Below are 115,343 nucleotides of genomic sequence, written 5' to 3' on the forward strand. Positions count from 1 at the left end.
GCCATCGGGCAACATTAAACTTATAATTTCATCATAGTTCATACCACAAATTAAAAACTTATCAAGTTACTCCCCAAATTTTTGGCTTGATCCATTTTTTAGAGCGTCCCGGTGAATAACCGGGAAGGTCGGCGGTTCATTCCGATAAGTATCGGAACGCCTCTCGCTACATTAAGGAAGAGACAGTTACATTTATTTGTGACTGTCTTTTTTCATTTCTTGCCAAGAACTTGCCAAGAATCCAGGTTTCTCAGGGATGAACTTCTTGTCAAAATACAGGAAGTTGTGTTTCCAATATTTCGGTTTGAATAATGTGTGAAATGATGTGCCATATTTCATGCTACCTACCCTTGGTTTGAAATACCACCAATGGCATCCGTTTCCAATGGGTTGACAAAATTACACTTAAATGCCAGTTGAGCGGCGCATTGGAAAAACTGAGCTTTGAATGATGAATGAGGAAACCCAGATTGGGTGGGCTCGTGGGGCTTTTTTGCATAATGCCCTTATGAGACAAAAGGGATTCGAGATAGAGAATAGGACACAGGTCGTTGTTTCTTAAAAGCAGTCAACACCGAACAGCAACGGCACCTTTTGTTTTATAAGAAAGTGTTATGCAAAATAGCATGGCTAAATATTTTGTTTAAAGTAAATTTGTTCATTAAATGAAACTTACATCGTTGGGCTGATAATCAAGAATTGAGTTGACATGTACAGGATAACGTGCTTTGTTTATTTTGCGTGTTGTTGCAATGAAATTATCGCAGCGCGCGATATCGAAGATTTGTCTTTGCAGTGCAATTGCTAAAATGTCAAGAGTTCCAAGATATTGTATATTGTTGGCCTCACAATAGGGGATAATGTCCCTGAAATTACTGCTGGCAATTACATCTTTCTCAAATTTAGCGACAGCCATATATGCTCTCTCTCCATCTCCAATCAAGGGGTTATTCTTTTTGATAAGGGCATATTCTTTCTTTATATCTAAATTTTCTTTTGGGAAAGGAATTATTGTTATGGTTCTTAAGAGATTAACCAAATTATCAAGATAGATTTTTCTGGATATGATACGTGCAACTTCCTGATAAACATTGTCGAGAATTGTAACTTTATGTGGTTCTAGAATGTTAGGTAATTCATACAATTCGCCTGCTGCAATAAAATGAGATATGACATCGGCATCAACAAGGATTATTAGGTTTGACTTACTCATAATCCTTCTTTTCGTCAAAATCAGATAAATCAATTCCTATATCTTCCAATAAGGAAAAATACGCGCTTTCGGAAATAGTGCCTTTATCGTATAATTCTTTAGCCATATCACCATAATTGCCAATAATCTGACCTTCATTACCAGGTTGGTATAAATCTTCGTTATACCCATATAAAAGCGCATTTTTAATTTTATCACAATTATATTCCTGGTATTTATAGGGATCAATAACCGCCATTTTTAATAGGCGATTTAATAATGCACTTCGGGAACAGCTGTAATAATGCTCAATTTTCAAAATAGTTGATAGTGTAATTTTATTCCTCCCCCATTCAGTTTCAGGTATCATCTGATACAAGCCATCTTCAGGGAGTAGCAGGTAGCTAGCAAAGACGTCGGCATTATACTCTTCAGGATCGCCTTTTTTATCGAATTTACCAGCATTACTCTTTTCAGCGGTAAAATTTTCCTGATAATAGAGGTGGTATAACTCATGACAGATTGTAAAATGCTGACGACCAATAGTGTGATTTGAATTTACAAGAATAAAATACTTTGCAGGATCTTTACCATTCACTTTTACAGCCATGCCAGACAAATCCCCTTTTAATGGAAGAAACACTGTATGTATATTGTTTTTAAGAAGCAGACTTTTTAATCGAATGGCTTCGGTTGCATTTAATCCATTTTTACGACGAAATTCAGCTGCTAATTGTTCTAATTTTCTTTCCCTTTTATCCATTGGCTAAGGCTGAGGACATGTTCACATAATTGGTAATAATTTTTTTGAACCGACTAATTGTTTCCATATCTTCTGGTTTAATTTCATCGGCGCGGAAGGCAAAGGAAGTAAGCAAATTTTGTTTTTCCGGGTTTTCCTCGTACAAATCGTATTCCTGGACATTGTACAAAAGAGCTAATTTCTCTACTACATTTTCCGGAATAGAGCGAGCATCGTTTTCGTATTGGTTTACCGCTGCTGCAGTAATTCCTAAATAGTCGGCAATAAAACTTTGTGTATAGGCAAATTTTTCACGCAGATTTTTAATGTTTCTGCTGAGAACTTCGTTCGTTTCCATAGTTTATAGTCTGTGATTGATCCTTGAATTCTGTTACAAATTAATGGAAAAAATAAATATCAAGCAATTTATTAACAGGTTATTTTATTTTGCAATTGTGTATTGCACTGACTTAGTGCGTCTATCAAAATTGTGTATCTGTTAATAAAAATATAGAAATTGCCCCGCAATAAAAGGCATAAGAGTTATCCTGCTATGAAAATTGGCCGATTGGCTGTTAATGTTGACTTCCAGGGACAGGGATTAGGTAAAATTATCCTTGACTACTCAAAACAATTGTTTAGTGAAAACAACCGGACCGGTTGCAAGTTTATTTCCGTAGATGCCTACAACCAGTCCCTTCATTTTTACGAGAAAAATGGTTTTGAGTATTTGACCACCAAAGATGCAGGTGACGATACCCGATTAATGTATTTTGATTTGATAAAAATTGTGGACGAAAACAGCTATGGCAATTAACTTATTTTTAGTGGCTTGAAGGTATTACCTATTTATTCCATTGGAGTTAATTAATAACCTGCACAATAAAGCATTTCCTTAACAACATCTTCGACTTTATCGGTTATTTTCAATGGTTCAACCTGTCCAAAATTGGTTCTTGCATAAGCGTTTAATACAGCCATTTCTCCCGATCAATCACGATGCTCCACTTTGATTGCAGACACTAACAGCAATATGCCGGCATCGTCTTTTTCCCTTTTTTCACTCCAATTGGTAATTTAAAACTAAAATGATATATTGCAGCCACCTGTTTTAACAATCCGAAAATGGACAAAGAAAAACTCGAACTGGAATATGTAATCAAATGCTCGCCCAAGGTGCTTTATAACCGCTTGAGCACGGCATCGGGCCTGGCCGAATGGTTTGCCGACGACGTAGCCGTAAACGGTAAAAAATATACTTTCTTCTGGGATGGTTACGGTCAGGATGCCGAACTGGCTTTTCGCAGGGAAAACCTCCTTGTTCGTTTCAACTGGATGGATGATGATTCGTATTTCGAGTTTAAAATTACCCGCGATGAACTTACCGGCGATGTTTCCCTGCTGATCATCGACTTTGCCGAAGCCGATGAACTGGAAGAAACACAAACACTCTGGGATTCTCAAATCGCCCGATTGAAACAGGTACTTGGCTCCTGATCATTCATAATTTTTTTAACACTTTATCGTTACATCTTTACTGAAAAGACGGGCACTCGCAGCCTTTTGCTTTTTATTGGCTTTTTGTGCCATCTTGTTCGTCCTTATTTTTAGTTTTGTACTGATGTTTAAAAATACCCGATGAAGCGGCTATACTCTTACATTATAAAAAGTTTTATCGGTCCGTTTATCTTAACCTTCTTCATCTGCATTTTCATCCTGCTGATGCAGTTTTTGTGGAAATACCTTGATGACCTGGTTGGGAAAGGACTCGAAAATGAAATCATCATTGAGCTGATGGCCTATGCTGCCATGAGCCTGGTACCGCTGGCACTCCCCCTTGCCGTTTTACTCGCCTCGATTATGACCTTTGGCAACCTGGGCGAACGGCTCGAACTGCTGGCCATTAAGGCAAGCGGCGTTTCCCTGTTAAAAATTATGCGTCCGCTGATGGTGCTGACGGTGCTCATTACCCTGCTGGCTTTTTTCCTGGCCGACCAGGTAATTCCGGTGACCAATGCCAAATTTGCTGCTTTGCTGTGGAGTGTGAAGGAACAACGTCCTGAAATGATCATTAAAGAGGGCATCTTCTCCAATGAGATTGATGGTTACAGCATTAAGGTAAACGATCGGGATGAGAAAACCAAGGCCCTGCTCGACCTCATGATATACGACCATTCAGAGAACAAGGGCAATGTAAATGTTACCGTGGCCGACTCGGGCTATCTGAACATGTCGGACGACAAACAGTTCATGATTCTTACCCTGTTTAACGGTCAAAGTTATACCGACCTGAAAAGCAATACCCGTAAATCGAAGGAGACCCACCCCTTCAGAAGAGAACGCTTCGACGAGCGGGAGGTGGTGATCAGTGTGAAAGATTTCGACCTCAAACGTGCCGATGAAAGTTACTTTAAGGACAATTACAAAATGCTTAAGAATAAGCAGATCAGCATCACAGTCGATTCGCTCAGCAGCCGCTACAGTCACCGCGAAAAGCTGGTAACCATCGGAATCAACTATAACCAGGTGCTCGACAAGCGCATTGTGAACCATTACCACCCCGACAGCATCGATGTCGATTCGATGATAGCCAACATTGAACCGATGGTGTTCGATTCGGTGTGGACTTCGCTGAGTCCCTCGCAGCGCTCACTGGTTCTGACCACCGCCCAGCGCCTTGCCCAGCAAAACCAGCGGGTAATCCTTCAATACCAGGCCGACCTTTACAGCCGGCTGGTTTGGATCAACAAACACATTGTGGAGTGGCACAAGAAATACACCCTTTCGCTGGCCTGTTTGCTCTTTTTCTTCATTGGTGCGCCGCTGGGTGCCATCATCCGAAAAGGAGGTTTTGGCATGCCGGTTGTAATTTCGATCGTTTTCTTCATTGCCTATTACCTGATATCGGTTATTGGTGAAAAGGTGGCTCGCGAGGGCGTATGGAAAATCGACATGGTGCTCTGGGTGCCAACGGGCTTGTTCATCCTGATAGGCATCCTCCTGACCCATCAGTCGGTAACCGACTCGCTGCTACTCAACAAGGAAACCTATAACCGTTTCATCAAACGCATCAATATTTTAGCCTTGCTAAAGACTTCAAAAAAAGAAGAAAATAAATAATGAAAATTCTGTTTCTGACCAACAAAGTACCCTACCCGCCCAAAGACGGAGGCTCGATTGCCACCATGGGCATGATCGATGCCTTTGCCTCGCTGGGACATCAAACAACGGTACTGGCCATGAACACGAAAAAGCATCATGTCACCCCGTATGAAATTCCGGAAACCGTCACGTCAAAAGTAACCCTGCACATGGTGGAAGTTCCGGCTCCTGTTGAGGTGGGATCGGCATTAAAGAATCTTTTTTTTTCCCGCTTGCCCTACAATGCCGAACGTTTTATCAGCACCAGCTTTCGGTCCAAGTTGAAAAGTCTTCTTGAAAGTCAAAACTTCGATGTCGTTCAGCTTGAAGGACTGTACCTTTGGCCCTATACCGACACCATCAGAAAATACAGCAAAGCCCTGGTGGTATACCGCAGTCACAACATTGAACACGAAATATGGGAACGCACGGTTGCCCAGTCGAAAGGAATTAAAAAATGGTACATCCGGCTTTTGACTTCGCGCTTAAAGGCTTTCGAGCAGGCTGCAATCAACCAGTACGACCTGTTGGTTCCCATTACGGCACGCGATGAAAAACAGCTGAACGCGATGGGAAATACAAAGCCCGCACTGCCCATTCCTGCCGGTTTTAACTTTGAGGAAGTTTACGAACCAGCCGACGATTTCGATTTGAACCTGTTTTTTATAGGAGCCCTCGACTGGTCGCCCAACCAGGAAGGACTGCTTTGGTTTATCGATTATTGCTGGCCCAAGGTACTTGCAAGAAAACCGAAAACAATTCTGAAGATTGCCGGAAGAAACGCTCCGCAATGGTTTAGCGAGCGCATTAGTCAGAAGAACATTGCCTTTCTGGGTGAAATAGACGATGCCAGGGCTTATATACGCGATAACGGAATCATGATTGCGCCCCTGCTTTCGGGCAGTGGAATGAGGGTTAAGATTATTGAAGGCATGATGTACCAAAAGGCCATTGTGACAACAAGTATTGGTTGCGAAGGAATCGATGTAAGAAATGAAGAAGAGCTTTTCATTGCCGACGATCCGGAAGTTTTCGCTTCCTATTTACTGAAACTGTTATCAAACAGAGAACAAGTCATTGCATGCGGAGAAAAAGCATTTAAATATGTCAGACAGCACTATCACAATGTTCCGCTCACACAAAAACTCGCCGCATTTTATACGCAACACAGCCAATGACAGCAGCACAAATCATATTCTGGTTAAGCGCCTGGGCCCTGGTCCACAGTTATGTTGCCTATCCGCTGATACTTCAATTCCTGCTTGTTCTTCGCGGGCAAAAACATTTCAGCACCTTCAACAACGATGATGGGGAATTACCAACGCTCAGCATTTTAATGGCTGCCTACAACGAGGAAAAAGTACTTGAGAAAAAGATTCGCTCGGTATTTGCCACCAACTACCCTGGCGAAAAAATTGAAATGCTGGTGGGCTCCGATTGTTCAAGCGATGGCACCAATATGATACTTGAACAACTGGCTTTAGAATTTTCACAACTCAAATTCACCCTGTTCAGTCAGCGACAGGGCAAGGTGAACATCATCAACCAGCTAAGCGAAAAAGCAAGCGGAGAAATACTCATTATTACCGATGCCAACGTGTTGCTTGAACCTCAAACCTTATTTGAAACCGTAAAGTATTTCGGCGATGAGCGCGTAGGCCTTGTCGATACCCACATGACCAACTACGGCATTGTTAAAAGCGGTATTTCCTTTCAGGAGAAATCGTACATCTCGCGTGAAGTCAGTGTGAAAGATCTCGAGAGCCGTGCATTTGGAAGCATGATTGGACCATTTGGCGGCTGCTTTGCTCTGCGAAAGACGCTTTTCACCAAGGTTCCTTCCACTTATCTGGTCGACGACTTTTTTATTTGCATGAATGTGCTGGCCCAAAAGCACTATGCCATCAACAGTTTGACGGCCCTGGTTTACGAGGATGTGTCGAACATACTGTCGGTAGAATTCAGAAGGAAGATCAGAATTGCCATGGGAAATTTTCAAAATCTGCTTCACTTCCGAAAACTGCTGTGGCCGCCCTTTACCGGGCTGAGCTTTTCATTTTTCTCGCACAAAGTACTCCGTTGGTTTGGCCCTTTCTTTTTGTTGGCTGCCCTGGTAACAAATTTCATATTATTCAATTACAGCACCTTTTACCGTATTGCCCTGGTGCTGCAACTTTTTGTTACCTTTTTACCATTTGCTGATATCTTTCTTAAAAAGTTTCAAATACATATCGTACTTTTGCGCTTCGCAACTCATTTTTATACGATGAACCTTTCCTTGCTGATAGGTTTTATCAAATCGCTAAAAGGTGTAAAATCAAATGTCTGGAAACCAACAGAACGATTTCAAGGGGAAGCTTAACACGATTGAAGAAGCCGTTGAGGCGATTCGTGAAGGCAAGATCATTATAGTAGTCGACGATGAAGATCGTGAAAACGAAGGAGACTTTATCGCAGCGGCAGAAAAGGTAACGCCCGAGATGATTAATTTCATGTCGAAAGAAGGAAGGGGGCTCATTTGTGTGCCGATTACCGAAAAACGCTGCGAAGAGCTCGACCTCAACATGATGGTGGGAAAGAACACATCGGTTCACGAAACCGCCTTTACTGTTTCGGTCGATGCCCTGGGGCATGGTACCAGTACGGGTATTTCGACTTACGACCGTTCGGTAACCGTAAAGATGCTGGCCGATCCGAAAACCAAACCCGAAGAACTGGGTCGTCCCGGTCATATTTTCCCTTTAAAAGCTAAAAACAAGGGGGTGCTTCGCCGCTCAGGCCATACCGAAGCGGCAGTTGACCTGGCACGCATGGCTGGTCTCGAACCTGCCGGCATTCTCGTTGAAGTAATGAACGACGATGGCACCATGGCCCGTTTACCACAGCTGATAGAAATTGCCGAAAAGTTTGAGCTCAAAATCATATCAATTGCCGACCTCATTGCTTATCTGCTCGAGAACGAAAGTCTGATCAAGCGAGGCGAAACAGCTGAACTGCCTACAGTTTACGGCGATTTTAAAATCATTCCCTACCTTCAGAAATCAAATGGGAAGGAACATGTAGCCCTGGTTAAAGGCGTATGGGAGCCCGATGAAGCCATTCTTGTTCGCATGCACTCATCGTGTATGACGGGCGATATTTTTGGCTCGATGCGCTGCGAATGTGGCGATCAGCTGCACAAATCGATGGAACTGATTGAAAAAGAAGGAAAAGGCGTGATTGTTTATCTCGATCAGGAAGGACGCGGCATTGGTCTGGTGAATAAAATCAAAGCCTATAAGCTGCAGGAAAACGGGCTCGACACAGTTGAAGCCAATGTTCACCTCGGTTTCAACCCCGATGAACGCGATTACGGCGTTGGTGCGCAGATACTGCGCGACCTGGGCGTCAAGAAGATGCGCCTGCTTTCGAACAATCCGGTGAAAAGGGTGGGACTGGAAGGTTATGGACTCAAAGTGACCGAGAACATCCCCATTGAAATCAGACCCAATGCCCACAACGAGTTTTACATGAAAACCAAACGTGACCGGATGGGACATACCCTGCAAAAATTCAATTACGATCCGGAAAAGTAAAAATACACTCAATACAAAAGGTTGCCGTTTGTTGCAACCTTTTGTATTTGCATCGCCTGAAATGGACCAATAGAATAAGCGTACCATCATATTCCTGCATAAATGAAGCATTACATTCTTACTGCATTGGTGCTGATCCTGTTTTCATCGTGCCAGCCCGGAAAAAAGGAGTATCAGTCGAATACCGGGCTGATTTTTGGTACCTACTACCATACCACCTACCAGCATCCCGACGGTGTCGATTTACAGGAAAGCATTGAAGCCGAACTGCAACGGCTCGATCTGTCGCTTTCGACCTACAAAGCAACTTCGGTGCTTTCAAAAATCAACAGGAATGAAAGCGGCGAGCCCGACGAACTTGTTCTCGACGTATTTCAGCGGGCAGTTGAAATTTCGGAGCTCACCGGCGGCGCCTTCGATGCTACGGTGGCCCCCCTGGTCAATGCCTGGGGTTTCGGATTCACAAAGAAAGCCGGCATCAGCGAACAGCTCATCGACAGCATTATGGGCTTTGTAGGCTGGCCAAAAGTTCGGCTTGAAAACGGAATGATTGTAAAGGACGATCCGCGTTCCATGCTCGATTTCAGTGCCATTGCCAAAGGCTACGCCGTGGATATGATCGGGCGTCTCTTAAACAACAAGGGATGCGAAAACTACATGGTCGACATTGGTGGTGAAGTAATTGCCTGCGGGCTGAATCCCGATGGAAAAAGCTGGCGCATTGGCATTAACGAACCCAACGACAATGAACCGGCTGTACCCGATAAGCTCCAGGCCATTGTGCATCTCAGCAACAAAGCCATTGCCACTTCGGGAAATTACCGGAACTTCTATGTTGAAGACGGAAAGAAATACGCGCATACCATCGATCCATCGACCGGTTATCCGGTACAGCACAGCTTACTCAGTGCCACGGTGATTGCCGACGATTGCATGACGGCCGATGCCCTGGCAACGGCCTGCATGGTGATGGGGACTGAAAAAGCCATGGAACTTTCAAAACAGCTCAGCAAAGTGGAACTGTTTTTGATATACAACGATGGCGAGGGAGATAACAAGGTGATGATGACGCCGGGATTTGAAAGCTATATTGAAGAAAAATAAAGCAGGAACAATAATTTGTTCTTTTTCGAATCACGACTATTTACGGCATTATTTTCGGGCACTGTTTCCCTATTTCAGCTTTATTGATATCTTTAGTACTTTGAAAGCCTTATTGTAGCAAGATGCAACGACTTCTGATTATAAGCATGCTGTTTTTTAGCCTGACATTGCAGGCCCAGGTGCGGGTGTTCATTCCCGAACCCTATGGTGACCGGTTTATTGAATCGGACTTAATCGAAGCCGTGACAATGATTCCGCTTGAACTTGAACGATATGGAATGATTGCTCCCGAGATGGAAATGAAAATCGACGGAGACAATTTCTTTATTCTCGACAACCGCTTTACCCAGTGTGTGTACCGTTTCGACAGCTCAGGTGTGTTGCTCAATACCATTTGTGAAAAGAAAAGTACCAATGCCTCAAACAATCTTCCCGAGCTGAACAACCCGGTTAAATTCAACATCGATCCCTACACCCAACACGTGGAGATTTACAATTTTGAAAACTCAACAATAAAACGGTTTGCATACGATGGGCAGGAAAAGGCTCAACTCAGTCTGCGTATCAGTCCGTCGGACTTTACGCGCGACGAAGCAGGAAACTACTGGTTGTATACCGGATGGAACAACAGTGAAAGCCAGTTTCGACTTATAAAAACCGATGCCAGTGGTGCAATTACTGACAAGAAAATGCGGCTGATCTCGAAATGCACTCCCACCGAAGGCTTTTCTTTTTACGCTTCCAAAACCGCTTTGCTTTTTTGGGAGTTACTGGGAAACACGGCCTATGCCATAGAAAACGACGAACTGACACCCCGTTACCTCTTCGATTTTGGCAGCCATAAACTTCCCCTCGACTACCACATGATGCCTGCCGACGAATCATTTATCATGATCAACGAAGCCGGTTATTATACTTTCAAAAAGTATCTCGAAAACAATAACTTTGCCTACTTCTTTCTCAACTATACCAGCAACATGCAACGCGAAATGTTCCATGTTATTCACGATAAGAAATCGGATAAGATGAATATTTATACCGAAAACTCCGGAATTGGAGCTTTTGATAAAGCACAGCATCTGAGTTCCGGTAACGAATTGTATTTTCTTGTTTCACCGCGAAAAATCAGACAATTACTTGGCGGTGGCTCCGATTACCTTCCGGCACCTTTTACCGAACTCGCTGAGAAAGTGGGGAGTTTACGCAATCCGGTTATTTTGAAGATAAAGCTGAAATCGGCCAACGATGCAATGCAGGAACAGGCAATTCCCGATCAGTCGGACACCCTGTATTTTCAGAACTAATTGCCGCTGAGCTTAAGTTGCTCCACTTTTATTTCACGACCTTTTTTCTGTTCCATTTTATCCCAGGTCTGGGCACAGGTAATTCCGTGGCTCATCATGTTTTTATTGCCACCAATGTGAGTATTGGGGAATTTGCGGCTCCGGCTGAAAATGATTTTAACAGCCATTCCTGCAATGGCAATTCCCAACAAAACGACGGCCAGTAATACAACGCTTATAAAATTCATATCTTGTTTTTTTCAGCTCACAAAAATACTGATTTATCTTGTTTTATCTAAAATCCGAAATTCATTTAACAACGATTTCACATCAATAGTAACACCCGGGCTTCGCTTTTCGTTCATTTGCAGTAAACGGGCTGCTTCGCCCGGCAGTGACTTTTTGGAGAAACCATGCTGCAGCGCAAAATTGAGCCATTTTACGATGAAAAAGGCATTGAACAGATGAAAGAAGCGTTTTTTAAATGCCGCAGCCGATGCACAATTCATGAGCAAATTTTCAATTTTATTCACCAGGTCCATTTCCTGTGCAAAAAAACTGAATGTCGTGTCAAAGCATAAACCCTGCCCGATGGCCTGCCTGTCGGCATAGAAGTTTTCTGCCTGTTGAAAAAAGCGCGACAGAACCGCATAGGCTTCCAGAGGGTACACCAACGCCAATTCTTTATTTCCCGAAAGATAAGAACTCAGTGCCGGTCCGGTTCCGAAAGGAACTCTGTCAGAGCATCTGGCCGATGGTCGTACAGTAGTGGAATTGATAAAGCCCACCGGACCGAAAGCAGCCAGTTTTTGCAGGAAATAAAAATCTTCGCCTGCCTTGCGCCGGTTCATTCCACCCTGAGCAACATAAGCTGCGGCCCTTACCGAGAAACAAGAACCCAGCGTATACATTGCATGCGGAAATCCGGTGTATTCAACAGCATGCTGGTGGTAGCGCAAATAAAGCTCATACAGTGCCATGGCCTCACCTGCTTTACCTTCGTCAAGCGGATGCTCAAAATAATGAACCGCTCCGGCACATTCAGTATTTTGTCGATAAAAGTTTTCGATGGCTGTAAAATAAGAAGGCTCAACCAGGGTATCGGCATCGAGCGAAATAAGGATTCCCCCGCGTGCCTGATGACGGTTAAAATGCGCCAGGGCCCAATCCATTCCGAGCTTACGGGCCAGCCCTGCACCGGCATGTTTCTCAGGCAAATCAGCAGCATAGACACTTTCGACCTGTAGCCAGGCAGGCAAGCGATGCTTCATGGTTTCAATCAATTGCAGGGTCTGCCGGTTTTGTTCCCGTACTTCAGCTGCAGCCTTTTCACCATGATTTACCACCACCAGTACGATCACCTTGCTTTCAGGTGGCCAACAGTTGCTGAGCGACATCAGGGTTTCGTGGAAGAGCGGCTCGTTCATACAAGGAATGATCACCAACATACCAGCCTGTGGCAGTTGCTCCGCCCTTGAAAAATGAACGGCATCCTTTTGTTTTTTCAGGTAGTGACTGGCAAACATAACGAAATAAAAAACCGTGCACTAAAGATAGTACACGGTTTCGATCTTAAAAGAATAGCTCTTTACTTTTTCGCCTTTGCATAACGGGCATTCAATCCGTCGACAATTGCTTTTGTAAGATTATGTTGTGGTGCCCCGACAATAATGTTTCCATTGTTGCTGAGAATGTAGTCGTAATTGTGGTTCTTATTGTACTCTTTCACATAATTCACAATACTGTCGACCAGTTGCAGGTTGATATCCTGTTCCATTTTGGCCAGCTTGTTCGATAATTCATAATCGAGTTGCTGAATTTCCTGCTCCTGTCCCAGAATACGATCACGTTCTTTCATGGCACGCTCTTCGGTAAGAAAGCCGCCACGCTGAAGTTTTTCCTGAAAGGCAACTGCCTGTTTCTCAAGATCGACCCGTTTTTTGCTGAATTCTTCGTTGTACTGAGTCTGTTTGCCAACAAATTCGTCGTTCAGATCGATCGAAAGCTGGTAATTAACTAATACCGAATCGGTAAGAATATAGGCGACTTTTAGTCCGCCGTTCTCTGAATTTTCAACTTTGCTGGTATTGTGGTTTATTGACTGCTTGTCACCTTTCCCGGTGAAAGTAAGTACAAACAAAACAAGCACGCCAGCCAGGGCAATCAGGCTAATTATTAAGGGTAACTTTTTCATTCGTCAGCTTTTTTTGTTTAAATGACTATGCAACGCACTAATGTTATCGACTGTTTTGATTTGGCCGGCAAGCAGGTCCGTTAGCATTCAACAATTGGTTTTTATCAGCGCAAAGATACTTTTTCTATTGAGTTATAAAAGCAGGAAAAGTCGTTTTGAACACAATTTGTGTGAACTGTCAAATGCTAAAAGTCATGACTTAGGGCTGACAATCATCATTCATTCCACCCTGCCGATGTGGTATTTTTAGTCATGGCTTAAATACCATTTTCAAAGAAACCATTAACAAGATTTACCATGTTTAATAAACTTGTCGCCACAACTTTGCCTTACGTGCCTAAGAAGGTAGTCTGGCTGTTCTCGAAACGTTATGTTGCCGGAGAAGATCTCAACGCAGCACTCGATGTTTCACGACAGCTGAACAAGGAAGGGATGGTTGTAACTGTTGATCTTTTGGGCGAATTCATCCAAACGATCGATGAGGCCAGGCAAAATAAAGACCAATACCTGCAAATAATCAGGTACCTGACCACACAGGGCATTGACGGAAATTTTTCGGTAAAGCCAAGCAGCTTTGGTCTGCTTATCGATAGTGAACAATGCTATGAGTACGTGCGCGAGGTGCTTGCAGAAGCTGCAAAAACACAAAATTTTGTGCGCATTGACATGGAAGATTCACAATGTACCACCATGGAAATTGAACTGTTTAAAAGGTTGAAAAAGGAATTTCCAAACAACGTGGGCTTGGTAGTACAGGCTTATATGCGTCGTACCTACTCCGATATCGAGGCCTTAATTAAAGAATGTCACTCCGATGAAGCCCCTCTGAACTTCAGACTTTGCAAGGGAATTTATGTTGAGCCGGCTGAGATTGCCTACAAGGATTATCATGAGGTTCGTCATCATTACCTCAAAGACCTCGAACTCATGTTTCAAAACGGGGTATATGCAGCCATTGCCACCCACGACGATTTTTTGGTACGCGAAGCCATGGCCCTGATTGAGCAATACAAAGTCCCTAAAAACCGCTATGAATTTCAAATGCTTTACGGGGTAACACCCGGCCTGCGCGACAAAATTGTTGCGGCCGGTCATAAAATGAGAATCTACGTGCCTTTTGGGAAAGAATGGTTTGGCTATTGTTCGCGCCGCCTGAAAGAAAACCCGAAAATGGTGACCGATATTATGAAAGCTTTATTTGTACGGGGATAAACAGTGAGATCTTTTACTTTAACACAAGAGCGTCGTAGGGAGCTTTTCCCATACGACGCTCTTTTTGTGATTTTTTACTTGTACTGAATTGAATTCAAACATTGTACAAATGCCGCTTCTTCTTTATTGATCACCTCAACCGGTGCTGTCAGTTTTAAGAAATAAGGACCTTCGTCTGAAGGAACAATGGCTGCAAGCGTTCCATAACCGGCGGTTTCGGTAAAATCCTGGGCCATTGGGAAGGGCTTCAGTTTAAAGGTTCCGCTTATTTTAATTCCACTTACTCCGTCGGGATCCACTTCAAGTTCCCGGTATTCATCCATGCTTACAAACTGAGACTTCCACCGTTCGATATTGGCTTCAACCATGTTGTCCATATTTCCGAAATAGGAAACCACCACTTCATATTCGGGATGAGCCTTCAGTTTGAACTGGGTGATCCGCATTTCATTCGATGGTGCTTCCTCAAGCCATGCCTCAGGAATACGCAGGCTCACGTTGGACAATTGCAGTACACCCTGCTGAGCACTTTTGATTTCGCTCTTATTTAACGAACTCAACTCAACCATGGTGGAATCTTTGGGTGGTTTTTTTGAATTGCAGGCAGCAAAAACGATCAGTGCAAATACAATTAACAGAATCTGTTTCATATTGATTGGGTTTATGGTAAACTTTTGCCTTTTACAACAAATAGCTTGCACTGCGGTTCAATAAGAAAGCGGAAAGCCTTCAACAGCATTTCCGCTTCAAGTTGTTTATTATACAGAATTTACTCAGTACGCTCGACAAAGCCGCCCTTCAGTTTGGTAAACAAATAAATGGCCAGCATTCCCAGCAACAAATGAATGGCCAGTGTATACATCGTATATTCAGGGTTTCCAGCTTCTTCGAAACGCCCCATAATGGCCGTATACGTTCCACTTAAAATAGCACCGATAAAAGTAGCCAGGAAGTTGGTTCCCATGTAAAGGCCTGCCTTTTCCTTAGGGGCTATCCACATGATGTATTCCTGAATTCGCGGTGAAGAGATCATTTCACCAATGGCAAAAAGGAACACGCCCAGAAATACCAGACCATTGTAGGTGGTTACAGCAAGTCCGAGTACTACAAAACCGGTGGTCGCAATAAAGAGGCCCAGAATAAAGGCAGGAATGGCTGCCCTCTTTTCGAAGATGCGTGAAATGAGCAACTGAAAAATAATGATGATGTAACCGGTATGCGAAATGGCTTCGGCATTGATGCGCCACACACCATCGACCTCGCTGGCAATCAAAGCCTTTGTTATGCCTTCGCCAATAACATTCGACACGCCGTGAAACAACATGGCCGTGTCGAGGTAGTCGTTAATATAAATGGCAAGTACATTAAAAAAGGTCCAGAATGGAAGCCAGAAAAAGAGACCCAACAGAATCAGAAAGAAAGTAAATTTCCCGTCGGATAGTACGGTAAGGATGTCGTTGAATTTTTGTTTTAGTGTAACTCCTTCGTTTTCGCGCTCAGGCTCTTTGTAAAAGAAGATGGTAATTAACAGCATGATGGCAATGGCAGCGGCCGCCGTGTAAAATACATAATCCCAGCTCATGGCCCTGAGTTTTCCCATTACCAGCGGGCCAACCGAGGCTCCCAGGTTGACCATCATGTAAAAGATACCAAAGCCCAATGTTTTGTTCGTTGAATCGGTTGTAGCACGCACCGTGGCCGAAATGAGCGGTTTAAAAATACCTGCCGCAAACCCGATGGTGAGCATGGTAAGGGCGATACCTGAAAACGATTTAAAAACAATGAGCATCAGTATGGCCGGCAAATAGGCCAGATACGACACAATCAGCACCCGTTTAAATCCATACTTATCGGCAATGGTTCCCGAAAATAGGGGAATCAGATAACTGAAAGCAAGAAAAATACTTTGAATGGCACCCAGATCACCTTTCGAATAACCCAGCTTTTGTAAATAAATACCAAAGCCCATATAAATGCCGTAATAGGCAAAACGCTCAAAAATCTCGATGGTATTGGCAACCCAGAATACCTTTGGAAATGCAGTTCGTTTACTCATGTTGGTTGGTTTATGATTAATTTTCAAAAATGCAGGCATAATTTAAAAATAATCTTAGGAACAAACCAATGAGCTTTCACACCTTTGTTTTTGTAACCTGCTGCCGGCTTAAAGCGGGAGAATCAAATCACGGAGATCACGCTTGGGCACATGGTGCACTCCCTCATCGTCGCGCCAGTATTTATAATCATCATTTTTCATTGTTTCAAGCACTACCTTTTCGATGGGCTTCCCCAGTGCGATTACATTGATAATACTGTAACGGGGAGGAATTTCGAGCAGCGCGGCAAGGCGTGGCTTATTGATTGAGCGGAAGATACATCCTCCAAATCCGGCCTCAACGGCGCCCAGCAGGATGCTTTGTGCCGCAATCCCGTCGTCGCAGAAAAACTGCTTTGCAATTTCGCTATCGAGTACCTGAATGAGATAAGCCGAGGGCCTTTCCCCTTCAACGGGCCCAGGCCAGTCGCTAAGAAAACCGGCCCAGGCCAGGGTGGAAAATACTTTCTGGTTTTTACTTTCTTCGTTCGAAATAATGTATTTGATGCTTTGTGCATTTCGTCCCGAAGCCGAAAACCGGGCAAGGTCAATCAATTGTTCGAGTGTAGCAGTATCAACAGGGACTGACTGATCAAAACGGCGGTAACTGCGATTCTTTAGAATGAGATCACGTAACATGAGATTTGATTTTTTTTTCTGAAGGAAAGATAAAAAAAGTAAGGACCGGATAAAAGTAATTGTTTTGACCAACGATAACCTGCAATAGTGGATGTTTCCGATCCTTACTTGCTTTAAAACGGGCGGTATTTTCTTTTATTGTTATTTGAATTGAATCTCAATACTTAAATTTTGTTAAAACCGGGAATGCCTACAACAAATCACTGGCCAGTTCGGCCAGATAACTGCGTTCTCCTTTTACCAGATTAACATGGGCAAAAAGCTCCTGCCCCTTCATTCGGTCGCTCAAGTAGGCCAGTCCGTTCGATTGCTGATCGAGATAGGGTGAATCGATCTGATGCAGGTCGCCTGTAAACACCATTTTGGTTCCTTCGCCTGCCCTGGTAATGATGGTCTTGATTTCGTGGGGAGTCAGGTTTTGCGCTTCATCAATAATGAAATAAGAGTTGGAAAGGCTTCGGCCCCTGATATAGGCCAGCGCTGCAATAACCAGTCGTTCTTCCTTCACCATTTCCTCGATGCGGGTATTTTCGATGCTTCGGGGGTTATGACAATGTTTAATTACGGTGAGGTTATCGAACAGGGGCTGCATGTAGGGTCTGATTTTCTCATCGGCATCGCCAGGCAGAAATCCTATATCGCGGTTACTGAGTGCAACAATAGGCCTGGCCAGTAAGATCTGCTCATATACATTCGACTGCGCCAGTGCTGCTGCAAGCGCCAGGAGGGTTTTTCCTGTTCCCGCTTTGCCTGTTACGGCAACCAGCTTAATATCGGGATTCAACAAGGCATTCAGCAGAAAGGTCTGTTCAGCATTTCGCGGTTTGATCCCATAAGCCGATAATTTATCTACGCGTTCATATCGATTGCCAGGCTCATCGTAGCGTACCAGCGCCGAGGTATTGGGTCCCTTAAAAATAAAATAATCGTTGGCCCGCGATTTCACTTCTGTATTCAACTCATCGGCCGGAAGAAAGCGATTTTCGTACAGGCGGGCAATCATACTGTCGTCACAGTTCTCCTTAATATAGACTCCCTTATCGAAAATTTCGGGATTAGTTACCTTGTCGTTTTTATAATCTTCAGCATCAATGCCCAGCGACTTGGCCTTCATCCTAAGATTTATATCCTTGGTAATCAGCACTACTTTCTTATTGGGATGCTGTTCTTTAATGTGTTCGGTGATGGCAAGTATCCGGTGATCGGCAATGTCTTCCTTGAACGAGACTTTCAGCTTCTCAGAAAAGGGCCTGCCGGTTTCTATCTTCAATTTTCCTTTATTTGTACCCAGCGACAACCCCCCGTTAAAAAGATCATCCTTCACCAGATCGTCGAGCAAGCGAACAAACTCACGGGCCTGATAATTAAGCTGATCGCTTCCCCTCTTGAACTTATCCAACTCCTCGAGTACAACAATGGGAAGCACCACATCGTTTTCCTCAAAATTGAAAATACACTGATGATCGTGAAGTATCACATTGGTGTCGATGATGAAGATTTTGTTTTCCAGTTTGCTCATAGAATAAATTGTAGTGTTGGTGTAACTGAACGACGAATGTTTAAAAGTAAGAAAAAAAGTGGCCTATTTCTTTTTTCAATCGGGCTATTTTGGTGATTTTTGTAACAACTACCTGTTGATAAATAATGGACTATTCTGAAGCATTGCATTTCCTTTACGAGCAGCTGCCCATGTACCAGCGTACCGGACCGGCTGCCTATAAAAACAATCTCGACAACACCCTGGCCCTCGATCAGTTGTTTGCTCACCCACATCATGAATTTAAAACAATTCATGTGGCCGGCACCAACGGAAAGGGCTCGGTATCGCATATGCTTGCCTCGGTATTGCAAAGCGCCGGATACAAAACCGGGCTCTACACTTCGCCCCATTTAAAAGACTTTCGGGAGCGCATCCGCATTAATGGCAACATGATGAGTGAAGCGGCAGTAGGTAATTTTCTTGAGCGCTTTTTAAAGCTGAACGCCAAAAGCCAGCTCGAACCTTCATTTTTCGAACTCACTGTTTTAATGGCCTTCGATTATTTTGCCCGCGAAAAAGTCGATATCGCAGTGATTGAAGTCGGTTTAGGCGGACGGCTCGATTCAACCAACATCATTTCTCCCGAATTGTCGGTAATCACCAATATCAGCCTCGATCACACCAATCTTTTAGGCAATACCATTGAGCAAATTGCGGCTGAAAAGGCAGGAATCATTAAAAAAAATACAACAGTGGTGGTTGGAGAGTATCAGGAAGGCAGTGAAGCTGTTTTTAAGGAAAAAGCCAGGGCGCAAAATGCAAGACTGGTTTTTGCCGATCGGGAGTATGTACTCACCGGCAACCATGATCTTTCGTTCATGGTGAGCAATCAGTGTTCCATTGTTTACCGTAAACTGCAAACCGATTTAAAAGGCAGTTATCAGGATAAAAACCTGCTTACAGTAATTGCAGCATTGGCCGAACTAAAGCGCAGTAAGTTTAAAATTCCTGACGAGGCGGTAAGCGAAGGTTTAGCCGCTGTTACCGAAAAAACAGGTTTACAGGGACGCTGGCAGAAAATAGGAACAAAGCCTGATATTATCTGCGATACCGGCCACAACGAAGCAGGTATCAGTTACCTTGTTCAGCAATTGAGCAAGCACCCACACGACCAGCTTCACATTGTATTTGGTACGGTAAATGATAAGGATATCAATAAAATTATTAAACTTTTACCTCCCGATGCGCATTATTATTTCACGCGGGCCAACATCGAAAGGGCGCTCGATCCCGATCTCCTGGCACAAAAAGCAAGAAGCTTCGGATTCAATGGCACGGCATATCCCAACGTAAAACAGGCTTTTGATGCTGCCCGTAAAAATGCAGCAGAAAGCGATCTGATATTTGTTGGCGGCAGTACTTTTGTAGTAGCCGAAGTACTTTGATTGCTTAACACGCAAGGGCCTGTGTTGGCAGGAAAATTGAATGAAGATGAAAATGAAGATCAATATTAACCCGATATACCAGCTGATTGCTCAGGGCGAACATCAGCAGCAGGACTTTAAATACTGCATTAACGATTCCCGAAAAATTGCCCGTTCGCTGGTGGCCTTTGCCAATACCGACGGAGGTCGCTTGTTGGTTGGCGTGAAAGACAATGGAAAAATTGCCGGTGTAAAATCGGACGAAGAATATTACATGGTTGAAGCGGCAGCCAATATTTACAGTGAACCTAAAATTAATTTTGAAGTCCAGGAATGGTTGGTTGAAGGAAAAACAGTACTTGAAATTATTGTTCAAGCCAGCAGTAAAAAACCTCATTACGCCGAAAACGATCAGAAAAAATGGCTGGCCTATGTGCGACGTAACGATGAAAACATCCTGGCCAACAGGGTGCAGCTAAAAGCCTGGAAGCTAGAAAGAGACAGCAAAGGGCTGCTTTTCACCTATGACGAGCCACACCGCATGCTGGTTCAGCATCTTAGGGAAAACAATGAGATTACGCTTTCAAAATTCAGCCGTCTGGCCATGATTAACCGATGGCGGGCCGAAAATATTCTGGCCGAATTACTCCGCATGGAATGCATTCTGATAAAACCCGGTCAACAACCCGTTGTTTATTGTCTTAATCACGATTTTGATTTTGAGAAGTTGAATTAATTATTTAATGATAAATTAGTTAATATTGTGAAAACTATACATTACTGCAGATTGTATTGATTTGCTTGAAAATAAAACATAAAAATGAAAACAAAGAACATTTATCTCGCATTACTGGCACTCGTATTAAGCCCTGCCTTTTTAACCGCACAGGAAAACTACAAAACCATTTCGAAGGAGGAAACTGCACTGATACATCAAGGCTCAGCAGCTTATAAAGTAGCAGTATACCAGGAACCTGCAACAAACAAGAAACCCAAAAATGTAATTTTTCTCATAGGTGACGGAATGGGTTTGGCACAAATTCATGCGGGGTTTACAGCCAATCACGGCAAACTTTTTCTTCATAATTTCAGCCACATTGGTTTACAAACCACCCACTCGGCAAGCAACTACATTACCGATTCAGCTGCAGCAGGAACAGCGCTTTCAAGCGGACAAAAAACTTACAACGGTGCAATTGGCATGAATACCGATACCATTTCAATTACCAACATTCGGGAAGTATTCGAGCAGCAGGGACTGGCCACCGGTGTGGTTTCGACTTCGGCGGTAACCCATGCAACTCCTGCAGCCTTTGTTGCCCACCAGCCAGCACGATCGATGTACGAAGCCATTGCTGCCGATTATCTGAAAACCAACATTGATGTATTCATTGGAGGCGGGCTAAAACATTTTACCGAAAGAGCCGACGGACGTGATCTTACAAAAGATCTCGAAAAGAAGAACTATAAAGTACTACGGAATATTGAAGAACTAAAGAAAGCCTCCAAGGGAAAAGTGGCAGCATTGCTTGCTCCCGAACACATGCCCACCGTACTTGACGGGCGTGGTGACATGCTGCCATTGGCTACTAAAACTGCCATCAGCCTGCTTGAAGCTGATCCCGACGGTTTTTTCCTGATGGTTGAAGGTTCACAAATTGACTGGGGAGGACATCAAAATAACACATCCTACATTACAAGCGAAGTGCTCGATTTTGATAAGGCTGTTGGTGAGGCCCTGGCCTTTGCAGCCAGGGACAAGCAAACCCTGGTCATTGTAACTGCCGATCATGAAACCGGAGGAATGGGAATTAACAGTGGTGACTTCGACAGTGGCTATATCAAATCGGGCTATACCTCAGGCAGCCATACAGGAATCATGGTGCCAGTTTTTGCCTTTGGCCCGGGAGCGGAACAATTCATGGGCTTCTACGACAATACCGATATCCCTGCAAAAATAAAGGAACTACTCCGTTAAAATTAACCGGAAGAAATAAGTACCCTTTTCTATAAAATACAACTTGCTTTGTTTTTTTTACAAAGCGAGCAACACCGCACTCACAAAGGACCACGACTAAAAACATGGTCCTTTGTATTTACAAAAACAATTAGGCCTGTTATACAACATTTTTTTAGTGTGAAAAAATAGGTCTCACTCCTTTATTTTTGCTTCCATGTTTGAATCATTAGAGGCACTTGACCATGTAAGGCTTAACTTCAGTCAGGGTGGACTGTTGTTCCTGAACATTGCACTGGTAATAATTATGTTTGGGGTAGCCCTTTCGATAAAGGTAAACGATTTTAAAGCAGTCGTACAAAAACCAAAGCCGACCATTGTTGGCTACATTTCCCAATTCTTTTTGTTACCTGCGCTGACCTTTCTTTTGATTCTGATAATCAAGCCAACACCTTCGGTTGCACTGGGTATGATTATGGTGGCTGCCTGTCCGGGAGGTAATATTTCTAATTTTCTTTCATCTCTGGCAAAAGGCAACACGGCACTTTCGGTTACAATGACTGCACTGGCAACCCTCTCGGCAATTTTCATGACTCCCTTCAACTTTTCATTTTGGGGAGGAATTTATGTCAATTACTACAACAAACAAGGCGGTGCCTTCCTGCGTCCGCTTGAAATTGAACCGATGGAAATTTTCTTCACGGTTTTCGTTATTCTTGGCATACCGGTAATACTTGGTGTTTTATTTGCACAATATTTCCCCTCCATAACCAAAAAAATTGTGAAACCCATACAGCGTTTCTCCATTTTCTTCTTTCTGGTCATGGTGGTGATCATGTTGAAAAATAACTTCAGTCAGTTCCTTAGCAACATTCATCTAATTTTCATCATTGTGTTGCTGCACAATGCGCTGGCACTTGGCACCGGTTTTTCTTTTGCTTCAATTCTTAAGCTCAATCGCAAAGACCGCCGTTCAATATCAATCGAAACGGGCATACAAAATTCAGGGCTTGCGCTCACGCTGATGTTCAATCCCAAACTTTTTCCTGTTGACTTCGAGCTGGGAGGAATGGCTGTAATCGCTGCCTGGTGGGGAATTTGGCACATTATTTCGGGTTTAATCATGGCTACACTCTGGGGACGAAAACCGCTCGACGACGAGTAAGGCCTCAAAAAACAGAGTCCACCAAAAGCTCTTCCCTTTGGGCTTAAGCACTTTTTTTTAACTTGTATTTGGTGACTCAGGGCGCTTTGGCTATTTTTACCAGCATAATTGGGTAAGCACTTTCAACTTTTACCGGCCACTAAACATACCGGGCTTGTTTTCCTTAAAGGGAAGCATGCAGTTATTTGATACTGCCCATTTTATAAACCAACATCAAGCAGGATGAGAAATATGAAAAGGTGGTCATTCAGGTATGAAGTGCTCAAGTTTATTGCCTCCATCGTGCATCGGGCTGCACACAAATACTTCACTGTTAACGGGCTTGAAAATGTACCCCGGAATGAACCGGTAATACTCGCTCCCAATCATCAAAACGCCCTCCTCGATCCGCTTGCCATTATATTTTCGGGCGACCTTCAACCAGCCTTTCTTGCCCGGGCCGACATATTCAGAAACAAAGTCGTGGCCGGCATTCTTAACAAAATGAAAATTGCACCCGTGTATCGCATTCGTGATGGCAAGGATTCGCTTGAAAAAAACAAAGAAGTTTTCGAAAACAGCATCAACATATTAAAGACGAATCGTTTCTTGTGCCTCTTCCCTGAGGCGGCACACATAGGAATGAAAAGCATGATTCCTCATAAAAAGGCCATACCGCGCATCGTTTTTATTGCTGCCGAAATGACCAACTTTGAAATGGACATTAAAATTGTACCCGTAGGGATCAATTATACCCATTATTATCAATTCAGAAGAAGCCTCACCATCAATTATGGTAAACCGATCAGCTCAAAAGATTACTACGAAATCTACAAAAACGAAGGAGAATTAAAAGCATCGATTGCACTGCGTGATGCTATTTTTGAGGCCATGAAAGAGCTGGTGGTTCATGTGCCCGACAAACCGGGCTACGACCTCTACGACCAAGCATTTGCCATGATGCGACCCGAAGCCTACGAAAAGGCAGGAGTCAGGAAAAGCCTGAAAAACTTTGTCAAAGCCGAACAGCTACTCACCGAAAAAATATATTTCCGGCTTGAGAATAATGCTGAAGACAAGGAGGCCTTAATTGCCAAAGCCAAATTATACAAAAAACTAAAGGAGAAACTGGGGTTTTCGGAAGACGAACTGGAAAAGGGCTCCATCAATTCAGGAGAACTTTTACTGAATGCACTTTTGATTACCCTGCTAACTCCGCTTGGAATATATGGTGCAATTGCCAACGGGTGGTTGTTTTATCTCACAAGGTATCCCTATCGAAGCCGAATCAAGGATCCACAGTTTTGGAGTACTTTTTCCTTTGTTTTCAGCCTCGTTTTTTATCCGCTGTGGCTCATTGTTCAGTTTTTTATTTTACAAGCCTTCATCCCAGGTTGGGGTTTAGCCCTGGGAATTACACTTTTCTCAATCCCCAGTGGAATCATCGGATGGGAAACCGGACAAATGATTAAACGTAATTTCCGAAGAATTAAATACAAGCGACTGCTAAAAAGCAAAAACAAACACTTCCGCGAAATGCTCAGTTTGCGGAAGGAACTGAAAACCTATTACCAAAAAACCATCGAAGAATAGCTGTGGGAATTGTTACACTTGTATTGATCGCCATTAGTTTGTCGTTCGATTCGTTTGCTGCTTCGGTATGCAGCGGATTATCGATGTGCCGAAAACACATTCGTTTGACCGACACCCTGAAAATAGCACTTTCGCTGTCCCTTTTTCAGGCACTGATGCCCTTGCTTGGCTGGTATCTGGGCTCGGTTTTTAGTGAAGAAGTAAAACAGGCCGACCACTGGATTGCTTTTGCTTTGCTTACTTTCCTGGGACTAAGAATGATCATGGAAGGCAGAATTCCGCTTTCGAAAAGAAAAATAAAACATCCCACCCAATGGCGGGTACTACTGCCCATGTCGCTGGCGACCAGCATCGATGCCTTTGCCGTGGGAATCAGTTTTTCCTTTCTTGTCGAAAACATCTGGCTGCCCGTGATACTAATTGGTGCAGTAACCTTTGCCTTCTCGCTTTCGGGTCTTTACATGGGGCGAAAACTCGGTAAGAAAATGGCAGGCCGGGCCGAAATTGCCGGTGGAATCGTACTCATTCTAATCGGTATAAAGATCTTAATCGAACATCTTTATTTTAGTGTACCCGTATTAATCGATTGAATAGCTGGTAAGCCTTTCAACACCTAATTAGAGGTCTTCCCGGCTACAAAAAAAGGGGCTGCTGCCCCTTTAAGATTTTTGAAACGATTGTTCATTAGCTGTATTTCATCAACTTGCTTAAATACTTTCCAATAATATCAAATTCGAGGTTGACCCTGGTTCCGGCCTGAATGGTATGAAAATTCGTTTCATGGTAGGTATAGGGAATAATTGCCACCTGAAATGAGTTATCTTTTGAATTCACTACCGTGAGACTTACCCCGTTAACCGTTACCGATCCTTTCTCGACAGTCATGTAACCCTGACGGGCTTTTTCCTTATCAAAATCGTATTCAAAAGTGAAATACCAGCTGCCATCAGCTTCTTCAACCTTCCGGCAGGTGGCTGTCTGATCGACATGGCCCTGAACAATGTGACCATCCAAACGGCCATTCATCATCATACTCCGCTCAAGATTCACAAGACTGCCCGGCTCCAGATCGCCAAGATTCGACTTCAGCAGTGTTTCCTTGATGGCAGTTACCTTGTATTGCTTTGTTCCCTTATCAACTTCAACCACCGTTAAACATACTCCATTGTGCGAAAGGCTCTGATCGACCTTCAATTCATCAGCAAATGAACAACCAAGCGTAAAATGCACATTCTCCTGATCCTTTTCAATGGCCACCACTTTTCCGGCCGCTTCTACTATTCCCGAAAACATAATATTTTGATTTTGGATTTGTGTGCGAAATTATAAAAATAAACCGGGATTTCCGGATATAGATCAAGTGAGAATATACTTCATCCGACTAATCACCAAAATAATGAACACAAAACCCTATTGTTCAAAACTTAAAACCTTAAACATTTGTACGAAGCAATGCGTTAAAGTGTTGCGTTTAATGTTTAATAATCAAATTACAAGCATAAATAAACACCTAAATATCTTATAATGTCGGGATTAAAGCCCCGGTGACAAAAAAAATAAGATATCTGCATTCTTGGATATGTAGTAAGGGTGCGCTATTTTTTTGCTGTTAAAACTAAACCATTGTTCAATGATTAAAAAAGTCTTAGTGGCTAATCGAGGAGAAATAGCCGTAAGAATCATGAGATCGTGCCGCGAAATGGGAATTACCACAGTAGCGGTTTACTCCGAAGCCGATCGAAAATCACAACATGTGAGATATGCGCATGAAGCCTATTTCATTGGCCCTTCCCCTTCAAAAGAAAGTTACCTGAACATCGACAAAATTCTTGAAGTAGCGCTGGCTTCAGGGGCCGATGCCATTCATCCAGGCTATGGCTTTCTGTCGGAAAATGCCGAATTTGCCCGTCGGATTGCGGCAGCAGGGATACGTTTCATAGGACCAACACCCGAAGCCATTTCTTCGATGGGTGACAAGGTAACTGCACGAAAAATTATGATGAAGGCAGGTGTCAGCGTGGTTCCCGGTACGAACGAAAACCTTGTAAACGACGATGACATACACCGTGTTGCCGCTGAAATTGGCTATCCGCTCATGGTCAAGGCTTCGGCTGGTGGAGGTGGAAAAGGGATGCGTCTTGTGCGATCGGAAAAAGAACTTATCAGCTCTTATCGCATGGCCAAATCGGAAGCCAGTACAGCTTTTGGTGACGACACGGTATATATTGAGAAATACATCGAATCGCCTCACCATATCGAATTTCAGGTTCTGGCCGATCAGCATGGCAATGTAATCCATTTGTTTGAAAGAGAATGTTCGGTACAGCGTCGTCATCAAAAAGTGGTGGAAGAAACACCATCTCCCCTCATGACCCCTCAGTTAAGGGCAAAAATGGGAGAACAGGCAGTTGCGGCTGCCCGATCGGTATCGTATGTTGGAGCAGGCACTGTAGAGTTTTTGGTTGATAATGACCATAACTTTTATTTTCTCGAAATGAACACCCGCCTGCAGGTTGAGCATCCGATCACCGAACGCGTAACCGGTGTTGATTTGGTAAAACAACAAATCATGATAGCCGATGGAAAACCACTTCAATTAAAGCAGGAAGAACTCAGGCAGTTTGGCCATGCCATTGAATGCCGGATTTATGCCGAAGATCCCGACAACAACTTCATGCCCAGCCCGGGACTGATCAAACACATTACCGAACCACTGGGTCTGGGAGTGCGAACCGACGGATACGTATATGAGGGTTATGAAATTCCCATTTATTACGATCCCATGATTTCAAAGCTCATCGTTTGGGCTCAAACACGCGATGAAGCCATTCAACGTATGAAGCGGGCGTTGTACGAATACAAAATTACCGGAGTAAAAACGTCCATTCCTTTCCTTGAAAGAATCATGGATACGCCCGACTTTGTAAGTGGCAATTACGACACCCATTTTATTGCCAACAATGAGGAAATGCTGATGCAACGAAACGACTGCAATCAGGAATGCGAGGACATGGCCATTTTTGTTGCCTATCTCGATTACCTCGATAAACTGAAGTCGAATGCAACGAATTCTGTATCAGGCAATGGAGACACTTCTTCCTCATGGAAGGAATACAGCAAACGTCAAAATGTAATCCGAATTTAAAATCACAACATGCCTTTTGAAATAAAAATTAAGGACAGAACGGCAAAAGTCGAAATTCTGGAACAAAACGATACGATCTATAAGGTGAAAATCGGCGATCGTATCTATGGGCTCGATGTTACCAAGGTTGAGAATGGGGTTTACTCCGTCATCAACAATGGAAAATCGATCAATATGGAAATGATTGAAGGTGCTACGCCCAATCAGTACATTGTAAATACCCGAAGCAACGAGTACCAGATTGAAATCATCGATGCCAAGGCACGATACAGGGCTGCTGCCAAAGGTGAACTGGATGGCGGAGAGGCAATTATTTCATCGCCCATGCCGGGCAAAATTGTTCGCATACCCATTGCCCTGGGAGATAAGGTTGCCAAAGGTGATACCGTCATTATTGTATCGGCCATGAAAATGGAAAGCGAGTACAAAAGCCCGGTCGATGGGATTGTTTCAAGTATTTTAGTGAAAGAAAACGATACGGTTCAGGGGAATCAGCCCTTGCTGGAAATTGAACCGGCCATTGAAAATTAAAATTCAAAACATGCAAAGCACACAGGAAAAATACGAGCTGTTCGAAAAAAAGAAAAAAGAAGCCGAAGCCGGCGGTGGGGAAGCCCGCATCGCCAAATACAAAAAAACAGGCAGATTAACCGCCCGCGAACGAATCAATATGTTCTTTGATCAGGGAACCTTCAATGAATTCGACCGGATGGTCACCCACCGATGTAACAACTTTGGGATGGAAGAGCAAGTCATCCCCGGCGACGGCGTTGTAGCCGGTTATGGTAAAGTCGATGGCCGGCTGGTTTTTGCCTATGCCCAGGATTTCACCGTATTTGGCGGTTCGCTCAGCCGCACCAATGCCGACAAAATCATAAAAGTGATGAAACAGGCCATGAAAATGGGTGCACCGGTTATTGGTCTTAACGATTCGGGAGGAGCCCGTATTCAGGAGGGTGTTATGAGTCTGGCCGGCTATGGCGACATCTTTCAGCTCAACGTAAAGGCATCGGGAGTAGTCCCACAAATTTCGGCCATCATGGGGCCTTGTGCAGGAGGAGCTGTTTACTCTCCGGCCATTACCGATTTCATCTTCATGGTTAAAGATACCAGCTACATGTTTGTTACCGGCCCCGACGTGATTAAAACGGTGACACACGAAGAAGTGAGCAAGGAAGAACTGGGCGGCCCCATGACCCACAATTCGAAGAGTGGAGTTGCACACTTCATGGGCAACGACGACGAACATACCCTGATGATGATCAGGGAGTTGCTGAGCTTCCTTCCTTCAAACAACCTCGACGAAGCACCTCCTGTACCAACGGCCGATCCGTCGGACCGAATGGATGAGGCCCTGCAAACGCTCATCCCCGGCGATCCGAATAAGCCCTACGACATGCACGAGTTGCTGAAATCGATCGCCGACGATCACCACTTCTTTGAAGTGATGCCTCATTACGCTCAAAACATCATTACCGGATATGCCCGTTTGGGTGGACGCTCGGTAGGCATTATTGCCAACCAGCCTGCTCATTTGGCCGGCGTGCTCGATATCAACTCTTCGGTGAAAGCGGCCCGCTTTGTTCGTTTCTGCGACGCTTTCAATATTCCACTGGTAACCTTTGTTGATGTGCCAGGCTTTTTGCCAGGTACTGTTCAGGAGTTTGGCGGAATTATTAAACACGGAGCCAAACTACTTTATGCCTATGCCGAAGCCACTGTTCCTAAAATTACTGTTATTACCCGGAAAGCCTATGGCGGAGCCTACGATGTAATGGCCAGCAAACACCTGGGAGCCGATGTGAATTTTGCCTATCCATCGGCCGAAATTGCGGTAATGGGACCAGCCGGTGCAGTAAACATCATTTTCAGAAACGAAAAGGATGATGCCGCCCGTGCCCAACGGGTCGACGATTATCGCGAAAACTTTGCCAATCCATACAAAGCAGCTGAGCTGGGTTACCTCGATGAGATCATTTATCCGCGCGACACCCGAAAAAAACTCATTGCTGCCCTGGATATGACCCGCAACAAGCGCGACGACAATCCGCCCAAGAAACACGGCAACATTCCTTTATAAAAAACATAATCCTGGTTCGGCTTCTTTTAAAAGACAGGCGAACCAGGATTGTTTCTTAATCGCTTAGCTACTATCGCTACTGTTCAGAAATTTACTTTACGAACATTTTATTTGCACATTACCTGAGTTTTGACCGATCGACATAGCCATTCAGGCTACACGACTTCAGGTTTTTAAGCAACTCAGCTACTGTACGGGCATTCAAACGGGCACCGCGTTCATTGGTATGGGTATGATCGCCGGGAAAGAACTGCTGTACTGCATCATGACCCATCGCTTCATATTTAAGCGCCACCGTGTTGTGCAGGTCGAGGAAAAAAGCACCTGCCTCACCAGCTGCTTCACGCGCCCAGCCTGCATAGTTGTCGTTTTCACGTTTTACTGTTCCATCAATCCAGATGTTGCGGGGAATTTGTGACAGAATAACTACTTCAACCCCCTTTGCCTGCGCCTTCTCAGTAAACATTTTCAGATACCATCCATAGGTATGAACGGTTTCGGGCTGACCATCGTCGGTACGAATAATTTCTTCCGCTTCATCACCAATACCTTTTAAAGAGCCTCTGAATTTTGGTTTATTCAGATTCCCGCTTTCATTGTGACCAAACTGAATCAACAGGTAATCCCCCTTTTCAAGTTGATCCAATACTTCATTCCATAAACCTTCGTAGGTATAGCTGCGTGTACTGCGACCTCCACGGGCCTTATTAATAATTTCGACCCGGGTGGTATCGAAAAAATGAGGCAATTCACGTCCCCAGCCTATGATGCTGTCTTTACCATTGGCTACTGTTGAATCGCCAATCAGAAATACCTTCTTTTTCACCGGAAAATTGATTTCAGGCGCTTCGTAAAGGTAGCTTACCAAGCGATGATCAAGTTCTTTCAGACCTTCAACTACTTTCGAAGCAGCCACAATGGCTCCTTTTGCAGTAGTATGCGTATGATCATGTTGAAAAAACAACTGACCTGTTACCTGCTCTTCTCCGAGCACTTCCATGGCTGCAGCCAGTTTTTCATTCAAATCAATAAAAGGAATGCTTTCGCTTTCGGCCACTTCACGCGCCCATCCGCCGTAGCTGTTATCATTACGCGGTACCTTGCCGTTTTCCCATTTATTGCGCGGAATGGGTGCTATAATGACTGGCCGGGCTCCTTTGCTTTTCACTTCCTGAATGAATTGGCGCATGTACCAGCCGTAGCTGTGAACCACCTCATGTTCTCCGGTCAGCAGGTTGACTATCGCTTCACTTTCATCACCCACCCCTTTAATGGTTCCGCGAGCCCGAAGTGAATCGTTTAAGGCTCCCGAATCGTTGTGTCCAAACTGCATCAACACATAATCGCCTGGCTGCAGCTTTTCGAGCACCTCGTTCCAGAGGCCCAGTGAACGGTAGGTTCGACTGCTCGTACCGCCACGTGCATGATTCTTTACATCGATTTTTGTAGTGTCAAAATACTGAACAAGTGGATCGCCCCAGCCCCAAAGGCCGCCGGAACCATCACCACGTCCGTTTTTAACAGTTGAATCGCCAATCAGATAAAGTGTTGGTTTTTGCTGCTCCTTACTAACACAGCTACCAGCCAGTAAAGCCAGTAAAACGAAAAGTACAATGCGGTTCATGTTTTCTATTTTCAGAATAAATGTTAATTCCCAAAAATAAGTGATTGCACACGAAGGAACAAACCTTTCCAACCAGTTAAAGAATCAAAGCTGAAGGAAAACTGTTGATGAAATTCGATCGTTGACCAGGCAACAGGGGCTTGTACTAATATTTCCAGCGATTGGCCAGCGCAACCAGCGAGAGCATTACCGGTACCTCGACCAGAACGCCTACTACCGTAACCAGGGCTGCCGGCGATTGCAAGCCAAAAAGCGCAATAGCAACAGCCACAGCCAGTTCGAAGAAATTGCTGGCACCAATCATGGCCGCCGGAGAGCAAATTGCATGCGGTAGCTTTAACTTGCGCCCGCCAAACCATGTAATGAAAAAAATGAAATAGGTTTGTAGCACCAGCGGAACGGCAATCAGCAAAATAATCAGCGGATTGTCGGTGATGATGTCGCCCTGAAAAGCAAAGAGCAAAATCAGGGTCAGTAACAAAGCAATGATCGAAACCGGCTTGAAACGGGGAAGAAAGCTTTCTTTGAACCAGCTTTCACCTTTTCGCCTGATCAGTATCTTGTGGGTCAGATAGCCGGCAAACAAGGGTACCACCACAAACACCACCACGCTGGCCACCAGAGTGTCGTAAGGAATGACCACATTGGTAATTCCAAGCAACAAGCCAACAATCGGAACAAAAGCGACCAGAATTATCAGGTCGTTCACCGATACCTGCACCAGCGTGTAATTGGGATCACCATTGCTAAGATAGCTCCACACAAACACCATGGCCGTACATGGTGCTGCCCCCAGCAAAATGGCACCGGCTATGTATTCGCCGGCCAGCTCGGGCTGAATAAAAGCAGCATAAATTTTTGTAAAGAAAATCCAGGCAAAAAAGGCCATGGTGAATGGTTTGATTAACCAGTTAACAACCAGTGTCAATACGAGTCCTTTGGGCTGCCTGCCCACCTTTCGAATGCTCGAGAAATCGACCTGAAGCATCATGGGATAAATCATCAGCCAAACCAGAATCGCCACAGGTATATTTACCTTGTATAGCTCGAGTTTACTTAAAAACTGAACACTTTCGCCTGCTGTATTTCCTATTAAAATACCGGCACCAATACACAGGGCAACCCACAGCGAAAGGTATTTTTCAAAAAATCCGATTCTCTTATTTTCTTTTGCCATTTGCGATTTGTTAAAACGACGAAAAGCCTTGTTGTTTGTTTATAAATGAACTTTTTTACTTCGATGCAGCCAGGGTAATACTATAGATTCCCGCCTTGCTTTTCCTGAATTCTTTCACTTCTTCCGATGAAAGATATTCCAGCAACAGCTCGTCGGGCAATACTATTTCGCGTAGTTTGTGCTCTTTGAGATCAGAGAAAGCATTTGTTCTGACTATTTCAAGGTAAGCATCCTTTGCAATGGCCCCCGAAACACAACCTGCATACAAGGTAGCAGCCTGTTTCAATGCTTCAGGCAGTTCTCCATCGAGCACCACATCTGAAATACAAAAATGACCTCCGGGTTTTAGCACCCGAAAGATTTCAGCCATCGCCTTATTTTTGTCGGGTACCAGATTTAGTACGCAATTACTGACCACCACGTCAAAACGACTGGCTTCAAATGGCATCTCTTCGATATCGCCCTGAACAAATTCCACATTGCTGTAGCCCATTTTCAGGTTGTTGGCTCTTGCCTTTTCGATCATCGAAGTAGTAAAATCGATGCCGGTAACCGACCCGCTTTCGCCCACCAGTGCGCGTGCAACAAACACGTCGTTGCCTGCTCCACTGCCCAAATCGAGTACATGATCACCCTTTGCAATTCCGGCATATTCGGTAGGGATTCCACATCCCAACCCAAAGTCGGCGTCAGCTACATGTCCTTCCACATTCTGATATTCATCACCAATCATACTCAGGCCCTGATCGCCACAACAGGCTGAACCTCCACAACAAGCAGCAGAATCGGCACCAGTTGTTCTGGCCACCTGATCGTATTTTTCCCTGACAATTAATTTTAAATCGGACGGATTCATAGCTGCGGCTTAATTTGTTCGGTGTAAAGACGATGAAATGCTTCCTTAATCTCATCACGCACCCTGATGAATTCACTCCATATGAACTCGTCGGTCCCGGTAGCATGCGAGGGATCGTCGAAGCCAATGTGCAAACGATGTTTCACTTTTCCCAGAAAAGCAGGGCAGTTTTCGTTGGCACCACCACAAACGGTAATTACAAAATCCCACTCCTGGTCGAGATACATTTCAACCGAATCGGATGTGTGCCGACTGATGTCGATGCCAATTTCCATCATTGCTTTCACTGCCTTTGCATTGAGCTGTCCCGACGCTTCGGTACCTGCCGAGGCTACCTCAATCCGCTCGTCGAATGACTGAAGAAAACCGTGAGCCATCTGACTGCGGCAACTGTTACCGGTACATAAAATAAGTACTTTCATGTTGTTTTCAATTTAGAGATTATTTACAATGGACATTATTGGTCTCACAACTGATGTCACTGTTATTAATGGGTGAAAAGAAGCGCTCCATCTTTTCAATATAACTGGAAATTGACGAGGAACACAAGCAGTAATTCACCCTGGTTCCTTCAATTTCGCCATGTATGAGCCCAATTTTTTTTAACTCGCTAAGATGCTGTGAAACAGTAGTCCTGCTTAAGGGCAGCTGATCCGAAATATCACCCGAAATGCAGGTTTTACTTTCGGCCAGAAATTTCAAAATGGCCAGACGCGCAGGATGCGAAAGCACTTTGGCAAACAGTGCAAGGTCCTGCAATTCATTATCGAATACTTCTTTCTTTATCATGGCACAATGTTTAATGTCGCAAACATACGTCATTTATATTTCTTATGAATAAATTTTGTGTTAAGTTTTATAAAAAAATCAGCGCAGTTGAGTTCCCAATTTGAAGAAAAAGGTTGATCCCAGGTTCTCGGTGCTTTCAACCCATATTTTTCCATTATGCCTTTCGGCTATTTCCCTGCACAGCTGAAGTCCCAATCCACTGCTTGCCTCCCCATCGGTTCCCCTTCGACTGTTTTTACTATCAAAGGTAAAAAGAGTATCAACCATTTGCTGCTCCATTCCGATGCCTGTATCATGAATTGCAAAAAGTACTGAACCATCACTTTCATGCTTATGCGTAAGTTTGATTGATCCATTGGCCGGAGTGAACTTGATTGCATTGCCCACCAGGTTCCTGAAAAGCATTTGAAACATCCGTTCATCTGCTACAATTTTTAAGCGATCGTCAATTTCGTTATTCAGTTGAATATTTTTTGCTTTGGCATAGTCCTTCAGACTGGAAATTGTAGGATTCATCACATCGCCAAAAGCAAATTCAAGCGGGGCAAAGATGCTCGTTCCCCTCGAAAAACCTGACCATTCGAGCAGGTTCTCCAACAAATTGCTGGTCGAGATGGCCGTTTTTTCAAGGCTGCTTGCTATTTGTTTATATTGTTCCGAAGGTAGTTTTTGATTCTTATCGGCCAGCAAACTACTTAAATTCAATACAGATGCAAACGGACCACGTAAATCGTGTGCAAGAATGGCAAAAAAGCGGTCTTTTTCTGCATTCATCTTTTTTAGCTCAGCCGACTGCTCACTTACTTCGCCATACAAACGCTGATTGATAATGATGATCAGTATAAAATTCCATAATATACCAAAAACCGCCGGTGTCAGATAGGTAATAACCTGTACGGTTCCATTCTCAAAAATTGAAGCTATACTATTGAATTTAAGATGGTACAAAAAACGAAATGTAAAAATAAGTGCATTTAGAAAAAAGATCAACGACAAAACAATGGCTGGTCGTTTAAAATTGGCTGTGTGAAATCGCAGGAACACCCACCCCATAAGCGAATAGAATATAGCAGCCACCAATGAAAACAAAATGACCCGGCAATTGAGATTCTCGTTAATCAGGGTGAAATATACAATCGAAAGAAGAAAAAGTACATAGATTAACCATAAGATATTTTGATTAAAATGAGCCTTCAGAAATCTTATCGAACCCAAAAACATCAAAAGCAGCCCGCCAATTAACAATACATTGCTCAGGAGGATGGAAAACAACTCCCATTCGGGAAGCGACCTCAGATACAATACAAATAAACCCAGCGACAACAATACAATTCCCAGGGTCCATTCTTTCAAGCCCCCGTAACGTTTATGTTCTGCTGATAAGAAGTAGAGGAAGACGGCCTGAAAAAACAAAGCAAGCCCCGACACAAACATTAAAGAAAGAATATCCAACTCCATATACCAAACAATCCGATTTACGATCCAAAATTTGACCGGCCAATATAATAAAAATCACTTTTTAGTATTAACAGCAAAAATGTAAGATTGATTGAGGGCTCGAAGATTTTTGATTAAAATAGCAGTGATCCTGACTGAAAAATCAGGAAGCCATTCAGTGCAAAGCGCACGATACGCGCCAGGCTAAACAGGGAATATTTCCGGTATTGGTATTCCATAGCACCCATTACCAGTGAGATGGTAGCCCAGGGAAGTGGCGTAAGCGCAGAGATAATGATGATTAAACCACCAAATTTATTTACAATGGGCAGGTATTTTGTCATAAAAGGCTTTTTCTTCACCCTTTTGCCCAAAATATGAGCGAGTGATCGGCCGCCCCAAAAAGCCAGGTGCCCGGCTCCCATCGAAACCGCTGCAAAAAATACAATATTGAGAATATAACTGCCCGTATCGCCCGCTTTGATGGCCCAGAACATAAATATTTCAGGAGGAAGCAGGCCAAAAAACACTTCTGAAGCGACGTAAATAAGGTGAATGATCAGACTATTACCATAGAATTTCTCAATCCAATATTCCGGATCGTGGTCAAAATACAATTCTTTAAATAATACGATCAATGCAAACAACACAAGCAGTGACAGGAGTGCCTGCAATGCGTATTTTAAGACAAAATTTTTCCTTTCACTCATCCTGAACAACTTTCCCATCCCCAAATTTTTAATTTCGAAAAACCTCACAAAATTAACGTTTTAGCTACATCAACCGGTACAAGTCAGGTTAAATGATGGTTATTTTAGCTGACAGGAAACACGAAAGCATGCCATCTTCCATTTTCGTCAACAGCAACTTACCGTCTTGCGATCTGATATAAAACATCGTGTCCGAAAACTTATTATTTAGTAGAAAAACCACTAAATTCAGCGCCTTTAGCAAGTTTAAAGAAAGAATTAGAATGAAGGCATACTGCAAACTTTGTCATTACGATGGTCCTTTCGAACAAATCAACGACCGGTTGAATCGTACCTTACACAAATGCCCCCATTGTAAGCTGGTATTTGCCAAAAGAGATTATTTGCCCCGTCAAACAGACGAGAAAGCACGTTATAAAGAACACAACAACAGCATCGAAGACAAGGGCTATGTCCGATTTCTAATGCAGGCAATTCATCCTGCATTGGCCTATCTTTTACCTGAAAGCAAAGGGTTGGACTATGGTTGCGGGCCGGTTCCCGTTTTAAGTCAGCTCTTGAATAAAAAGGGACTCGCCTGCATGAATTTTGATCCGTTTTTCTTCCCCGAGCTGTCCGAAGGCCCCTTCGATTATCTGTTTGCCACCGAATGCTTTGAGCATTTTTTTGAACCTGAAAAGGAAATGCAGCAAATAAGCAAACTGCTCAACCCGGGGGGATTACTCATTGTAATGACTGATTTCTGGAGCGAAAAGGTGGATTTCAGTAAGTGGTATTATTCCCGCGATCGAACGCACGTATCCTTTTATAGTGAACACACTTTTGATTGGATGGCAAAAAATTTTGGCTTTGAAATTGTTTTTTCCGATCATCAGCGGGTAATTATTCTCAGGAAAAAATCTGGTTCGAATTCCAATTCTTTTTAGAAAAAGATGCCTTGTTGAATCAACTGCAACAAAAGGAAGCAATCTGAATTTTTTTCAACGTTTCAAGCACGATGCACACAACCTGATCTCGGGTCTTAGTTTCAAACGCTCAAAAGGAAGTTCCTGATGGCACGAAGCACAGGAACCAAAATCAGGATCATTACTCATTCGCTGTGCCATTGCCAGCTGATCGAGCCGGTTTTCCATATTACTAATACTGGCTTTTACAATACTGTTGTTGTTAATGGCATCCATGCGCGAAACACGGCCAATGGCATCGTCGGGTGTTACCGAACCGCTTAGTTCCTTTAAATCTTCAACTTTCTTTTTAAGTTTTTCCTGCTCGGACTGAATGATTTCGATTAAAAGCTTGCGTTCTTCTTTGGTCATAATTTTTTGCTAAAGGTCAAATATAATGATTATTTGCCGGCAGTTTGATGTCAATTTAATATCAAATTTTAAGTTTGTGCCCTCACTTAATTGGCAACTCAACAAGATCGGTCTACTTTTGCGCCCGCCTTAAATAACTAACCTATTGGTACCAGCAACTATGCTGGTGAAAATCACAGGAACATTTATAAACAAAGGTCGATGCCACGAATTGCAACGACAGGAATAACTATTGATTTAAAATTATAGCATGAGAAAAATCTTTAATCTGTTCGATTTAAGACAAAAAGTAGATTACAAAACTGAAATTCTTTCGGGTTTAACCGTAGCACTGGCCTTAATCCCCGAAGCAATTGCCTTTGCCCTGATAGCCGGCCTGTCGCCACTAACCGGTCTTTATGCTGCATTTGTTGTTGGGCTGGTTACTTCCATTCTGGGAGGACGCCCGGGTATGATTTCAGGAGCTACCGGAGCAGTGGCCGTGGTAATCGCTTCTCTGGCCCTTAGCCATGGTCCGGAATACATTTTTGCTACCGTGATTCTGGCCGGAGTTATTCAAATGCTGGCCGGAATACTTAAGCTGGGTAAATTCATGCGCCTGGTACCGCACCCGGTAATCTTTGGTTTTGTCAACGGACTGGCAATCATTATCTTCATGGCACAACTCGAACAGTTTAAAGATTCATCAGGAAACTGGCTGAGTGGAACACCACTCTACCTATTGCTCGGACTGGTGTTGCTCACCATGCTCATCATTTGGGGACTGCCCAAACTAACCAAGGCGGTACCGGCTTCACTTACTGCCATACTTGTTATTTTTGGACTGGTTACCGTTTTTAATATCGACACCAAAACAGTGGGAGATCTGGCTTCGATTAAAGGCGGCTTTCCTCCTTTTCACATTCCCAAAGTACCTTTTACCATCGATTCGATTGTTACCATTTTCCCCTATGCCGTAATCATGGCAGGTGTAGGACTGATCGAAAGCCTGCTTACTTTAAATATTGTGGATGAAATTACCGAAACCCGTGGTCGCGGCAACAAGGAAGCCGTGGCCCAGGGAACTGCCAATATTCTATCCGGTTTGTTTTCGGGAATGGGAGGCTGTGCCATGATCGGACAAAGCCTGATCAACATCTCATCGGGAGCACGGGCCCGCTTATCGGGCATTGTTGCAGCAGTAATGCTGTTAGTTTTCATCATGTTTGGTGCCGGATTGATTGAAAAACTCCCCATGGCAGCACTTACCGGACTGATGATTATGGTGGCCATTGGAACCTTTGAGTGGGCCAGCCTGCGTACTTTTAACCGCATGCCCAAATCCGACATTTTTGTGATGGTAATGGTGACCCTGGTTACCGTATTTCTGCACAACCTTGCTCTGGCCGTACTTATAGGGGTAATTATTGCAGCCCTGGTATTTGCCTGGGACAATGCCAAGCGCATCAGGGCCAGAAAATATGTCGATGAAAAGGGGGTAAAGCATTACGAAATTTACGGGCCGCTCTTTTTTGGCTCCACGGCAGTTTTCAACGAAAAGTTCGATGTGTTAAACGATCCCGATGAGGTCATCATCGATTTTGCCGAAAGCCGGATTGCCGACATGTCGGGCATCGAAGCACTGAATAAACTCACCGAGCGCTACAACAAAGTTGGTAAAAAGTTGCACCTGCGCCACCTGAGTGCCGACTGCCGTCAGCTCCTCCACAATGCCAATGCCATCATCGATGTGAATATCATTGAAGACCCAACCTACAAGGTGGCGGTGAACAAGATAAAATAAGTTGCTTTACATCAGAATATTATAAGGGATCTGTCTTCAGCATCCCTTATTTTTAAGGTGAAAACTTCCGCTGGCAAATGAACAGCCTCCACCGCATAAACAACAGCTTTTCATAGCATATTTTCACTACTCATTTTACTGTTGAAGTTCCTGCCCAAAAAATGTCAAGTGATTTTTAAAAAAAGACTTGACATTAAATTTTAAACACTTGATGTTTTCCCAGAGCATTGAATTAACGAACTACGGCCTGATCTTTTCAAACAAGCCCATCAGTTTTGCCCGGTAGATTTCGCGAATTTCGGCTTCGTGCTCACCGATGGGTTTTACGGGAATCAGATCGGTGAGCTCCGTGTAATTCAGCTCGCTTTGAAACATCAGATTGATGGAGCCTTCGAGGGTTTTCACAAGGGCTTCGGAGCTTTCGTGCGGTGTGAGGCCCATTTGCGATCCAAGGCGAAGCATTTCGTCCCACTGAAACCAGAAATAGGTAGGCAGCATGGCCGAAACCAGCGCATAGGCTTCAAGCTGGTTTTCCTTCACTTCAAAAACACTTCCCAAATTCGACAACAAGCCCATCAGGTCGGCCTTTTCGGAGGAATCGAAACCGGAAGCAAAGGCTATAGGGTTGAATCCTTCGTTAATGTACGATGTGGCGTTGGGAATCATGCGTGCAATGTTTTTACACTTTAGTTTCGACTGAATTTTCCCGATCGAAATTTTAGGCGCCAGCGAAATTACACTAGCTTCGTCTGAAACCAGGGTTTCAATTTTTTCAAGCATTTCCATTATTGCCGGCGGATGCAGTGCCATGAAGACCATGCTTTGGCTGGCTGCCTCTTCGAGCGTGACCACCTGTACCGACGGAAACTGCTTTTTCAGTTTTTCAAGTACTTCAGTATCGATATCGTAAACCAATACCTTTTCAAAAGTTCTGTTTTTATTGGCTAAGGCCTGAAGAATAATTCGGGTTATCCGGCCTCCGCCAATGAAGCTTAATGCGGTTGTTTTCATAGTTAATAGTTTTAAAAATTCAGATGATGGCTAAGACTAAGGTTAAGGTTGAGATTAAGTATTGTTTTTGATTTTTCTTCACTATTAAAACAAAGATCCGTAGGTCATTCCCGAAATGGTGGCCATAATTATCACCAGCAACACATAAACAGCCGTTTTCTGATTTCCCAACACACCGCGTATAACCAGCATGTTGGGCAGCGAAAGCGATGGTCCGGCCAACAAGAGGGCCAAAGCGGGTCCCTTTCCCATGCCCGAAGCAATCAGTCCCTGCAAAATGGGGACTTCGGTGAGGGTCGCGAAGTACATAAAGGCCCCCACGATGGAAGCAAAGAAGTTGGAGAAAACTGAATTTCCGCCAACCAATGTTGTAATCCATTCATTGGGAATCACCCCGGCAATACTCACATCGTCGTGGTTCGATCCGAGCAAAAAGCCTGCAGTTACCACACCAATGGCCAACATGGGCATAATTTGCTTTGTAAAGTCCCAGGCCGAAAGGGTCCATTCCTTGTTGTCAGAATCCCTTTTGTCGTAAAGTGTTATCACGCTCAGTGCAGCAATGGCCACCAATACAGGAAGTAAAGGACTTAACTTTGGATTTGGGATGAACGCAGTGGCCAGCAGCGCCGAGGCAACAGTGGCTAAAACAGCTCCCAATACCCACTGCCACTTAATTTTCAAAATAAAAATGAGCGACCAGGCCAGAAACAAAGCAAAGAATCCGGTAATGTACCATTTGTAAGCCCAGATGTAAAACCAGGCACTGCTGGTATCGCCTTCGCCGGGAGCACCCCAGTTGGCAAAAACAAGAATTAAAACCAGGGTGAAAAAATGAAACGAAGTTTTCCACATGGGCCGTTTTTCCGGCTCGGGAACAATGTTCATCTGCTCTTCTTTTTTCACCTTTTCTTCTTTGCGGTAAATGATCGACATGGCCGAACCAATCACGATGCTAAACACCACCGCGCCAATGGTACGGGCAAGCCCCATCTCGAATCCCAGAATGCGGGCGGTTAGTATGATGGCCAGAATATTAATGGCCGGCCCCGAATACAAAAAAGCGATGGCAGGGCCTAAACCGGCACCGCGCTTATAAATACTCGAAAACAAGGGCAAAATGGTACAGGAGCACACGGCCAGTATCGTTCCCGAAACAGAAGCCACGGTATAAGCCAGCCACTTTTTGGCATTGGCCCCAAAATATTTAAGCACCGAACCCTGACTCACGAAAATGGCAATCACCCCTGCGATGAAAAAAGCCGGAAGCAGACACAATACCACATGCTCACGTGCATACCATTTTACCAAATCGAAGGTCGCTGCTATGGCCGTATTGAAACGGGCACTCTCGATGGGCATAAAGAAGGCGGCCCCAAACACCAGGGCGATCCAGAGCAGAATTTTAATTTCTTTCTTAGTTTCCATAATAAAGGATCATGTTCTATCATTCGTTATTCGTAGAAATACGAATAATCTGATTAAAAAAATTTGAAAAAAGGATGTCGGCTATTTCAAAAGTGCCCTGTTGATTTGAGCGTTCAATTCACCGTTTTAATGCTTACAGGAAAAAGATCACCACAAAGTAGATCCCCACGCCAATAAACAGCAGGGCCACCACACGTCGAAACCACAATTCGAAAGCTTTTAGTTTGTTATAGATGCCGCCAATTGATCCCACCGAGAAGGCAATGAACCAGGCAAACAAAACCACCGGAATTCCTGTTGCCAGGGCAAATACCACGGGCAGATACAAACCCGATGCACTGCCAATGGTCATTGGAATCAGCATGCCAAAATAGAGCACTCCGCTGTAGGGGCAAAAGGCCAGGGCAAAAACAATTCCAAGCAACAGGGCTCCCCAATAACCCCTTCGTGAACGATTTTCCATTTTTTCGGCCAATGAGCCCATGCCCGGAATTTTGATCCGCTTGAACACACCCAGCATAAACAAGCCTATAATTATCATCAAGGGACCCAACAGTTTTTCCCCCCAGCCTGAAAAGAAGCTCTGAAGATGAAACTGTTCAGCACCGAAGAAGAACAGCAAGCCAATGGTGGTATACGAAATGGCACGACCCAGGGTATAGATCAGTCCGTTGTAGAACACCCTTTGCCGGCTTTCAATGTCTTTACTGATAAAGCCAATGGCCGTAATGTTGGTAGCCAGCGGGCAGGGACTGATGGCAGTCATCAGTCCCAGCACGAAAGCCGACAGGAGTGGCCACTGTGAGTTTTCAAAGAAATTTTGTAAAACTTCCATTGGCTACTACATCGATTGGATGGTTTCCTTTAACTTTTCGTTGAATTTCTCCGGACTTGTACGTGCATACATAAAGGCATCGTTGGTCAGATTGACCACCTTATCGCCCTTAATGACCAGCAGGGTTTGACCATTGATTTTGTATTTCTTAATCAAGGGGTTTTTCTTATCCTCTTCACGATTAATCGACTGGAAAGGCACCTTGTCGCTGTATGCTTCCTTCAATGTTTTCACTGTCTCGTCCTCAACTGCCTGGCAGGTGGCACAACGCCTGGTGGCATGAAAGTACAGCACCTGAACATCGGCAACATCAGCATGCTGGGCCAGCGCAGTTTCTTCGGCACAGGCAGTGGCACAATTAACGGTTGCTGCTGCACTGCTGCAACACTGGGCATTCACCTGAGTGATGGCCATTAACAGCATTGCGCTTACGATTAAAATAGTTTTCATCATGGTAACTGGTTTATTTGCTTATTAAAGATTTTATTTCGTCAACTGAGGGAACACGTCCTTTTAGCACAACTTTTCCATTAACTACCAGTGCGGGCGTCGACATTACACCATAATTCATAATTTCAACAATGTCTTCGACTTTTGATACGGTGGCATCAATTCCTGTTTGGGATACTGCATCGAGGGTTGCTTTCTCGAGTGACTTGCACTTGGGGCAACCAGTACCCAAAACTTTGATCTCCATTCCTGCTGGCTTTAAATTTTGTATATCCATGTATTTTTTTTTAGATGATTCCCAATAATTTACAAATTAGCTGAAAACAGATGATTGAACAGCGTCCGGGCTTCTTCCCAGTTATTCTTATTCAAACAATACTTAATTTTGGGAGCTTCAATTTCTCCCTGAATTAAACCGGCATCCTTTAATTCCTTCAGGTGCTGCGACAGCGTCGATTTGGCAACCGGAAGTTCGTCGCTCAGGTCGCCACTATAACAACAGCTTTGTTTCGACAGGAGCTGCAATACATATACCCTAACCGGATGGCCGAATGCTTTGGCATAGCGCGCCAGACGCTTTTGGTCTTCACTTATGATTTCTTTCATCTTCATTTCGTAGTTCGTAGAATTGCGAACAAAGGTATTCAATTTTAAAAAATGAGCAAGTGCCGGCTTCGCTTTTTTAGGTGGCGCTATTTCTTCAGAATAAGGATGCGGCTAAAAAAGTGATAAATAGTTTCATCTGGCCAGAAAGTGGCTTTATGCTTCCCAATAAAAGGGTGAAAAAAGAATGAGTACGGTATAAATCTCGAGCCGGCCGGCCAGCATCAGAAAGGTAAGCAGGTTTTTTGCCATATCGGGCAAATGGGCGAAGTTACTTACCGGCCCCACCGAACCGATGCCCGGTCCAATACCTGCCATACAGGTTGCCACTGAACTGGCTGCTGTTTTGGTATCTATTCCCATCAATAAAAGCAGAAAGCTGCCTGCCAGAAAGACCATCAGATAAACAGCAATGAAACCAAGAATCGTGTTGTTCTCGTCGTGCGACAACGAGCGTTTATTAAGTTGAAGCGGCAGAATTGCATGGCGCGAACGCATCAGACTGAAGTGTGACTTAATGTTTTTAAACAACACCAGATGACGAACCATTTTTATGCCTCCTGCCGTAGAACCTGTACTTCCACCCAAAAACATCGCCATAAATAACAAAGAAGAAGCAACAATCGGCCATTGCAGGTAATCGCTTGTAGCAAAGCCTGTGCAGGTTACAATCGACACCACCTGAAAGATGGCATAGCGGAAGGATAATTCGAAATCAAGCTGCATTTGGAAATACAGTACCAGGGTGGTAATGGTCACCAAAACACCCACTGTCTTCAAATAAAACCAGAACTCTTCGTTGGTTTTAATTCTTCGGAATTGTCCTTTGAAAATGAAATAATGCACAATGAAGTTCATTCCTGCAAGCAGCATGAAGAAGGTGATAACATACTGAATATAGGGTGAATAATTGGCAATACTGGTGTTTTTGGGAGAAAAACCACCCGTTGCAACGGTACCGAAGGCATGGCAAACACTTTCGTAAAGGTTCATTCCGCCAATCAACAACATGAGCACCTCGGCAAGCGTTAGCAAAACATAGATGACAAGCAGTCGCTTACCTACCGACCTGATTTTAGGTTTTATTTTATCCTGCAACGACGATTCCATGGTAAACAACTGGTAACCTCCTATTTGAAAAGAAGGCATCACCACAATAACAAGCAGAATGATTCCAATTCCACCAATCCAATGGGTTAAACTGCGCCAAAATAGCACAGACTTTGGAAGGGCTTCAATATCATTCAATATGGAAGATCCGGTGGTTGTAAATCCCGACATCGATTCAAACAGGGCATCGGTAAACGAAGGGATCGACCCCGAGAACAAGTAGGGTAAAGTTCCGGCCAGTGCAATGATCAACCACGAAAAGGTCACTGTAAAATAAGCATCCTTCTTTGTAAATTGCTGACTGCTTTCCCTTCTGATTGTTGGAAGCATAAGAAGCAAACCAAGGACCAAGGCCACTGCCCCCGACAGTAAAAAAGGGCTGGTTGCTTCATGGTATATCAATGCCACCATGGTACAAATGAGCATCGAAACTGCAAGCATAAAAAGGATCCGGCTTAGCAGTTTAATAACGAAATAAAAATTGACAATAAGCTTCACAAACAGCTGTTTTTTATCCTTTAAAAATTGGCAAGCCCACATGAAACGAGCTGCCCTTACCAGGTTCGCTTTCGAACCAAATTCGGCCATTTTGCTTCAATACAAATTCTTTACAAATGGCCAGGCCCAGTCCTGTCCCTTGTTGTTCGGAACCAGGAACCCTGAAAAATTTTTCAAAAACGCGTGGCTGATGTTCAGGCGGAATTCCAATACCCTGATCATTAACTGAAATAATTATCTCGTTGTAGCGGGCATCGACCGACACATCGACCCGCGTATGAGGCGCTGAATACTGTATGGCATTGTTAATCAGATTTACCAGTACCCAGGCAGTTTTGTCACGATCGGCATAAATTTTTGGCCCCCTGGCAGCAGGACCAAAGTGCAGCTCAATCTGCTGAGCGTGTGCCTTGTTGCTAACCGACTGCTCCACTATTTCAAGGAGCTGATCAAGTGAAACGGCCTCGGGATAAAAACGAATATTACCCGATTCAACCTGGGCCAGATCAAGTAACTCCGAGGTAATTGAAAGCATTTTATTGGTTTCGACCCGGAGTGCGTCAACGATGGTTTTTTGTTCGTAGTTCAAAGTACCCACGCGGCTGTCATCGAGCAGTTTCAGATTCAGACGCAGTGAAGCAATGGGTGTTTTCAGTTCGTGCGAAATGGTGGCAATAAAATTGGTTTTGGCTTCATTTTGCTCGAGATAGCGGGTGATATTTTTTAGCACAATCACTTTCCCTACCGGAATTGCATCGTGCTCACCGGTACGGGTAATGTTCACATTGAGTACTTCGCGGGCAAAATAGTCGGCTTCATTGTTAACAACCAGCTTTACCGGCTTAAATTCATGATGATCAAGGGCTTTTCCTTCGATCACATCGTTCACTATTTCGTAAAATACCTGGTTGCCTTTGGCAATTTCGGCGGCATGTTGCCCTAGCAACTCAGCCTCATTCAACGAGATGATCCTGCATGCATAATGGTTAGAGAAAATAATTTCTTTTTTTTCATTTAAGCCGATGATCACATCGTTCATGTTATTGATAATTGTATCGATCCGTTTCTTTTCGAATAACAACTCTGATAGGTTGCTGTGCTCGAATTCGTCCAGTTTGGCCGCCATGGTATTGAACGCAGCAGCCAGTTCTCCCAGCTCGTCGTGCGAATGAAAATCGAGCCGCTTACTGTAATCACGATTGGCAATTTCGGTAATCCCCTGGGTAAGCTGCCTGATGGGCCGGGCAATGTTGCCGGGATAGCGGAACAGAAAAAAGATGGAAATTGCAAAACAGATGGCACCAATGAACGAAAGGATGACAAAGGCCCTGTGAGCTGTGCTTCGCAGCAGTTTGTTCTTGTGACTGATGGCTGTCATGTTCATATCCCACAGGTCGACAATGAGCTTACGGGTTTGCGTATAAACTGGAAGCAACTGATGAAAATAAAGAGCAGGCATTGTTTCTTCTGCTGCCTTGAGCCGATCAAAGGTTAACAGAAACTCATTGTAGGAAGCCTTAATTGCATGCACCACGTCTTTTTCTCCCGTCTCGGTAATGTTGTTTTCAACGGCAAGCAGATGTTCCTGAAACGTGAGTTCATTGGTTTTCCATATACTGTCGATATTCACTGACTCGTCGCCGGCCAATGCCCTCAGTTGCTGATTTTTGATTTCGTCGATCGATTGAAGAAGGTACTTTGTTGATTCAACAGTTTGGTAATTTTCCTTCAACATGGCAGCCGATCTGCTTGATAAGTCATAAATAAAAAAACTGCCAACGCCCCAAATTAAGAGGATCATCAGAAAAAGAAAAGCGAAACCAAGAAGCAATTTATTCTTTAAGCTTAATCGTATCATGGTGCAGATGTTAAAAATGAATAATGCCAAAAGCCATACCACAAGAAAGAAGTTCTCCACCTGATAAGGAAAAACAACTGTAGCACAAGCTCATAAAAGTAGGTCGAAATTGTTTCAAATAAAGTTGGAAGAAAAAAACCTATCAAAACAGAATGCTTATTTTCTGTTTTGATAGGATGTCCGAAGCAGCGAGCTTCTATTTTAACCGGTATTGTTCTATTTTGCGATAAAGGGTAGGAACACCGATACCCAGTCGCGCAGCAGCCTGCGTTTTATTCCCTTTTGTCATTTGCAGTATTTTCTGGATGTGCAGCTTTTCAATTTCATCGAGTTTTTCAACATCACTGCCTTCATTTTCCATTATTGGAAATAGTATTTCACCCGGTAATAATTCGGCACTTAGCTCACGACTGTCGGAAAGAATCACTGCCCGTTCAACAATATTCTTCAATTCCCGGGTATTTCCGGGCCAATCATAGTAAAGCAGATGTTCAATAAACTGCTCACTTACACTGTTGATTCGCTTTTTTGTTTTCAGCGAATAAATCGACAAAAAAGAGTTGACGAGCAGTGGAATATCTTCTTTACGGTTTCGGAGTGAAGGTATGTTGATTCTGAAAACTGAAAGCAAGTAATACAAATCGTTTCTGAAATGACCTTCCTTCACTTCGGAAAGCAAATCGCGGTTGGTAGCACAAATGATTCTGACATTTACTTTCAGTGTTTGAGTATCTCCTATGCGGGTAAACGTTTGTTCTTCGAGCACACGCAGCAATTTGGCCTGTAGTTCGGGATGCATTTCTCCAATTTCATCTAAAAAGAGTGTGCCTTCATTGGCTTCTTCAAACAGGCCCTTTTTCTGGCTGCTTGCTCCTGTAAAGGCTCCCTTTGCATGTCCAAAAATTTCCGACTCAAGCAATTCTTTAGGAAAGGCACTGCAATTCACCGCGATAAAGGGCTTGTTCTTTCGCGGACTGGCATTGTGGATCGACTGGGCAAATAATTCTTTGCCTGTCCCAGTTTCTCCTTCGAGTAAAACAGTTGAATCGGTTGGAGCCACTTTCTGTGCCAGTTCAATGGTTTCTTTCAGTAATTTCGACCGGCCAATAATGCGTTCAAAACTATAGCGGGTTTTCAGCTTGCTCTCCAGCTCCATGATCCTGTACTGCATCCTGGCCTTTTCGATTGCTTTGTCAATGGCTACCAAAATCTGTTCATCCCCATCGCCCTTGGTAAAGTAATCGAAAGCTCCGTTTTTCATGGCATAAACACCATCGTGTATAGTGCCATAGGCTGTCATCATAATCACTTCGCTAAAAGGAAACTGCGACTTGATACTGCTTAAGAGTTCCAAACCATTGATGTCGGGCAATTTTACATCGCAAATAACAAGCAAGATATCGCTGTTCTGCTTGAGCAATTCGAGTCCTTTTCGGGCATTTTCGGCCTGCAGTACATCGTAGCCTTCAAGTTCAAGAATTCGCGACAGTGCTTTTCTTAACTGATTTTCATCGTCGATAACAACTATTTTTCCCTTTTTCATTGCCTGCCGTCTTAAAAATGTATCAAATGTAATGCAGTCGCTGCGTATTGCAAAGACAAACGCCTGCCAAAATCATTCAAACACAAAACGCTTAACTTAGTCAATAATGATCCCTTCGGTGATAAAAGAAAGCCCTTGCTGACTTGAGGTGCCAATCATTACAGCACAAATGTAGGGAGCAGTTACCAACGAGTCGCCGCCCCAATTCACAATGAATTTTGCACCGGCACCTCCCAGGTGTTCCTTGTCTTCGACCACCAGCTCAACCGACTCCATGGGAAGCAATACCAGCGTAGAGTCGAGATAGTTTCGCAGCAATTTTCCAAAGGGGTCGTAATAATCGGCTTCGAAAAGGTAGACGGTATCCTTCCAGCTAATATTCCTGATACTCAGTGTTGCCGTTAACAAAAAGCGGCGGGATGCATCGATGTGATAGATGTCGGAAAACACAGGCACATAGCTGCTGTGGCTGATTTCGACATCGGATGGTGATAAATCGGTGAACGTATATTGATGGCTCGGATAGGTGATGGGCTCGTAAGTGACTGAACGCTCACATGCCCAAAAAAGCAAAAGCAGGATGAAAGATAGAATTGGTCGCATGGTGTTTTCAAATTTACTGTTTCAAGATACAACAATCCACCGCGTTTTACAATCGGTTCATCATGCACAATAACAACAAAGCCATCCGTGTTTTGCGGATGGCTTTGTTTGTATATTGATTAAAACTACTTAGTCGAGCAGTTCTGACAATTTGTTTTTAAGTGCAGCACCACGAAGGTTTTTGGCAATAATTTTACCTTCCTTGTCGAGTAAAACGGTGTGTGGTATTCCTGTCACACCGTAGAGGTTGGCAGTGGCACCGGGCTCATCGCCTTCCATGTCCCAGCCATGTAGCCAGTTCATTTCCATTTCGTCGATGGTACGAAGCCAGGGCTCACGCTCACGGTCGAGCGACACACCAATAATTTCAAAGCCTTTGTCATTGTAGGCATTGTACTGCTCAATTACATTGGGCATTTCGACCATGCAGGGCTGGCACCATGAAGCCCAAAAATCGATCAAAACATATTTCCCACGGAGTGACGAAAGAGAGAATTCCTCGCCATCGGGGCTGGTAAGTGTAAAGTCGGGGGCAACTGCTCCCACGCCAGATACTCTCAGCGCATCGGCACGATCCTGAAGAGCAACAACAAAATCAGACGATTTGATGGGCTCAAATACGTTCAACATCGAATCGAGCTCTTCGAGCTCTGCTTCCTGAAAGAAGTTCATCAGATACACATAAGCTGCTACGGGCGAGTAGCTGTATTCGTTGATAAAGTTACGCGCGTAAAGTTTGGTATTGTCGAGGATGGTTTCATATTCGAACCTTACTGCATCCATTTCCTCACTGTTTCCCGAGGCCTGGGCCTGACGGAAACGCTGTTGCAATTTTCCTTCGTCCTCCGAAAATTTGATTACTTCACTCATGTAAGTATCGAAGACCTCTTGAGCCGAAGACCCGCTTACCACATTGGCCTCAAAACTATCAGGATAAACGGTCATATCTATTTTACCTGCCTCAACAAAAAGCTGGGCAATGTAACGGTTTTGTCCCTCGATACTGAAAAGCCTCAATTCAGGAATTTCAGCATTGCCGGTGAAGGAAAATTGACCTTCGGCCAGCGTTGCAGTATCAACAGGAACCGGATTTCCTTTTTCAAATCCATACATCACCACTGCACCATCGCTTGCGGGTACAATATTTCCATTGAGTGTAAATTGGGTTTTATCGCCACAGGCCCATACAATAAGACCAAGCGAAACAACGAGCATTAATTTCTTCATTTGCGAAAATTTAGTCATCAAAATATTTATTATTATTTGCCGAAGTAGATGTCGAGCAACTCTTTAGCTGCTGCAAATGAACTCATTTTATCGCTCAAAACATCAGATTCGTACGATTTTAACTTCTTTTTTATTTCAGGATGCTGATAAAACGAGCTTCTCAGTTGCTCATTGATGCTTTCATACATCCAGTAACGGGCCTGTTCATTCCTGCGATGATCAAAATAATTATTTTGCTGCACAAATGAAATGTATTCGGTAATTGTGTCCCAGGTTTCAACAATTCCATTTTTCGTTAATGCCGAACAGGTAAGCACTTTAGGCGACCATCCCGAGGGAGAGGGAGGAAAAAGGTGTAAAGCATTACGAAACTGGCTGCGTGCCAGCTCAGCTTTATCAATGTTGTTTCCGTCGGCCTTATTGATTACTATGCCATCGGCCATTTCCATAATTCCGCGCTTAATGCCTTGTAATTCATCACCGGCCCCCGCAATCTGGATCAAAAGGAAAAAATCGACCATTGAATGGACTGCTGTTTCGCTTTGCCCCACTCCTACGGTTTCGATGAAGATGGTATCAAAGCCGGCCGCTTCGCAAAGGATGACTGTTTCGCGTGTTTTACGGGCAACACCACCCAGCGATCCGGCTGAAGGCGAAGGTCGGATGTAGGCATTTGGATCACTGGCCAGCTCTTCCATGCGCGTTTTATCGCCCAGGATACTTCCCTTCGAACGTTCGCTGCTGGGATCGATGGCCAGCACAGCCAGTTTCCCGTTTCGACTGGTAATTTCCTTACCCAGGGCTTCAATAAAAGTGCTTTTTCCGGCACCGGGAACGCCTGTGATACCGATCCTGATTGCTTTGCCGGAATGGGGAAGGCAGCGCATGATGATTTGTTGCGCCAGTTCATTGTGCTCAGGTTTGACACTTTCGATAAGGGTCACTGCCCGGCTTAAAATCATGCGGTTTCCTTCGAGGATGCCTTGAACATAATCATCGACATCCAACTTACGTCTTTTACCAGCCAGGTGACGGCCAACTCCATGAGGATTAATCATGGGGGGTTGTTCGATGCCGGAATTCACCTTTAAGGCCTTGTATTCGTGGTCGTTCTCGATGTGTTTTTGTTTGCTGTTACTCATGATGCCTTTTCTGATGTGCGAAGATACACCTTGAAATGTAAAATGACTGCTTGCAGTTGAATAAATATGTCGGTACCTGACAGCAAAAAGACCGACTGATGCCGGTCTTTTATTTCTTATATTTTCAACTGTCTAGTTTGCTGCCGGGACCTGAACTGTACCCATTACCCTGAGGATGGTAGTTGGGTTTTTAGGATCGTTGGTGGTTATGGTTACCGATTTATTTTGACGACTGCGCTTTCCTCTTGAATTGAAATCAACAGTAAGAGCAATGGTTTGCCCGGGTTTCACCAGACTCTCATTTTTAACGGCAGTACATCCGCAACTTGCACGAACATTGCGGATCAGTAAATCGCTCTCCCCTTTATTGGTGAGTTTGAATTCATGACTTACTGTTTCGCCCTGCGTGATGGTACCAAAATCGAAAACCTTGTTGTCGAAAACCGCTACGGGCGCCTTGGCCAGATCGTTGGCTGAAAGTTTAGAAAAGTTTTCATTCAATGTAACCGAAACGCCTACCGAATAGGTATTTTCCTTTTGATCGTTAATCAGGAGATATACTCTGTCGGAAACATAGCCGTAAGCATTCTTTTTATTGGCATCGTAGGTGATTTTCATTTTGCCTTCGCTGCCTGGCTGCACAACAGATGGTTCAAACTCTACCGAAATGTGTTCTGGTGCACGGTAAACCCCGAACGAAGCCGGCTGATCGGAGGTATTTACGAAATCGAGTACTCCTGATTTTACCTCGTCGACATACATGCTGCCCATTGAGAGGTAGTTGGTCTTCCAGCGCAGGGGCCCCATTACCCTTGGATATTTCTCCTCGAGCGTTTTTTCACGGGGTTCAACTTTTCCTTTGATATTCAAAACTACAACACTGGGTTGCGTATTGGCGTATACGTTCACTGTTTTGGAAAAAGGACCTGGCCGGTTCTTGGGATTGTAGCCTACTTTGATTTCGCCGGTTTTACCCGGCAATACAGGTTCTTTGGTCCATTGCGGTGTGGTACATCCACACGAAGCCCTGACATTGTTGAGCACCAATGGTTGATTTCCAGCATTGGTAAAAGTAAATACAGCTTCTGCAATGCCTCCGTCCTCTTTTATCGATCCGTAGTCGTGAACTGTCTTATCAAATTCCATTTTGGGTTGAGCCCAAAGCAGCGACACAGAAAAAAGCAATACGATGGTAAGAATATGTTTCATAATGTATAAAACTATTTTGTTTATTTCGTCAATAGCACCCTGGAGAAATCAAGCTTACTTTTGCTTGCAAATATGGCCCTGTGTTCAATAGCTGACAAAACGACAAGCAATTAAACATCAGACTAACAACACCTTAAGCACGCACTGGCATTCTCCCCAAAGCTAAGATAATACATGCAAAACTAATAAAATGAATCAATTAAGCTGTTTTGATCTGTACAAATTTTCCTTTTATAACTTCAAATTAACAGATCTTCAACGTTTAGACAATTGACTTTGTTTAAGGTTTAAAGCCATCAGCCTGCAATTAATTTGTATGGAAGCTCCTTCGATTAATACTCATCGCCAAACGAAACCCCCATGTTTCTGCATTTAATCACCAGGGGGTGATCGGGGGTTACCAGGTTCAGGTTACCTGAAACATCGCTCAAAGGAACGGTTGCCAGCTGATTGTTCACAATGGCCACCATCACACCATATTCTTCGCGGGCAATGGTTTCGGCGGCAAAAGCACCGTAGCGGGTAGCCAGAATTCGGTCGTTGGCAGTCGGACTTCCTCCCCTTTGAATATAGCCCAGACGGGTTTCGCGGGCTTCAACACCTGTATAGGTAGTAATGCACTCTACGATGTACGAGGCCGGAGAGTAACCTTCGGGAACTTTAATTCCTTCGGCCACCACCACAATTGAATATGGCTTTTTCTCTTCAAAACGGTCTTCAATTTTTTTACAAACTGAACGTACATTGTATTCAATCTCAGGAATAAGAATTACATCTCCTCCACCTGCTAAGCCGGCATGCAAGGCAATCCATCCGGCATCGTGTCCCATCACTTCGATGACCATGGCACGCTGGTGAGAGTTGGCTGTAGTGTGCAGGCGGTCGATGGCCTCGGTGGCAATTGCCACTGCTGAATCAAAGCCAAAAGTCACATCGGTACCCCATACATCATTGTCGATTGTTTTAGGTATTCCAACCACATTTAGCCCGAGCTCTCCTATTTTGGCAGCCGTTTTCATGGTTCCGTTTCCACCGATACAAATCAAACAATCGAGCCCCAGGTCTTCATAATTCTTCTTAATTAATTCGGGCTTATTAATGTTTCCGTCGTTTTTACTGATCTTGAAGGGTTTTTCACGCGAAGTTCCCAAAATGGTACCTCCCAGGGTTAATATACCCGACAGCTGGCTTTGTTTCAACTCGACAAATTCTTTGTGAATTAAGCCGGTATAGCCCGACACAAAGCCTATTACCTCCATGCCATGTTCCACAATGGCGGTTTTTCCAACTCCTCTGATGGCAGCATTCAATCCCGGACAGTCGCCACCTGCTGTGAGAATACCGATTCTTTTGGCCTTCTTTGTCATACAGAAATTTTTTAGTGAACACACAAAATTACACAATTCACGCTTGGGATCAAATTCTAATTAGCCCTTAGCTAATCGGGATAATAAGCCGATGCAGAAAGCAAGCGCTGCGCATCGTGCAGGGTCATCAGCTCCCTTAAGCCTACATTTTCATTCTTATTCATATAGGAACGGACTATCTGCCAGCCCAGCCAGGCACCTGTTCTACCCGGAGAATCCTGCCCAAACGCATTGGTAAAAGGAGCATCGCCCATAAATTTTCGGAGCACCAGCCGATCGCTGTTGTAAATAAGTTTTTGATCAACGAGATAAGTCCACATGGCGGCTTCATTTTCATCGCACCAATCCAGCTGTTTCCCGGTGTATCCAATCAAGACCGAATCGGGCATATCGGGCAACATGGCTTCGGTGTAATAAAGTAATTTCCCCTGATATAGCATGTTGGAAAGCAAATGATCGACCGAGTCGGAATAAGGATATTCAGTAAGCGCCCAGCCATAAAACAGGTCGGCTACCATCTTCATCGGATACATGTTCAGGGCCTTAAAACGCGGGATACCCAGGTATTCGTAAAAGCGGCAATCGGCTCCCAGGTACTTGTCGAGACTTAGTCCTACAAAATTCTCGGCTACAACAAGCGACTCATTAAAACCCGACACATAGGTGTAAATATCGGGAACCGCTTCTTCAGGGAAATAATAACGATAGTGTCTGAAACCCGAATCAATCCACTTTTCCAATTCGTCTGTGTCCCAAAAACGTTGCAACACCGTATCGGCCACTTCAGCAATAACCGTATCGCCAACAAACCGATTCAGTTCCTGCTCAAACGAGTCCATGCCAACGTGACCAATGCGAAGAATTTTTTCGGTATATAAATCAATAAAATCGCGGTGTTGCGGGTAGCTTTGCAATAGCTGACTCTGAGCCTCAAAGTTTTGCTGAGCAAAAAGCAGGCGATCAAAGCGGTGAATTTCGTAATTCACTTTGATGTCCGAAACCTTTATATCAAGCCGGTTGCGCTTGCAGCCAACCAAAGCCGACAATAAAAGCAATATGATAATGATCCTGTTCATGATACTTGTTTTTCTGTTGTCGTAGTAACGCTGTTTTTTTACTCTCAATTGTGTTACAAAGGTAGAAATCGGGAATTAAAAAGGAGCTGCTTTATTGATTTCATAAAATTCATCCTATTTTTGTGAAGTACAAGTACAAAAAAACTCAAACCATGATGAGACTCACGATCTTGTCAATGCTACTTCTTATCAGCATTGTAAGCACTGGACAGAATTTCAGACTGGGCTTTCAGGCCAGCCCTCATTTCACCTGGATGAATTCAAGCAATGGTACCATTAGCAACAGCGAAACGCGCGCAGGCATTAAATATGGTCTCGAAGCAGATGTGTTTTTAGCCGGTCATCCCCGTTATTCACTTAATACGGGGCTCTTTGTGTCGAATCATTCCTTTAGTGCTGCCTACCATACCGATGAACCCTTTTTCATCAATGATGTCACTTTTGATCAGCCTGTCGAATTGTTTTACAAAACGAACTATCTCGAACTGCCTCTTAACATTAAACTGCGTTCCGATCAGTTTTACCGAATGACCTTTTACGGACAATTCGGACTGACCAACCTGTTCAATTTAAGTGCCTCGGCAAGGTCGAGCGATTCAAAGTTCAGCGGCGAAAACATCAATGAAAATATTAACGACCGGGTAATTGCCCTGTACAGTCTGCACATGCTAATGGGCGGTGGAGTAGAATACGATATCGGCGGAAATACTGCACTCAATTTGGGGATACAATATTCCAACGGACTGACCGACGTAACTGACATCGGCAACCTGAACGAAAAAACGGTATTCAACTCGTTGCGTATTGTTCTGGGAGTTATGTTTTAAAAAACTCCTTTTACTAGTTATAAGGAAACATAAAACAATCAAGACATGCAGGCTGCTTGCCATCATGCTGTTGCATAATCACACAACACTGTTAATATGAAAATCGCACTGGTTCAGCTCAATTATCACATTGGCAATTTTCACCAGAATCGTGAAAAAATAATCTCAAACATTGAAAAATCCAGGGATGCAGGTGCTCATCTGGTTATTTTTTCCGAATTGTCGGTATGTGGCTATTATCCCAACGATTTGCTCGAACGAAAGGAATTTATCCGTTGGACCATCGAATCGATTGACAAGATAGTAGCGGCATGCGATGGAATAGCAGCCATTATCGGTGCTCCAACAATCAACGAGAGTCAGCGTGGTAAAAAATTATACAATTCTGCACTTTTTATTAAAGACCGGAAAATTGAAGCCACAATACATAAAACGCTGCTTCCTACCTACGATATCTTTGACGAATACCGCCATTTTGAACCCAACAAAGATTTTAAACTTGTTGAATTTATGGGTAAGAAACTGGCAATTACCATTTGTGAAGATCTTTGGGACGACCAGCCGACCAACAACAGTTTTGCCAAAAGTAAACTTTACAATACTTCTCCCATCGAAGAACTGAATCGCCTGCAGCCTGATTTGCTGATCAACATTGCCGCTTCCCCGTTCTCATACGATCAGGAAGGAAACCGTAAAGCGATTGTTATCAAAAACGCCCGCGAGTATCAGCTGCCCATCGTTTATGTAAATCAGGTAGGTGCACAAACCGAAATCCTGTTCGACGGAGGTTCGATGCTGATTAACAGTCGTGGTGAGGTAGAACAGGAACTGGCCTATTTCAGGGAAGACTTCAGAATGATTGACATGGAAAAGCTCCCTGAACGACAGGTGCAGGCCAGTGCTTCAAGCATCGAAAAAATACATGAGGCACTGCTTACCGGCATCAATGACTATTTCGGGAAGATGGGTTTTTCATCAGCAACCCTCGGCCTATCTGGCGGAATCGACTCGGCCGTCGTAGTCGCCCTGGCGGCAAGGGCACTGGGACCGCAAAATGTACGGGTGCTGCTTTTGCCCTCGAAATATTCCTCCGATCACAGCATTACCGATGCAGTGACCCTGGCTGAGAATCTGGGAATTCAATACGAAATTGTAAACATTCAGAACATCGTCGATCAGTTTGAACAGGCAACTGCACCTTTATTCAAAAACCTTCCCCCCGATATTACCGAAGAAAATATTCAGGCACGTACCCGTGGCACCCTGATGATGGCACTCAGCAACAAATTTGGACCTATTCTGCTCAACACATCCAACAAAAGCGAAAGTGCCGTAGGCTATGGAACACTTTATGGCGACATGAACGGTGGACTTTCGGTACTGGGCGACGTGTACAAAACCGATGTTTTCCGTCTGGCCCGTTACATCAACAAAGATGGCGAAGTCATCCCCGAAAACATCATTACCAAAGCACCATCGGCTGAGCTACGCCCCGACCAGAAAGACAGTGATTCATTGCCCGACTACCAAATACTCGACGCCGTATTGTTCAGGTACATCGAAAAAAATCAGTCACCACAGGAAATTATCGAAGAAGGTTACTCCGAAACGTTGGTGCGAAAAATTGTTCGCATGGTTAACCGTACCGAATACAAACGATTCCAATCTCCCCCCATACTGAGAATTTCATCAAAAGCTTTCGGATTTGGAAGAAAAATGCCACTTGTTGCCAGATACGAAGGTTGAAAAAAACAGAAGACACAAAAAAAGTAAGGTCAAGACCAAAATTGAAATAAAAAGTTAACTTTGATGCTGCACAACATAAATTGAAAGAATAGACTTATGTTTAATACTGACTCGAGCATAAACTCGCCTCAGGAACCCAAAAAGTCAATCTTTAAATACCTTACACCAGAAGAAAAGGAAGAACTCGATGATCATTTGAAAAGGATCGTTGTTCATCGGAATGATTTCATTTTTAAAGAAGGGGATAAACCACAGGGATTTATTACACTGGAAGAAGGTAAAGTAAAAATATTCAAAGAAGGCGTTGGGGGTAGAGAACAAATTCTTCGTATGGTAAAGCCTGGTGGCTTTGTTAGTTATCGGGCACTAATTGCTGGCGAAAGACACATCTCGTCGGCAATGGCTATTGAAGATTCAGTGATTTGTGTCATCAATTCAGAACACTTTTTCAATAAGCTGCTCCGAAACAATGCACTTACCATCCGACTCATGACCAAGCTGGCCAAAGAACTGGGCTTTTCAAACTCACGCACTGTAACGCTCACGCAGAAGCATATTCGCGGACGCCTGGCTGAATCAATCATTCTGCTGAAATACAAATACGGCATCGAACCCGACGGTAGTACCATCAATGCCTACCTGTCGCGCGAAGACCTGGCCAACCTATCGAACATGACCACCTCGAATGCCATTCGTACCCTTTCGAGTTTTGTCAACGAAAAAGTAATTGCCATCGACGGACGTAAACTAAAGATCCTCGACCACCATAAACTCGAGAAAATAAGCCGTCTGGGATAAGAAAAAACCTGATTCTTTTTCATTTGCTATTGCTACTTTCAATAATTTGTATCAACTTTGCATTTCAAAGTACTTTATTGAATAACTATGAAAAGCAATTCACAGGCATACGATGACTTAAATGCCATCAGGCAGATGATGGAACGGTCATCTAAATTTCTTTCGCTTAGCGGGCTATCGGGTATTTTTGCAGGCATAAGCGCCCTGGTGGGTGCAGCTTATGTTTACTTTGTTCTGTTGCAGAATACCGGCTTAAGTTACAGTGAGTACATTTACAGTTTAAATCAGTCCGATGCGGGCCAAAGTAAATTACAGCTCATTGCTGTTGCTTTTATCACCCTGATGTTAGCACTCGCAGGTGCTTTTCTTTTCTCCTTGCGCAAAGCAAGAAAAAACAATGTCAAATACAGCAGTAAGTCAACCCGGCAATTATTAATTCATTTACTCATTTCCTTGATTTCGGGTGGTATATTTTGTTTGTTGCTTTTATGGCACAACAACGCACAGCTGCTTGCACCGGCAAGCCTTCTCTTTTATGGATTGGCGCTGGTAAATGCAGGAAAATTCACCTTTGGAGAAATTCATTATCTGGGTATCAGCCAAATCATACTGGGTTTAGCGGCAGGACTGCTGATTCATCAGGCACTGCTTTTATGGATCCTGGGATTTGGGGTATTACACATTGTGTACGGCATGATCATGTATTTTAAGTACGACCGTTAATACAAAAGTTTAACCAATTACACATCAGGCAATTTCATGCAAAATCCGATCGAAAATATCAACAAGGTTTTTGAAAGCAGGGTCCGGCTGGGCATCATGTCGGTATTACTGGTCAATGATGAGGTTGACTTCAACAGCCTGAAAACTTTGCTTGAGCTTACCGACGGAAACCTGGCCAGTCATCTGAAAGCACTCGAAAAAAATGAAATGATCGAAGTAGCGAAACAATTCATCGATCGTAAACCCAATACGACCTACTCGGTAAGCGAAAAAGGAAGAGCTGCCTTTCAGAAACATCTTACAGCTTTAGAACAACTTATCAATAAATAGATTTTTTTTATTCATTTACTTTGTATTTCAAAGTTCTTTTAATTCAAAAAATATGGAAACACACTTTTTTCAAAAATGGCTGACAAGCTACAGCGCAAAAATGATTGTAGTTGCAGTAATGGCTTTGGTTTTACTTATTCCAACCTTCTGGATTCAGGAAATTATCGATGAACGAATCAGCCTGAAACAGCAGGTTGAAAATGAGTTGAAGCAACAATGGAGTGATATGCAACAGGTTTCGGGACCCGTTTTGAATATTCCTGTCAGCACACTGAAAGGATCGAATGAAAACGAAAAACTTACTGCAGCTGTTGCACACTTTCTGCCTGAACTGGTGCAAATGGATGTTGAAATCATTCCCGACATCCGATATCGCGGGATTTACAAAATTCCGGTTTATGAAAGTCAGGTAAGAATCACAGGCTCATTCAAGGCCATCGATTTGGCAAAGCTTGAAAGTGAAACGCATTCGACCAGGCCCGATGAAGCTTACTTTTCATTAGGCATCAGTGATTTGCGGGGCATCAAAGATTCGGTCAGGCTCAAGGTGAACCAGTTGGAAAGCAATATTGAACCCGGGATTCCTGACAACGACCTGTTCAAATCGGGGATTACTTTTCGTTCGGATGCGATTGATCTGAGCCAGGATATTGATTTTGAGATTAAATTTAACCTGAAGGGTTCATCGTGTTTTGCCGTTGAAGCCTTGGGAAAGACAACCAAGGTTTCGATGAATTCGACCTGGGCCGATCCGGGTTTCTATGGTGCTTTTCTTCCCGAAAAAAGAGAAATCAACAGTGATGGCTTTACTGCCAGCTGGGTGGTTACCCATCTCAACCGAAATTTTCCACAGCAATGGATTGGCAAGAAATACAACACCAGCGATTCCAGTTTGGGAGTATCCCTTGTTTTACCAGTCGATCACTATCAAAAAGCCATGCGTTCGGTAAAATATGCGATTCTCTTCATTGCGCTCAACTTCATCGTATTTCTGTTTATTGAAATCAGAAACAGAAAAAGAATACATCCGGTACAATATGCACTGGTTGCCTTTGCATTGTTACTGTTCTACACCTTGCTCACTGCGCTCAGCGAACATGTTGGCTTTAACAGCTCATTCGTCATTTCGGCCATCGCCATTATTTCGCTTGTTTCGTGGTATGCCTTCCATATTTTGGGCAGTATGAAAAAGGCATTGTGGATCAGCGCCCTGCAAGCAGGTCTCTATCTTTTCCTTTTTACCATTTTACAACTACAGCAATACGCCTTGCTGATGGGCAGCATCGGATTGTTTGTGATTCTTGCCCTGATTATGAAAGCATCACAAAAAATAAACTGGTACAACGAAGAAGAATGAAATCGTAAAAAAATGCTGTAAAACAAGCTGGTTCCTGCTGAGATTGAAATAGAAAAGAGGGTGTACCAATCATTTGCAACAAAGCAAATAATGGAACATCCTCTTTCTGATTTAGATAGAAGTCTTTTGTTTTTATAGTTTTTGATTCACCAGTGTCATGATTTCCTCCTCGGCCAATCGTGCTGCCTCTTCAATTTCGGCACCCTCTTTCAATATTTTTTCAACGAAGCTTTTGTCGCTGTAGTCTTTGGCATTGATCCGAACATTCAGAAAAGCCCCCTGCACTCCGGCGCGGGCTGCGATGGCTCCAACACCGGCATCGGTTACGCTGTTCGGATTTCCCAATTCGGCCATGGCCTTCATCACCTCCATCGATTGGTATGCAAGATGCATTACTTTTAGTGGTACTTCGATGGCATATTTTGTTGCTTCTGCAATGGCCTTTGTGCGCATCTGCTTATCGTCGTCGGTCGTTTTAGGCATCGAGAAAGCATCCATAATGGCGTTGAAAGAGCGGGTATCCTCGTCAACCAGTTTCAACAATTCGCTGTGATAGTACTTGCCCTTGTCAGCCCAGTCCGAAAACTCCTTCCAACGATGGTCCCAGCCACGTTTATGCGACGAGAGGTTGGCCACCATGGTTCCAAGGGTTGCCCCCATTGCCGCCATGCAGGCCGAAATGGAACCGCCACCCGGAGCAGGCGATTCAGAAGCTGTTTCATCACAAAACGCCTTAAGCGTCCTATCCACCAGGCGCCCGCTTTTTTCTTCAAGCAGGTATTCGATGATCTTCTTTTTGGGATCGAAAGGTTTCAGTTCATCGAGGCCCAGCGACTTCACCGCAATTTTAATTATTTCTTCATCGGAAACACCGGTCGAGCGCTGCTGCTTGCGAAGGAAGTATTTGCCCGCATCGAGCATGGCACTGAGTGGAATCACCCCCACCAATTCCGATCCGGTCACACGCAATCCTCGCGCTTCGGCCTGTTTACAGGCCGCTTCGAATACTTCGTGTACCGAAGTAACGCTAATGTCGGTCAGGTTAAATGAAAGCTGGGCAATGCCAAATTCTTCGATGTACCAGCCAATGCCCTTCACCTTCTTGAGCAGTCCCGGTTCGAATACAGGATTTCCCTTTTCATCGCAAATGATTTTTCCGCTAAGGCTTCCACCTTCGCGCTTCACCCTGCCCTTCTCCCTGATATCGAAAGCAATGGCATTGGCCCGGCGGGTTGAAGTAGTGTTCAAATTCACGTTGTAGGCAACCAGAAAATTACGCGCACTCACAGCGGTGGCACCACTACGGGCTACTTGTGTGGTAAAGGATGCCGGTCCAAAATCGGGCTTCCATTCAGGATTACTTAATTTCTTTGGAAGACCTTCGTACTCGCCCGAACGACAGCTGGCCAAATTGCGACGTTTCTCTTCGAGTGCAGCAAATTCATAACAATAAACCGGGATGTTCAATTCTTCCCCAATGCGCTGAGCAAGCCGGCGGGCGTATTCCACCGTTTCTTCCATCGAGATTCCCGACACCGGCACCAGCGGGCAAACATCGCATGCCCCAAAACGCGGGTGTTCGCCCTTGTGTTTGCTCATGTCGATGAGCTGAGCTGCCTTTTTCACGGCTCTGAAAGCTGCTTCACAAACTTCGTCGGGAGTTCCAACAAAGGTAACCACGGTGCGGTTGGTTGCTTTTCCCGGATCAACATCAATCAGACGAACGCCCTCAAGGGCTTCAATCTCGTCGGTGATTTGTCTGATGATCTGCATGTTGTTCCCTTCACTAAAATTGGGAACGCATTCAATTATTTGATTCATTCTTTAGATGGTTTAGTCAATAGATAAAAGTCATTAAGAAAAAAGTCATTCGTCATTAAGAAAAAAATAGAATGCTTAGAAATAGTTCCTTGTGCTTATCTCTTCATTACTAATGACTCACTGACCAATGACTGGTTCCTTTTTTCCATACTGTATGTGGTTTCAGTTTTCCCTGGCGATAAATAATCTCGCGATAGTCGGAGACAGAGAAAGCAGCCAAATCGGCAATATTTCCCTCCTTCAATACACCACGATCGTTCATGTTCAGTGCACTGGCGGCTCTCACAGTAATTGCGGCAAGCGTTTCGGCCATGGTTAGTTTTTCGTAAATACCAAAAATGGCTGCCTGCATTAACAAATCACCCATGGGCGCCGATCCTGGATTCCAGTCGGAAGCAATGACCAGCGAAAGTCCGGCGTCGAGCAGTTTTCGGCCCGGAGCAAAGGGAATGCCCAGTCCGAGTGAAGCACCAGGCAAAACACATACAATTACTTTGCCCCGTTGCAATGCCTTAATGGCAATGTCGTCGGTTGCTTCGAGATGATCGACACTCACTGCGCCCATCTCGATGGCCAGCTGGCTGCCACCCACCGAAAACTGATCACCATGAATTACCAGATCGAAATCGAGTACTTTGGCTTTGGTAAGGTAATCGCGGGCTTCGGCAACACTGAATGCTGAATCTTCGATAAAAGCATCGACCCGGTATGAAAGCTGGCGACGTTTGACTTCGGGCAAGAGTTCGGTGGCCATTAACTCGAGATAAGCACGATTTCCTGCTTCGAAATCGCGGGGGACAATATGCGCTGCCAGACAGGTTGATACCAGATCGGCTTTGCATGCTGCCTGCCTGATTGCTTCCAGCATTTTCAGTTCATCCTCCACGGTGAGCCCGTAACCACTTTTCACTTCAATGGTGGTCACTCCGTCGGCGAGCATTTGCCCGGCATGTTGTGCTGTAATTGTTTTTAGTTCATCGAGCGTGGCATTGCGGACCTGCTTCACCGTACTCCAGATTCCTCCGCCCTCGTGTGCAATTTCGAGATAGGATTTTCCAGCCAGTCTTCCGGCATAATCGGCCGCCCTCGAGCCTGCCCAGCAAAGATGGGTATGGCTGTCGATAAAACCCGGCAGGGCAACCAATCCGGCGTTGAGGTGCTCTAATTCATACTTATTTTGAATTGCTTTCTCCTTTAGCGAAGCGTAGGTTCCTACTTCGGTAAGTATTCCTTCATCGTTCACCACTACACCGGCATCATTAATGATCTCGAGCTGATCATCGGCAATCACACCTTTTGCCGGAAGGTGATCCATGGTAAGCAATTGAGTAAACGGGCCTATAAGTTTCATTCTTTACTGTCTTTTCGGGCAAAATACACAGATGAAACGCAAAGTCCAAAGAAATCAACAGTTGATCGCTGGATGCGCTTGGAATGTATTAGCACTGAATGAGCATTTTATAACTTAAGTCCAAACTTCGTGGCATTGTTCAAGGCGATATCGTATCCGGCATCGGCATGGCGAAATATCCCCATTGCCGGATCGTTGTACAAGACCCTTGAAATATTTTCGGCTGCACGCTCACTTCCATCGGCTACCATCACCATTCCGGCATGCTGGGAGAAACCCATTCCCACTCCGCCGCCATGGTGAAACGAAACCCAGGTAGCCCCGCCGGCCGTATTCGACATAAGGTTGAGCAGCGGCCAGTCCGACACGGCATCACTGCCGTCGAGCATGCCTTCGGTTTCGCGGTTGGGCGATGCCACAGAGCCACAATCGAGATGATCACGACCAATCACGATGGGCGCTTTTACCTTTCCGGTCCGTACCAGTTCGTTAAAGAGTAAACCTGCTTTTTCCCGCTCGCCAAAGCCCAGCCAGCAAATCCGGCTTGGGAGGCCCTGAAACGAAACTTTTTCACGTGCCGCTTTCAGCCAGCGAATCAGGTTTTCATTCTCAGGAAAAGCTTCCATCAGGGCCTTGTCTGTGGTGTAAATATCTTCGGGATCGCCGCTTAAAGCCACCCAGCGAAAAGGTCCTTTTCCGTCGCAGAACAAGGGACGTATGAACTCGGGAACAAAACCCTGGTAATCGAAAGCATTGGTTTCGCCTCCCTGACGGGCCATTTCGCGCAGGTTATTTCCATAGTCAAAAACAACACTTCCGCGCTTTTTCATTTCAAGCATGAAGCCCACATGCCGGGCCATGCTTTTGATTGAAAGCTGCTTGTAATTTTCGGGATCATCTTCCCTTAGTTTCAGTGCCTCGTCGAGGGTAAAGCCGTTGGGCACATAGCCAAAGAGCGGATCGTGAGCCGAAGTTTGATCGGTAAGTATATCGGGCACCAGCTCATCGTCCAGCAATTTTTCCAGTACGTCACCCACATCGGCCACCAGTCCAACCGAAAGTGCTTCCCCTTTTTCACGGGCATCGAGCACCCACTGTTTGGCTTCTTCATAATCGGCTGTAAGGCGATCGAGGTAGCCTGTGTGAATTCGCTTTTCAATGCGCGTGGGATCAACATCGACTCCCAGAAATGTGGCTCCGGCCATGGTGGCCGCAAGCGGCTGAGCTCCACCCATTCCGCCTAAACCACCCGACACAATTAGCTTATGACGCAGGTCGCCACCGAAATACTTCTTTCCACACTCGACAAAGGTTTCGTAGGTTCCCTGCAAAATTCCCTGAGACCCGATATAGATCCAGCTCCCGGCTGTCATTTGTCCATACATCATTAGTCCGCGTGCTTTGAGCTCTTCAAAATGTTCCCAATTGGCCCAGGCCGGCACCAGGTTACTGTTGGCAATTAATACCCGGGGCGCCTGCGGGTGACTGCGCACCAGTCCTACCGGCTTGCCCGACTGAATCAACAAACTGTGTTCTTCGTCGAGTTTCAGTAGCAATTCGATGATTTTTTTGAGCGCTGTTTCGTTTCGTGCAGCCTGGCCTGTACCTCCATAAACTATGAGCTGTGCCGGATCTTCGGCCACTTCGTCATCGAGATTATTCAAAAGCATTCTGAGCGGTGCTTCGGTTTGCCACGACAATGCATTGAGTTCTGCTCCTACAGGAGCTTTGTAATGCCCGTTTGAAGCATATTTCTTAATAAATTCCGAATAGTTCATGTCTCTCATTTTTAAATTCAATGTTGTTACGGTCGGCCAGTTCATCGGTCAGGCTTAGCAATTCACCCGAACGGATGATTTCAATGGCTTTTTCAATATCGGGGGAGAACAAGCGATCGTTTTCTGCAAATTCAATTTTAGTGCGAACGTGCTCATAAATCCGGTCCATCAGCAATCCCGACTTCATGGGTCGCCTGAACTCGAAGCCCTGAGCCGCAGTGAGCAATTCGATACCCAGAATTTGCTCCAGATTCTCGACAATTTTTAGTGTTTTTCGTCCGCTGATTGAGCCCATGCTCACGTGATCTTCCTGCCCCAGCGAAGTCGGAATACTGTCGGCACTTGCCGGGAAACAAAGACTTTTGTTCTCACTCACCAGTGCAGCAGTAGTATATTGCAGAATCATAAAACCCGAATTCAGTCCGGTGTGTTTCATCAACAGTTTGGGCAAACCGGGTACACTTTCGATCATCGATAAGTAAATGCGTCGGTCGGCAATGTTTCCGATCTCAGCCGCTGCCAGCCCTGCATAATCCATGGGCAGAGCAATGGGCTGTCCGTGGAAATGCCCTCCTGTAATGGTTTTCTTCTCACTGAAAATAATGGGATTGTCGGTTACCGAATTCATTTCGGTGAGTACCGTTTCTTTCAGATGCAGCCATGCATTGCGCGAAGCACCGTGCACCTGTGGCACACAACGCAGGGAATAGGGATCCTGCACGCGGTGGCAGTTTTCATGTGACTTTTCAATTTCTGAATTCTTCAGTAAAGTTCTGATACGCGCAGCCACATATTGATTTCCTGCATAGGGGCGCAGCAAATGTAATTCTTCGTCAAAACTTTTAAACGAACCCATCATGGCTTCGAGATTCAAGGCAGCGGTAATATCGGCATGATCGAGGCAACGCTGAAGTCGTTCAACAATTTTCACCCCGTGAGCAAGCATAAACTGTGTACCATTTATCAGTGCCAGTCCCTCTTTGGGTCCCAGCACAATGGGTTTGAGCCGGTACTTTGCCAACATTCTCTCCGCACTAAGTTCCCTGCCTTCTATCCTTACCTTTCCCAAACCAATCAGTGGCAGAAAAAGATGAGCCAACGGTGCCAGATCGCCCGAAGCACCTACCGAGCCCTGTGAGGGAACTACCGGAATCACATCGTGATCGATGTGCCAGATAATGCGCCTGAGTGTTTCAAGTGCGATGCCCGAAAAGCCTTTCGCCAACGAATGCACCTTGAAGATCATCATCAGTTTAGCCAATTCATCAGAAATGGCTTCTCCTGTACCAACGCTATGACTGATGAGCAGGTTGTACTGTAATTTGCGGGTATCGGCTTCACCAATACGGGTGGTGCAAAGCGGGCCAAAGCCGGTGTTTACACCATAAACTTCATTTTCTCCCTTCGCAATTTTCATTACCACCTTTCGGTTTTGCTTTACCTTTTCCCGAACCTCGTCGCTTAAAATGCCTTTAATTTTTCCCCGGGCAATATCGAGTGCAAGTCCTACGGTTAGCATGGCTTCGCCGTAGTTGAACTGAGCTTTTACCATTTTTCTTTTTTTAAAACCTATAAATTTAAGCTTTCCTGACGTCGATGAAAATGATAAAAATTAGTGGGCTTTGTTAGCTTTCGTCAAGTAGGGTCAGCAACCACTGCTTAAAAACAGGGTTAATTACATTGTAATCGCTTCCCTCATGGTGGATCAGGTCTTTCTTAATCAGACTCTGGAGGGTTGTATTCAGGGTTGAACTAACCGGCAGGTCATGCCTGTCGCGATATTCAGTTGAGAACAAGCCATCGTCGGGTTGCTTTTGTATTAGTGCCATCAACACACGGCGCTGAATGTTCGACAACTGATCGTACATGTTCTGAAATATGTGCGACTGGCTTTCGATTACCTTACTTAGCCACAGTTGTGTAAAACCTTCCTCCTCCTGACTTACTCCAGATTTGATCAGATAAAAAACTTCGGAAGCAAAATATTGGGAAAAATGCGGATGACATTCCGAAAGGACCAACAGGTCATTGACAATTTTAGCATCGACCAGAATATCACGACTGGCAAAACGACTGGTAATAAAATTGAACAACTCGCCCTTTTTGATCGGGTTGATTTCCACTTTTACACCAAATTCATAAAAAGGTGAATTGTACGAAGAAAAAAGTGTTTCCATCAACGACTGCTTACTTCCCAGAAACAGATAGGAAACATCCTTATGATGCTGAAAAGCCGAACGCATCCAATGCGTCAGAAAGGGATCAATCCGCGTCACCTCCTGAAATTCATCAAAAGCGATACAAATTTTCCGTCCGCTTCGGCGGCTGATTTCATCTGGAAGATTCAGAATGGATTCCACATCACTTTGTTTTTCTATCCGTTCTGCTTGTAGAGAAAAAGAAGGTGCTCCAGTTTCATCAAAAGTAAGCGAAGGTTTCAAACCCTTAAACGAAGCAGCTACCTGCTCCGATAGCAACTTCATGTTTTCGTGCCAGTCGAACAACTCATGGGCCAGTACTTTGGCATATTTCTTACAAAAATCATTCAAAGTGGTTACATTATACAAATCGAAATAGATATAGCGAATCCCCTTCAACTCGTTGAATACTGTTTTTACAAGCGAGGTTTTTCCATATCTGCGGGGTGAATATAGCCATACCGAAGTACTGTCGTTTATATAGGTTTTTAATCTTGCCCTTTCTTCATTTCTGTTACAGAATGAAACATCTGCTACTACTTTTCCAAATTTAAAAGGATTCGACTCTTTTTTCTTCATATGCTCTCTGATTTAAACCAGGTTACTTTTGTAGTTTTACATGTCGCAATATTACGTGTCGTAAAATTACGTGTCGTAAAATTACGAAATCACCATTTAAATAGCAAGTGCTTCTATTTCAAAACAAAATAATATTTCGACTAATTTTATAGTCGTTTTTTTTGTTTGACTAATTTTTTAGTCATAAGTTTGTAGCGGACTTTTTATTGAACTGATTTTACCAATGCATTCAATCCTGCCAGTTGTTTTTTGGCTCGTAAATTGATGCATAAACAAACAATTAAAATGAAACTAACGAAAGCAGAAGAACAGATAATGCAGTTGTTATGGGAGCTGGGCGAAGGACGTGTTCGTGACATCAGGGAACAGTTCAACGACCCCAAGCCTGCCCGTAATACGGTTTCGACGATTATCAGAGTACTCGAAAGCAAGGGAATTGTAGCTTACCGCGAAGAAGGGAATGCACATGTTTACTATCCCCTGTTATCGAAGCACGAATATTCGAAGAAACAATTATTCAGTTTGATGCGCGACTATTTCGACAATTCGTTTCCACAGATGGCCACTTTCTTTGCCAAGGAAAAGGCCCTTTCGGTTGACGAACTGGAAGAACTTTTAAATGAAGCCAAAGAAGAATTACAACATCCTGATAAGGAATAGCGATGCAAGCAGTTTTCCAATACCTTTTACAGATGAGTTGCTGGCTGGCCGCATTTTGGCTGGTATACATAGCAGCGCTCCGGAAAGAAACCTTTTTTTCACTTAATCGCTGGTTTCTCAATGCCGGACTTGCAGTAGCACTTGTATTGCCACTCTTTCCGGTACGATACAAGGTTTATACCGACATCGAAACAGTACTGATTAGGGGCAATCTAAGCGGGTATGCCGAAAGCAGCAGCAACACCGGAAATTTTAACTGGTACCTTACCATTTATCTATCAGGCGTTTTCTTTTTCATTTTAAGGCAAATTTTACAACATTACCGTTTGTACCGTTTGCGAAAAAACAGCAGTAGTTCCATTATTGGTTCAATAAAAGTCTACTATGTCAATCAGGACACTGCACCTTTTTCGTTTATTAACCAGGTTTATATCAGTTCAGCAATCAACAACCCTGTAGCCGTTGATACGGTGATTGCACACGAAAAAGTCCACATTGATGAACGCCACTGGGCCGACCTGCTTTTGCTGGAAATGGTCCGTACATTGCAATGGTTCAATCCCTTGCTTGTTTTTTACCGCAAAGCCATGATGCAAAACCACGAATACCTTGCCGATTCGGGCACACTTAACCAGGGCGTAAGTGCCCGCACTTACCGTGCTGTGCTTGCCAACCAGATGCTTGGATTAGAGGTGGTCAGTTTTGCAAACAGCTTTACCATTTTAAACACTACTCAACGAATTTTTATGATGAAAAGAAATAAATCAAATCCAATAAAACGATTGAAGCTGCTCCTGGTATTGCCATTGGTAGCGCTTATCCTTACCGCTTTCTCAAAACCTGCCTATGTGTACAACGAAGCAGAAAACACGCTGCAGCAGGAAAAAGGCATCGACATTGAAGGCAAAGTACTTGATGAAAACGGAGCACCGCTTCCTGGAGCCAGCATAGTGATTGCCAATTCAACTTATGGAACTGTGAGCGACGTAGATGGAACATTCAGCCTTAAGGGTGTTAATGCTGATGCCATTTTGGTGGTTTCGTTTGTCGGGTATGAAACCCAGGCGAAAAGCGTCAAGAAAAAAATGAATTTTTCGATGCAGCGGTCGGTCATCGGGATCGAAATACGCAAGGAAACGATTGCACCACCGCCGCCGCCACCTCCACCACTGAGTTTAAAGAACATAGGAGAAAATGGGGAAAAGCCCTTGATTGTTGTAGATGGAGAAATTGTCAATATTGACTTAAACACCATCGATCCTTCCAGCATTCAATCAATCAACGTATTAAAAAATGTAAGTGCAACAAATAAATACGGGGAAAAAGCCAGGGATGGTGTCGTTGAAATTTACATAAAAAAGAAACCGGAAAGCACCCATAATCCAGATCAGGAAGTTTTTGTAATTGTTGAAGACATGCCTCAGTTTCCGGGTGGTGAAGAGGCGCTGAATCAATACCTTCTTGAAAAAACAGCCAATTCAGTACAGCATGGCCAGGTATATGTGAGTTTTGTTATCGATACCAAGGGAAAGGTAAATGAAACCAAAGTAATCCGCTCAAATAACAAAGTGCTCAGTCAAAAAGCCATTGACATTGTAAACGGCATGCCTGAATGGAAACCCGGCAAGCAACGGAACAAACCTGTTAAGGTGAGCTATACCGTCAAGCTCGATTTCTAGTTGCTTGCCTTGTAAAAGCAGGAATGCACATTTCATGAGGGTGTTCATGAAGCATGAAGTTTTAAACTTCGGTGTTTCTATCAACCCGTTCAAACACCAAAACAAATTGCTTTTTGAGCACCCTCCTGTTTATTTTATTGAGTAAAAGGTTGTCATCAAGGTCACAATAGAGAATCGATTGATTTAGCGCCAGGAAAAATCATTTTACTCAACTTTCCAATGACTTGCTGTTAATTACCATTTACTTTCTTCTTTCATCCTGCGATAAAATTGCAGTCCCGGCTTGCCGGGAAACCTCAACCTCAACCTCAACCTCAGCCTATTCCTGAAAATAGACCCGCTTTACCCTTTGTGAGATTGAAGTAAACACTTCATAGGGAATGGTATCGAGTGCCCTGGCCATTTCCATTGCCGGATATTCCTTTCCGAATACAATGACCCGGTCGCCTTCGTTCACCGGGATGCCACTTACGTCGATCATGCACATGTCCATACAAACCTTGCCAACAACAGGTGCCAGCTGACCATTCACCCAAACCTTGCCTACGCCGTTGCTCAATCGCCGGTTAAAGCCATCGGCATAACCAATGGGCAGCGTGGCAATCAACATGTCATTTTTAGCAACGCCGTTACGACCATAACCAATGGTATCGCCTTTGTATACTTTTCTGATCTGCGAAACAGTAGTTTTCAGTGTACTCACGTTTTGAAGCGCCTCGGGTGCTACCGTGCTAATTCCATAGAGGCCAATTCCCAGGCGAACCATGTCGTATTGATGATTGGGGAAACGCTCGATGCCAGCCGAGTTCAATGCATGTTTCATCACCTGGTGTTCACTGGCATCTTGTATTACCTTGGCCAATTTATCGAAACGATGTAACTGCAACTGGGTAAAATTATCCTCATCGGGATCATCGCTGGCTGCCAGGTGAGTAAACACCGAACTGATATGCAATACATTTCCACGTTTAATCTTTTCGATCACAATTTTCAGTTCCTGTTCCGATTCAAACCCCAGTCGTTTCATTCCTGTATCAATCTTTATATGAACAGGGAAATTGCACACGGCATTCCGCTGGGCCGAAGTAAGAAATTGCTCAAGCAGGCGTTGTGAATAAATATTGGGTTCAAGCAGGTGTTCAAACATCATGTCGAAGCTATGCGCTTCGGGGTTCATTACAATAATTGGTATCGAAATACCCGCCTTCCGCAATGCAACGCCCTCGTCGGCAATGGCCACCGCCAGATAATTGACCTGATGAAATTCAAGCAGACGAGCCACTTCGGCCATACCACTGCCGTAGGAAAAAGCCTTGACCATGGCCATTACGCGAGTACCGTTTTTAAGTTTCGACTTAAAATAATTCAGGTTGCTCACCATGGCCGACAAATCAATTTCGAGCACCGTTTCGTGCGCCTTGGCCTGCAATACGGAGGCAATCTGATCGAAATGAAAATCGCGTGCGCCTTTAAGCAGAATCACTTCATTTTGTAAACCAATACTGGTTAACTTGGAAAGAAAATCGGCTGTTGATGAAAAGAACAGGGCATTATCGGCAAACAGCTTGCTATGCTTCTTTAATGCAGGACCAATCCCGATGAAGCGCTCCACGCTTCTGAGCTTAACCAGCTGGGCCACTTCGGTGTACAAATCGTCGTCGGCTTTGGGCGAGTAATAAATATCGGAAAGAATGAGCGTTTTGGGTAAGAAATCTTCACTGGCCTGCTGGTCGAGTGTATCGAGTGCTATCGAAAGTGAATTCAGGTCCGAATTGTATGAGTCGTTAATGATGATGCATTGGTTAATGCCCTGCTTGATTTCCATGCGCATGGCCACAGGCTGCAGGGTGCTGAAACGATTCAGAATCTGATCCTGGTCCTTCCCGATTGCAATAAGTGCAGCCAGACAGGTAATGGCATTTTCGACCGATGCATCATCCGATAAAGGAATCGAAATGGCATATTGCTTATCTTTTACCTGACCAATAATGCCACATCCTTCGGGTACTTTTTGAACAAAGTAAATGAAAAGGTCGGCCGTTTCGTCCATCATCGACCAGCTTACCGGACAGATTCCCTTTTCTTCTACCAGTTTTTGTACGGCTGCATCGATCTCGGGATAATCTTTTCGATAAATAATAACTTCCGATTCGGCAAACAGTTTCAACTTTTCCTCTACCTTTTGCTGAATCGTTTCGAAATTCGACTGGTGTGCTTCGCCAATATTGGTGATGATTCCATAGCGAGGTTGAATGATTGGCTGCAAATGCTCCATCTCACCCGGTTGAGAGATACCGGCTTCAAAGAAGGCCATGTCGGCATCGTTGTTCAACAGCCATACCGAATGCGGTACCCCCACCTGCGAATTGTAACTTTTGGGACTTCTCACAATATGATAATCATCAATCAGTAATTCACTAAGCCACTCTTTTACAATGGTTTTTCCATTACTTCCGGTAATGCCAATTACATTTCCCTCGAACTGATCGCGCCGGTAGCGGGCCAACTGCTGTAGCGCTTTCAGCGTATCTTCGACCAACAGAAAGGTCGCATCAGGGTATTTATCAATTTTCTTTCGTGCATTAGAAATGACAAAGCTCCGAACTCCCTTTTCATAAGCTTTGCGCGTGTAGTGGTGCCCGTCGTTGCGATCGCTCACCAGCGCAAAGAAAAGCGATTCACGTCCTGAAACAATGGTTCGGGAATCGGTCGACAAGTAGGTGACCGGAAATTCTTCACCGGCCTGAAGCAGGGTGGCATTGATGATGGAAGCTACAGAAATGTTGGTTATCATGTCACAGGATTTTACGGTTTTTTAAAGCAGGCTCATGGAGTGGTTTATTTTTTTACCAGCGATTTATAGCACTCACGGCACAATGGCTCGTATTCATTTTTCTCACCTAAAACTACCAATTTTTCATCGGGAGACAAGCGATGCGAAAAATTAGCCAGGCTACCACAACGCATACAAATGGCATGTACCTTGGTCACGTACTCTGCAACGGCCATCAACTGCGGAACCGGACCAAAGGGCTTCCCTTTAAAGTCCATGTCGAGGCCGGCAACAATGACCCGGATGCCCATGTTGGCCAACTGATTACACACTTCGATAAGCGCCATGTCGAAAAACTGGGCTTCATCAATCCCTACCACATCCACATCGCCGGTAAGTAAAATAATATTCGAAGCCGTATCGACCGGTGTTGAGCGAATTGAATTTTCGTTGTGCGAAACTACCTCATCTTCGGAATAACGCACATCGATTACGGGCTTAAATATTTCGACTTTCTGACGGGCAATTTTTGCTCTGTTCAGACGCCTGATCAACTCTTCGGTTTTACCCGAGAACATCGATCCGCATATCACTTCGATCCAGCCTTCCTGGCTTTTCTTTCCTAAATCTTTTTCAAGAAACATCGGCTACATTAATCAAAAAAAGTAAATTTACAATCGAACGGAAAATTTCACGTTCTACTGATGTATAATAACATCCAATTTGAAGCTTTGAAGATACTACATTTGAAGCAACAAACCGAAAACCGCTTAATTTTTGATGCACAACAATGATGGATAACGCAATCATTTTAGAGTTAATAAAGAAGGACATCGAAGAGTTGAAATTACTAGTCGAAATTCTTGAAAAGCAACCCGATAACAAGGACATCCTAATCGAAATCACCACTTCAAAAGCAAAAAATCTGCTACAGGAAATTTCCTTGCTGGGTGGAAAAAAAGCAAATGAAGTCACTGATTTTAAAAAGGAAGAACTCATTGAAGCAGCCGGATTAAAATTTACCGAAAAAACGGATCCCGAACCTGATCCACACCAGCTCATTGAAGAGCTTATTGAAGAATACGATCAGGCACCGGCTGCCACTACTGAAACTTCCAAACAGCCTGAAGTACAGGAAGCAGAAGAAAGCAAATTAATTCAGGAAGAAACGCTTTCATCTGCTGGGGTATCAACGGGCACGAATGCAAAAGAGGAAGAGCAGGAAGCACCCGAATTTCAACAAAAAGAGCAAGCACCTGTAAATACCGCAATCGCTGATGAAGTAAGTTCAGAGATAAACAATGAAATACCGTCAACTTATAAAACCGATGATCAGGAACCGCCTATCGAGGAAATTCCCGATATGAATGAGGTAAAACAGGTACAACTGCTGGGTGAGAAATTCACCGCAGGAAAATCACTCAACGAGCGCTTTACTTCCCTGCAGGAAAATCAATATAAGGTGAAAGGCAAACCGGTAACCAGTATCAAAAAAGCCATAGGCCTTAACGATCGCTTTATGTACACCCGGGAACTCTTCAACAACGATACTTCGAAGTTTGAAGCTACGGTTGAGCAGCTCGACAAGGCAACATCGATCATCGAAGCCGTTGAATTTTTGGAGCAGAATTTTCGATGGAAAAAGGATGATACGAGTCTGAAATTTATGGAACTGGTAAAACGGAGATTCAATAATTAAAAGGAATACAGTCCGTACCTTTCAACAACACACCCAAGGGCTCAACTGAAAAAACAAAGCATGGCAAAATTATACCTCGTACCCACACCGATAGGTAATCTCGAAGACATGACCCTGCGTGCAATCAGGGTATTAAAGGAAGTGGACCTTGTACTTGCCGAAGACACCCGTACTTCGGCCAAGCTGATGCATCACTTCGGAATTGAAACGAAGCTTCAATCGCATCATCAATTCAACGAACATCAAACATCGGAGCGCATTAGCCAGCGCATTCTGAACGGAGAAAATATTGCACTGATCTCCGATGCCGGCACGCCCGGTATTTCCGATCCCGGTTTTCTGCTGGCCCGAACATGTATCGAAGCAGGAATTGAAGTGGAAACCCTGCCCGGAGCCACTGCCTTTGTTCCTGCGCTGGTCAACTCAGGCCTGCCCTGCGACAAATTCTGCTTCGAGGGCTTCCTGCCTCAAAAAAAAGGACGACAGAAACGACTCAAGGAACTGGTAAACGAAGCACGCACCCTTGTTTTTTACGAATCGCCTTATCGTCTGGTAAAAGCACTTCAACAGTTTAGCGAGTTCTTCGGTGCTGAACGCAGGGTGTCTGTTTCGCGCGAATTAAGCAAACTTCACGAAGAGAATTTCAGAGGCACAATTTCAGAAGCCATTCAACATTTTCAACAAAAAAATGTAAAAGGAGAAATCGTTATCGTACTCGAAGGTTTTTCAAACAAAGAGATAAAGGAAGATCAGGCATTTACCTTTGGCAAACACGAATAACAACGATTTAAATTAGCGGGTGACCCTGGGGTTTCTTCGTATAAAATCATATTTTCGCTACGAAAAGAAAGCAGCATGCAAAAATACCGACATTTATTTTTCGATCTTGACAATACCCTCTATGATTTTTCGGCCAATTCGAAACTTGCATTGAAAGAGGCATTTCAGCAACTTGGGTTGCTTGATTTGCTGCCATCGTTCGATCACTATTTCGATGTATACAGCCAGATCAACGATGTACTGTGGGATGCTTACCGCAAGCAGCAGCTATCGAAAGAAATTCTTCGGGGAAAGCGTCATTACGACAGCTTGCTGCAATTCGACATTCACCCCACGCTAAAAGCTACTGAGATCGACGACCGCTATCTTCAGGTGATGACACAGCAAACCGAGCTATTTCCCAACACCATCGAAGTACTCGGAGAACTGAAGCAAAGAGGCTATCTCATTCACATCATCACCAATGGTTTTAAGGAGGTACAACACCACAAACTGATCAATACCGGGCTTAAACCCTATGTCACCGACATCTACATTTCGGAAGTGATCAAGGCACCCAAGCCAGCCAGAGAAATTTTCGACTATGCCATAAAAAGCAGCAATGCCCGTAAAAAAGAAAGCCTGATGATAGGCGATTCATGGGAGAGCGATATTGTGGGAGCAAAAAATGCAGGCATCGATCAGGTTTATTTTCAGATCGACGGAGCACCTGAAATCCCCGATGGCAGTGAGGCCCCCACTTATACCATTAAAGATTTAAAGGAATTACTAACCATATTATAAAGAATATGAAAAAAATAACACGATGGGTGGCCATCTTGCTGATTATTACCGGTGCGCTGGCGTTTTTTAAACCCAGCGAAAGCGATTTTGAAGCCTGGGTCAATGCCCGTTCAGCTAAAAAAAGAACCAATGCCAAAGGAGACAACATGGTAGAACGTCTTGCTGACAAGGCAGTAACTTCGGCCGAACAAGTTCAGTTACTGAGCACCTACCGTTACTCAAACCACCATGTAATTGCCATTGTGGAAGCGGGTGCCAACGGAGAAAAGAAGAAATTTCTGGGCATCGCTGGAACCTGGATCCCGCTGCCTTAAAATGTAAAACGGTTGAGACTGACTCAACCGTTTTTTATAAATCACGTTTTTTGTTTCTTCTTTTTGGCTGCCGGGAAAAGCACATTATTTAGAATTAAACGATAGCCCGGCGAATTGGGATAAAGATTCAGATCGGTGGGTGGATCACCCACTGCGTGCCGATAATCCTCAGGATCATGGCCCCCATAGAAAGTCCAGGTTCCGTTACCATATTCACCGTGTATATAACGAGCTTCGTTAGCTGCCTTATTTTCACCCATGATGAGTACTTCCGGTTTGATAAGGTCTTTATTGTAGGCCGTAGTTTGCCCCATAAATCCTTTGATAATACGTGTATGATTCTGACAGAGCATGGTGGGTACCGGATCCCATTTGGCAGAAAAATCAAACAGGGTGAAAAAATCGGAGCCCATGGTAATCTGTCGTGTCTCGGTAACGTCGATGTCTGAAAACTCATATTTAAAGGGATCCTTCTCAACAGTAAAATCATAAAAGGCGAAAGTGCGGGTAAAATCAAGGTGATCGTTCATGTGCGGATCGGCAGGATCTCCGTCATACATCGACTCGCAAATGTCAGTACCTTCGGCGGCCAGGGCAATGTCGTAGGTATCGGTAGCTGCACACATGGCAAAAAGAAAACCTCCACCCGACACATAATTTTGAATGTTTTTCGACACGACCAGTTTCATTTCCGATACTTTAAGAAATCCCATGGCACGTGCTACTTCTTCATTCGTTCTCACTTCCTCCTGGTACCAGGGCATGTGCTGATAGTTGCGGTAAAATTTTCCATACTGCCCCGTAAAGTCCTCATGATGAAGGTGTAGCCAGTCATACTTCGACAATTCACCATTCAATATTTCAGTATCATAAATAATGTCGTAGGGAATTTCGGCATACGAGAGCACCATGGTCACTGCATCGTCCCAGGGTTGCTTGTTGGGTGGTGAATACACTGCAATTTTAGGTGCCTTTTGCATTGGAATAACATCCATGTTTTGCGAAGGACTTGAAATCTCATTCTGGATTACCGCAGCCCGGCCGTCAGCAATAACTTCGAAGGAAACGCCCCGGATGAGACACTCATTTTCAATTTCCTGCACATAGGGAATCAGAAAGCTGCCTCCCCGGTAATTTAGCAGCCATTTTACTTCAACGCCCCGCTCGAGTGTCCAAAAAGCAATGCCGTACGATTTCAGATGATTTTTCTGGGAATCGTCCATTGGAATAAGAATGGATGATGCGAAAGCAAACGATCCGAGCAGGCAAAAAAGCAGGGTAAATATTGTTAATCGCTTCATCTTAATCTATTTTAGAAAGGTGGATTATCGCTGCTATTGTGGCTATCGAAAGGATTAGCGCCTGTTGGCAAATCGAAGGGTGGAGCCATTGCCGGAGCTCCCGAATCATCGTTCATCTTCGAGCTAAAGGTAACTCCTCCACTGCCTCCCAGATCAAAGTCAGATGGATACTCTTCGAGATCCCTAAATTGTGCCAACTCTTTCCGGAAACTTAGACGCACATCGCCCACGGCACCATTACGATGCTTGGCGATGATCACCTCAGCCACATTGCGCAATGAATTGCCTTCTTCATCCTCGGTCAGTCCGTAATATTCCGGCCGGTGAATAAAACAAACCATGTCGGCATCCTGTTCAATGGCACCTGATTCCCGCAGGTCGGACAGCTGCGGTCGACGACCTTCGCGTGATTCAACTGACCGGTTAAGCTGAGAGAGTGCTATAATTGGCACATCCAGTTCTTTGGCAATGGCCTTCAGTGAACGTGAAATCATACTTACTTCCTGCTCACGACTTCCGGTTCGATTCTCGGCTCCTGCCGTCATCAACTGTAAATAGTCGACCAATATGATACCAATGTTGTGCTGCATTTTAAGGCGGCGAGCCTTGGCTCTGAATTCAAAAATTGACAAGGCCGGAGTATCATCAACAAAGATTGGTGCTTCATCGAGGGTTTGAATCGCAGCATTAAGGCGATCCCAATCGTCTCCAACCAGACTTCCCTTCTTAATTTTTTCCGAGCCCAGTTCCGATTCAGCAGCAATTAAACGATTCACCAGCTGAATTGACGACATCTCAAGTGAAAAAATAGCTACCGGTTTTTTCCAGTCAACCGACATATTTCGGGTCATCGACAGGATGAAGGCAGTTTTACCCATTGCCGGACGTGCTGCGATAATGACCAGGTCGGTTTTTTGCCAGCCCGAGGTAATCCGGTCGACCTGTGTGAAACCTGATGGAATACCCGATAAGCCATCGGCCCTTTTACTGGCTTCTTCGATCAGCGAAACAGCCTCTTTCAGTATGGGTTTAATGGGCTGGGTTTCCTTCTTGATATTGCCTTCCGAAATTTTAAAGATAGCCGATTCGGCTTCATTAATCAGTTCATCAACATCCTTGGTATCGTCATAGGCATTGGTCTGTATTTCGGAGCAGGAGCGGATCAGCTCACGTTGTATGTATTTTTGAGCGATAATTCTCGCATGAAATTCTATGTGGGCTGCCGAAGCTACCTTACTGGTCAGCTGTGTAATATACAGGGGGCCACCCACTTTCTCAAGCAAATCACGGTTCTTGAGTTCCTGCGTTACAATCAGCAGGTCGACGGGCTTGTCCTGTAGGGAAAGGTCTTTGATTACCTTATAGATTTCACGGTGTTCTTCCTTATAAAAACATTCTTCCACCAACACATCGGCCACCCCAATAAAGGCATCGCGCTCAAGCATAAGTGCACCCAAAACAGCTTCTTCCACATCGACTGCCTGCGGTGGTAACTTGCCAAGCTGAGCATTCAGCTGATTAAAATTTTGTTGTCCTTTATTTCGTTGATTATTGGCGGCCATGAAAATATATTGAAAGCAATTCGACAAAAATTTTTCCTAAACAGGAATTCAAAATTATAAAAAATGAGGTGGGAAACTGGTGTTAGCGGCAAATAATTAGCCCTATTTTTTCAGGTCACCTTCAATCAACTGACTTACAACTTCTTTTAAGTTCAGGCCCATCGCATTCAGCTGTTGTGGTATAAAACTGGTGGCAGTCATCCCGGGTACCGTATTGATTTCCAGAAAATAAAATTCTCCTTCTTTCAGAATATAATCTACCCGCACAATACCATGGCACGCAATCAGACGATAGATTTCGGCAGTCAGGCGCATGCATTCGTCAAGTTTTTCCTGCGGCAGTCGTGCCGGTGTAATTTCGGTAGCTCCTCCCCTTACATATTTCGAATCGAAATCGAAGAATTCACCCCTGGGAATTACTTCGGTGGGTAAGAAGGGAACAATTTCTCCATTTAGTTCGCAAACACCAACTGCCAGTTCCATGCCTTCGATGAATTCTTCGCAAAGGCAATCATTACTTTCATTGTAAGCCAATTCAATTGCAGGAAGTACTTCATCGATGGTTTTAACTTTTGTAACCCCAAAACTGGAGCCTCCGGCACTGGGCTTGATAAACAGGGGCAATCCAATTTCTTCTACTATCGCCTTCGGATCGATTTTATCGCCTTTCTTAAAATAGCGCGAACGGGCCATTTTATAGTTAAATGCTCTTAAGAAATTATCACAGTAGAACTTATGGAAAGTAAGCGATGAAGCATACACACCACAACTGGAGTAAGGGATCGCCTGCAGGTCGAAATAAGCCTGAAGCACACCGTCTTCACCGGGTGTTCCGTGAATCATAATGAAAGCATAGTCGGGTCGGATCTTCTGACCATCAATCACAAAACTGAAGTCACTCTTATCGACTTCAGCAAGCACCTGCTCATCGTTCATCACCACCCATTCGTCAAAGCGGATACGAATCATCCAGGGAACAAACAGTTCAGTATCGATACTTTTGAAAATATTGGCGCTGCTATTTATGCTTACAACATACTCCGATGAGTTGCCGCCTCCTATTATTGCGATTGGTCGTTTCATTGCTTTCTGTTTAAGGCAAAAATAGAAAAGTGCGCATAGAAATTTACCGCTTCAGAAAAAAAAGATTGACATTGTTTTATAGCTGGTCGTTACGATTGGTCAGATAATTCCGCCACTTGTCAAGCAGTTGCTGCATGTCGTCGGGAAGTTCCGACTCGAAATACATTTCTTTTTTTGTTACAGGATGTACAAAGCCCAACGATTTGGCATGCAAGGCCTGACGCGGACAAATTTTAAAACAATTGTCCACAAACTGCTTGTAACGGGTAAAGGTGGTTCCACGAAGAATTACATTGCCACCATAATTTGAATCGTTGAACAAGGGATGATTGATGTATTTCATGTGTACCCTTATTTGATGGGTACGGCCTGTTTCGAGCCGGCACTCCACAAGACTGACATAAGCAAGCTCCTCAAGCACCTTATAATGAGTTACAGCATGTTTCCCATGCTCTCCTTCGGGGAAAACCATGAAAACCTGGCGGTTTTTCAGGCTGCGGCCAACGTGCCCGGTAATGGTTCCTTCGGGTTCTTTTGGAACGCCCCAAACCAAAGCCTGGTAGCGTCGATGCGAGGTTTTATTAAAAAACTGAAGTGCAAGATCGTTTTTGGCCCTTTCGGTTTTGGCTACCACCAAAAGTCCCGAAGTATCCTTATCGATACGGTGTACAAGTCCCGGACGGGGGTCGTCGGCATTAAACAATGGCAAATTCTTAAATCTGAATGCCAGTCCGTTCACCAAGGTGCCGGAATAGTTTCCGTGACCGGGGTGCACAACCAGGCCAGCCGGTTTATTAATTACCATCAGTTCATCGTCTTCATACACGACATCGAGCGGAATGTCTTCAGCGATTATTTTCAGCTCTCGACGCGGATAATCCAAAACAATGGTCACCACATCGCCGGGCTTCACCTTGTAATTGGTTTTGACCTCCTGTCCGTTTACCAGGATGCTTCCTGCCTCGGCCGCCAGCTGGATACGGTTACGCGAGGTTCCTTCCATGCGATCGACCAAAAATTTATCGATTCGCAGTACTTTCTGCCCGGGATCGGCTTCAAAACGGTAATGTTCATAAAGCCTGTTCTCGTCTTGTTCGTCAAATTCACTGCTTTGTTCCTGCATCATCAAAAATTCATTTCGAGGGAATCGGGTTGAAGATTAATTTCAAGTTTTGCCTCATCGATGGTAAGCCACAAATCAACCGAAGTGCCTAATTCAATATAGTCATCGCTTATGCTTTCGGGATCTTGTTTCCACACCCTGGCAGCCAGTGAATCGTCGTAACTGTAAACCGATTCGTCAAACATCAGTGCACCGGTGTTTAAGCTTACATTGTAGAGGGCATCTCTGGCTTCATCGAGCAACATGGCTTTCAGATCGGGCACCAGGGTTTTTTCATTACTCAGCCCTTTCCCCACCACCAGGTCAACGGCAGTACCTTTAATCAGCAGGGTATCGTCGGGGAAGGCCTTTCCGTTAACTGATTTGTCGAGTACCAGGTTGAAAAATTCTGATGGACGATATTCAACCTTTCCCAGTCTCAATCCGGCATTTTCAAGCCTGTTTTGTGCTTCCCTGAAAGAAACATCCACTACAACCGGTACCATTACGCGCTCGGGGGCAATGGCCGATACCGTAAGATAGATCATGCGACGCTCCTTTACCAGTGCATTTTCTTCGGGAAACTGTGAAATTACGGTTCCGGGCAGGGCGCCCGCCACATAAACCGAGTCGATAATTTGGTAACGCAGCTTTTTCTCGGCAGCCTGCTGAGCTACTTCCGACTCATTCAGCCCCGCAAACGAAGGCACTGTAAGCGATTCACCGTGATGGGTATATCCTTTTAATAAGAATAGCGTTAGGTAAACCAACACGCCAAAGAAAACGATGATCAGCACGATGTGAAGCAAAAAGCTTTTGCTTTTAATGAATGCTTTTAAACTCATAGCTCTGATTAATGGGTTGTAACAAAAATAACGCAGAAAAAACGGGAACCATCTGTTTTCATGAAAAAAAAGTAAAGGAAAGCTGTTATTCCATTATAACAGCAGCAAAATATTCGGGTGAAAAACACACAAACAGCAGCTTATACAAACACAAAAAGGCAAAGAAACAATTTCTTCACCTTACCGTGTAATGTTTTAATTCGCTGCCTGATTAGCGCTTGTGACGACCTTCGTCAGAAACAGTTAATTTTTTTCTTCCCTTTGCCCTGCGCGCTTTAATCACCTTGCGGCCATTTGCAGTCGACATTCTCTCACGGAATCCGTGTTTATTTCTTCTTTTCCTGTTTGAAGGCTGAAATGTCCTTTTCATCTTATGAATTTTTAATTTGCAGCATTACTGCAAAAATTATCAAATGTTCTTTTTTGTTTAGCCGGAACAAATTAAAATCTGCATACCAACCATCGTTTTGACGCCTTCATTGTGATAGTTAACAACAATGAGACTTAGCAAAAACGGAGTGCAAAAATAATTGTTTTTTCCACTGTTTAAAACTTTTTATCTGAATTTTTAGGAAAAAACCGAAAACAATGTGAAGCAGCGCTTTTAAACAGGAAGATAAATGATCTTCTTCGTTTCAAAAAAAGCTTCCTCGAACAGCTCACTGATGTCAAAAATTTCGATCCGGTTAGCAAAAGGAAGCAGCTCATCGTCAAAGTCGCCACCTTTGAGGTATAAAATCCCGTTTGGCCATTCGTTGTGCTGTTGTTTCGAGACCAAATGACGGCTAAAAGCCACAAAACGGGGAAAAGCAGTTACAGCCCTGCTGACCACAAAATCGTATTTCTGCCTGATATTCTCTGCCCTTTGCTGCATGGCTTTCACATTTTTGAGTTGCAAGGCTCCGGAAATCTCATTAACAACAGTAATTTTCTTTCCGATTGAATCGACCAGGGTAAACTCTACTTCAGGAAATAAAATGGCAAGGGGGATTCCCGGAAAACCGCCACCACAACCTACATCGATTATTTTTGTACCCGGCTTAAATTCGATGATTGCAGCAATTGCAAGCGAATGCAATACATGGCGGGTATACAGTTCGCCAATGTCCTTACGTGATACCACATTGATCTTTGAATTCCACTCGGCATACAGTGCGCCAAGTGCCTCAAATTGTGTGCGCTGCTCACTGCTTAACTCATCAAAATATTTATTGATAATTTCCACCTTACTAATCATTTACATCGGCTTTCCCGATCAGGTCAAACAAAAGATTGCGTGCTCTGAATAACTGAACCTTCACCGTACCGAGCGGCAAATCTAATGCTTTTGCAATTTCCTCGTATGAATATTCCTTAAAATATCGCAAATCGATCAGGGTTTGGTACTGTGGCTTAAGTTTTCCGATAAAGCCCTGTAGAATCTTTCCTCTTTGTTTCAAGATCATACGTTCTTCAGGATCGGGCACATTCGATTTCAGTTTGTATCCATTGCTCTCGGTTTCGCTTTCCTGATGGGAATCGATTGAATAGTGAATGCCTTTTTGCCTGCGCATAAAATCGATGCAATTATTGGTTGCAATGCGATATAGCCAGGTACTAAAAGCATATTCGGGCGAATAAACATTCAAATTGGTAAAAGCCTTACCAAAAGCTTCGAGCGTTAGGTCTTCCGCATCGTTTTTATTCTTTACAATCTTCAGCAGCATATAATAAATGGCATCCTTGTATTTCAGAAGGAGCCTGGCATAGGCTTTTTCATCACCAGCAAGCGCTTGCTGAACCCACTGCTGATCGTCGCGTGCCTTTTTTGACCTACCGCCACCATCCTCTTTTATCCTGTCGTTTGTTTTCAATTGTTTCCCGGCATTTTATCCTAGTTAACAAACTATCTTCCTACTCTGTTTAAAATATGATTTAAAGCATGTGCCGCATGCTTGGTGCTTATTTTTCTGATCTACATTCACCGTTTTTAATAATGATGACCGCCACAAGGTAATTATTTATAATTTTGTGCGTTTAAAACTTAGCATGGATTTTACAGTTGAATATAAGGATATACGGACGAAAGCCCGTGCAGGCACCTTGCAAACACCACACGGAGCCATTGAAACGCCAATTTTTATGCCGGTTGGTACGGCCGGATCGGTAAAGGGAGTTCACATCAAAGAGCTGGAAGACGACATCAAGGCGCAAATCATTTTGGGCAATACCTATCATTTGTACCTAAGGCCGGGCATGGATATTATGGAAGCAGCCGGAGGACTGCATCGTTTTAACGGATGGAACAAACCCATCCTCACCGACAGTGGCGGTTTTCAGGTTTTTTCACTGGGCGACATTCGCAAGCTCACGGAAGAGGGCGTACGTTTTCAGTCACACATCGACGGTTCGTATCACCTGTTCAGCCCCGAAAACTCGATCAACATTCAGCGTTCGATCGGGGCCGACATCATCATGGCTTTTGATGAATGCACGCCGGGAGATGCACCCTATGACTACGCCAAAAAATCGCTTGAACTCACCCAGCGCTGGCTCGATCGTTGCATGCTTCAGATGGACAAGACCCAAGCGCTGTACGGCCACGAGCAATCGCTGTTTCCCATTGTGCAGGGCTGTGTTTATCCCGATTTACGCAGAAAGGCTTCCGAACAGATAAAAAGCTACCAAGCCGACGGATATGCCATTGGCGGCCTGGCAGTTGGAGAAGAAGAACAGGTTATGTACTCAATGATTGAGGTGGTTAACGACATTCTGCCCGAAGACAAACCCCGTTACCTGATGGGTGTGGGAACGCCAATAAATATACTGGAAGCCATTGAACGGGGTGTCGACATGTTCGACTGTGTAATGCCAACCCGCAATGGACGCAACGGCATGCTCTTTACCCGTAAGGGAATTATTAATATTCGGAATAAAAAATGGGCCGGCGATTTTACACCGGTCGATCCCGATGGCACCTCCTATGTCGATCAACAGTATAGCAGGGCTTACCTGCGCCACCTGATCATTTCGAAGGAAATGCTGGGGGCACAAATTGCCAGCATACATAATCTGGCCTTTTATTTGTGGCTGACCAACGAGGCCAGGAGACAAATAAAGGCTGATAATTTCAAGAACTGGAAGGATACCATGATGCAACAACTGTCGGTAAGGCTATAAGTAAAAAAATATGAAGCGATTTCGTCTGTTCAAAAAACTCGATCTGTACATCATCAGTAAATTTCTTGGCACCTTTTTCTATGCCATTGCCCTGATAATAGGTATCAGCATCGTTTTCGACATCAGTGAAAACATCGACGAGTTCATTGAAAATGAAGCACCGCTTCGTGCCATTGTTTTCGATTACTACTTTAATTTTATTCCCTATTTCGCCAATCTTTTCAGTGGCTTGTTCACCTTCATTGCGGTGATATTTTTCACTTCGAAGATGGCTTTTAACTCCGAAATCATTGCCATTTTAAGCAGCGGGGTGAGTTTCTGGCGCTTTGTCAGGCCCTACCTCATTTCGGCCGGCTTTATTGCCTTGTTCTCGTATACGCTCGGGAATTTTGTAATACCATCGGCCAACGAAAAAATGACCAACTTCAAATACGACTATGTAAAAGGAAAAACAATCAACCGCGACCGGGATATCCACCGACAAATTGAACCCAACATATACATATACATGGAGCGTTACGATGCCAACAATGATTATGGCCGTAAATTCTCAATTGAAAAATTTGAAGATGACCGGTTGGTTTCGAAACTAACTTCCGATTTTATACGTTGGGACCGTGATAAAAAAATCTGGACCATCACCAACTACAGCATCAGGGAAATTAATGGTTATGAAGAACGCATTACTTCAGGATCGAAAATTGACACCACTCTGGCCATGACACCCGAAGAGTTTAAAACACGCAAAGACGACACCGAAACCATGAACCTCTTTGAGTTGCTCGAGTTCATCGAATTGCAAAAACTTAGAGGCGTCGATGCCATCGAACAATATGAAATAGAACGACATCGACGTTCAGCAGGTCCTTTTTCCGCCTTTATTCTGAGTATTATTGGTGTCGCCCTGGCCTCGCGTAAAATACGGGGCGGACTGGGGCTGCACCTGGGAATCGGCCTGGCACTTGCTTTCACCTACATCATGTTTCAGCAAATTACCAAAATTTTTGCACTTAGCGGAGCCATTAGCCCCTTATTATCCATGTGGCTGCCCAATATCATTTTTGGAATAGTGGCCTTTTTTCTCTATCGCTGGGCTTCCCGTTAAAAAAACATGTTTTACAACACATTAAGCTATCCACCTATCCTACTGTAACTTAGCCCACAAAACACCAATTAATAGTTAACATTTCGGGCGAAAAGCAGTTGAATTTGGTGCATACGCATGAAAGTTTATAATTTTGACCCTGCAAATTATACCTGATCCGAACGGATTTCTTTACGATTTTTAAAAGGTTACACTAATCTTATTCTTATGTCATTAAAAAGAAACATTCAGGAACTTCGTAAAAGAAAGATTGAGGTTCAGAAAGGTGGAGGTGACAAGGCCATTGAAAAGCAGGCAGCCATGGGGAAACTCACTGCCCGCGAGCGCATCCTTGCCATCCTCGACAAAGACTCTTTCCATGAATACGACTTGTTCGCCGAACACCTTGCCCGTGATTTCGACATGGACAAAAAGATATTGCATGGCGACGGGGTGATTACCGGAACCGGAACCATTCATGGCTCACCGGTTTGTATCTATGCCCAGGACTTTACTGTAGCCGGTGGTTCACTGGGACTGATGCATGCCCGTAAGATCACCAAAATCATGGATCACTCACTTAAAATGCGTGTTCCCCTGATTGGCATCAACGACTCGGGAGGTGCCCGTATCCAGGAAGGTGTTAACTCGCTGGCCGGATATGGCGAAATTTTCTTCCGCAATACACTTGCATCGGGTGTTATTCCGCAGCTTTCAGTTATTCTGGGGCCCTGTGCAGGAGGTGCTGTTTACTCTCCTGCATTAACCGATTTTGTTTTTGTGGTCGAAAACATTTCAAAAATGTTCATCACCGGCCCCAGTGTTATCAAAACAGTGCTGGGTGAAGAAATTTCGATGGAAGAGCTTGGAGGAGCCCGTGTTCATTGCGAAATTGCCGGAAATGCCCATTTTTATGCCAAAACCGAGGTTGAATGTTTTGAGCAGATCAAAAAACTGATTGAGCTCATTCCACGAAACAATACCGATAAAGCACCCATTGTGGCACCCAGGGAACCACTGAAGAAGTACAAGATTGAAAAAATTGTACCCGAGAATCCTAAATTACCTTACGACATCAAGGATGTTATCAGGTCGATTTCGGATGGATCGGAATTCTTCGAAGTGATGGAGTTATATGCTCCCAACATTGTAATCGGGTTTGCACGAATGAACGGACGTACCTGCGGTTTTGTTGCCAACCAGCCCAAAGTGCTGGCAGGTGTGCTCGACTGCGACAGCTCGGATAAGGCTGCACGTTTTATCCGCTACTGCGATTCCTTTAACATTCCGATTATTACCCTCGAGGACATGCCAGGCTACCTGCCCGGTGTTGATCAGGAACACATGGGAGTTATCCGTCACGGCGCAAAAATTCTTTATGCCTACAGTGAAGCAACGGTTCCCAAAATTACAGTGATTATTCGCAAAGCCTATGGAGGTGGATACATTGCAATGAACTCGCGTCACCTGCGTGCCGACTTTGTTTTTGCATGGCCAACAGCCGAAATTGCAGTGATGGGTCCCGAAGGTGCAGCCAATATTGTATTCCGGAAAGAGATCTCCGAAGCCGAAGATCCCGAAGCAATGCGCTTACAAAAAATTGAGGAATACAAGGAAAAATTTGCCAACCCCTTTGTGGCAGCTGCGAAAGGCTATGTCGATGAGGTAATTGAACCCGATCAGACCCGCTCCATGCTGCTTCACGCCTTGAGTGTTTCTGAAAACAAATCGGTTTCGATGCCACGCAAGAAACATGGTATTCCACCCTTTTAAACCACTTAAATATGGAAAATATCAAAGAAGAAGAATACGGAGAATATTCTACATTTTCGATCAGCAGTGGTTTGTACCGTACCGAGCTGACAGAAAAATTCAAAAAACGTCTCAAATGGCAGGCACCCGATCCCAAAAAGATCATTGCCATCATTCCCGGAACAATTCTCGATGTTTTTGTCAAACCAGGCCAACAGGTTGCAAAAGGAGAAGTTTTGCTCCTACTCGAAGCCATGAAGATGCAAAACCAGATTACCATGCCTTTCGATGGAAAAATCAAAAAGGTGAACGTCAAGGCCGACGAAGTAATCAAGAAACTGCATTTAATGATCGAAATTGCATAAAATCAGAAAAGGTGGCCCGAAGGTCACCTTTTTTTATTATTTAATTGGCTGATGCCAAACCGTACAATTTTCGAAATGCTTTGCAACATTATGCTCCAGCGAAGAAAACAAAGCATAAACGGCTGCCCCGCTTCCCGACATGGATGCATAAACAGCTCCCATGCTGTACATCTTTTTTTTAACGGCTGCTATTTCGGGATGAACATCAAAAACACTTTTTTCAAACTTGTTATCAACAATTGACTTCCATTGGGCAACTGGCTGCATAATTCGCTTCCTTAACGACTGTCCGGGTACTTCACGGTGTACATTGCGGTAAGCGTCGGCTGTTGAAACATGCACTGCCGGCTTTACCACCAACAGGTGCCATCCCTTTAAATCGAGCGTCAGCTTAGTTAACATCTCACCTCTTCCCTCGGCAAGAACAGGCTCGTTGATGATGAAAAACGGACAGTCGCTTCCAAGCTGTGCTGCCATATCGAGCAGCTGATTCTGATCTATTTGCAAATCGAACAGCTGATTCAAGCCCATGAGTACATGAGCAGCATCGGACGAGCCGCCCCCAAGGCCGGCACCCGAAGGAATCTGCTTATGCAGATGCATTGCAACGGGAGGCAGTGAATAACGCTCATGCATCAGGCGGTAGGCCTTCACGGCAATGTTCTCCGATGCTGAGACTCCGGTAAGCATTCCGCTCTCACTAAATGAGAATTTGCGTGAAGGAATTATTTCCAGCAGATCGCACCAGTTCAAGGGATAAAAAATGGTTTCGATGTCGTGAAACCCATCAGGACGCATTCTTAAAACTTCGAGCCCGATGTTAATTTTTGCATTGGGATATAAAATCATGAAAGTAATTTTACCTGCTTGCTGCGAAGGTAAAAATTTGTAGGAATAAGCACACTCTTTTGGACTAACAGCACACAAAAAAAACAGTCCCCAAAAAGGAACTGCTTCAATATGCTATAAAATAAAATTGTTGAAACCCTTTGATTATTGAACACGATCGCTTTTTCGCGACTCACTGAGGAATGCTATGCCTACTGCCATTAAGAAAATACCGAATGCAATTAATAAATATAACATAGTTTTAAGTGTTTAGTAACCTCTACAAAAGTATAATAGTTATTCAACCACCTGCTATTCATGGGTTTCATTTTTATGAACGACCACTTTTTCATGATTAACGACTTGTTTTTTTATTTGAACGAAACTCGCACAACAACAATTAACATAAAAAGCTGTTTCCATTTCGATTTTCAGCTTCAATGCAAACAAAGCCCGAAACTAATATTCTCGAAGTTTCAGAACGCATTTGACTAATATTTATCAGTCAAAGTTCAATTTTTGCTATATTTCGCCACAAATTGAGAAAAAAAGCATGAAAACAATAAATATTGCCATTTTAGGCTGTGGAACTGTTGGAGGCGGTGTTGCCAAAATTTTAAATGAAATAAGTGAAAACATCAACCAACGAGCCGATGCCAACATCGTTTTGAAAAGCATTGTTGAACTTGAACCGGCAAATGCTTCGAAACGCTTCGATTTACCGCTTGCGATTTTCATGGGCGGAGGTCGCACTCTTAATCATACCGAGGCAAAGCAATACATCGACGAAGTACTTGCCGATCGTGATATCGACATGGTCATTGAAACCATCGGAGGAACCAGCGACTTTGTTTACGAACTTTGCCTCAACATTATCCAATCGGGCAAGCACCTGATAACTGCCAACAAAGCATTACTGGCCGAGCGGGGTAGCGAAATTTTTGAAGCTGCTGAAGCAAATAATATAAAAATTGGTTTCGAAGCTGCTGTGTGCGGAGCCATCCCCATTGTGAAAACAATCAAGGAGAACCTTACCGGCGACAAAGTTTTATCGGTGTCGGGAATCATGAATGGAACCAGCAATTACATTCTGAGCCGAATGCAAAATGAACACCTCGAATTTGACACTGCACTCGAACTGGCTCAAAAAAGCGGTTATGCCGAAGCCGATCCTACCCTGGATATCAGCGGAGGCGATGCCGGCCATAAAATCATCCTGTTAATTAAACTGGCTTACGGCATCGACGTTTCGATGGACGACTTGTCGATCATAGGTATTGAAAACATTCAAAAAGAAGACATCGATTTTGCCAACGAAATTGATGCAAAAATCAAACTCATTTGTTACGCGAAAAAAATTAATGGCGACATTTATGCCACTGTTCGCCCCATGATGGTAAAAAACAGCAACTTCCTTTCGGGCGTTAACGGAGCGACCAATGCAGTCAGAGTGAACTGCCTTTATTCCGGAAAGCACATCCTGGTTGGAAAAGGCGCCGGCTCGAGTGAAACGGCCATGTCGATTGTTTCCGACGTGGTATTCATTGCCCGTTATGGCGAAAAAATCAGAAATACAGCCGAGAAACAGGAACGAAATTTTGCCAATTCGAGGCACTTTGTTTTTCCTTATCTTATCACCTTCCATACTGCCGACATTCCGGGTACCACAGGGCTTATCACCACGGCCATTGGAAAACAAAAAATCAACATCGACACGGTAAGTCATAACCGTCACAGCGAAGAGAAAGCCATGTTTTCGGTGGCCACCATGCCATGTACCCTCGAGCAAATTGAACAGGCAGTAAGCATCATCAAAGATGAAAGACCGGACCTTTTACTTAGCGAACCCAAAATTATGCCCATTCTTTATTAGCAAAGTTTTTTTAATCCATCAACCAACAATTTTTAATGCAGCCAGATAACGGCTGCTCTTCTATAACTTGTTATTTTTGCCGTTCTAAAGCAACTTTTTTTCTTCGATGCTGTTATCGATGCTGAAGAAATTGTAAATGAAGAAAAATACAGGCACATACAACAGACAGTTTTTTACCATTCTCATAATGGTGAACCTGTTACTGTATCCCTTCGTTTACTCCTTTCAACATGCCCTTACCCATCATCTCGATCAACACCAGCACAACACAGAAAGCAGTCATCACTGCTGCAGTATTGATGTACCTGAACCGGCTGCCGATTTTCATCTTTCCACTCCTGAGGAAGAATGTCCCATATGCAGTTATGAATTTGCCCAGGGGCTGAATGCTGACCCCGTAAACACCAACGGCCCGGCTGTAATTATTGGAAGTGGATTACACGCATACAACCAGTCACTTTTTTGGGCCAGTGTTTTTCAATGCTCCGTTCCCAGAGCTCCTCCAGTTGCTTGCTAAATAATAACTTTTCCAAATATTTTCTTATCCTTCCAGCAACTACGATATCTGCAGGAAGTGATTACCTTGTTTAACATTTCCATCACAATCGCTACAACATAATAATTAATGTATTGTAGTTCTGATTGCTATGGCTCAAAATATAGAATTCACATGTTAAAATATATCGTAACAGGCATCATAGGACTGATGCTTACGCTGTCTGCATATACACAGCATACTGTTAAAGGACTTGTATTCGACCAAAACAGCAGCGAAGCTTTAAGCGGAGCAAGTATCTACCTTCATGAATTAGAAATTGGTACCGTAAGCGATGAGTCAGGTTCTTTTTCCATCCCCAATTTACCCGATGCAAGGCTCACATTCCAAATATCCTTTCTGGGCTACGAAACCAGAATTATTAAAACTGAAAGCGAGGCTTACTTATCAGTTGGTCTTCAACCTACACTGGTCGAAACACCCGAAGTGGTGGTCAGCGCTTCCAACTTTTCATCGCAACATGAAAATGCGGTTAAAATAGAATCGCTGCATGGAAAGGCCATTGCACAATCGGGAAACCCTTCGTTTGCTGCTTCACTGGCTGCCATTCCGGGTGTCGATGCCATCAGCAACGGCAATGGTATAGGCAAACCGGTTATCAGAGGATTGTCCAACTCGAATGTACTCATGCTTAACAATGGTTTCAGAATGGACAACTACCAGTTTTCGGAACTTCACCCTTATGTGGTGGACGAAACCGGAATTGATCGTATTGAAGTCATTAAGGGACCAGCATCGCTGCTTTATGGGGCCGATGCCATTGGCGGTCTGATCAATCTTCTGCCTGAACAACCTGCAGCAGTTGGTACACTGAAAGGCGACGTGGCATTGAGAGCTTATTCGGCCAGTCAGGGCTACTCATTCAATGCAGGCCTGAAAGGCACCAAAGAAAAAACGGCCTGGGGACTTCGGGGAGCTTTAAAAAACCACCGTGACTATATCGACGGAAATGATCAGTTTGTGCCCAACAGCCGTTTCAGTCAACAATCGGTAAAAGCTTTTTTGAATCACAACAACCAGCTTGGTTTTTTTAAACTGGGTTACGAGGTGAATCATCTGGAGCCGGGGATCAGCAATGCGATTTCGGTAAACGAAGTAAAGGAGAACAGTTATGAAAAGTCCATCTGGTTTCAGGATTTGACACACCATACCCTTTCAAGTCGCAACACCTTTTTCATCCAAAATCTGAAAATAAATGCCAATGCTGCCTGGCAGCTCAATCAACGAAGGCTCAACACCGATGAGGAAGGTGAAGTAAACATGCAGCTAAGTGCACTTAGTTATGAAGTGAAAACCTGGCTGCTATCGGGTAAAAACAACGATCTCATTGTAGGTTTTCAGGGTGCACGGCGCAATAACCAAAACAACGAAGCCCATGTACGGGTGTTACCCGACTACCTCGAAAACGAAATCTCGCTGGTTGGGCTCTACCAACATCGTTTGTTCGACCGGCTCAGTTTGCAAACCGGACTGCGTTTCGATCACCGAAGCCTCGATGTTCCCGAGCAGGAAAAAGCATCGCACAGCCACGAAGCGGAAGAAGAAGAGGAGGAAAGCCATGAAGAAGAGCTGATGCCGGCCCTCCAAAAGCAGTACAACAACCTCAGTTTCTCAGCCGGGGCTACTTTGGATTTGTCTCACGAGCTTTTATTCCGCATGAATGTGGCTTCTGCTTTTCGTCCTCCCAATGTTGCCGAACTAAGCCAGGACGGGGTACACGGATCTCGCTATGAAACAGGAAAGCATGACCTTGAATCACAACGCAACTATGAGGCAGACTTTAGCATGCACTACCATACAGGCAATTTTTCGTCCGATGCAGCCGTCTTTTACAACCTGATTCGCCGGTATATTTACCTGGCTCCAACCGACTTACTATACAATGAACTTCCTGTTTATGAATACGGTCAGACCAATACCAGCCTTTACGGCGGAGAGTTCACCCTTCGCTATCACCCGCTTAGCTGGTTCGAAGTAAACAGCCAATACGAATTGGTAAGAGGCATCCGTCAGTCGTCGGATGCCGACGGCAAAAATCTTCCCTTTATGCCTCACGACAAATTAAAAGCGGCCCTGCTTTTTGAGGCAGCATCGGGCAAGATGATCCGGCAACCCTATGCATCGGTCAAAGCAGTTTATGCCTTTGCACAAAACCGGCCATCGGCATTCGAAACAGCCAGCGAAGCCTACCTGCTTTTCGACCTGGAAGCCGGTTTTTCAAGCGGAAAGAACAACAGGGAACTACAGTTCACATTCAATGTAAATAATTTATTCAATACGGTATACACCGATCATCTTTCGCTGCTGAAACCCCTTGGGCTTTATAATCCGGGGAGAAATATCGCCATCGGGATCCGCTATCAATTCTGAGCAGGTCTTCATTCTTAAAAAAATTCCGGAAGTGGTAGTTAGTAGGTCCAGCCTTAATACCTTTGCTTCCATCGCGGTGAATAGATACCCGGTTTTTTATCAAAATTTAAAAGCCCCGCCTGATTCTTCAAGCGGGACTTTCTATTTCCTAATGACTTTTTCCTATTGATTTTTTCTTATTTGTATGCCTCAACGGGCGGACAGGTACAAACCAGGTTTCTGTCGCCAAAGGCATCATCGACACGGGTTACCGGAGGCCAGAATTTGTTTTCCCTGATCAAGGCAGGCAGGACGCAAGCAATTATTCTTTGCACGCCTTGCCTTTTGCCTTGTATGAGCCAATGCATAAACATGAAAATGATCTTTTTAGGCATCAAGAAAATAGCGATTTTTTATACTGATAATCAATGAAATGAATAAATTATTGAAAAATATTTTCAAAATGAGGGTAACCTTTTTGCTGTTTCCGGAATATATAAGTAGCAAGGACAAAAAATTACTAATGATTTAAAGTGTGATATATTAATATATAATGAATATATATAAAGAATAAGCATTAATAGAGTTTGGTTCAAATCGTATTTTCTTTTTAGTTTTATCCCTCTGAACTTAAAACAACCTGACCATGAATATTCCCCAATATTCTACAAGAGCAGTCAATAACATTGAGGATTCTTGCGAAAGCCAATATAAAGTGCTTTCATCGTTCACTTGTACAGATCGTATTAATCAACCAATCATACAATCAAACTTGCTTTTCTCTATGTCCCACTTCCGCCAGTTGACGGAAGCCAGGAGGCTTAAAACCCATGTTGCCTATGAAGAAATATTAAAATAATGCCTGTCAGTTTCTGACGTGAAGGATTGTCCTGAGCATTGCCCGGCTGCAGGCCCATCTGCTTCAACAAAGAAGATAAAATTTCACCTTTAATAAAATGAAAGGCAACACAATCCGAATTGTCAAATCGACGAAGTCAAAATTATGCTGCCTAAGAATCCAAATTATTAATTTGAATTGGGAGCTGTAACTCCCGTTCGCAAAAATAGAAAAAATGAATTCAATAAAAATTTATTGTATTGGTATATTTACCATGCTTTTTCTATTTTCATGTAGTAAGGAAATAGTAGAAAACCGAAATTCAGACAACGAGATTTTGCATTTTAGGACAGAAGTGCAAATGAAGCAAGAACTGAGCGCGGTTTTAAAAATGACAACCGAAGAAAAATCAAATTGGGCATTAACCAATGGCTTTAATTCGTATGGAGTTCAGGCTGACTTGTTTTATGATAAGATAGACCCGGATAGTTTTAAGTCAGAGGAAGAAATAATTCAATTTGTAAACAAGTCCAAATACCTTGAAATTCGCACAGATGACCAGGGTGAGAAATCTGTTGAGATCATTAGTGGCGACAACAGCTTGCGCTATTTCATTAATGATGATAAGTGTTTTACTGTAGCAGATAAAGCCATTAAAATCATTAATGAAAATACTGTTTATACATGCATTGATAATCTAAAAGAGTTAAAAAGCATTGAGGATATTTCTCAAATTGCAGATAATCCAGCGTATTTCGTAAAAAGCCCCCAAATGCTATATTTAAAAAGTATTAACAGTAGCTGTACCTGGGATACAGAGCCTGACACCAAAACTGTAGCAGTAGGCAGATATAGGATATCCATGAATATTTGGGTTACCTATGATAACAATGGAGGTCAAACTAACACAGATTTAGGTTATAAAATCAAATCACAAAAAAGATCAATATTTTGGTTTGCTTATACTACAAGTATCAAGTATGATATTGACATGGTTTCATTGCATACAAATATTCAAAATCCTCTTAACACTGGAAAGAAGTTGGATGATCAAGGCACTAAAGTAGCAAGTTCGATTGAGGATAATTTTTATTCTACTTTAGACTTTTACAGTGCATATAACCCTGAAGTGCACTGGAGTTATTATCACAACTCAGCATCTATAAGAGATGAGGAAGTAGAAGTAACAATGGATTGTGGATTGTAGGTATATTTTAGGAAAGATGGCTGGCGAATTGGCAGTCATCTTTCTTATTGTCAAATAAGTAGACAAAGGCACGAATGTGTTTGGTTTATAAAATAACAACAATGCGTATATTGCGATATTTAAATATTCTTTGTTGTATATTAATTGCGACATCTTGTAGGGAAACCATACCAGAAACATATTCTGATTTTAAATCCCTTCCAGTAGTAAATGCAATTTTAATTGAAGGTGACACCTTGAGTATCAATATTTCTCTGGCTGATCAGCTGGGTGACAAGTCCCTGGAATACATTGAAAATGCCTCTGTTGAGTTGTTTATCAATGACCAGTTTGTTGAAGACCTCAGTTATTCAGATGAAGGCAATTACATTTCAACCACTTTAATAAAATCAGGAGATAAGTACAGGTGTGAAGTACTGGTTCCGGGATATGATACTGTTTATTGTGAACAAATAGTTCCTGACAAACCCAAAATAGTAGAAATAATCCACATTAATGTGGCAGGAAAGGATGAAGAAGATATTAGCTTTCCTGCGATAAAATTAAGTTTTGAAAATAAAGTTTTGTCAAGGTCGTATTATGAAGTTGAGATTTTTCACCTGGATAATTATAGAAATGAAAAAACAAAAGCCAACCTTAAAACCATAACAGATCCTGTTCTATTAAATGAGGGAATACCTCTTGCTTTATTTAGTAATGAACTAATTAAAGATTCAATTTATACCTTACACCTAAACTATTGGACAAATACTTACTCTGGTTCAAAAACCAACATATACCCTTTTGTAGTTGAATTTCGTCAGGTTAGCGAAGATTATTATCGTTATCTCAAGCAATTGTACTTGTATGAAAACGGGCTTTGGGCAGATGGTATTCTCACCAGCATGACTAACAATAATATTTACTCAAATGTTGAAAATGGTTATGGCATTTTTGCAGCCTGTGCTGTGGCGGTTTCAGATACCATAACTCCAAACCTTGACGACTATTATGAGTAGTAAACAAGCACTTTCATTATTCCTATTGCTTCTGTCATCTTATTGCTATGCTCAACAAAGAGTAGTGGGTTTAGTGAAAGATGCCGACAATGGCGAACTATTAATTGGTGCTACTGTATTTTCAGAAGCTTCTCAGACAGTAACTGCAACCAATGCAAATGGATATTTCTCTATCCTGTGCAATGGCGACTCTTTATCGGTTTCTTTTGTTGGTTATCAAACACAGCGTGTAAAGTGCGTTGGCGAACGCATATTGAATATTCACTTAAAACCGGGGCAGTCAATTGATGAAATCAGTGTAATTGCTCAAAGCGTTAACAAATTCAACAGCCATCGTCTAAGTGTAAAAGAAATAAAACTAATCCCTGCTCTGGGAGGTACACCAGATTTGCTTAAAACCTTACAATTACTACCCGGGATTCAATCGCAGGCCGAAGGAACAAGTCACATGAATGTTCGTGGTGGAAATCCGGGTGAAAACCTCTATCTGTTAGATGATGTACCCTTGATATACATAAACCACCTGGGCGGATTTATGTCGGTTTTTAATCCCGATATGATCAACAACATTGAAGTATACAAAGGTGGTTTCCCTGCAAAATATGGGGGAAAGCTGAGTTCTATTGTGGCCATTAACCAGAAGGAAGGCAATATAAACGATTGGAAAGGCAGCTTGGGGCTTGGGATAAGTGATGCATCGTTTAGTATAGAAGGTCCCTTGATGGATAAAAAAGCCAGCTTGATCGTTACTGGCCGCAAAACACTGATCGATTATCCTATGATGTTATTGAGTATGCTGGTCGATCAGGATTTCGTTATTTATTATGGTTTTCACGATATCAATGCAAAGTTCTCTTATCGGCCCAATAGTAAAAACAGCTACCATATAAACTTATACCAGGGAGATGATTACCTCAACTATCAGTCCGATTTTAAAAGTCGCAAAACGGAGTTTGCTAAGATTAAGAATAGTTGGGGAAATTGGATGCTGTCGGGGCGTTGGAGCAGGGTGCTAAATCCTCGTTTGTTTGTTAATAATATTCTATCTACTACTAATTACCGCTTAAAGGTTGTCCGTAAATTCACAACAAATTCGCAACAAAATCCGACAAATTACAGAAGCCGTTATTTGTCGAGAGTAAATAATCTTTCATTTCGCAGCGACTGGCAGTACAAGGTTAATATAGATTACTCAATCTATTTTGGAGGAATGTCTTCTCTCGTAAAACACGTACCTAATAAAATTGAAACCTCTGATTATGAGCAGGAATATTTTGAAAAAATAAGGTCGTTTGAGAATGTGTTTTACTTGAGCAATCAATACTGTTTGTGGAATCTGTTTGATTTAGATCTGGGCTTTCGTTTTGTCAATTACATGAACCATGGTTTTTCAAAAACAGTGTTGGAACCTCGGATTAATATTGATTTCACTCCTCACCCCACTCAGTCAATCAATTTTAATTATCAGATTATTAATCAATTCTCACACCTATTGTTGACAAGTGGAGCCATATTGAATAACGAAATTTGGGTGCCCGCTGATGAGAAATTGGAACCTTCACAATCCAGACAATATTCCCTTGGGTGGAAAAGCAGTATCAAAAATGACGAATATATTGCTGAGTTGAATGTGTATTATAAGTATTTAAACCATCTGGCAACTTATAAGGAAGGATATTCCAACTTGCTTGGTGACGGGGGCTGGAGGAATAAAATTGAAACAGAAGGAAGCGGCAAGTCTAAGGGACTTGAGTTATTAATTAAGAAAAACAAAGGAACATGGACCGGTTTCATTGCATATACCTATTCAAAAACTACCCGCAGGTTTGAAAAAATAAACAAGGGACAGGAATTTATATTTACATATGACCGCCCCCATTCCGCTTCAATAAACTTAAGTCGAAAGCTTTCTGATAAATGTACGGCAAGTTTTACATGGGTGTATCAAACAGGATTACCATATACTCCTGTAATTGGACGTCAAAATACCTTTAATCTAATAAATGCCTATAATCGCAAAGACATATATAATGAGGCCCTAATTTATGGAAAGAGAAATAGCAGTCGTATGCAAGATTATCATCGCCTGGATATTGGCTTGAATTACAAATTAATCACAAAAAAGGGAAGAAATGCAGACTTGAACCTATCAGTTTACAATGCATACAATCGGCATAATGCAACAGCCTATTATTATTCTGGTTTAGAAGAGGAGCCGGGGACTATTGATTCTAAAGGAGAGTATCATCCTTTTAAGAAATACAAAGTAAGTTTTTTCCCGCTAATTCCAACTGTTTCCTATAAAGTGTATTTCGATTAGAACAAAGTTTAAATCAATAAATATCAACCACTTACTTTTTAATTGAAATCAATATTGTGTGCAAATCCTCCTATATTGAGGAGTGCACAAACAGGATTGAATAATTAACCTCAACCTTCCTGCCGTCGTAATGCCATAACTTATGGGGCGTAGGAGGGAACCCTGACCTTTAATGGGGTTATCTTTTCTATTGTTTCGGAATAAAAACAATTGGCTATATTTCGGTTGAGGTAGAACCGTATTTCAAGTTAATATGAAGGTTATTATAGCAATTCTTTTATTGTTTTTCTCCTTATCCTGTGTGCAAGAGGTTGATTTAAGCATTCAGGATGGAGCTAGTCGACCGGTAATGAATTGTATTTTTAATCCCGATAGCTCATTCAGTGTGTTTTTAACAGAAAGCAATTCTGAAGAATACCTGGATGATGCGGAGGTTAAACTTTACAAGGACGATTCGCTGCTGGAAATACTGGAGTATTCTAATAATTGTTTTAGCGGAGAAACCAGTCCCCAATTATCCCATGCATACACTTTAGAAGTGGAAACAAAGCAATATGGGACTGTGAAATCGACTGACCGCTTACCCAATAAGGCTATTAAAATAGAATCGATGGTACAAACTGACAGTTCCATTTTTTTTCCATACAAAATAATGCCCCTTATGCAACCATTGAAATTTCGTTTAAAGATGAGCCCATTGTCAATAATTATTACGAGTTGTCAATAATTCGAAAAATTGATACAGTAGATATTGAGATAATAACAGATCCAGTGTTCTTTTTGATTTTTCCTTCAGAAGAAGATTTCAAAATTGATTTACAACATGAACAACTTATGCTCTTTAGTCAGGATGAATCAATAGTAACTGAAGGTTTAGACCGGCAGGTTGATTTGCTTGTTGGTTATTCCTCTTTGTTTATTAATGACAGGTTATTTGATGGCGAAGAGAAAAGCTTATCGATTCAGTACATCCCATATTACCACATGAATTCATATTGTAAAGTGGATAAACGAAAATTTATTGTTCAGTTGAGATCAATTAGCGAAAATTACTATTTGTACAGGAAAAGCGAAGTTGTATATAAGAAGTATAAACGACAGGAAGCCCTCTGGAAAGATGCTGACAGTTATGGTCAAATTTTCTCTAATGTAGAAAATGGATTTGGACTTTTTGCTGCTTATGTGGCATCATTCGATTCACTAATAGTAAGTAATGGGCAATAGTATTTTACATATAAAGTGGAATTTGGTTTTTTGCCTTTTGCTGGTTAATTTTTTTAGTTGGGCACAAAACAAGGTACACATTAATGGATTGATTGCAGATGCTGTTACAGGCGAAGTGCTTATCAATGCAAGTATCTACAATAAAACATCAAAAACAGCTTGCTTAAGCAATGCTTTTGGATATTATAATTTATCGGTTGAAAAAGGCGTGCCTGTAGAGATCGTTATTTCATATATGGGATATTCAGAACAACAGGTTTTTTCTTCATTTAAATCTGATACCTCGATCAATTTTCATCTTTCTCCAGACAACCATCAACTTGAAGAAGTTAAAGTACACGCCAATAAAGTAAACAATCGAGAGCTTGGCATTATGCGAATGACAAATACGCAGATCAATTCGGTTCCCGCTTTGGGTGGCGAAGGTGATGTACTGAAAGCTTATCAAAGTATGCCGGGTATTGCTGTGGGAGCCGAAGGGCGAAGTGATATCTATGTTCGTGGCGGCGGGCATGATCAAAATTTATTTATTCTTGATGATATTCCACTGTATTACATCAACCATTTAGGTGGATTTGTATCAGTTTTTAATTCCGATGTTATTAAAGATTCAAAAATTATTAAGGGAGGCTTTCCTGCCAAGTATGGAAACCGATTATCTTCTGTAATAGATATTCGAATGAAAGATGGTAATAGTAAATCGTTCCATGGTAGTGCCAGTATTGGACTAATTAGTTCAAAAATAGCTCTTGAGGGGCCAATAAAAGACGGATCGACCACTTTTATGATTTCTGCAAGACGCTTAATGTGGGATGTTTTTGTGATGAAACCTTTATCAGCAATCCTGAATTCAGGTGATTTAATTACAGGCTATACCTTTTACGATATTAATGCAAAAGTCAAACATAAGTTGTCGGACAAAGATTATTTGTATTTTAGTTTCTACAATGGTGACGACATAACATCAAACATTTTTAATATTGATGAAACTTCAAAACAGCTAACCCAGCAAAAATGGGGGAATTTCTTAACTGCACTACGCCATAATCGTATTTACAGTAAAAAGTTATTTTCAAATTCAACAATTTCATATACTAAATTCAGGTATTTGTCCGATTCAAGATATAGCGATTCTTCTGAAGAAACAGAACATTCTTACCAATCGTCATTGTCATCAAGTATTAACGATTTAATGGTAAAAACAAACTTTGAATATTTCAAAAACAACCATTACAAGTTAGATTTCGGAGGTGGTTTTACTATTCATAATTTTCAACCAGGCAAGCAAACCGTTGAAGAAATCTCAGAAGCATCTAAAATTGATACCACATTGAATCAATCTATTCTACATTCGTATGAGCGTTTTTTATACTTCGAAAACCAGATTAAATTAGGCTCAAAAATTAACATGAACCTTGGGCTTAGAGCAACAAACTATTCCATTCAACAAAAGTCTTTTAATTCTTTAGAACCTCGTTTTATATTCGATTATTCCTTCACTTAGCTATACCTGGAAGTGGTAGTTAGTAGGTCCACCCTTAATACCTTTGCTTCCATCGCGGTGAATAGATCCCCGGTTTTTTATCAAAATTTAAAAGCCCCGCCTGATTCTTCAAGCGGGACTTTCTATTTCCTAATGACTTTTTCCTATTGATTTTTTCTTATTTGTATGCTTCAACGGGCGGACAGGTACAAACCAGGTTTCTGTCGCCAAAGGCATCATCGACACGGGTTACCGGAGGCCAGAATTTGTTTTCTCTGATCCAATCGAGGGGGAAAGCTGCAGTAGTACGTGCATAAGAATGCTTCCAGTCGTCGGTCACCACCATGTCCTGGGTATGAGGTGCATTTTTCAAAACATTGTCCTGACGGTCGGACTCACCACTTTCAACCGCTTTTATTTCGGCATAAATCGAATTCATGGTTTCGATAAAACGGTCGAGTTCGTACTTCGACTCACTTTCGGTCGGTTCGACCATCAGGGTTCCATGTACGGGAAATGAAAGTGTAGGTGCATGAAAGCCGTAATCCATCAGGCGTTTGGCAATGTCCAGCTCGCTGATTCCGGCCGTCTGTTTCAAATGACGGCATTCGAGTATCATTTCGTGGGCTACTCGTCCATTTTCGCCGGTATACAAGATTCCGTAGTTATCTTTCAGATGATGGGCAATGTAGTTGGCATTCAAAATGGCTACTTCGGTAGCTTTTCGCAATCCGTCGCCGCCCAGCATTTTAATGTAGCCATAGGTGATGGGCAATACCGAAGCGCTTCCCCATGGTGCAGCCGATACGGCATGCAATCCGATGTGCCCGTTATTCATCACCGGGTGCGAAGGCAGGAATTCGACCAGGTGTTTGGCCACTGCAATGGGCCCAACGCCCGGACCACCGCCTCCGTGAGGAATAGCAAAAGTCTTGTGCAGGTTCAGATGACAAACATCGGCTCCAATCACACCAGGATTGGTAATTCCCACCTGGGCATTCATGTTGGCGCCGTCCATGTAAACCTGCCCGCCATAACTGTGGATCAGTTCACATACTTCAACCACCGAGGCCTCAAAAACACCGTGAGTTGAAGGATAGGTAATCATCAACGCTCCCAGTTCATCCTTGTGTTCTTCTGCTTTTTTACGGAGGGTTTCCACGTCGATGTTGCCTTTTTCATCGCAGGGAGTCACGACTACGTTCATACCGGCCATGACTGCACTTGCAGGGTTGGTTCCGTGCGCCGACGAAGGAATCAGGCACACTTTGCGATGTCCTTCACCCCTGCTTTTATGGTATTCCATAATCACCATCAAACCGGCATATTCTCCGGCAGCTCCCGAGTTGGGCATCAGGCTCACATCCTCAAGGCCGGTAATACGGGCCAAATCACTTTTCAGCTCTTCCATCATTAACTGATAGCCCATGGCCTGGTTCTTCGGCACAAAGGGATGAATTCCGTTGAACTCGATCCAGCTAAGCGGCAGCATTTCGGTTGCTGCATTCAGTTTCATTGTACACGAGCCCAGCGAAATCATGGAGTGGGTAAGCGAAATATCACGATGCTCCAGCTTTTTAATGTAACGCACCAATTCGGTTTCCGAACGATAGCGGTTGAATACTTCGTGCTCAAGGTAAGGACTTGTGCGGGCAAAACGCTGATCGATAAGGCGCTCTCCGGGATAAGCGGTATAAACAGGCACTTTTCGGTTGGCTGCCTTGGCAAATACTTCAACAATCCAGTTGATGTCCTCAACATTGGTGGTTTCGTCAATGCTCAGTCCCACCTGTCCGTTTTCAAAATAACGGAAGTTCATTTTCAAATCGAGCGACAACCATTCAATGTCTTCCACTTTGACATGACGGGGCAAACTGAAGCGGATGGTATCAAAGAAATGCTCGTTGTGCTGTTTGTAGCCCAGTTGCTGAATTTCGTCGGAAAGCAAAGCGGCAATAGCATGGATACGTGCCGCAATGGAATAAATTCCCCGTGGACCATGATACACACCATAAAAACCGGCCATGGTGGCCAGCAGGGCCTGGGCGGTACAAATATTCGAAGTGGCTTTTTCGCGTTTAATATGTTGTTCGCGGGTTTGCAGCGCCATGCGCAAAGCGCGTTTGCCATTGGCATCTTTGGTAACGCCAATGATTCGACCGGGCATGTTGCGTTTGAATTCCTCGCTGGCTGCGAAAAAAGCTGCATGCGGTCCACCATAGCCCATGGGTACGCCAAAGCGCTGGGAGTTTCCGAAACAAATGTCGGCCCCCCATTCACCCGGAGGAGTCAACAGGGCCAGACTGAGCAGATCGGCTGCCACAGCCACTTTGCATTCATTCTTATGTGCCGTATCGACCAGGGTACGGTAGTCTTCGATGTTCCCGTCAGAATTGGGGTATTGTACCAAAACGCCAAATACCTTGTCGTTGAAACCAAAATTCCGGTAATCTTCCGTCTTCAGCTCGATATTGAGCGGTTCGGCGCGGGTAATGAGCACATCGAGGGTTTGCGGCCATATTTTTTCATCAACCAGCAGGATGTTGGCTTCGTTTTTCTTCTGATCGCGGGTGCGGGTGTTGTACATCATGATCATGGCTTCGGCTGCCGCGGTGGCTTCATCGAGCAGTGATGCATTGGCCAGCGGCAGTGCTGTAAAGTCGCAAATCATGGTTTGATAGTTGAGCAGCGCCTCAAGCCGTCCCTGTGAAATTTCAGCCTGATAGGGAGTATAGGATGTGTACCACACCGGATTCTCGAGTACATTGCGCAGAATAACTGCCGGCGTGATGGTATCGTAATACCCCATACCAATGTAGGTATTGAATACCTTGTTTTTTCCGGCCAAATCATGAATTTTCCTGTAATACTGGCGTTCGGTAAGTCCGGGTCCCATTTTGAGTGGCTCCTTCAATCGGATATTTTCAGGAACCGTTTGATTAATCAACTCGTCCATCGAAGCCACTCCGATGGTTTTCAACATTTCATCAATCTCATGTGAGCGGGGACCTATGTGGCGCCATCCAAATTTATCGTTTTTTATCACGGCTGAATTATTTAAATGTACACTTTGTGAACAAAGATAGATGAAAAAAACAGGTCAAAAGTATGACATAAATTTCGATTCATCTAAATAGTTAAGAAGCGCTTGTCTGTGTTGTTTTATTGCAGAAACGGATTCATGGCTCTTTCTTCGCCAATGGTGGTCGAAGGCCCGTGACCGGGATAAACAACAACCTGATCGGGCAAACTCATCAGTTTCGTTTTTATTCCGTCGATAAGGCTTTGATAATCGCCCCGGGGAAGATCGGTGCGGCCAATGCTGCCTTTAAACAAAACGTCGCCGGCAAAAAGCACCTGATGGTCTTCGTCGTACAAACAAATACTGCCCGGAGAATGACCCGGTACATGGATGGCGCGGAAGTTAATACTTCCGAAACGGATGTACCCATCGGCTTCGATTACCACATCGGCCGGACGGATGGCCTGAATTTCCATGCCAAACATGGCTCCCTGCGAAGGTGCCGAATCGACCAGAAATGCATCTCCGGCATGGGCTTCCCATTGAAGCCCGTAACTTTCGCGACACTTCTGAACCCCTAAAATGTGATCGAAGTGACAATGTGTATTGATCAGTTTGACCGGTTTCAATTTTTGATTGCTGATGTACTGGTCAAGGTTTGTGAACTCCTTTTCGGTAAAACAGCCGGCATCGATGATGGCACAATCGCCGCTTTCGTCGTAGACCACATAGGTATTTTCCTGAACCGGATTAAAAACAAAGGCATGAACTTGTATCATTTTTATTTATTTACTGGTTTATGTTGTACCCTTTAACAAGGGAACAAAGCTAAAGTTTCCGTAGCGTTCTTCTTCAAAGCTGTTTTCACCGGTGCGTGTCAGCACCATCATAACCTGATGATCGGACTGATTGACAGGAATCACCAAACGTGCACCTATTTTTAACTGTTGCTTAAGGTCTTCGGGGATAAAGGGCGCCCCTGCCGTTACAATGATCCCGTCGAAAGGGCCGTAGGTTGGCAGGCCCTTGTATCCATCGCCAAAAAAGAAAACCGGATGATAGCCCATCGATGGAAGCAATTGCTGCACCTTTACATACAATTCACGCTGCCTTTCGATGGTGAACACCCTCGCTCCCAGTTCGAGTAAAACAGCCGCCTGATAACCAGAGCCTGTACCTACTTCAAGTACTTTGTCGGCAGGCTTAATGTTAAGTAGTTGTGTTTGATAAGCAACGGTGTAGGGTTGTGAGATGGTTTGTCCGGCACCAATGGGAAAAGCCTGATCCTTGTAGGCAAATTTCACAAAACCGCTTTCCATAAACAGGTGACGGGGTATTTTACCAATGGCTTCAAGTACCGGTTCGTTGGTTATCCCTTTCTGGCGAATGGCTTCAACCAGACGCCGTCGCATTCCCTGATGTTGTAATGTATCGTTCAGCATATCTTTTTAAGCCTGAGTTCAAAAATAAGCCATCTGTTTTAATAAGCGAACAAGTTCTGTGGAAAAAGCTTTTTAGTAAAAAAAATACCCATTCAGTGGTAAATGCAATATTTTTTACGAATTTGTAAGCATGATTCGATGTTTAATAGTTGGACAACAGGAAGATATTGACCGTTATCTCCCCATTGTATCGGGCATTTCTTACTTTAGCAAAGTAAACTCCCTGCTGCTTACTGACAGCGTTCCTGATAATTACCGGCAGGTGCTTGTGGCGAACGACGCCCTGATGCTGATAAGCGCAGTGAGCGATGTTGACTGGCTCATCCTCCCCATTAAACTGCAATGCAAGGTATTGCTCTGCGACCAGCCCCATCTTTCGCTTACTGATTTAAGCAAGCTGTTTCAATTGCACACCGAGTCGCGAAACATAATGTACCTCCAAATTAATGAGCTGCACCATCCGCTGATTGAAGATTTTATCGAAACCACGGGCCATCATCTCTTATTCAGATATACACGCAGCATTAACAGTAAAAAAGACGTTCGCAGTGCACTGGTGAATGCCTTGAGCCTGCTCACCCTGATGTCGCCCCTGCAGGTGAAAAAAATCGATATCAGTTCGATCTCGCCCGATAAAAAAGGACGGCCTGCATACAAAATACGACTTAAGATGTACGACAGTTCACTGGCATACATCGTGCTAAAACTTAACGCTCAATCCGAACACAGTATTATTATTGAATCGAAAAACGGAAATTTCACTTTTAACTTTACTCAGAACTACATTGAAAACATTCATGGAACCCGTTTCGAAGGAGAAAAAACCAACGATTCACAACTCATTTCAAAAGCCATCAACAGTTTTGCACTTTGTATTATTATGAACGAGCACCCACGCTTCACTTTCTTTCACTATAGCCTTGTATTTCAACTTTTGAATAAATTTGAGAACATTTTACTTCAGAGTATCTGAAAAGATCAAAAAAAAAGTAGTTTTGCGCACAATATAATTCAGGGGGACTCGTTTTCAATACTGCAATAGTATCAACCCGTTAATCAATTGACCAGTAATTTAACCTGCATGAATAAGCGTAAACAGGTATCAATTTACATGCTTTTTGATGCCCTGGCTGCTGCCCTGGCATGGTGTTTATTTTATATTTTCAGAAAAATCTACCTTGAACATGGTGTTTTTCAGGAAGTAGGCAAACTACAACTGGATACCAATTTCTGGATAGCACTTTTTGTTTTACCCGCTATCTGGCTTGCTTTTTATTATACAACAGGCTTTTACAACGACATTTACCGCCGGTCACGACTCATCGATCTGGGACAAACTGTATTTACCACCATCATCGGGGTGACCGTCATTTTCTTTGTCCTACTGCTCGACGACAACATTTCGACCTACAAAAACTACTACCATTCCTATTTTACCCTGTTGGGGCTTCATTTTATTTTTACTTTCGTGCCCCGGATCATTCTCACCACGAGAACCATTCACCGTGTACACCAGCGTAAAATTGGATTCAAAACCCTGATCATAGGAAGCAACGAGCAGGCCATCCGCCTGTTCAAAGAAATGACCTCGGGGCAACAAACCACCGGCAACATATTTTTGGGCTTTGTTAAAATCGACAATAAGAATGAACTCCTTTTGGAGCAGCATCTGCCATTGCTGGGCACCATTAAAGATGTTCCCCGCTTGATTGATGAGAACCATATTGAAGAAATCATCCTGGCCATTGAAACCTCGGAACACAACAAGATTCAGGAAATTCTTTCAACACTCGACTACCGGAATATAACCGTCAAAGCCATTCCCGACATGTACGATATTCTATCGGGTACTGTGAAAATGAGTACCATTTACAGCAGTCCGCTGGTTAAAATCTCGAACGGCATCATGCCTGCATGGCAGGAAAACCTGAAACGCATCATCGACATCGTATTTTCTACCCTGGCACTGATCGTTTTTATTCCCTTCTTCCCCTTTGTATATTTTGGCATCAGAACCTCGTCGAAGGGGCCCATACTTTATTCGCAAAAACGGGTTGGAAAATATGGAAAGGAATTTACCATTTTCAAGTTCAGAAGCATGGTAACCGATGCCGAACCCAACGGACCGGCGCTTTCTTCAACCGACGATCCGCGTATTACCCGCTTCGGGCAGTTCATGCGACGTACTCATGTTGACGAGATTCCGCAGTTTTACAATGTAATCAGGGGGGACATGTCGTTGGTTGGCCCACGCCCCGAACGCAGGCATTATATTGATGAAATCAGAAAGCAGGCTCCGCATTACATCCAGCTTCAAAGAATCCGCCCGGGAATCACCTCGTGGGGACAGGTAAAATACGGTTACGCTTCCAACCTGGAACAAATGCTTGAGAGGGTTCCTTACGATATTCTGTACCTGAAAAACATTTCGCTGTATCTCGATTTCAAAATCCTCATTTACACGCTAATCAACTGTTTTTCGGCCAAAGGGAAATAAACAACGAATTATTCTCCTTCATTTTTCCGGTTTTCTTCTTCAATCATTAATACAATTTGTTCAATCACATAGTGTTTGTATAAGGGATCGTATTCTTCCTTCAAATCGTTATTGAATATTTTGGCAATCCCCTGCCAGAACAGAGCGGGCACCCCTCCTTTGATTTCCTTGATGATTGAAAAAGAGGTATTGCCCGTTTGCCGGTCGATGAGCAACATCAGATACCTGCCTTCGGAGATGGTAAATCGTTTCAGCTCTTCTTCGTGTTTGGCAAACAATTCCTTTTCCACCTGACGAACATACTTTCGCTTTTCACGTTCGTTATCGCTGGCTTCGTATTTTTCATTGTAATATTCAAGTTCCTTTGCCGCTTCGATGGCAAAAGGATAAACTTTTCGCAGTTTTGCCACCAAACGCGTATAACGACGATAATTCATCGTACGTCCCTTTCGTGGATACACATCGACCTGTTCCAGTTTGACAAAAACCAGCGAATCGTTCCCCATACGCACGGCAGCAAGCGAATCGGTCTCGCTGCTTTTCTGTGCCATAAGTCCTGCAGGAACTATCAACATCAAATACAATATCAACTGCTTCACCATCACTTGCATCCTCAAAAATAAAGATTCATTTTAATAAAAATCAAACTGCGGCCGCAAATACCATGCAAACTTTCCGAAATCAATTAACTGAATAAAAAGAACCAGCACTTCGAACAGAATTCTTTAAATTAGCGCCACCAATAAAACACGACAAGAATGCAAAATGTAGCGATTAACTCAGAAATTGGTGTACTTGAGGGAGTTGTACTTCATACTCCCGGGCAGGAAGTAGAAAAAATGACGCCTGAAAATGCCGAGCGGGCCTTGTACAGCGACATTCTCAACCTTTCGGTGGCCCACGAAGAGTACCGGCAATTCAAGGGAGTACTTCAAAAACACTGCACTACCTACGAAGTAAAGGAGCTGTTGAGTGATATTTTAGATGACGAAAAAGTGAAAAACAAGCTGCTTGAACAGGTTTGTAACAGTGAAGGGGTCCCTGAGCTGAAACATGAACTTACCAGGCTCGACAAAGGTGAAGCAGCACGCCAGCTCATCGAAGGGGTGGAACTCATCAGGGACAATCTTACCAAATACCTGAGCATCGAACGCTACAGCCTGCGGCCTTTGCACAATTTTTTATTTACCCGCGATGCTTCAATGAGCATTTACAACAAGGTCCTCATCGGGAAAATGGCCAGCAACGTACGAGACCGTGAATCGGTAATCATGGAAGCCATTTTCAACAATCACCCTCATTTTGGCGTTGAAACGGTAAACGCTTCAAGGCTTAGCAGTCAGCAGGCCCTCGATACCATCCGCATCGAAGGTGGCGACGTGCTCATCGCCCGCGACGACGTACTGGTAATTGGTACCGGCATCAGAACCTCCACCCAGGGAATCGACTTTCTGATTGAAGCCATTAAAACGGAAAAGAAAGAAATACAACACATTATAGTACAGGAATTACCCGAAACACCCGAGTCGTTCATTCACCTCGACATGGTTTTTACCCTGCTCGACCGCGACGCCTGCATGGTTTACGAGCCGCTGTTTCTGATGCATAACCGTTTTCGTACCATCCACATTACCATCAGCAACGGAAAAGTAGTCTCGATAAAAAATGAACCCGGCTTGCTGTCGGCACTGAAATCGTTGAAGTTCGACCTGAAACCCATCAAATGCGGGGGCGACGATGCATGGCATCAGGAGCGGGAGCAATGGCACAGCGGAGCCAATTTTTTCGCCATTGCACCCGGAGTGGTTATGGGTTACGAACGAAACAATTACACGGTTGAAGAGCTCAACAAAAATGGTTTCGACGTAATAAAAGCCAAAGACATCATTGAGAAGAACCTTCCAATTCCCACCAAAAAAACGATCATTACCATTGCAGGTGCCGAACTGGCCCGTGGCGGAGGCGGTGCGCGGTGCATGAGCATGCCGGTAAGAAGGAAAAAAGTAGACTGGTAAGAACAAAAAAAGAGTATCCCATGCGTAAACTGAAAAACAGCGAACTGAAACGGATTGATATCGAAACTTTCAAAAGAAGCAACAAAACGCCTTTGGTGGTGGTGCTCGACAACATCCGCAGTGCCAACAACATTGGGTCGGTTTTTCGTACTTCCGATGCGCTGTTGATCGAGCACCTTTACCTGTGCGGCTATACGGCCACTCCGCCACAAAAGGACATTCACAAAACAGCACTCGGTGCCGAAAAATCGGTCGACTGGACTTATTTTAAAGACACCCTTGAGGCGGTCAATCAACTAAAAGAACAGGGATACATGGTATATGCCATCGAGCAGGTTGATAAAAGCATCAGTCTGCCCGACTTTCAACCCTCACAACTCGACCGCATTGCCCTGGTTTTCGGCAACGAGGTAAAAGGGGTTCAGCAAAAAGTAGTGGATGCCTGCCACGGAGCCATCGAGATCCCCCAGTATGGCACCAAGCATTCGTTCAACATTGCCGTAAGTGCCGGCATCGTTTTGTGGGATCTTTTCAATAAATTAATGTTTAAAGAACCCGATTGAAATAGCAGGAGACTAAATTCACTGCTAAACACAGCATCATGAAAATCGAAGAAAACGACATTATTATTGAAAGCTGGAATGAGCTGTGCGACAGCTTATTTGTCGATTCATGGAACTGCAGCATCAACCGTTACCGTACCGACTATGCCTACCGTGGACTAAACGATAAGAGCTGGAAACTCGAAAACAGCTTTATGCGCAACTGTTGCAATAATCCCAACCTTGAATATCATATGTTGCGCAATTTCAGGAAATACGCGAAGATGCCCGACTCTGGCCTTTTCTCAAGCGATTGGAAAGTAATTACCATTGGTCAGCACTATGGGCTTCCAACCCGACTGCTCGACTGGACATACTCCCCATTTATTGCTGCCCATTTTGCTACCAACGACATCAGTCGTTACGACAAAGACGCTGTAATATGGCTACTAAATTTTGTAAAGATCAACCACTTGCTGCCCCCTCCTTTCCGCACCGTACTTGAACAGGAGAAAGCCAATGCTTTTACCATCGAAATGATTGAAAACGCAGTTCCTACCATCAATCAATTCGATCGGCTTACAAAAGACGAACTGCTGCTCTTTTTTGAACCTCCTTCGATCGATGATCGCATCATCAACCAGTTTGCCTTTTTCTCGGCCATGTCGAATCCGATAGCACCATTGGAGAATTGGCTCAGCTCCCATCCCGATCTTTATAAAAGAATTATCATCCCGGCACAACTCAAATGGGAAGTGCGCGATAAACTCGATCAGGCAAACATCACTGAACGCATCCTTTTCCCCGGTCTCGACGGACTGGCCAAATGGCTGTCGCGTCATTACACACCGAAGATTGATTAAAATCCCCAGACTACTTATTTCTTTAGCGTAAATTGTGCCAACAGCTGTTTCAAACTTTCGGCCTGTGCCGAAAGTTCTTCAGCACTGGATGCCATTTCTTCCGATGAAGCTGCATTTTGCTGTGTGGTATTGTTCATTTCGTGCAGCGATGCATTTAACTGTTGAATGCCGCCCCCCGATTCGATATTGGTTTGAACCAGATCCTGTACATTCACCGAAGTTTTTTCCAGCTCCGGAATCAAACGCGCAATGTCCTTCCCGGCTGTTTCTGAGTCTTTCTGATTGGACTGTGAAATGGCATTCACCTCACTGGCCAGCTTCTTACTTTCGCTGGCCAACTTTTGTACCTCGTCGGCCACCACCGCAAAACCTTTTCCGTGCTCTCCTGCCCTTGCTGCCTCCACGGCTGCATTCAAGGCCAGAATATTGGTTTGAAATGCGATATTGCTCACTCCGTTAATTTTTTCGCTTATTTCACCATAGGTTTTCATGGCAGCCCTGAGTCCGTTGAGCATGCCATTGATGCCCTCCATCACCTGCTCGGTCATCTCACCAGTCATTCTCGATTTGCTGATGTTATTGGCAATTACATTCGATATTTCTTCGAAAGTTGAGCTAACTTCCTCAATGTTCGAAGCCTGTTCGCTGGCGCTTCCCGATAGTTCTTCAGCGATTGCACTTAGCTGAATGCTACTGTTATTAAGCTGTTCCGAAGTTATCTGAATCTCAGAAAGTACACGGTTCAGCGCTTCAACATGATGGAACAGGGCATTGTTTAGCCGGGCCACCTCGTCACTGCCCTGTACTTCTTCAATTTCCATATCCAACTGTCCTTCGGATAGTTGTAGCACTTTATCAATCGAGCGATTGATTGGCTTGGAAATGGTTTTTCGAATTAACAGAAAAATACCTATACCAACCCCAAAATTAAGTGGCAAAACCCAAAGGATATGAATTTGGCCCAAAATACCCACCATATACATATCAAAACTTACCAGCAGAGCCAAAATAACTGCTGCCCGCGAAATTCTGAACATAAATGATTTCTTGAAAATTAACTTCAGGATCATACTGGCAGCAGGAAAGCTGCCCACCGATACCAGTGCAGCAAACAAATAATCGTTCATCCCCTCTTCTTTTTAAAATAAAACACCCTTGTTCTTCGAACTGCCACAGCTTACCCAT

105 protein-coding genes are annotated in these 115,343 nt (G+C 43.7%); 49 read left to right on the top strand and 56 right to left on the bottom strand.

Annotated features, from left to right (window positions below):
• Positions 1 to 661: 661 nt before the first annotated feature.
• From FHS86_RS15065 to FHS86_RS15075, 3 genes are read right to left on the bottom strand one after another with little or no spacing between them, the layout of a single operon-like run.
• Positions 662 to 1,213 carry a hypothetical protein gene (locus FHS86_RS15065; protein ID WP_429415447.1) on the bottom strand — a complete coding sequence of 184 codons (552 nt, stop codon included), beginning with the start codon at positions 1,211 to 1,213 and terminating at the stop codon, positions 662 to 664.
• Positions 1,206 to 1,955 (bottom strand): ImmA/IrrE family metallo-endopeptidase, encoded by a 750-nt coding sequence (locus tag FHS86_RS15070; protein ID WP_429415450.1) that lies wholly within the window; start codon positions 1,953 to 1,955, stop codon positions 1,206 to 1,208. Before FHS86_RS15070 ends, FHS86_RS15065 begins: the two co-directional genes overlap by 8 nt.
• The gene (locus tag FHS86_RS15075) at positions 1,948 to 2,292 is read right to left on the bottom strand and encodes a helix-turn-helix domain-containing protein (RefSeq protein ID WP_429415456.1); all 345 of its coding nucleotides are present in this window, start codon (positions 2,290 to 2,292) and stop codon (positions 1,948 to 1,950) included. The genes FHS86_RS15070 and FHS86_RS15075 overlap by 8 nt, the downstream gene beginning before the upstream one ends.
• Positions 2,293 to 2,487: 195 nt before the next feature.
• Here FHS86_RS15075 and FHS86_RS15080 point away from each other — a divergent pair, with 195 nt between their 5' ends.
• The 8 genes from FHS86_RS15080 (at position 2,488) to FHS86_RS15115 (ending at position 11,058) form a co-directional block, all read left to right on the top strand.
• Positions 2,488 to 2,751, top strand: coding sequence for a GNAT family N-acetyltransferase (locus FHS86_RS15080; protein ID WP_429415458.1), 264 nt, complete (start codon positions 2,488 to 2,490; stop codon positions 2,749 to 2,751).
• Positions 2,752 to 3,059: 308 nt separating this feature from the next.
• Positions 3,060 to 3,431, top strand: a complete 372-nt coding sequence (locus FHS86_RS15085) for an START-like domain-containing protein (RefSeq protein WP_429415461.1) — start codon at positions 3,060 to 3,062, stop codon at positions 3,429 to 3,431.
• Between the two features lie 141 nt (positions 3,432 to 3,572).
• Positions 3,573 to 5,054: an LptF/LptG family permease gene (locus FHS86_RS15090; RefSeq protein WP_429415464.1), complete on the top strand. Its 1,482-nt coding sequence runs from the start codon at positions 3,573 to 3,575 to the stop codon at positions 5,052 to 5,054.
• Positions 5,054 to 6,253 (top strand): glycosyltransferase family 4 protein, encoded by a 1,200-nt coding sequence (locus FHS86_RS15095; protein WP_429415467.1) that lies wholly within the window; start codon positions 5,054 to 5,056, stop codon positions 6,251 to 6,253. The genes FHS86_RS15090 and FHS86_RS15095 overlap by 1 nt, the downstream gene beginning before the upstream one ends.
• Positions 6,250 to 7,437 (top strand): glycosyltransferase, encoded by a 1,188-nt coding sequence (locus tag FHS86_RS15100; RefSeq protein ID WP_429415470.1) that lies wholly within the window; start codon positions 6,250 to 6,252, stop codon positions 7,435 to 7,437. The genes FHS86_RS15095 and FHS86_RS15100 overlap by 4 nt, the downstream gene beginning before the upstream one ends.
• Entirely contained in the window at positions 7,397 to 8,650 is a 1,254-nt protein-coding gene (locus FHS86_RS15105) for a bifunctional 3,4-dihydroxy-2-butanone-4-phosphate synthase/GTP cyclohydrolase II (protein WP_429415473.1), read from the top strand. Before FHS86_RS15100 ends, FHS86_RS15105 begins: the two co-directional genes overlap by 41 nt.
• Positions 8,651 to 8,752: 102 nt before the next feature.
• Positions 8,753 to 9,754: an FAD:protein FMN transferase gene (locus tag FHS86_RS15110; RefSeq protein ID WP_429415475.1), complete on the top strand. Its 1,002-nt coding sequence runs from the start codon at positions 8,753 to 8,755 to the stop codon at positions 9,752 to 9,754.
• A 122-nt stretch (positions 9,755 to 9,876) separates the two neighbouring features.
• Entirely contained in the window at positions 9,877 to 11,058 is a 1,182-nt protein-coding gene (locus tag FHS86_RS15115) for a 6-bladed beta-propeller (protein WP_429415478.1), read from the top strand.
• Here the strand turns inward: FHS86_RS15115 and FHS86_RS15120 are convergent.
• The 3 genes from FHS86_RS15120 to FHS86_RS15130 all read right to left on the bottom strand — a co-directional run bounded on the left by FHS86_RS15120 (position 11,055) and on the right by FHS86_RS15130 (position 13,231).
• Positions 11,055 to 11,285 (bottom strand): hypothetical protein, encoded by a 231-nt coding sequence (locus FHS86_RS15120; protein ID WP_429415481.1) that lies wholly within the window; start codon positions 11,283 to 11,285, stop codon positions 11,055 to 11,057. The two genes, FHS86_RS15115 and FHS86_RS15120, sit on opposite strands and share 4 nt — an antisense overlap.
• 33 nt (positions 11,286 to 11,318) lie before the next feature.
• Complete coding sequence (locus tag FHS86_RS15125; protein ID WP_429415483.1) at positions 11,319 to 12,563, bottom strand: glycosyltransferase family 2 protein; 1,245 nt, start codon at positions 12,561 to 12,563, stop codon at positions 11,319 to 11,321.
• Between the two features lie 62 nt (positions 12,564 to 12,625).
• A complete protein-coding gene (locus FHS86_RS15130; protein WP_429415486.1) occupies positions 12,626 to 13,231 on the bottom strand; it encodes an OmpH/Skp family outer membrane protein in 606 nt (201 codons plus the stop codon).
• A 297-nt stretch (positions 13,232 to 13,528) separates the two neighbouring features.
• Here FHS86_RS15130 and FHS86_RS15135 point away from each other — a divergent pair, with 297 nt between their 5' ends.
• A complete protein-coding gene (locus FHS86_RS15135) occupies positions 13,529 to 14,443 on the top strand; it encodes a proline dehydrogenase family protein (protein WP_429415489.1) in 915 nt (304 codons plus the stop codon).
• A gap of 74 nt (positions 14,444 to 14,517) precedes the next feature.
• On the opposite strand, the gene FHS86_RS15140 is transcribed toward FHS86_RS15135, so the two are convergent.
• The 4 genes from FHS86_RS15140 to FHS86_RS15155 form a co-directional block, all read right to left on the bottom strand.
• Positions 14,518 to 15,093 carry a hypothetical protein gene (locus FHS86_RS15140; RefSeq protein ID WP_429415492.1) on the bottom strand — a complete coding sequence of 192 codons (576 nt, stop codon included), beginning with the start codon at positions 15,091 to 15,093 and terminating at the stop codon, positions 14,518 to 14,520.
• A 119-nt stretch (positions 15,094 to 15,212) separates the two neighbouring features.
• On the bottom strand, positions 15,213 to 16,499 hold the full coding sequence (locus FHS86_RS15145; protein ID WP_429415495.1) for an MFS transporter: 1,287 nt from the start codon (positions 16,497 to 16,499) through the stop codon (positions 15,213 to 15,215).
• Positions 16,500 to 16,607: 108 nt separating this feature from the next.
• A complete protein-coding gene (locus FHS86_RS15150) occupies positions 16,608 to 17,177 on the bottom strand; it encodes a nitroreductase family protein (RefSeq protein WP_429415498.1) in 570 nt (189 codons plus the stop codon).
• A 190-nt stretch (positions 17,178 to 17,367) separates the two neighbouring features.
• Positions 17,368 to 18,696: a PhoH family protein gene (locus tag FHS86_RS15155; protein ID WP_429415501.1), complete on the bottom strand. Its 1,329-nt coding sequence runs from the start codon at positions 18,694 to 18,696 to the stop codon at positions 17,368 to 17,370.
• A 125-nt stretch (positions 18,697 to 18,821) separates the two neighbouring features.
• On the opposite strand from FHS86_RS15155, the gene FHS86_RS15160 reads away from it, so the two are divergent.
• The 6 genes from FHS86_RS15160 (at position 18,822) to FHS86_RS15185 (ending at position 25,365) form a co-directional block, all read left to right on the top strand.
• Entirely contained in the window at positions 18,822 to 20,102 is a 1,281-nt protein-coding gene (locus tag FHS86_RS15160) for a bifunctional folylpolyglutamate synthase/dihydrofolate synthase (RefSeq protein WP_429415504.1), read from the top strand.
• 46 nt (positions 20,103 to 20,148) lie between these two features.
• Positions 20,149 to 20,817, top strand: a complete 669-nt coding sequence (locus tag FHS86_RS15165; RefSeq protein WP_429415506.1) for an AlbA family DNA-binding domain-containing protein — start codon at positions 20,149 to 20,151, stop codon at positions 20,815 to 20,817.
• Positions 20,818 to 20,901: 84 nt separating this feature from the next.
• Positions 20,902 to 22,059: an alkaline phosphatase gene (locus FHS86_RS15170; RefSeq protein ID WP_429415509.1), complete on the top strand. Its 1,158-nt coding sequence runs from the start codon at positions 20,902 to 20,904 to the stop codon at positions 22,057 to 22,059.
• A gap of 196 nt (positions 22,060 to 22,255) precedes the next feature.
• Positions 22,256 to 23,203, top strand: coding sequence for a bile acid:sodium symporter family protein (locus FHS86_RS15175; protein WP_429415512.1), 948 nt, complete (start codon positions 22,256 to 22,258; stop codon positions 23,201 to 23,203).
• Positions 23,204 to 23,425: 222 nt separating this feature from the next.
• Entirely contained in the window at positions 23,426 to 24,775 is a 1,350-nt protein-coding gene (locus FHS86_RS15180) for a 1-acyl-sn-glycerol-3-phosphate acyltransferase (RefSeq protein WP_429415515.1), read from the top strand.
• Positions 24,776 to 24,777: 2 nt separating this feature from the next.
• Complete coding sequence (locus FHS86_RS15185) at positions 24,778 to 25,365, top strand: manganese efflux pump MntP (RefSeq protein WP_429415518.1); 588 nt, start codon at positions 24,778 to 24,780, stop codon at positions 25,363 to 25,365.
• Between the two features lie 94 nt (positions 25,366 to 25,459).
• Here FHS86_RS15185 and FHS86_RS15190 read toward each other — a convergent pair whose 3' ends face one another.
• A complete protein-coding gene (locus FHS86_RS15190) occupies positions 25,460 to 26,068 on the bottom strand; it encodes a riboflavin synthase (protein WP_429415521.1) in 609 nt (202 codons plus the stop codon).
• A gap of 337 nt (positions 26,069 to 26,405) precedes the next feature.
• Between FHS86_RS15190 and accC the strand changes: the two genes are divergently transcribed.
• The 3 genes from accC to FHS86_RS15205 are packed head-to-tail and all read left to right on the top strand — an operon-like array spanning position 26,406 to position 30,000.
• On the top strand, positions 26,406 to 27,920 hold the full coding sequence (accC, locus tag FHS86_RS15195) for an acetyl-CoA carboxylase biotin carboxylase subunit (RefSeq protein ID WP_429415524.1): 1,515 nt from the start codon (positions 26,406 to 26,408) through the stop codon (positions 27,918 to 27,920).
• Positions 27,921 to 27,929: 9 nt separating this feature from the next.
• Positions 27,930 to 28,451, top strand: coding sequence for an acyl-CoA carboxylase biotin carboxyl carrier protein subunit (locus tag FHS86_RS15200; protein WP_429415527.1), 522 nt, complete (start codon positions 27,930 to 27,932; stop codon positions 28,449 to 28,451).
• Between the two features lie 10 nt (positions 28,452 to 28,461).
• Positions 28,462 to 30,000 carry an acyl-CoA carboxylase subunit beta gene (locus FHS86_RS15205; RefSeq protein ID WP_429415530.1) on the top strand — a complete coding sequence of 513 codons (1,539 nt, stop codon included), beginning with the start codon at positions 28,462 to 28,464 and terminating at the stop codon, positions 29,998 to 30,000.
• Between the two features lie 118 nt (positions 30,001 to 30,118).
• On the opposite strand, the gene FHS86_RS15210 is transcribed toward FHS86_RS15205, so the two are convergent.
• From FHS86_RS15210 to FHS86_RS15240, 7 genes are all read right to left on the bottom strand, one after another.
• Complete coding sequence (locus FHS86_RS15210) at positions 30,119 to 31,624, bottom strand: rhamnogalacturonan acetylesterase (protein WP_429415533.1); 1,506 nt, start codon at positions 31,622 to 31,624, stop codon at positions 30,119 to 30,121.
• 145 nt (positions 31,625 to 31,769) lie between these two features.
• Complete coding sequence (gene arsB / locus FHS86_RS15215) at positions 31,770 to 32,801, bottom strand: ACR3 family arsenite efflux transporter (protein WP_429415536.1); 1,032 nt, start codon at positions 32,799 to 32,801, stop codon at positions 31,770 to 31,772.
• 55 nt (positions 32,802 to 32,856) lie between these two features.
• The gene (gene arsM, locus FHS86_RS15220) at positions 32,857 to 33,657 is read right to left on the bottom strand and encodes an arsenite methyltransferase (RefSeq protein WP_429415539.1); all 801 of its coding nucleotides are present in this window, start codon (positions 33,655 to 33,657) and stop codon (positions 32,857 to 32,859) included.
• Positions 33,654 to 34,079 carry an arsenate reductase ArsC gene (locus FHS86_RS15225; RefSeq protein WP_429415542.1) on the bottom strand — a complete coding sequence of 142 codons (426 nt, stop codon included), beginning with the start codon at positions 34,077 to 34,079 and terminating at the stop codon, positions 33,654 to 33,656. Before FHS86_RS15225 ends, arsM begins: the two co-directional genes overlap by 4 nt.
• Before the next feature lie 19 nt (positions 34,080 to 34,098).
• The gene (locus tag FHS86_RS15230) at positions 34,099 to 34,446 is read right to left on the bottom strand and encodes an ArsR/SmtB family transcription factor (protein WP_429415545.1); all 348 of its coding nucleotides are present in this window, start codon (positions 34,444 to 34,446) and stop codon (positions 34,099 to 34,101) included.
• Positions 34,447 to 34,524: 78 nt separating this feature from the next.
• Complete coding sequence (locus tag FHS86_RS15235; RefSeq protein WP_429415548.1) at positions 34,525 to 35,904, bottom strand: sensor histidine kinase; 1,380 nt, start codon at positions 35,902 to 35,904, stop codon at positions 34,525 to 34,527.
• A 113-nt stretch (positions 35,905 to 36,017) separates the two neighbouring features.
• Positions 36,018 to 36,611, bottom strand: coding sequence for a hypothetical protein (locus tag FHS86_RS15240; RefSeq protein WP_429415551.1), 594 nt, complete (start codon positions 36,609 to 36,611; stop codon positions 36,018 to 36,020).
• Between the two features lie 245 nt (positions 36,612 to 36,856).
• Between FHS86_RS15240 and FHS86_RS15245 the strand changes: the two genes are divergently transcribed.
• Complete coding sequence (locus tag FHS86_RS15245) at positions 36,857 to 37,519, top strand: class I SAM-dependent methyltransferase (protein ID WP_429415554.1); 663 nt, start codon at positions 36,857 to 36,859, stop codon at positions 37,517 to 37,519.
• A gap of 54 nt (positions 37,520 to 37,573) precedes the next feature.
• On the opposite strand, the gene FHS86_RS15250 is transcribed toward FHS86_RS15245, so the two are convergent.
• A complete protein-coding gene (locus FHS86_RS15250; protein WP_429415557.1) occupies positions 37,574 to 37,909 on the bottom strand; it encodes a TraR/DksA family transcriptional regulator in 336 nt (111 codons plus the stop codon).
• Between the two features lie 250 nt (positions 37,910 to 38,159).
• On the opposite strand from FHS86_RS15250, the gene FHS86_RS15255 reads away from it, so the two are divergent.
• Positions 38,160 to 39,692 (top strand): SulP family inorganic anion transporter, encoded by a 1,533-nt coding sequence (locus tag FHS86_RS15255; protein WP_429415560.1) that lies wholly within the window; start codon positions 38,160 to 38,162, stop codon positions 39,690 to 39,692.
• A 240-nt stretch (positions 39,693 to 39,932) separates the two neighbouring features.
• On the opposite strand, the gene FHS86_RS15260 is transcribed toward FHS86_RS15255, so the two are convergent.
• The 15 genes from FHS86_RS15260 to gldB form a co-directional block, all read right to left on the bottom strand.
• The gene (locus FHS86_RS15260; protein ID WP_429415563.1) at positions 39,933 to 40,703 is read right to left on the bottom strand and encodes a pyrroline-5-carboxylate reductase family protein; all 771 of its coding nucleotides are present in this window, start codon (positions 40,701 to 40,703) and stop codon (positions 39,933 to 39,935) included.
• A gap of 84 nt (positions 40,704 to 40,787) precedes the next feature.
• On the bottom strand, positions 40,788 to 42,131 hold the full coding sequence (locus FHS86_RS15265) for a permease (RefSeq protein ID WP_429415566.1): 1,344 nt from the start codon (positions 42,129 to 42,131) through the stop codon (positions 40,788 to 40,790).
• A 133-nt stretch (positions 42,132 to 42,264) separates the two neighbouring features.
• Positions 42,265 to 42,966, bottom strand: coding sequence for an aromatic aminobenezylarsenical efflux permease ArsG family transporter (locus FHS86_RS15270; protein WP_429415568.1), 702 nt, complete (start codon positions 42,964 to 42,966; stop codon positions 42,265 to 42,267).
• Positions 42,967 to 42,972: 6 nt separating this feature from the next.
• Positions 42,973 to 43,419 (bottom strand): nitrophenyl compound nitroreductase subunit ArsF family protein, encoded by a 447-nt coding sequence (locus tag FHS86_RS15275; RefSeq protein WP_429415571.1) that lies wholly within the window; start codon positions 43,417 to 43,419, stop codon positions 42,973 to 42,975.
• A 10-nt stretch (positions 43,420 to 43,429) separates the two neighbouring features.
• Positions 43,430 to 43,693 (bottom strand): thioredoxin family protein, encoded by a 264-nt coding sequence (locus FHS86_RS15280; RefSeq protein ID WP_429415574.1) that lies wholly within the window; start codon positions 43,691 to 43,693, stop codon positions 43,430 to 43,432.
• A 29-nt stretch (positions 43,694 to 43,722) separates the two neighbouring features.
• Positions 43,723 to 44,022: an ArsR/SmtB family transcription factor gene (locus FHS86_RS15285; protein WP_429415577.1), complete on the bottom strand. Its 300-nt coding sequence runs from the start codon at positions 44,020 to 44,022 to the stop codon at positions 43,723 to 43,725.
• 153 nt (positions 44,023 to 44,175) lie between these two features.
• A complete protein-coding gene (locus FHS86_RS15290; RefSeq protein WP_429415580.1) occupies positions 44,176 to 45,627 on the bottom strand; it encodes a TrkH family potassium uptake protein in 1,452 nt (483 codons plus the stop codon).
• 13 nt (positions 45,628 to 45,640) lie between these two features.
• On the bottom strand, positions 45,641 to 47,485 hold the full coding sequence (locus FHS86_RS15295) for a sensor histidine kinase (protein ID WP_429415583.1): 1,845 nt from the start codon (positions 47,483 to 47,485) through the stop codon (positions 45,641 to 45,643).
• A gap of 196 nt (positions 47,486 to 47,681) precedes the next feature.
• A complete protein-coding gene (locus FHS86_RS15300) occupies positions 47,682 to 49,028 on the bottom strand; it encodes a sigma-54-dependent transcriptional regulator (RefSeq protein WP_429415586.1) in 1,347 nt (448 codons plus the stop codon).
• A 96-nt stretch (positions 49,029 to 49,124) separates the two neighbouring features.
• Positions 49,125 to 49,631, bottom strand: a complete 507-nt coding sequence (locus tag FHS86_RS15305) for a DUF3124 domain-containing protein (RefSeq protein WP_429415589.1) — start codon at positions 49,629 to 49,631, stop codon at positions 49,125 to 49,127.
• Positions 49,632 to 49,760: 129 nt separating this feature from the next.
• A complete protein-coding gene (locus tag FHS86_RS15310; RefSeq protein ID WP_429415592.1) occupies positions 49,761 to 50,858 on the bottom strand; it encodes a redoxin domain-containing protein in 1,098 nt (365 codons plus the stop codon).
• Positions 50,859 to 50,890: 32 nt separating this feature from the next.
• Positions 50,891 to 52,000 carry a methylmalonyl Co-A mutase-associated GTPase MeaB gene (meaB, locus tag FHS86_RS15315; RefSeq protein ID WP_429415595.1) on the bottom strand — a complete coding sequence of 370 codons (1,110 nt, stop codon included), beginning with the start codon at positions 51,998 to 52,000 and terminating at the stop codon, positions 50,891 to 50,893.
• Between the two features lie 132 nt (positions 52,001 to 52,132).
• On the bottom strand, positions 52,133 to 53,209 hold the full coding sequence (locus FHS86_RS15320; RefSeq protein WP_429415598.1) for a DUF1573 domain-containing protein: 1,077 nt from the start codon (positions 53,207 to 53,209) through the stop codon (positions 52,133 to 52,135).
• A gap of 332 nt (positions 53,210 to 53,541) precedes the next feature.
• Entirely contained in the window at positions 53,542 to 54,576 is a 1,035-nt protein-coding gene (locus FHS86_RS15325; RefSeq protein ID WP_429415601.1) for an ATP-dependent 6-phosphofructokinase, read from the bottom strand.
• A 71-nt stretch (positions 54,577 to 54,647) separates the two neighbouring features.
• Entirely contained in the window at positions 54,648 to 55,652 is a 1,005-nt protein-coding gene (gene gldB / locus FHS86_RS15330; protein WP_429415604.1) for a gliding motility lipoprotein GldB, read from the bottom strand.
• 152 nt (positions 55,653 to 55,804) lie between these two features.
• On the opposite strand from gldB, the gene FHS86_RS15335 reads away from it, so the two are divergent.
• The 6 genes from FHS86_RS15335 (at position 55,805) to creD (ending at position 61,433) form a co-directional block, all read left to right on the top strand.
• Positions 55,805 to 56,479 carry an outer membrane beta-barrel protein gene (locus tag FHS86_RS15335; protein ID WP_429415607.1) on the top strand — a complete coding sequence of 225 codons (675 nt, stop codon included), beginning with the start codon at positions 55,805 to 55,807 and terminating at the stop codon, positions 56,477 to 56,479.
• A gap of 96 nt (positions 56,480 to 56,575) precedes the next feature.
• Complete coding sequence (locus FHS86_RS15340; RefSeq protein ID WP_429415610.1) at positions 56,576 to 58,225, top strand: NAD+ synthase; 1,650 nt, start codon at positions 56,576 to 56,578, stop codon at positions 58,223 to 58,225.
• A 96-nt stretch (positions 58,226 to 58,321) separates the two neighbouring features.
• Entirely contained in the window at positions 58,322 to 59,023 is a 702-nt protein-coding gene (locus tag FHS86_RS15345) for a Crp/Fnr family transcriptional regulator (RefSeq protein ID WP_429415612.1), read from the top strand.
• 87 nt (positions 59,024 to 59,110) lie between these two features.
• Positions 59,111 to 59,746: a hypothetical protein gene (locus tag FHS86_RS15350; protein ID WP_429415615.1), complete on the top strand. Its 636-nt coding sequence runs from the start codon at positions 59,111 to 59,113 to the stop codon at positions 59,744 to 59,746.
• Between the two features lie 36 nt (positions 59,747 to 59,782).
• The gene (locus FHS86_RS15355) at positions 59,783 to 60,076 is read left to right on the top strand and encodes a winged helix-turn-helix domain-containing protein (protein WP_429415618.1); all 294 of its coding nucleotides are present in this window, start codon (positions 59,783 to 59,785) and stop codon (positions 60,074 to 60,076) included.
• Positions 60,077 to 60,128: 52 nt separating this feature from the next.
• The gene (creD, locus tag FHS86_RS15360; RefSeq protein ID WP_429415621.1) at positions 60,129 to 61,433 is read left to right on the top strand and encodes a cell envelope integrity protein CreD; all 1,305 of its coding nucleotides are present in this window, start codon (positions 60,129 to 60,131) and stop codon (positions 61,431 to 61,433) included.
• Positions 61,434 to 61,565: 132 nt separating this feature from the next.
• Here creD and ftcD read toward each other — a convergent pair whose 3' ends face one another.
• The 5 genes from ftcD to FHS86_RS15385 all read right to left on the bottom strand — a co-directional run bounded on the left by ftcD (position 61,566) and on the right by FHS86_RS15385 (position 69,160).
• On the bottom strand, positions 61,566 to 63,254 hold the full coding sequence (ftcD, locus tag FHS86_RS15365) for a glutamate formimidoyltransferase (protein WP_429415623.1): 1,689 nt from the start codon (positions 63,252 to 63,254) through the stop codon (positions 61,566 to 61,568).
• 109 nt (positions 63,255 to 63,363) lie between these two features.
• Positions 63,364 to 64,605 carry an imidazolonepropionase gene (gene hutI / locus FHS86_RS15370; RefSeq protein ID WP_429415626.1) on the bottom strand — a complete coding sequence of 414 codons (1,242 nt, stop codon included), beginning with the start codon at positions 64,603 to 64,605 and terminating at the stop codon, positions 63,364 to 63,366.
• Between the two features lie 107 nt (positions 64,606 to 64,712).
• On the bottom strand, positions 64,713 to 66,383 hold the full coding sequence (hutU, locus tag FHS86_RS15375; protein ID WP_429415629.1) for a urocanate hydratase: 1,671 nt from the start codon (positions 66,381 to 66,383) through the stop codon (positions 64,713 to 64,715).
• Positions 66,361 to 67,935, bottom strand: a complete 1,575-nt coding sequence (gene hutH, locus FHS86_RS15380) for a histidine ammonia-lyase (RefSeq protein WP_429415632.1) — start codon at positions 67,933 to 67,935, stop codon at positions 66,361 to 66,363. The genes hutU and hutH overlap by 23 nt, the downstream gene beginning before the upstream one ends.
• A 73-nt stretch (positions 67,936 to 68,008) precedes the next feature.
• Entirely contained in the window at positions 68,009 to 69,160 is a 1,152-nt protein-coding gene (locus tag FHS86_RS15385) for an AAA family ATPase (protein ID WP_429415635.1), read from the bottom strand.
• A 285-nt stretch (positions 69,161 to 69,445) separates the two neighbouring features.
• Here FHS86_RS15385 and FHS86_RS15390 point away from each other — a divergent pair, with 285 nt between their 5' ends.
• Positions 69,446 to 69,820: a BlaI/MecI/CopY family transcriptional regulator gene (locus tag FHS86_RS15390; RefSeq protein WP_429415638.1), complete on the top strand. Its 375-nt coding sequence runs from the start codon at positions 69,446 to 69,448 to the stop codon at positions 69,818 to 69,820.
• A gap of 2 nt (positions 69,821 to 69,822) precedes the next feature.
• The gene (locus tag FHS86_RS15395; RefSeq protein WP_429415641.1) at positions 69,823 to 71,499 is read left to right on the top strand and encodes a carboxypeptidase-like regulatory domain-containing protein; all 1,677 of its coding nucleotides are present in this window, start codon (positions 69,823 to 69,825) and stop codon (positions 71,497 to 71,499) included.
• 319 nt (positions 71,500 to 71,818) lie between these two features.
• Here FHS86_RS15395 and FHS86_RS15400 read toward each other — a convergent pair whose 3' ends face one another.
• The gene (locus FHS86_RS15400; protein WP_429415644.1) at positions 71,819 to 74,293 is read right to left on the bottom strand and encodes a bifunctional UDP-N-acetylmuramoyl-tripeptide:D-alanyl-D-alanine ligase/alanine racemase; all 2,475 of its coding nucleotides are present in this window, start codon (positions 74,291 to 74,293) and stop codon (positions 71,819 to 71,821) included.
• Positions 74,294 to 74,337: 44 nt separating this feature from the next.
• On the bottom strand, positions 74,338 to 74,916 hold the full coding sequence (locus FHS86_RS15405; protein WP_429415647.1) for a thymidine kinase: 579 nt from the start codon (positions 74,914 to 74,916) through the stop codon (positions 74,338 to 74,340).
• A 149-nt stretch (positions 74,917 to 75,065) separates the two neighbouring features.
• Here FHS86_RS15405 and FHS86_RS15410 point away from each other — a divergent pair, with 149 nt between their 5' ends.
• The 4 genes from FHS86_RS15410 to FHS86_RS15425 all read left to right on the top strand — a co-directional run bounded on the left by FHS86_RS15410 (position 75,066) and on the right by FHS86_RS15425 (position 77,848).
• Positions 75,066 to 75,971, top strand: a complete 906-nt coding sequence (locus tag FHS86_RS15410; protein ID WP_429415650.1) for a hypothetical protein — start codon at positions 75,066 to 75,068, stop codon at positions 75,969 to 75,971.
• A gap of 60 nt (positions 75,972 to 76,031) precedes the next feature.
• Positions 76,032 to 76,751 (top strand): 16S rRNA (cytidine(1402)-2'-O)-methyltransferase, encoded by a 720-nt coding sequence (gene rsmI / locus FHS86_RS15415; protein ID WP_429415653.1) that lies wholly within the window; start codon positions 76,032 to 76,034, stop codon positions 76,749 to 76,751.
• 75 nt (positions 76,752 to 76,826) lie between these two features.
• Positions 76,827 to 77,534 (top strand): YjjG family noncanonical pyrimidine nucleotidase, encoded by a 708-nt coding sequence (locus FHS86_RS15420; RefSeq protein WP_429415656.1) that lies wholly within the window; start codon positions 76,827 to 76,829, stop codon positions 77,532 to 77,534.
• Positions 77,535 to 77,539: 5 nt separating this feature from the next.
• Entirely contained in the window at positions 77,540 to 77,848 is a 309-nt protein-coding gene (locus tag FHS86_RS15425) for a hypothetical protein (RefSeq protein ID WP_429415659.1), read from the top strand.
• Positions 77,849 to 77,889: 41 nt separating this feature from the next.
• Here the strand turns inward: FHS86_RS15425 and FHS86_RS15430 are convergent, their stop codons facing one another.
• From FHS86_RS15430 to FHS86_RS15465, 8 genes are all read right to left on the bottom strand, one after another.
• Entirely contained in the window at positions 77,890 to 79,149 is a 1,260-nt protein-coding gene (locus tag FHS86_RS15430) for a hypothetical protein (protein ID WP_429415661.1), read from the bottom strand.
• An 11-nt stretch (positions 79,150 to 79,160) separates the two neighbouring features.
• The gene (gene dnaB / locus FHS86_RS15435) at positions 79,161 to 80,711 is read right to left on the bottom strand and encodes a replicative DNA helicase (protein ID WP_429415663.1); all 1,551 of its coding nucleotides are present in this window, start codon (positions 80,709 to 80,711) and stop codon (positions 79,161 to 79,163) included.
• 102 nt (positions 80,712 to 80,813) lie between these two features.
• Entirely contained in the window at positions 80,814 to 81,794 is a 981-nt protein-coding gene (locus FHS86_RS15440) for a D-alanine--D-alanine ligase (protein ID WP_429415666.1), read from the bottom strand.
• Positions 81,795 to 81,870: 76 nt separating this feature from the next.
• Complete coding sequence (locus FHS86_RS15445) at positions 81,871 to 82,920, bottom strand: RluA family pseudouridine synthase (RefSeq protein WP_429415669.1); 1,050 nt, start codon at positions 82,918 to 82,920, stop codon at positions 81,871 to 81,873.
• Positions 82,920 to 83,741 carry a PASTA domain-containing protein gene (locus FHS86_RS15450; RefSeq protein WP_429415671.1) on the bottom strand — a complete coding sequence of 274 codons (822 nt, stop codon included), beginning with the start codon at positions 83,739 to 83,741 and terminating at the stop codon, positions 82,920 to 82,922. Before FHS86_RS15450 ends, FHS86_RS15445 begins: the two co-directional genes overlap by 1 nt.
• A 211-nt stretch (positions 83,742 to 83,952) precedes the next feature.
• The gene (gene rpmH / locus FHS86_RS15455) at positions 83,953 to 84,111 is read right to left on the bottom strand and encodes a 50S ribosomal protein L34 (RefSeq protein WP_429415674.1); all 159 of its coding nucleotides are present in this window, start codon (positions 84,109 to 84,111) and stop codon (positions 83,953 to 83,955) included.
• Between the two features lie 234 nt (positions 84,112 to 84,345).
• Complete coding sequence (gene rsmG, locus FHS86_RS15460) at positions 84,346 to 84,978, bottom strand: 16S rRNA (guanine(527)-N(7))-methyltransferase RsmG (RefSeq protein ID WP_429415677.1); 633 nt, start codon at positions 84,976 to 84,978, stop codon at positions 84,346 to 84,348.
• The gene (locus FHS86_RS15465; RefSeq protein WP_429415680.1) at positions 84,971 to 85,594 is read right to left on the bottom strand and encodes an RNA polymerase sigma factor; all 624 of its coding nucleotides are present in this window, start codon (positions 85,592 to 85,594) and stop codon (positions 84,971 to 84,973) included. Before FHS86_RS15465 ends, rsmG begins: the two co-directional genes overlap by 8 nt.
• A 175-nt stretch (positions 85,595 to 85,769) precedes the next feature.
• Between FHS86_RS15465 and tgt the strand changes: the two genes are divergently transcribed.
• The 4 genes from tgt to FHS86_RS15485 all read left to right on the top strand — a co-directional run bounded on the left by tgt (position 85,770) and on the right by FHS86_RS15485 (position 90,101).
• Entirely contained in the window at positions 85,770 to 86,900 is a 1,131-nt protein-coding gene (gene tgt, locus FHS86_RS15470) for a tRNA guanosine(34) transglycosylase Tgt (protein WP_429415683.1), read from the top strand.
• Positions 86,901 to 86,910: 10 nt separating this feature from the next.
• Positions 86,911 to 88,005, top strand: a complete 1,095-nt coding sequence (locus tag FHS86_RS15475; protein ID WP_429415686.1) for an LptF/LptG family permease — start codon at positions 86,911 to 86,913, stop codon at positions 88,003 to 88,005.
• 207 nt (positions 88,006 to 88,212) lie between these two features.
• Positions 88,213 to 89,757, top strand: coding sequence for an acyl-CoA carboxylase subunit beta (locus FHS86_RS15480; RefSeq protein ID WP_429415689.1), 1,545 nt, complete (start codon positions 88,213 to 88,215; stop codon positions 89,755 to 89,757).
• An 11-nt stretch (positions 89,758 to 89,768) separates the two neighbouring features.
• A complete protein-coding gene (locus FHS86_RS15485; protein WP_429415691.1) occupies positions 89,769 to 90,101 on the top strand; it encodes a biotin/lipoyl-containing protein in 333 nt (110 codons plus the stop codon).
• A 36-nt stretch (positions 90,102 to 90,137) separates the two neighbouring features.
• Here FHS86_RS15485 and ispE read toward each other — a convergent pair whose 3' ends face one another.
• Positions 90,138 to 90,950: a 4-(cytidine 5'-diphospho)-2-C-methyl-D-erythritol kinase gene (ispE, locus tag FHS86_RS15490; protein ID WP_429415694.1), complete on the bottom strand. Its 813-nt coding sequence runs from the start codon at positions 90,948 to 90,950 to the stop codon at positions 90,138 to 90,140.
• Between the two features lie 532 nt (positions 90,951 to 91,482).
• Here ispE and FHS86_RS15495 point away from each other — a divergent pair.
• From FHS86_RS15495 to FHS86_RS15505, 3 genes are all read left to right on the top strand, one after another.
• Positions 91,483 to 92,802, top strand: coding sequence for a homoserine dehydrogenase (locus FHS86_RS15495; protein WP_429415697.1), 1,320 nt, complete (start codon positions 91,483 to 91,485; stop codon positions 92,800 to 92,802).
• A gap of 136 nt (positions 92,803 to 92,938) precedes the next feature.
• Positions 92,939 to 93,319 carry a hypothetical protein gene (locus FHS86_RS15500; protein ID WP_429415700.1) on the top strand — a complete coding sequence of 127 codons (381 nt, stop codon included), beginning with the start codon at positions 92,939 to 92,941 and terminating at the stop codon, positions 93,317 to 93,319.
• A 153-nt stretch (positions 93,320 to 93,472) separates the two neighbouring features.
• The gene (locus FHS86_RS15505; RefSeq protein ID WP_429415703.1) at positions 93,473 to 95,728 is read left to right on the top strand and encodes a TonB-dependent receptor; all 2,256 of its coding nucleotides are present in this window, start codon (positions 93,473 to 93,475) and stop codon (positions 95,726 to 95,728) included.
• Between the two features lie 176 nt (positions 95,729 to 95,904).
• Here the strand turns inward: FHS86_RS15505 and FHS86_RS15510 are convergent, their stop codons facing one another.
• Positions 95,905 to 96,042, bottom strand: coding sequence for a hypothetical protein (locus FHS86_RS15510; protein WP_429415706.1), 138 nt, complete (start codon positions 96,040 to 96,042; stop codon positions 95,905 to 95,907).
• Positions 96,043 to 96,780: 738 nt separating this feature from the next.
• On the opposite strand from FHS86_RS15510, the gene FHS86_RS15515 reads away from it, so the two are divergent.
• The 5 genes from FHS86_RS15515 to FHS86_RS15535 all read left to right on the top strand — a co-directional run bounded on the left by FHS86_RS15515 (position 96,781) and on the right by FHS86_RS15535 (position 103,798).
• The gene (locus FHS86_RS15515; protein WP_429415707.1) at positions 96,781 to 97,752 is read left to right on the top strand and encodes a hypothetical protein; all 972 of its coding nucleotides are present in this window, start codon (positions 96,781 to 96,783) and stop codon (positions 97,750 to 97,752) included.
• Between the two features lie 101 nt (positions 97,753 to 97,853).
• Positions 97,854 to 98,750: a DUF4249 domain-containing protein gene (locus FHS86_RS15520; protein ID WP_429415710.1), complete on the top strand. Its 897-nt coding sequence runs from the start codon at positions 97,854 to 97,856 to the stop codon at positions 98,748 to 98,750.
• Positions 98,743 to 101,070 carry a TonB-dependent receptor gene (locus FHS86_RS15525; protein WP_429415713.1) on the top strand — a complete coding sequence of 776 codons (2,328 nt, stop codon included), beginning with the start codon at positions 98,743 to 98,745 and terminating at the stop codon, positions 101,068 to 101,070. Before FHS86_RS15520 ends, FHS86_RS15525 begins: the two co-directional genes overlap by 8 nt.
• Before the next feature lie 675 nt (positions 101,071 to 101,745).
• Positions 101,746 to 102,294 carry a DUF4249 family protein gene (locus tag FHS86_RS15530; protein WP_429415799.1) on the top strand — a complete coding sequence of 183 codons (549 nt, stop codon included), beginning with the start codon at positions 101,746 to 101,748 and terminating at the stop codon, positions 102,292 to 102,294.
• Entirely contained in the window at positions 102,284 to 103,798 is a 1,515-nt protein-coding gene (locus FHS86_RS15535) for a TonB-dependent receptor (protein ID WP_429415716.1), read from the top strand. The genes FHS86_RS15530 and FHS86_RS15535 overlap by 11 nt, the downstream gene beginning before the upstream one ends.
• 157 nt (positions 103,799 to 103,955) lie before the next feature.
• Here FHS86_RS15535 and gcvP read toward each other — a convergent pair whose 3' ends face one another.
• From gcvP to FHS86_RS15550, 3 genes are all read right to left on the bottom strand, one after another.
• Entirely contained in the window at positions 103,956 to 106,823 is a 2,868-nt protein-coding gene (gene gcvP / locus FHS86_RS15540) for an aminomethyl-transferring glycine dehydrogenase (protein ID WP_429415719.1), read from the bottom strand.
• A gap of 116 nt (positions 106,824 to 106,939) precedes the next feature.
• Positions 106,940 to 107,578, bottom strand: a complete 639-nt coding sequence (locus FHS86_RS15545) for an MBL fold metallo-hydrolase (protein ID WP_429415721.1) — start codon at positions 107,576 to 107,578, stop codon at positions 106,940 to 106,942.
• Between the two features lie 18 nt (positions 107,579 to 107,596).
• Positions 107,597 to 108,241 carry a protein-L-isoaspartate(D-aspartate) O-methyltransferase gene (locus FHS86_RS15550; RefSeq protein ID WP_429415724.1) on the bottom strand — a complete coding sequence of 215 codons (645 nt, stop codon included), beginning with the start codon at positions 108,239 to 108,241 and terminating at the stop codon, positions 107,597 to 107,599.
• Positions 108,242 to 108,371: 130 nt separating this feature from the next.
• Between FHS86_RS15550 and FHS86_RS15555 the strand changes: the two genes are divergently transcribed.
• Together FHS86_RS15555 and FHS86_RS15560 are read left to right on the top strand one after the other, a co-directional pair.
• Positions 108,372 to 109,214 (top strand): hypothetical protein, encoded by an 843-nt coding sequence (locus FHS86_RS15555; protein WP_429415727.1) that lies wholly within the window; start codon positions 108,372 to 108,374, stop codon positions 109,212 to 109,214.
• Between the two features lie 108 nt (positions 109,215 to 109,322).
• Entirely contained in the window at positions 109,323 to 110,738 is a 1,416-nt protein-coding gene (locus FHS86_RS15560) for a sugar transferase (protein ID WP_429415730.1), read from the top strand.
• A gap of 8 nt (positions 110,739 to 110,746) precedes the next feature.
• On the opposite strand, the gene FHS86_RS15565 is transcribed toward FHS86_RS15560, so the two are convergent.
• A complete protein-coding gene (locus tag FHS86_RS15565; RefSeq protein ID WP_429415733.1) occupies positions 110,747 to 111,313 on the bottom strand; it encodes a DUF4294 domain-containing protein in 567 nt (188 codons plus the stop codon).
• A gap of 183 nt (positions 111,314 to 111,496) precedes the next feature.
• On the opposite strand from FHS86_RS15565, the gene FHS86_RS15570 reads away from it, so the two are divergent.
• Genes FHS86_RS15570 through FHS86_RS15580 form a run of 3 tightly spaced genes read left to right on the top strand, consistent with a single transcriptional unit; the run spans position 111,497 to position 114,158 of the window.
• The gene (locus FHS86_RS15570) at positions 111,497 to 112,753 is read left to right on the top strand and encodes an arginine deiminase (RefSeq protein WP_429415736.1); all 1,257 of its coding nucleotides are present in this window, start codon (positions 111,497 to 111,499) and stop codon (positions 112,751 to 112,753) included.
• 20 nt (positions 112,754 to 112,773) lie between these two features.
• Entirely contained in the window at positions 112,774 to 113,316 is a 543-nt protein-coding gene (locus FHS86_RS15575) for an RNA methyltransferase (protein WP_429415739.1), read from the top strand.
• 38 nt (positions 113,317 to 113,354) lie between these two features.
• On the top strand, positions 113,355 to 114,158 hold the full coding sequence (locus tag FHS86_RS15580; protein WP_429415742.1) for an FRG domain-containing protein: 804 nt from the start codon (positions 113,355 to 113,357) through the stop codon (positions 114,156 to 114,158).
• Between the two features lie 14 nt (positions 114,159 to 114,172).
• Here FHS86_RS15580 and FHS86_RS15585 read toward each other — a convergent pair whose 3' ends face one another.
• On the bottom strand, positions 114,173 to 115,285 hold the full coding sequence (locus FHS86_RS15585) for a methyl-accepting chemotaxis protein (RefSeq protein WP_429415745.1): 1,113 nt from the start codon (positions 115,283 to 115,285) through the stop codon (positions 114,173 to 114,175).
• Between the last annotated feature and the right edge of the window lie 58 nt (positions 115,286 to 115,343).

Source organism: Roseimarinus sediminis (assembly GCF_050433125.1).
In the GTDB taxonomy this organism is placed as follows: Bacteria; Bacteroidota; Bacteroidia; order Bacteroidales; family Prolixibacteraceae; genus Roseimarinus; species Roseimarinus sediminis.

Excerpts from the sequence above, each read along its gene's own strand:
- FHS86_RS15065 (WP_429415447.1), bottom strand. The coding sequence starts at position 1,213 with ATGAGTAAGTCAAACCTAATAATCCTTGTTGATGCCGATGTCATATCT.
- FHS86_RS15070 (WP_429415450.1), bottom strand. The coding sequence starts at position 1,955 with ATGGATAAAAGGGAAAGAAAATTAGAACAATTAGCAGCTGAATTTCGT.
- FHS86_RS15075 (WP_429415456.1), bottom strand. The coding sequence starts at position 2,292 with ATGGAAACGAACGAAGTTCTCAGCAGAAACATTAAAAATCTGCGTGAA.
- FHS86_RS15080 (WP_429415458.1), top strand. The coding sequence starts at position 2,488 with ATGAAAATTGGCCGATTGGCTGTTAATGTTGACTTCCAGGGACAGGGA.
- FHS86_RS15085 (WP_429415461.1), top strand. The coding sequence starts at position 3,060 with ATGGACAAAGAAAAACTCGAACTGGAATATGTAATCAAATGCTCGCCC.
- FHS86_RS15090 (WP_429415464.1), top strand. The coding sequence starts at position 3,573 with ATGAAGCGGCTATACTCTTACATTATAAAAAGTTTTATCGGTCCGTTT.
- FHS86_RS15095 (WP_429415467.1), top strand. The coding sequence starts at position 5,054 with ATGAAAATTCTGTTTCTGACCAACAAAGTACCCTACCCGCCCAAAGAC.
- FHS86_RS15100 (WP_429415470.1), top strand. The coding sequence starts at position 6,250 with ATGACAGCAGCACAAATCATATTCTGGTTAAGCGCCTGGGCCCTGGTC.
- FHS86_RS15105 (WP_429415473.1), top strand. The coding sequence starts at position 7,397 with ATGTCTGGAAACCAACAGAACGATTTCAAGGGGAAGCTTAACACGATT.
- FHS86_RS15110 (WP_429415475.1), top strand. The coding sequence starts at position 8,753 with ATGAAGCATTACATTCTTACTGCATTGGTGCTGATCCTGTTTTCATCG.
- FHS86_RS15115 (WP_429415478.1), top strand. The coding sequence starts at position 9,877 with ATGCAACGACTTCTGATTATAAGCATGCTGTTTTTTAGCCTGACATTG.
- FHS86_RS15120 (WP_429415481.1), bottom strand. The coding sequence starts at position 11,285 with ATGAATTTTATAAGCGTTGTATTACTGGCCGTCGTTTTGTTGGGAATT.
- FHS86_RS15125 (WP_429415483.1), bottom strand. The coding sequence starts at position 12,563 with ATGTTTGCCAGTCACTACCTGAAAAAACAAAAGGATGCCGTTCATTTT.
- FHS86_RS15130 (WP_429415486.1), bottom strand. The coding sequence starts at position 13,231 with ATGAAAAAGTTACCCTTAATAATTAGCCTGATTGCCCTGGCTGGCGTG.
- FHS86_RS15135 (WP_429415489.1), top strand. The coding sequence starts at position 13,529 with ATGTTTAATAAACTTGTCGCCACAACTTTGCCTTACGTGCCTAAGAAG.
- FHS86_RS15140 (WP_429415492.1), bottom strand. The coding sequence starts at position 15,093 with ATGAAACAGATTCTGTTAATTGTATTTGCACTGATCGTTTTTGCTGCC.
- FHS86_RS15145 (WP_429415495.1), bottom strand. The coding sequence starts at position 16,499 with ATGAGTAAACGAACTGCATTTCCAAAGGTATTCTGGGTTGCCAATACC.
- FHS86_RS15150 (WP_429415498.1), bottom strand. The coding sequence starts at position 17,177 with ATGTTACGTGATCTCATTCTAAAGAATCGCAGTTACCGCCGTTTTGAT.
- FHS86_RS15155 (WP_429415501.1), bottom strand. The coding sequence starts at position 18,696 with ATGAGCAAACTGGAAAACAAAATCTTCATCATCGACACCAATGTGATA.
- FHS86_RS15160 (WP_429415504.1), top strand. The coding sequence starts at position 18,822 with ATGGACTATTCTGAAGCATTGCATTTCCTTTACGAGCAGCTGCCCATG.
- FHS86_RS15165 (WP_429415506.1), top strand. The coding sequence starts at position 20,149 with ATGAAAATGAAGATCAATATTAACCCGATATACCAGCTGATTGCTCAG.
- FHS86_RS15170 (WP_429415509.1), top strand. The coding sequence starts at position 20,902 with ATGAAAACAAAGAACATTTATCTCGCATTACTGGCACTCGTATTAAGC.
- FHS86_RS15175 (WP_429415512.1), top strand. The coding sequence starts at position 22,256 with ATGTTTGAATCATTAGAGGCACTTGACCATGTAAGGCTTAACTTCAGT.
- FHS86_RS15180 (WP_429415515.1), top strand. The coding sequence starts at position 23,426 with ATGAGAAATATGAAAAGGTGGTCATTCAGGTATGAAGTGCTCAAGTTT.
- FHS86_RS15190 (WP_429415521.1), bottom strand. The coding sequence starts at position 26,068 with ATGTTTTCGGGAATAGTAGAAGCGGCCGGAAAAGTGGTGGCCATTGAA.
- accC (WP_429415524.1), top strand. The coding sequence starts at position 26,406 with ATGATTAAAAAAGTCTTAGTGGCTAATCGAGGAGAAATAGCCGTAAGA.
- FHS86_RS15200 (WP_429415527.1), top strand. The coding sequence starts at position 27,930 with ATGCCTTTTGAAATAAAAATTAAGGACAGAACGGCAAAAGTCGAAATT.
- FHS86_RS15205 (WP_429415530.1), top strand. The coding sequence starts at position 28,462 with ATGCAAAGCACACAGGAAAAATACGAGCTGTTCGAAAAAAAGAAAAAA.
- FHS86_RS15210 (WP_429415533.1), bottom strand. The coding sequence starts at position 31,624 with ATGAACCGCATTGTACTTTTCGTTTTACTGGCTTTACTGGCTGGTAGC.
- arsB (WP_429415536.1), bottom strand. The coding sequence starts at position 32,801 with ATGGCAAAAGAAAATAAGAGAATCGGATTTTTTGAAAAATACCTTTCG.
- arsM (WP_429415539.1), bottom strand. The coding sequence starts at position 33,657 with ATGAATCCGTCCGATTTAAAATTAATTGTCAGGGAAAAATACGATCAG.
- FHS86_RS15225 (WP_429415542.1), bottom strand. The coding sequence starts at position 34,079 with ATGAAAGTACTTATTTTATGTACCGGTAACAGTTGCCGCAGTCAGATG.
- FHS86_RS15230 (WP_429415545.1), bottom strand. The coding sequence starts at position 34,446 with ATGATAAAGAAAGAAGTATTCGATAATGAATTGCAGGACCTTGCACTG.
- FHS86_RS15235 (WP_429415548.1), bottom strand. The coding sequence starts at position 35,904 with ATGGAGTTGGATATTCTTTCTTTAATGTTTGTGTCGGGGCTTGCTTTG.
- FHS86_RS15240 (WP_429415551.1), bottom strand. The coding sequence starts at position 36,611 with ATGGGAAAGTTGTTCAGGATGAGTGAAAGGAAAAATTTTGTCTTAAAA.
- FHS86_RS15245 (WP_429415554.1), top strand. The coding sequence starts at position 36,857 with ATGAAGGCATACTGCAAACTTTGTCATTACGATGGTCCTTTCGAACAA.
- FHS86_RS15250 (WP_429415557.1), bottom strand. The coding sequence starts at position 37,909 with ATGACCAAAGAAGAACGCAAGCTTTTAATCGAAATCATTCAGTCCGAG.
- FHS86_RS15255 (WP_429415560.1), top strand. The coding sequence starts at position 38,160 with ATGAGAAAAATCTTTAATCTGTTCGATTTAAGACAAAAAGTAGATTAC.
- FHS86_RS15260 (WP_429415563.1), bottom strand. The coding sequence starts at position 40,703 with ATGAAAACAACCGCATTAAGCTTCATTGGCGGAGGCCGGATAACCCGA.
- FHS86_RS15265 (WP_429415566.1), bottom strand. The coding sequence starts at position 42,131 with ATGGAAACTAAGAAAGAAATTAAAATTCTGCTCTGGATCGCCCTGGTG.
- FHS86_RS15270 (WP_429415568.1), bottom strand. The coding sequence starts at position 42,966 with ATGGAAGTTTTACAAAATTTCTTTGAAAACTCACAGTGGCCACTCCTG.
- FHS86_RS15275 (WP_429415571.1), bottom strand. The coding sequence starts at position 43,419 with ATGATGAAAACTATTTTAATCGTAAGCGCAATGCTGTTAATGGCCATC.
- FHS86_RS15280 (WP_429415574.1), bottom strand. The coding sequence starts at position 43,693 with ATGGATATACAAAATTTAAAGCCAGCAGGAATGGAGATCAAAGTTTTG.
- FHS86_RS15285 (WP_429415577.1), bottom strand. The coding sequence starts at position 44,022 with ATGAAAGAAATCATAAGTGAAGACCAAAAGCGTCTGGCGCGCTATGCC.
- FHS86_RS15295 (WP_429415583.1), bottom strand. The coding sequence starts at position 47,485 with ATGATACGATTAAGCTTAAAGAATAAATTGCTTCTTGGTTTCGCTTTT.
- FHS86_RS15300 (WP_429415586.1), bottom strand. The coding sequence starts at position 49,028 with ATGAAAAAGGGAAAAATAGTTGTTATCGACGATGAAAATCAGTTAAGA.
- FHS86_RS15305 (WP_429415589.1), bottom strand. The coding sequence starts at position 49,631 with ATGCGACCAATTCTATCTTTCATCCTGCTTTTGCTTTTTTGGGCATGT.
- FHS86_RS15310 (WP_429415592.1), bottom strand. The coding sequence starts at position 50,858 with ATGAAGAAATTAATGCTCGTTGTTTCGCTTGGTCTTATTGTATGGGCC.
- meaB (WP_429415595.1), bottom strand. The coding sequence starts at position 52,000 with ATGAGTAACAGCAAACAAAAACACATCGAGAACGACCACGAATACAAG.
- FHS86_RS15320 (WP_429415598.1), bottom strand. The coding sequence starts at position 53,209 with ATGAAACATATTCTTACCATCGTATTGCTTTTTTCTGTGTCGCTGCTT.
- FHS86_RS15325 (WP_429415601.1), bottom strand. The coding sequence starts at position 54,576 with ATGACAAAGAAGGCCAAAAGAATCGGTATTCTCACAGCAGGTGGCGAC.
- gldB (WP_429415604.1), bottom strand. The coding sequence starts at position 55,652 with ATGAACAGGATCATTATCATATTGCTTTTATTGTCGGCTTTGGTTGGC.
- FHS86_RS15335 (WP_429415607.1), top strand. The coding sequence starts at position 55,805 with ATGATGAGACTCACGATCTTGTCAATGCTACTTCTTATCAGCATTGTA.
- FHS86_RS15340 (WP_429415610.1), top strand. The coding sequence starts at position 56,576 with ATGAAAATCGCACTGGTTCAGCTCAATTATCACATTGGCAATTTTCAC.
- FHS86_RS15345 (WP_429415612.1), top strand. The coding sequence starts at position 58,322 with ATGTTTAATACTGACTCGAGCATAAACTCGCCTCAGGAACCCAAAAAG.
- FHS86_RS15350 (WP_429415615.1), top strand. The coding sequence starts at position 59,111 with ATGAAAAGCAATTCACAGGCATACGATGACTTAAATGCCATCAGGCAG.
- FHS86_RS15355 (WP_429415618.1), top strand. The coding sequence starts at position 59,783 with ATGCAAAATCCGATCGAAAATATCAACAAGGTTTTTGAAAGCAGGGTC.
- creD (WP_429415621.1), top strand. The coding sequence starts at position 60,129 with ATGGAAACACACTTTTTTCAAAAATGGCTGACAAGCTACAGCGCAAAA.
- ftcD (WP_429415623.1), bottom strand. The coding sequence starts at position 63,254 with ATGAATCAAATAATTGAATGCGTTCCCAATTTTAGTGAAGGGAACAAC.
- hutI (WP_429415626.1), bottom strand. The coding sequence starts at position 64,605 with ATGAAACTTATAGGCCCGTTTACTCAATTGCTTACCATGGATCACCTT.
- hutU (WP_429415629.1), bottom strand. The coding sequence starts at position 66,383 with ATGAACTATTCGGAATTTATTAAGAAATATGCTTCAAACGGGCATTAC.
- hutH (WP_429415632.1), bottom strand. The coding sequence starts at position 67,935 with ATGGTAAAAGCTCAGTTCAACTACGGCGAAGCCATGCTAACCGTAGGA.
- FHS86_RS15385 (WP_429415635.1), bottom strand. The coding sequence starts at position 69,160 with ATGAAGAAAAAAGAGTCGAATCCTTTTAAATTTGGAAAAGTAGTAGCA.
- FHS86_RS15390 (WP_429415638.1), top strand. The coding sequence starts at position 69,446 with ATGAAACTAACGAAAGCAGAAGAACAGATAATGCAGTTGTTATGGGAG.
- FHS86_RS15395 (WP_429415641.1), top strand. The coding sequence starts at position 69,823 with ATGCAAGCAGTTTTCCAATACCTTTTACAGATGAGTTGCTGGCTGGCC.
- FHS86_RS15400 (WP_429415644.1), bottom strand. The coding sequence starts at position 74,293 with ATGATAACCAACATTTCTGTAGCTTCCATCATCAATGCCACCCTGCTT.
- FHS86_RS15405 (WP_429415647.1), bottom strand. The coding sequence starts at position 74,916 with ATGTTTCTTGAAAAAGATTTAGGAAAGAAAAGCCAGGAAGGCTGGATC.
- FHS86_RS15410 (WP_429415650.1), top strand. The coding sequence starts at position 75,066 with ATGGATAACGCAATCATTTTAGAGTTAATAAAGAAGGACATCGAAGAG.
- rsmI (WP_429415653.1), top strand. The coding sequence starts at position 76,032 with ATGGCAAAATTATACCTCGTACCCACACCGATAGGTAATCTCGAAGAC.
- FHS86_RS15420 (WP_429415656.1), top strand. The coding sequence starts at position 76,827 with ATGCAAAAATACCGACATTTATTTTTCGATCTTGACAATACCCTCTAT.
- FHS86_RS15425 (WP_429415659.1), top strand. The coding sequence starts at position 77,540 with ATGAAAAAAATAACACGATGGGTGGCCATCTTGCTGATTATTACCGGT.
- FHS86_RS15430 (WP_429415661.1), bottom strand. The coding sequence starts at position 79,149 with ATGAAGCGATTAACAATATTTACCCTGCTTTTTTGCCTGCTCGGATCG.
- dnaB (WP_429415663.1), bottom strand. The coding sequence starts at position 80,711 with ATGGCCGCCAATAATCAACGAAATAAAGGACAACAAAATTTTAATCAG.
- FHS86_RS15440 (WP_429415666.1), bottom strand. The coding sequence starts at position 81,794 with ATGAAACGACCAATCGCAATAATAGGAGGCGGCAACTCATCGGAGTAT.
- FHS86_RS15445 (WP_429415669.1), bottom strand. The coding sequence starts at position 82,920 with ATGATGCAGGAACAAAGCAGTGAATTTGACGAACAAGACGAGAACAGG.
- FHS86_RS15450 (WP_429415671.1), bottom strand. The coding sequence starts at position 83,741 with ATGAGTTTAAAAGCATTCATTAAAAGCAAAAGCTTTTTGCTTCACATC.
- rpmH (WP_429415674.1), bottom strand. The coding sequence starts at position 84,111 with ATGAAAAGGACATTTCAGCCTTCAAACAGGAAAAGAAGAAATAAACAC.
- rsmG (WP_429415677.1), bottom strand. The coding sequence starts at position 84,978 with ATGATTAGTAAGGTGGAAATTATCAATAAATATTTTGATGAGTTAAGC.
- tgt (WP_429415683.1), top strand. The coding sequence starts at position 85,770 with ATGGATTTTACAGTTGAATATAAGGATATACGGACGAAAGCCCGTGCA.
- FHS86_RS15475 (WP_429415686.1), top strand. The coding sequence starts at position 86,911 with ATGAAGCGATTTCGTCTGTTCAAAAAACTCGATCTGTACATCATCAGT.
- FHS86_RS15480 (WP_429415689.1), top strand. The coding sequence starts at position 88,213 with ATGTCATTAAAAAGAAACATTCAGGAACTTCGTAAAAGAAAGATTGAG.
- FHS86_RS15485 (WP_429415691.1), top strand. The coding sequence starts at position 89,769 with ATGGAAAATATCAAAGAAGAAGAATACGGAGAATATTCTACATTTTCG.
- ispE (WP_429415694.1), bottom strand. The coding sequence starts at position 90,950 with ATGATTTTATATCCCAATGCAAAAATTAACATCGGGCTCGAAGTTTTA.
- FHS86_RS15495 (WP_429415697.1), top strand. The coding sequence starts at position 91,483 with ATGAAAACAATAAATATTGCCATTTTAGGCTGTGGAACTGTTGGAGGC.
- FHS86_RS15500 (WP_429415700.1), top strand. The coding sequence starts at position 92,939 with ATGAAGAAAAATACAGGCACATACAACAGACAGTTTTTTACCATTCTC.
- FHS86_RS15505 (WP_429415703.1), top strand. The coding sequence starts at position 93,473 with ATGTTAAAATATATCGTAACAGGCATCATAGGACTGATGCTTACGCTG.
- FHS86_RS15515 (WP_429415707.1), top strand. The coding sequence starts at position 96,781 with ATGAATTCAATAAAAATTTATTGTATTGGTATATTTACCATGCTTTTT.
- FHS86_RS15520 (WP_429415710.1), top strand. The coding sequence starts at position 97,854 with ATGCGTATATTGCGATATTTAAATATTCTTTGTTGTATATTAATTGCG.
- FHS86_RS15525 (WP_429415713.1), top strand. The coding sequence starts at position 98,743 with ATGAGTAGTAAACAAGCACTTTCATTATTCCTATTGCTTCTGTCATCT.
- FHS86_RS15535 (WP_429415716.1), top strand. The coding sequence starts at position 102,284 with ATGGGCAATAGTATTTTACATATAAAGTGGAATTTGGTTTTTTGCCTT.
- FHS86_RS15545 (WP_429415721.1), bottom strand. The coding sequence starts at position 107,578 with ATGATACAAGTTCATGCCTTTGTTTTTAATCCGGTTCAGGAAAATACC.
- FHS86_RS15550 (WP_429415724.1), bottom strand. The coding sequence starts at position 108,241 with ATGCTGAACGATACATTACAACATCAGGGAATGCGACGGCGTCTGGTT.
- FHS86_RS15555 (WP_429415727.1), top strand. The coding sequence starts at position 108,372 with ATGATTCGATGTTTAATAGTTGGACAACAGGAAGATATTGACCGTTAT.
- FHS86_RS15560 (WP_429415730.1), top strand. The coding sequence starts at position 109,323 with ATGAATAAGCGTAAACAGGTATCAATTTACATGCTTTTTGATGCCCTG.
- FHS86_RS15565 (WP_429415733.1), bottom strand. The coding sequence starts at position 111,313 with ATGTTGATAGTTCCTGCAGGACTTATGGCACAGAAAAGCAGCGAGACC.
- FHS86_RS15570 (WP_429415736.1), top strand. The coding sequence starts at position 111,497 with ATGCAAAATGTAGCGATTAACTCAGAAATTGGTGTACTTGAGGGAGTT.
- FHS86_RS15575 (WP_429415739.1), top strand. The coding sequence starts at position 112,774 with ATGCGTAAACTGAAAAACAGCGAACTGAAACGGATTGATATCGAAACT.
- FHS86_RS15580 (WP_429415742.1), top strand. The coding sequence starts at position 113,355 with ATGAAAATCGAAGAAAACGACATTATTATTGAAAGCTGGAATGAGCTG.
- FHS86_RS15585 (WP_429415745.1), bottom strand. The coding sequence starts at position 115,285 with ATGAACGATTATTTGTTTGCTGCACTGGTATCGGTGGGCAGCTTTCCT.